Raw genomic sequence first — 115343 nt, 5'->3', positions numbered from 1 at the left:
CATTTTTCATTACAATAAAGGCTCCCAGTCCTTCCGGATGCGGGGCTGTGATGTGATAGGCGTCGGAAGACATACCGGCACCGATCATTTCGGCGTAAATATTGGCCCCGCGTGCTTTCGCATGTTCGAGTTCTTCCAAAATAAGCGCTGCGCCACCTTCTCCGAGCACAAAACCATCACGGTCCTTGTCATAAGGGCGCGAGGCAGTTTCAGGCGAATCGTTTCTTTCGGACAATGCCTTTAATGCATTGAAACCGCCTACACCGGCAATCGTAACTGCCGCTTCCGAACCGCCGGAGATACACACGTTCATCAAACCGAGTTTGATGTAGTTGAATGCATCGATCAATGCGTTGGTCGCCGAAGCACAGGCCGAAACGGTGATAAAATTGGGTCCCCGGAAACCGTACCGGATCGACAAAACACCGGAGGCGCTGTCGACGATCATTTTCGGGATAAAGAAAGGATTGAAGCGAGGTGTCCTGCCGTTCTCGGAGAAGTTCATCACTTCTTCCTCGAAAGTTTTGAGGCCACCGATACCGGAGCCCCAAATTACACCGGCTTTGTCGAGATCAAGCGTATCTGCGTCAAAGCCGGCGTCCTTCATCGCTTCATCAGCCGCGATGACGGCGTATTGTGTAAAGGGGTCCATTTTACGGGCTTCTTGCCTTGGGATGTAATTCGTAACGTCCAGGCCTTTCACTTCACACGCAAAACGGGTACGAAACTTTTCAGCATCGAACCGCGTGATGGGGGCTGCACCGCTTACGCCTGCAACCAGATTTGACCAAAAGGTAGGAACATCATTGCCAACGGGCGTCAACGCGCCCATTCCTGTAATTACAACTCGCTTAAAACTCATAAAATTGGGACAGAAATAGAAGATTGTACTGGTAAAAACCGGATTACTTCACGTTTTCTTCCAGATATGCAACAGCCTGACCAACTGTACCGATGTTCTCTGCCTGATCGTCAGGGATAGAAAGATTGAATTCTTTTTCGAATTCCATAATCAACTCAACGGTGTCTAGAGAGTCCGCTCCCAAGTCGTTCTGGAAGTTTGCTTCCGGTGTAACCTCCGACTCTTCTACGCCGAGTTTTTCGACGATAATTTGCTTAACTCTTTCTGCAATTGCTGACATTTTATAATCACTTTTTGGTTAAAATCGCCACAAAGAAAGATATTTCAGTTCACTTTTTCAAAAATTTTTTAAACAGGCCATATTATTGCACAATCCCTGTTTAAAATAAAAAAAAGCAGGAAATCAGCCAATTATAAGGCATCTGTTTCAAGAAATCGATTGATTGCAAACAGAACATTACGGATAGCCGTACATTCGCGAAACATTTATCAATATCTATACCAACACCAGTATGATCTCGATACCGAAGCTGAAAAACACTGATTCGACCTCCTTTTTCCTCATGGCCGGTCCCTGTGCGATCGAAGGACGGGATATGGCCCTGCGAATCGCCGAGCATATCGTGACGGTTACCGACCGCCTTCGCATTCCCTATATATTCAAAGGTTCTTATCGCAAAGCCAACCGCACCAAGATCGATTCGTTTACCGGGATTGGTGATGAAAAAGCGCTGAAAATCTTGCAAGAAGTAAGTCAGACTTTTGGCATTCCTACTGTAACCGATATACATGAATCACACGAAGCCGCATTTGCCGCTGAGTATGTCGATGTTCTGCAAATACCCGCATTCCTCTGCCGCCAGACAGAACTCCTCGCAGCCGCAGCGCGCACAGGTAAGGCTGTGAATGTGAAGAAAGGGCAATTCCTTTCGGGTGCTTCGATGAAATTTGCTGCCGAAAAAATCAATGAAGTAAATCCGGACGCCCAAGTGATCCTCACGGATCGAGGCAACAGTTTCGGCTATGGCGATCTGGTTGTAGATTACCGTAACCTGCCCGAAATGGCCGCATTCGGCGTACCCGTAGTGATGGACTGCACGCATTCATTGCAACAGCCCAACCAAACCTCCGGCGTAACCGGCGGCAAGCCCAAACTGATCGAAACGATAGCCAAGGCAGCCATTGCCGTGGGCGCCGATGGTCTTTTTATCGAGACCCATTTCAACCCCGCCGAAGCCAAATCCGACGGCGCTAACATGCTCCCGCTCGATCAGCTGGAAGGGTTATTGGAAAGACTCGTACGTGTGAGAGAAGCAATCTTATGATCCCAAAATTTACAAAGGCATATTTGATATGCCTTTTTCTTTGTCTGCAAATCCTTCCGCGGTCCGCATTTGCGCAGGAGGATTCTACCAAACTTTGGAAAGTGACAGCCGGGGACATTATTCCCCCTGTTTCCCTTGGACTCGCCGGCCTCATCGTGCAGGGCAAAATCAGTCGGAATTTGCAGGAGCATGTGGTTTCTAAATATCCCAATTATCATACGCACCTGGACGACTACCTACCGTATGCGCCGGGCGTGGTAAGCCTCGGGCTTGCATCGGCGGGCGTAAAAGGGAAACATAAGCTGGGCGATCAGGTAATCCTGGCTTTGCTGTCGAACATCATCGCGCAAGGCGTTACGCAAAGCCTGAAACGCATTGTGCGATACGAGCGGCCTAACGGGGAGGATAACCATTCATTTCCATCCGGACACGCCACGACCGCATTTACCAACGCCACGATTCTGCATGAGGAATACGGCCAACGAAGCGTATTATACAGCATAGGCGGCTACGGAACGGCCACGGCCGTAGGGACAATGCGGGTGCTCGGCAACCACCACTGGCTGGCGGACGTGCTCATGGGTGCGGGTATAGGCATAGGTGCAACGAAAGTCGTGTATATCAGCTACCCCTGGCTGCAACAGCAGGCGCGAAGAATAAAAGCCAGGCGGCACAGTGAAAAAAACTGAATGCTGCTGACATAGGGTTGTCATTCGAAGGTTTGAATTTTGTGGAAACATCTGTTAGCCATGCAAACTAAAACCATTCAACCTATCCACGTTTTGTATTTCGAAACGCGGACTTCGTTCCAGGAAATTTTTCAGTATGTACGTGTAGAAGCCCGGAAACTGTATCAGGATGCGGTTCGCAACGACCTCGAAATTACCGGCCCGGTTTACTGGGTTTACCAGGGTGCGGACGGACGCCCCGATACGGTTTTCACACTCACCATTGCATTACCTGTCACGCCACCTTCACACACTATTGATTCGCCTTACCAATTGAAGCAGCTCGAAGCATTCGAATGCATTACCGAGCAGCTTTACGGAAATTGGGATGGGCTGATTAATACTTACGGTTCGCTCTTCAGCGAGATCATGTCCCAAAAGCTGGTCATGTCGGGACAGAGCCGGGAGATTTATTTGAATATGGATTTTGAAAATCCGGACCGGAATATTACCGAAGTACAGATCGGTATTTTGAAATAAGCTATTTTAAAGGACAAGATCCTAAAAATCAACGCGATGTCATATTGCACTTACATCATCAACAACCCCTCGGAGCAGGCTGATTACCTGCTCCACAAACATTACCACGACAACCAGTACGGCTTCCCGATCGACGATGACGACGAGCTATTCGGGCGGCTTTTGCTGGAAATCAACCAGGCCGGGCTTAGCTGGACGCTAATGCTCCGGAAGCAGGACAGTTTCCGCGCGGCTTACGATAATTTTTCTATCGAAAAAGTGGCTGCTTACGATGAATCCGATCGTGAGCGGCTTCTCGCTGATCCGGGCATTGTCCGGAACCGGTTGAAAGTGAACGCGGCGATCGTGAATGCGCAGAAGATTCTTGAATTGAAAAAAGAATATGGGTCGTTCAAAAGCTGGATCGACGCACATCATCCTTTGACCAAAGAGCAGTGGGTCAAGCTGTTTAAGAAGACTTTTAAGTTTACCGGCGGTGAGATTGTGAACGAATTTTTAATGAGTACCGGGTATCTGCCCGGAGCGCATGACCCGGATTGCCCCATCTATCATACCATTACACCGACATCCCGCTAGTAGTTAATCTGGTCGGGAGATAGCATTTCAACCTGATCTTTGATCTATTCCCTCGAATGCTATTGAACATTTCCCTTTATATACGACACCAGTTCCCCCGGCTTGTCTGTCTGCAAACCCTGCACCCCTTTATGCAATGCCTCGCTCCACGAAGCCGGTCCTTCGGTAGGGCTTTGAACGTCGAGCCAGACCGATAGGCCAAGTTCATGCGCGGCTTTGAGCAGTTCAGGGTTGGTAATGTTATCGACAACCTGAATATGCATTTGACCCAGAAATGCAGCCAGCTGTTCTTTGTTTGTAACTTCTTTGGGAAGGCTGGTCATCAGCGGCATGTCGGGCGCTACTTCTTTCCACTTTTTGTATTGCTCCTCCTTATTTAAATAAACCACTACCTGATGCTCCATCCCAGTGGCTTTGATTTGCTTCCAGGTTTCGGATATGTCGGCGTCCTTGAAGTCGAGGTAAATGTTGATTTTGCCTTTGCAAAGCGCTAAAATTTCCTTGAACTCGGGAATGCGGTGCGTCTTTTTGTTGCGGTTGAAAACCTGTAATTCTTCCACTTCCTGCCAGGTCATATCTGCTACTTTCCCCGCTCCATTGGTAGTCCGGTCAACTTTTGCGTCGTGCAGGGCTATGAGGTGGCCGTCTTTGGTTGTTCTCAAATCTACTTCCACATAATCCGCACCACAGTCAATGGCTTCGCGTGTGGATGCCAGCGTATTCTCCGGCGCATTCACATGGTTGCCCCGGTGGGCGATCACGATGGTTTTGTGTTTGGAGTGCGGTAATGCAGGGCGTGCATGCTGTTGTGCGAATGCAGGTAAAACGGGTGCGGCGCAAGCCACCAGAAGGAAGATTTTTTGAACAAACAGTCTCATCGGGAATTTCAGGTTATCAGCGGGGTTACAGTTTTTTCCATCAATCGGGCCCATAGGCCGGATAAAAAAAGAGTCTATAAGCAGAAATATAATTCCAACTCACAGACTCATTTACTCTGAATTTTAAACTTTTATTGTATCTCGAAGCTCGACAAATTCACAAATTCCTGAACGCGCGCATTGATTTCCTCTTGTGAAAGGTTCACCAAACGCTCGGTACCGAATTTCTCCACGCAGAAAGATGCCATCGCCGAGCCGTAAATGATCGCACGCTTCATATTATCAAAAGAAATATCATCGGTAGCGGCAAGGTAACCGATAAGCCCGCCCGCAAATGTATCTCCTGCGCCGGTCGGGTCGAACACTTCTTCCAACGGCAATGCAGGTGCGAAGAATATACGGTCCTCCTGGAACAACAACGCGCCGTGCTCGCCTTTTTTGATGATCAGCGTTTTGGGGCCCATCGCCATAATCTTCTTCGCAGCTTTGCGTAAAGAGTATTCACCCGAAAGCTGGCGTGCTTCCTCATCATTAATAGTAAGCAAGTCAACCAGTTTCAAAACTGCTTTCAAGTCATCCAGAGCGATATTCATCCACAGGTTCATGGTATCGAGCATGATCAGCTTCGGGCGTTTCGCCAGACGCTCGATCACCAGTTTCTGAGTTGCCGGGACGGTGTTGCCCAGCATTAGGAACTCGGTACCCTGGTAGGAATCCGGAATGATCGGATCGAAATGCTCCATGACATTCAGCTCGGTGATCAGCGTGTCGCGGGTGTTCATATCCTCGTGGTACTTACCCGACCAGAAGAACGTCTTGCCATCCTGCACAATCTCCAAACCTTTGGTGTCCACGCCGTGATCTTCGAGCAGGTCTATCATTTCCTTTGGAAAATCACCTCCCACAACCGCGACGAGGTTATTCTGTTTGGTAAAGTAAGAGGCCGCTAGTGTGATGTAAGTGGCAGCACCGCCGATAATTTTGTCTGTTTTTCCAAACGGGGTTTCGAGCGCATCGAATGCAACAGATCCTACGGTAAGTAAGCTCATAAGTGATTACTGTATTGATTTTAAGTTAGTTTCAAACTGGATTTTAAATGCAAAAACGCTGCGAAGATAAACAAAACGGCCGAATAGCCTCTCCCCGCGAGCTCATTCTCGCTTAGACTACAAATCAATCTTGGGTTATTTGCTATTTTTGTCTGAATCAAAATAATACACCACTCTAATCACATACTATCATGGAAGCAATCTCAGAAGCAAGACGACACATTGACAATGCAAAGGATTTTCTCAGCAACAATGCAAGGAAGCAGGATGGACTTTATCAGGACCGGAAGTATGTCAAAATCGCGGGACACACAGCGTACACTGGAGTGTTGTTGGCATTGAACGAACTTTTAGGAGAGAAAAACAAAAAGACGCCAAAGAGTGTAGAATGGTATCAGCAAGAGCTAAGCCGAGTTGATAAAACACTTTTGTCAAACTTTACTGGGGCCTACGAAATCCTCCATATTGATATGGGTTATCAGGGAATCCGAAGCGCCGATACCGCATCATTAGGTCTGAAGAAAGCCGAAAAAATCATCGATTGGGTCGAAACGCGTCTCGAAAAGAAAAACTAGTAATCAAGAAAGTACAACATATAAATGACCGCACAAACTTTCCAACCACTTAAAATATTCAATACGCTTACCCGTAAAAAGGATGTATTTGTTCCCATTGCTCCCCCCTATGTAGGCATGTATGTGTGCGGGCCGACGGTCTATAACAATGTGCATTTGGGCAACATCCGGACTTTCCTGTCATTTGATATCCTGTTCCGTTACCTGACGCACATAGGATACAAAGTGCGTTACGTCCGCAACATTACCGACGTGGGTCACCTCGTGGGTGATGGCGACGCAGGCGAGGACAAGATCGGGAAAATGGCGAAGCTGCAAAAGCTCGAACCTATGGAGATCGTGCAGCGCTATACCAATGATTTTCATGATGTTACCGCGATATTCAACCTGCTTTCGCCTAGCATCGAGCCTACCGCCACCGGCCACTTGATCGAGCAGATCGAGGCGGTGCAGACGCTGATCGATAAGGGTGTGGCCTATGAATCCAATGGTTCGGTTTATTTCGATATTAATAAGTACCAGGCAGGCGGCAACGAATACGGCAAGCTTTCAGGACGCATTATCGAAGATTTGCTGAACGAGACCCGCGACCTCGACGGCCAGGCCGAAAAGCGTAACCCGCTGGATTTTGCGTTGTGGAAAAAGGCTAACCCGGAGCACATCATGCAATGGGAATCGCCCTGGGGCAAGGGCTTTCCCGGCTGGCATTTGGAATGTACCTGCATGAGTGCCAAATATTTAGGCAAGCAATTCGATATCCACGGTGGTGGCATGGACCTCAAATTCCCACACCACGAATGCGAGATCGCACAAGGTAAATCGCTGACCGGCGAAGAGCCTGTCCGGTATTGGATGCATACGAATATGCTGACCGTCAATGGCCAGAAAATGTCCAAGTCGCTAGGCAACTCGTTTCTTCCTGCAGAACTGTTTTCAGGAAAGCACGAATTGCTCGACCAGGCTTACAGCCCGATGACCGTGCGTTTCTTCATGCTCCAGAGCCAGTACCGCAGCACGCTTGACTTCTCGAACGATGCATTGAAAGCGGCGCAAAAGGGCTATAAAAAATTGGCCAACGGCCTTCGCATTGCCAAAATGCTCACCTACGCGCACGAGGACGCCGTGAGTGCCGACGAAGCAAAAAAGTCCGACATCGAAAAGTCGATTGAAGGCTTTTACAACGCTATGAATGACGACCTGAACACGGCCGTCGCATTTGCCAATCTTTTCAACATGCTGAAATACATCAACATGCTGAATACCGGCCAGTTGAAATCAGCTGCACTGGGCGAGGCGGTATTTACTTCGCTGAAAGAACAGTTCGTAGTATTCTTCGAGGACGTGCTCGGGTTGGTAGAGGAGCTCGCCGAAGGCCATGCAATACTGGACGGCATGCTGAAACTGTACCGGGAATTTAAACTCTCGCAGAACTACGAAAAAGTGGACGAAATCCGTTCTTACTTCAAAAATCAGGGGCTGGTGATCCGCGACACCAAGACAAGGATCGACTGGGCGTACGAGGAGTAGCTAAAAAAGGACGGCCGCTACTCGCATATTTTATTGGGGCACTGCTGATAGTTGGTGGTGGTACCTGTGTGGGTTCAGACAAAAAGGTTGTGTCAATTGCCAGGCCCTTTTTCCGAAGAAAGCGTTCCTTCTATGGGCGATGCAAAGTACGTCGTAGAGGTAAATACAGGTTTTACAAAACGTAACAATATCTTATCAGGAGATGTCATTTCTTTTCAATAAATTCATTAACAACAAGTTAGCTATCCTATTTGCAATCATCATTGGCATTTACGGATGTAAAAGCAACACGAGTTCCGAGCAAACCGCCGAACAGGCACCGCCTGCGCTCGTCAAAAGTGCGGATTTCAATGCCGACAGCGCTTACCAGTTTGTACAAAAGCAGGTCGATTTCGGCCCACGCGTGCCCAACACTGCCCAGCACAGGGCTTGTGGTGATTACCTTGTTGCCACTTTGAAAAAATATGGTTGGCAGGTCGTCGAGCAGCCATTTACCGCCACTACCTACGACGGTACCAAGCTGAATGCGCGGAACATTATCGGAAGCTTTAATCCCCAGGCAAGCAAGCGCATCCTACTGACGTCGCATTGGGATTCACGACCGTTTTCGGACCAGGATTCTTTGGTGAAAAACAAACCGGTACTAGCAGCCAACGACGGCGCCAGCGGCGTGGGCGTATTACTTGAAATCGCGCGGGTGCTTTCCAAAGAGGCTACCAAGCCGGATATAGGCGTCGATATCATCTTTTTCGACGCGGAAGACTGGGGTTCATCGGGCTCCGAAGATACCGGATTGGAATACAGCGGCTTCTGCCTCGGCTCGAAGCATTGGGCGGCCAACAAGCATAATCCTAATTACACTGCCTATTTCGGCGTCCTGCTCGACATGGTGGGCGCGAAAGGCGCTACTTTTTTCAAAGAGGGTTATTCCGTTCAATTGGCCAATGATACAGTAAGGCAGGTATGGGCGACCGCCAGTCGCCTCGGTTACAGCAACTATTTCATTGACGAAACCGGCGGTGCGATCACCGACGACCACGTGCCCGTCAACAAAGTAGCCCGCATTCCGATGATCGACATCATCCACACGCGCCAGAATAACATGAGCAAAACGTTCTTCGACCAATGGCATACCGCACACGATACGATGGAACACATCGATCCGAAGACATTGAAGGCAGTCGGCCAGACGCTCGTTCAGGTGCTGTACCAGGAAGCGAAAGATCAGCCGCTGTAATGATGGTCAGAAAAAGTCAGGTGTTGTCAAAACCACACCTGACAGCTACATCCGTTTGACGACAATCCAAATGTCGGCATTCCGCCCCTTATCGTCGCTGCAGGAAATCTTAACGCGCCCTAGCGGCGGACTCAGGAAGACGCTTTCCTGCGGCGGTGATTTTTGGTATAATTTATCATTGACATACCAATAAACTTCCTGCACATCATTGGCCGCCTGGCAGGCGAGCTGGATTTGCTGCGGCTCATCCTTGCGAATATAATATTCACTTCCGTCGTTCGGGCTGACGATCAGCGGCGCTCCTTCGTGGAAAACCCTTTCGCATTTCGGATTATGGGGCGGAATCTTTTGATAAGGCAATTTTTGCAATTCATAAAATGCGATCAGTTCCGGCGCGAGGTTAGGATAGGCCTTTTTTTCAAAGCCCTTTTCAGGAAGACAATAGGTGCAGTAGGACATTTTTCCCGCCACGTCCGTAAAAACCCAGCGCATATGCTGGCATTTCCGGTAAGCAGAAACGCCCACGATGTATTGATCAGGAACCTGGTGATCGCAGAAGTCCGACGGAATGTCGCCGCTCACGGGGCAAACATTGCGAAGCGAAATATTGGCCGGCGATTTGTACCAGCCTTTCGGCGAGTTGTAATCCAATGCATTGAAGATTGAAAACAGCAAAGGCGTGGCAGTATTGGCGCCGCTGAGCTCGGCGACCCCTTCTCCCGAAAAGTTTCCAACCCAAACCCCTACAGTGTACCGCCGGTTATACCCAATGCTCCACGCGTCTCTTTTTCCATATGATGTCCCGGTTTTCCAGGCAATGCGTGGTAAATGGTAGGTATTGTCAAAATTAGTAGGTAAATCAGGACGGGTGATCTGGGTCAGGATGCTGGTAGTGAGGAATGTAGCATCTTCCGACAGAACCGGGGTTCCTTTTTTATCCAAAACGTCCCCGTCGCTCAGTCGCAGGTTCCGCAATTTACCCTCATTGGCAAATGCCGCAAAAAGCCTCGTGAGTTCTTCCAAAGTCACCCCACAGCCGCCTAATATCATGGAAAGTCCCAAATCTTTGGCCTGCTTATCGACGGTTTTGAAACCTGCTTTCCGAAGTTTGGCGATCAATGCGGGCGTGCCGATGTCTTTCAAAACTTTCACGGCGGGTATGTTCAGCGAATTAGCCAAAGCAAATTCAGTAGTAACCGCCCCATTGAAATGCTTATCGAAGTTTTCAGGTTCATACCCATTGAAATTCCCCGGAACATCATTCAAGACCGACTTGGGCGTGATAATGCCTGCATCGAATGCCGTTGCATATAACAACGGTTTCAAGGTACTCCCGGGCGACCGCACGGCCCTCACGCCATCGACCTGACCACCATCGAACGGATTATTGAAGTCCGCCGAACCTACGTAGGCCTCCACTTCCATGGTTTCATTGTTCACGACCAGCACCGCCGCATTATGGATATTCATCAATTGCCGGCGGTTGATGTAGTTTCTCACCTGCTCTTCGATCTGGCTTTGCGCTTGCAGATTGAGGTTCGTTCGGATTACCGGTTCATCAGGAAATTGCTGTTTGAGACGGATAGAAAGGTGCGGGGCAAGGCGTGGGGTTTGGAGGCGACGAATATTCAAAGGCTCTTCCAATGCATCACGGATCACATTTTCGTCGAAAAGGCCGTCTTCCGCGAAACGTTTCAGCCAGGCATTCCGGGCTTCACGCAATGCGTCGTTGCGCGTACCCGGGCGCAGGCCCGACGGGCGGTTGGGCACAATCGTCAATGCGGTGATCTCGGCGAGGCTTAGCAGCTGCGGCGCTTTGCCGAAATAGAGCAGCGAGGCCGCTTTAATACCTTCTATATTGCCGCCATACGGTACGAGATTAATGTAAAATTGGAGGATCTCGTCTTTGGAATAATGCATTTCCAATTGAAATGCATGCCACATTTCCACCACCTTGTTGGCGTAAGTTCGGGCGCGCGGGTCCATCAGCCGTACCACTTGCATCGTAATGGTGGACGCGCCGGAAGTTCTTCTTCCCGAAAATGCATTTCTGACGGCCGCCCGAACGACTGCGAACGGGTTCACGCCGGGGTGGTAGTAAAAATACTGGTCTTCTTTATAAATGAGTGTTTTCCGAAGTAGTGGTGTGATCTCGTCCACATTCGAATAGAGCCGCCATTTATCCTCCCTACTCAAAAAAGCATGGACTACGCGGCCTTTCGGGTCGGTGATCTGCGTCGCATAACGAATATCGGGATTGAAGGGAAAGGCCAGGTCGAGCGCAAAAAATACGAGTATGAGGCAAATCAATGCCAATAACCCTTTTCTGACCTTGCTGTTTTTCATAGGAGGATGTTTGTAGCCCGATTAGGCTGCAATATAATACAGCCAACGCCGCCAGACGGTTTTACCGTGCTCCGTTCAATAAAATTGCCCGTGCATTTGTCCTGATCGGTTAATTTTCCCTATTTACTTGCTTTACTACAAATAAAATCAATCATAATACCATTATGTCCAAATACATTGCCGCCATTGACCAGGGTACTACCAGCACACGCTGCATACTTTTCAACCATCAGGGGTATATCGTTTCGGTAGGACAGAAAGAACACGAACAGATTTACCCACACCCGGGCTGGGTGGAGCATAACCCCACCGAAATCTGGAAAAATACCCTGGAAGTGATTGCCCTGGCGCGGATCAACATATCGGCACACACGCAGGATATCGCGGCGGTGGGCATTACCAACCAGCGCGAAACGACGGTCGTATGGAATAAGCGCACCGGGAAGCCTTATTATAATGCCTTGGTTTGGCAAGATACCCGGACCACCGACCTGGTAGCGAAATATGAAAAGGAAGGCGGCCTCAACCAGTTCCGCGACATTACCGGGCTACCCGTTTCTACTTATTTCAGTGGTTTAAAACTTAAATGGCTGCTGGAAAACGTAGAAGGTATTCGTGAAGACGCTGAAAAAGGCGAGGCAATTTTTGGGAACATGGACACATTCCTGATCTGGCACCTTACTGGCGGCACGCAGGGCGGCATTCACGTGACGGACGTTACCAATGCCAGCCGCACGCAGCTGATGAACTTGCGCACGCTGCAATGGGACCAATCGATGCTGGACGCTTACAATATCCCCGAAATCATGCTGCCTGCGATTAAAAGCAGCAGTGAAATTTACGGCTATGCCACCCATGAGGTGCTTCCCGGCGTACCCGTTGCCGGCGACCTGGGCGACCAGCATGCCGCGCTGGTAGGCCAAACCTGTTTCGAACCCGGAATGGCCAAGAATACCTATGGTACCGGCTGCTTCCTCGTCATGAACACGGGTACCGAGTTGAAAACTTCCGAAAACGGCCTGTTAACAACCATTTCCTACAAATTCGGCGACCAACCGGTGCAATATGCGCTGGAAGGCAGCGTGGCAGTTACTGGCGCACTCGTGCAATGGCTCCGCGATAACCTCGGACTGATCCAGAATAGCGGTGATATAGAACCGCTTGCCCAAACCGTCGAGGATAACGGCGGCGCCTATTTCGTACCTGCATTCTCGGGCCTGTACGCGCCTTACTGGCGCAACGACGCCCGCGGCGTGGTCGCAGGCCTTACGCGTTACGTGAACAAGGGGCATATTGCACGTGCGGTACTCGAAGCCACTGCTTACCAGACGGCTGATGTCGTAAAAGCCATGGAGCAGGATTCCGGTATCCAACTCGCCAGTCTGCGTGTCGATGGCGGCATGATCCACAACCAGTTGCTGATGCAGTTCCAATCCGACATTCTCAACACGCAGGTAGTTTCCCCGGCCGTGGCCGAAACGACTGCACTAGGCGCAGCGTACGCCGCCGGACTGGCCGTAGGCTACTGGAAAAGCACCGAAGATTTGAAGAAAAACTGGGCCATAGCCCACACCTGGAACCCCGATATGCCGGAAGAAAAGCGGAATGCTTATTACAAAGGCTGGAAAAAGGCGGTAACGAAGTCGTACGATTGGATTGATTGATATCATATGTGATCAGGTATTGTCAGGTGTAGTTATCATTGTCAGTTCTGATCAGGAGTTGTGGACGAAAATTCTCCTCTCTTGACTACTCTTTACCGCAAATGACTACACCTGACCACGCCTGACCTTTTTTATAATCTTTATAAACAAGCCCATTCCTTGTGCCATCAAGCGGTTCACCTTAACTTCGCGCTGCCAAATCAACCAGAGTAACCCATGCATACCCTCCATCTCAAAAAGCCCCTTGCTTTTTTTGATCTTGAGACAACAGGAGTAAATATTGTCCGCGACCGCATTGTAGAGATTTCCGTTGTTAAAGCATTGGTGAATGGCGAGACTGAGATCCGCACCCGCAGGATCAATCCTGAAATGCCTATTCCGCTGGAAAGCAGCCTCATACATGGCATTTACGACGAGGATATCAAGGACGCGCCGACCTTCAAAAGCGTTGCCAAAAACCTTTCTTCATTCCTCGATGGATGTGATCTGGCGGGTTTCAACAGCAACCGTTTCGATATTCCCATGCTCGTGGAAGAGTTCCTGCGTGTCGGGGTCGACTTCGATATTAAGAACCGGCGGATGGTGGATGTGCAGCGCATTTACCACATGATGGAGCCTCGCAACCTATCGGCGGCTTACAAATTTTATTGTGGTAAAACCCTCAATAACGCCCACAGCGCCGAGGCAGATACCATCGCGACATTCGAAGTTTTACAAGGACAAATCGAAAAGTATCAGGGTGTTATCATCACCGATTCGCATGGTAAGGAAACCGAGCCGGTCAAAAACGATGTGGCTGCGCTGCACGAACTTACCGCTTCCAGGATCGTCGACTTCGCCGGCAGGATGGTGTTCAACGACAAAGGCGAAGAAGTTTTCAACTTCGGCAAGCACAATGGCAAGCGGGTAATCGACATCCTGAAAAACGAACCGTCGTTTTTCGACTGGATGATGAAAGGCGAGTTCCCGCTCGACACCAAACGGAAATTGACGGAGATTAAATTAAGGGGATTAACCCAACGTTGACATAATCGCAGCTCAGGTTTGAGTAAGTAGTAATTATGTCTATTTTTGCCTGAAATCTATTTTTGACTATTTTAACCGGATATCCCATTAGGTAAACCTGCTATGATCCCAAACCCTACCATGCCAGAGGTTAACATACCAGCGGTTATTCAACATATCCCACTTCAAAGCTACCTGATTCTCGCTACCCTGTTATTTGTGATCGGTATCATCGGCGTACTTACGCGCAGGAACGCCATCATCATTTTTATGTCGATCGAATTGATGCTCAACGCCGCAAACCTGCTGCTGATCGCATTCTCTTCCTACCGGTCTGATCCTTCCGCTCAGGTTTTCGTGTTCTTCATTATGGCTGTCGCCGCCGCCGAAGTGGCCGTGGGGCTCGCCATTATCGTAATGATTTACCGCAACACCAGAAATACGGACATCGGGTTCCTCAACAAGCTGAAATGGTAATTATCGGCACATAACCGGTACACAATCAAGAGATTAAAGATTAAAAAATAGACATGTCTGCATCATTACTCATCCTGATTCCGCTGCTGCCGCTCGTCGGCTTTCTGATCAACGGAATAGGATTTCGCAATATTCCCAAAGGCGCAGTCGGTATTATCGGAACGCTGGCCGTTGTAGCCAGTTTCGTCTTGTCTGTCATGACGTTCAATGCATTCGTAGCGTCCGGCAGCCAGCCGTTTATCGTTCCGCTTTTTGACTGGATCACCGTCGGCGACCTCAACATCCCATTCTCATTCCAGATCGACCAGCTTTCGCTGCTCATGCTGATGATCATTACCGGCGTAGGCTCGCTGATCCACATTTATTCGATCGGCTACATGCACCACGATTCGGGTTTTGGTAAGTTTTTCGCTTACCTGAACCTGTTTTTGTTTTTCATGCTCCTGCTGGTGCTGGGTTCCAACTACGTGATCATGTTCATCGGCTGGGAAGGTGTAGGACTTTGCTCTTACCTGCTCATCGGTTTTTGGAATAAGAACACCAACTACAACAATGCGGCCCGCAAGGCTTTCATTATGAACCGCGTGGGTGACCTCGGCTTCCTGCTGGGTATCTTCACGATCATCGCCACATTCGGTTCGGTTGAGTATTCCGAGGTTTTCAGCAAAGCCGCAGCTGGTTTCCAGGTGGGCGATCCGGTGATGATTACCATTACGCTGTTCCTTTTTGTGGGAGCAATGGGAAAATCGGCGCAGATTCCCCTGTACACCTGGTTACCCGACGCGATGGCCGGTCCGACACCCGTGTCAGCCCTGATCCACGCCGCAACGATGGTTACTGCGGGCATTTACATGGTGATCCGCTCCAACGTGCTGTATTCACTGGCCCCTTCGACGCTCGAAATCGTCGGTATTATCGGTGGCGCTACCGCGTTGTTCGCCGCTTCGATCGGTCTTCTGCAAAACGATATCAAGAAAGTACTCGCCTACTCTACCGTGAGTCAGCTGGGTTATATGTTCATGGGTCTTGGCGCAATGGCTTATTCGGCCTCGATGTTCCACGTAATCACCCACGCATTCTTCAAAGCATTGCTCTTCCTCGGTGCAGGTAGCGTAATCCACGCCATGTCCGACGAGCAGGATATTCGCTCAATGGGTGGTTTGAGAAAGAAATTGCCTGTTACATTCCTTACCTTCCTGATCGCCACTATCGCGATTTCAGGTATCCCGCCGTTTGCAGGTTTCTTCTCCAAAGATGAAATCCTTGCACACGTTTTTGAGCATAACAAACTCCTGTGGGTAATCGGTGTGCTCGGTTCGGTAATGACCTCCTTCTATATGTTCCGCCTGTTGTTCCTGACATTCTTCGGGACCTTCCGCGGTACGCACGAGCAGGAGCATCATCTGCATGAATCGCCTGCTTCGATGACCGTGCCGCTGATCATCCTCGCCATACTTTCTGCTGTGGGCGGTTTCATCGGCGTTCCCGAAGCACTGCACGGTTCGCACCATCTGGCCGAGTTCATGAGCCCGCTTTATGACCTGGCAAAAACAGCCAATCCGGCGGCATTCGTGCATACTTCCCTTTCGCATTCGGAAGAATATATGCTGATGGCCATTTCAGTGGCAGCGGCACTGATCTCCGCGATTGCGGCTTATGTGATGTATGTGCAAAAAGGCGCGGTACCGGCTCCGGATTCGGAAGAGAAATCGGGCTTGCAGCGTGCGATTTATAACAAATACTATGTGGATGAACTCTACGATGCAGTGTTTGTACGGCCTATCAAAGTGCTTTCCAACTTCCTGTATGCCGGAATCGAATTCGCTATTGACCTGATTATCGACGCGTTTGTAAGGCTCGTGTCGCTGGGCGCCAAACTGTTGAGAAAAACACAAACCGGCTCCACCGGCGAATACGTTTTCGCGATGGTGATCGGCATTGTGGTCATATTATTCTGGAAGCTGTTACTCTGATCCGATCATCCATAAATCCGTTTCCTATTAGTTTCGGACCGTCGACTTGAAAATATGCTTACTCTTCTTTTAATACTTTTTCCGATAGCGGCAGGCGTTATCACCCTCCTGGCCGGCGAACGCATGGCTAAGCAGCTTGCGCTGGTAGGTGGCCTGGCTTCATTGGGCGTGGCTATTTTTACCTGGCTGCAATTCGACCCCGCCGCAGGTTCGCAATTCGGCTTCAAATACGCCTGGGTTGCTTCCGGTGGCATTTCTTTCGCTGCGGGCATCGACGGTATCAGCCTTTTGCTGGTTTTACTCACTACTTTTCTTACCCCGCTGATCATCCTTTCGGCATTTAAAAACGAGTACAAAAACCCGGCGGCATTCTATTCGCTGATCCTGTTTATGGAAGCGGCCCTGATCGGTGTTTTTACAGCTACCGACGCTTTCCTGTTCTACCTGTTCTTCGAAGCCGCATTGATCCCCGTTTACTTCCTTGCGGCGATCTGGGGCGGTGAGAACCGGATTAAGGTTACATTCAAGTTCTTCATTTACACCATTTTCGGAAGCTTGTTTATGTTCGTCGCACTGGTTTACCTTTACTACCAGACGCCGGGCACACATACTTCTGAAATAGCTGCATTTTACCAACTGCAACTCAGCTCCGCAGCACAAGGTTACGTGTTCTGGGCATTTTTCATCGCTTTTGCGATCAAAATGCCGCTTTTCCCGTTCCATACCTGGCAGCCGGATACCTACACCGAGTCGCCAACCGCAGCAACAATGCTTTTGTCGGGTATTATGCTGAAAATGGGGGTTTATGGTCTGATCCGCCTGCTGCTACCGATCGTGCCCCTGGGCATGGAGCAATGGGGCTTCCTGGCGATGATCCTTTCAGTGATCGGTATCATTTACGGTTCCATTATCGCAATCCAGCAAAGCGATATGAAAACGCTTATCGCCTATTCGTCTTTCGCACACGTAGGATTGATGGCAGCCGGTGTATTTTCTTCTTCGTTGAATGGCTTGCAGGGCGCATTGATCCAGATGCTCGCGCACGGTATCAACGTCATCGGGCTGTTTTTCATCGTCGACATTATTTATTCCAGAACTAAAACCCGCTACCTCGATCAGCTCGGAGGCATTACACAAAGCACACCGCATTTGAGCGTGTACTTTATGATATTGCTGCTCGGTAGCGTTGCATTGCCGCTTACCAACGGTTTTGTAGGGGAATTCCTGTTGCTTTCAAGTGTATTCCAATACAAAGGCTGGCTGGGCGCTGTGGCCGGTCTGACGATCATTCTCGGTTCGGTTTACATGCTCCGTCTTTTCCAGAAATCCATGTTCGGACCAAAATCGAAATGGGTGGAAGGCTTCCAGGACCTTACCGCCAGTGAACGCGCCGTTCTGCTGCCGCTGGTGATCATGGTATTCTGGATCGGTATTTACCCAAGCACATTCCTGAAAATAACAGAGCCCGCTGTAAACCAACTGTTGCAACTGGTCAATAACTAAGTTAAGAATATGTATCCCATTATATTGTTGTCGGTTTTTGGAGTGTTAACGCTTTTTCTGGGCTTTTCGAAATCCAAGAACATCCTCCTGCCATCTACCCTGCTTTTTCTTGCGCTCGCACTGGGAAGCAACTTCATCGATTGGGGAAAAGGGCCGTTCCTGTACTTCGACGACATGCTCCGGGTGGATAATCTGACGCTCGCGTTCAACGGCATCGTATTGCTTTCTGCTTTTATGATCGTCGCCATCTCCGGTGGTTTTCAGGATAATGCGGATTCCGAACCGGCCGAATATTATGGATTGATGCTTTTCTCACTCGTAGGGGCGATCATGATGATCGGCTTCGATCACCTGATCATGCTTTTTATTGGTGTCGAAATCCTTTCCGTGGCCATGTACGTGCTCACAGGAAGCAACAAACGTAACCTGCGTTCCAATGAAGCCGCATTGAAATACCTGCTCATGGGTGCATTTGCGACGGGTTTCATGCTATTCGGTATGACATTGCTTTACGGCGCAACAGGCTCGTTCAATCTGGTAGATATCCAGGGCTTCGCGTCGAATATGCCTGCGGCTTCCCAGTCCTACATCTTTTACGCAGGTTTGCTGCTGCTGCTGATCGGTATGCTTTTCAAAGTATCGGCCGCGCCGTTCCACTTCTGGACGCCAGATGTTTACGAAGGCGCACCTACCATTTTCACTACTTTCATGTCGACCGTCGTGAAAACCGCCGGATTCGCCGCATTGTTTCGCTTACTGAACCATACCTTTGCCATTTACGGCTTCTGGTGGATCGTCATTGCGGCGATAGCAGTACTTACCTTGCTCGTGGGTAACATCGGTGCCACCAGCCAAAACAGCTTTAAAAGAATGCTTGCCTACTCGGGTATCTCTCACGCCGGTTACCTGCTGATCGCGCTGACGGCCCTGAGCAAGCCTACTCAAAACGCCATTATATTTTACTCACTCGCCTACTCTTTATCAACTATCTCGGCATTTGGTGTGCTGATGCTCGTTTCCAAAGAAAAAAGCATCGAAGGACAGCCCAACGAGCGCTACGAAGCATTCAATGGCTTGGCCAAACAAAATCCTTTGCTGGCTTTCGTTCTGGCGGTATCAATGCTTTCACTCGCCGGAATCCCGCTGACTGCCGGGTTCTGGGGTAAGTTCTTCATCTTTACCAGCGCAGCAGAACGCGGTATTATCTGGATTACGGTGATCGCTGTTTTGATGTCGACAGTTGGTATTTACTACTATTTCCGGGTCATTATCTCTTCCTATTTCAAGGAAGGTGACACAGTAAGGATCCGGGTTGCGCCATTTTATCAGATCATTCTAGTACTCGCAACATTCCTGACTATTCTGTTCGGTCTTGCCCCCGGTATTTTCGAAAAGTTGATCTAAAAAGTTTGTAAATAATACCTTACAAAAAGAGCTGTACATTTTACGGCTCTTTTTTTGTTACCAAATTCCCGAACAAGCGTATCAAGGATATCAGTTATTCAAAAACGATATCCAGATGCAAACACCACGACACACTTATCCCCATTTCACATTCAGGCCGGAAGATCTCCTGGGACGCGAACCAATTATACTTGACCTGCAAAACAGCATTCAGGAAATCCACGGGCGGAATATCCTCATCACGGGCGCCGCGGGTACGATCGGCGGCGAGCTGGCCGCCCAGGTTTGCGCTTGCACCCCCGCGAGCATCGTATTAGTCGATCAGTCGGAAACGGCACTTTACGAGCTGGACCTTCAACTGAAACAGCAATTTCCGCAAACCGACATTTACAGCCACATCGGGAGCATTACCGACCCATTACGGATGGCGGATCTGTTTTCCCGGACAAATATTCACATTGTCTTCCATGCCGCAGCCTACAAGCATGTGCCATTCATGGAACGGCATCCCTACGAGGCGATCAAAACCAATATACTCGGCACCGAGATCCTCGCCGACCTGGCCGTATCCTACCGGGTCGGGAAGTTCATTTTTATTTCGACAGACAAGGCCATCAGGCCCGCCAGCGTAATGGGTGCCACAAAACGCTTCGCCGAGCTTTACCTGCAATACCTGAGCAGCGAATATCCCAGCCAAACCCGATTTATCATCACCCGGTTCGGTAACGTCCTGGGCTCGAACGGCTCGTTCCTGATCCGTTTTGCACGGCAGATCCGGGAAGGTGGGCCTGTTACGGTAACACATCCGAAAACCGAGCGGTATATGATGACGGCCAACGAAGCGTGCCAGCTCGTACTAGTAGCCGCTGCCGCAAGTGATGGCGGCGAGATTTTGTCATTCGATATGGGAAAACCGGTAAGGATAGTCGAGATCGCACGCAAAATGATCCGGCTTGCAGGTTTGGAGGCTGGAACAGCCATCCGGATCCAATTTACGGGCCTCAGGCCAGGCGAAAAATTAATCGAAGAACTCTATGGTGACGGTATGCAACCAACCTCCTCCGGGCTACTTAAATCTTGCCGTTTCCCTGCCTCGGCAGAGCAATGCATGCGCTATGCGATGTCCTCATTGCAGAAAGCGCTCGACTCCGGCGATTCCGGGCAAATGGTCGCCGTCCTGAAATCGTTGATCCCGGAATACATCAGTGCCAATTCGCCTTTCGAGAGGCTGGACGCTATGCGTACGGGCGGCCATTTTCTGTCTGAGCGCTGACAGGCGATGTCACTGGGTCGTCAGGAAGCTGTTCGTACGCATCCAATGCAGGCACCGGCCAAACCACTCGTCGAACGATGGAGTTTTGGGGTAGCCATGCTGGCCTTGGGAATAAATATGCATGTCGGCAGCGACGCCTTTTGCATTCAGTGCTTCATAAAAGCGAATACTGTTCGATACCGGCACAACTGTGTCGTCGCCTGCATGCGTGAGATAGGCAGGCGGCGTGGAGGTCGTCACCTGTGAATCGTTGGAGAAATACCTGACCCGTTCCGCGGAGGGTGAAGCACCGAGCAGGTTGGCCGACGAGCCTTTGTGCCCGATTTTGCCGTCAAAACTGATTACCGGGTACACAAGCACCATGAAATCGGGCCGAAGACTTGTTTTTTTAGGGTTATCGATAAATGTGCTGTCATAATGTGTACCCGCCGTAGACGCGAGGTGCCCACCCGCCGAAAAGCCCATGATGCCGATTTTGGCAGGATCAATTCGCCATTCCTTCGCCTTCTCGCGCACCGTTTTAATGGCTTGCTGCGCATCCTGCAATGGCCCCACCGCCTTATCTTGCATGACACGGTCATTAGGCAACCGGTATTTCAACACGAATGCTGCTATCCCGGCCTTGTTGAGCTCCTTCGCTACCCGGTAACCTTCACGATCTATGACCAGCACGCCGTAACCGCCGCCCGGACAAACGATCACAGCGGTACCATTTCCCGTGCCAGCTGGCGGAAGGAAAGCTGTCAATGTCGGCTTCGAAACATTCCGCACGACGTTATTCTCGTTTGTTTCCTGATTTTCCGCCTCTTTGGCATTGGGAACACGGCCCGGGTAAAGCGGCATCTCCGTTTGCGCGAGCAGCGGAGCCGACAACATCGGAACAAGGCAAATGGCAGCCAGCAGGCCGGATAGGTTAGTCATTTAATTTTTTTCTAATTCCTTTACAAACATTTTCTACCTAAATTTCGGTTACACTGAAAACGACCGGATCCGGTATGATTAATGGCCGGAAGAGCAGGTCCGATCAACGAAAGGCAGGCAAAAGGGGTAAGGCAGGATCCGGCAAAATATACCTGCCGTATGACAGCCCCCACCGTGGGTGAGCCATGTGAACAGAATTGCACCATTCTGTGTTATTCGACTAATTCTTTTAATATTAATATAATATTTACAAGAAATTAGAAACGCGTTTGTTACTTTGCCTCATTGAACAATCAAAAAAATAACTAGTTTTGTAGAGTAGCCCAATCATGCACTAGTTTCTTTGATAAGTTATAAATGGTCTTAAATCCACAAAAGAATGAAATATACAGTACGTGCAGAGGGCAGGTTTAAGTTTATCGACGAGGGAAAGGGCGAGACATTACTGCTTTTGCATGGCCTTTTCGGTGCATTAAGTAACTGGGACGGCATTATTGATCATTTTTCGAACCGTTACAGAGTTATCATTCCATTGCTTCCCATCTATGAGCTTCCCCCGCGGGAAGCCGGTCTGGAAGCATTGCTCGCCTTTCTTGAAGACTTTGTTTCGTTTAAAAACCTTACCAATGTTACGGCGATCGGCAATTCACTGGGCGGCCATATCGGTTTGCTTTACACGCTGAAAAACCAGGAGAACGTGCAGCGCCTCGTACTTACCGGCAGTTCTGGCCTGTTCGAAAACTCGATGGGCGGCTCATTCCCGAAACGCGGAAGTTACGATTATATCAAGGAGCGTGTGGCCTATACATTCTATGACCCGGAAGTGGCCACGAAAGAACTGATTGACGAGGTATTTGAAACCACTTCAAGCATTCCTAAATGCATGAGCATTGTAGGTATCGCGAAATCGGCTCAGCGGCATAACCTTGCAAAGGACTTGCACCAGATCACCGTTCCGACGCTACTCGTGTGGGGTCTTAACGACACCATCACACCGCCGCATGTCGGTTATGAGTTCAACCGTCTCATAGCTAACTCCGAATTGTACTTTATCGATAAGTGCTGCCACGCACCGATGATGGAGCACCCGCACGAGTTCAATGTGATCCTCGAAAGTTTCCTGGAAAAAGATGTCCCGGTTCCAACTGCCTAGAAACCCGGCAATCAGGGAAATTTCTTTTGTTACGATAGTTGATCTATATATTGTTTTTTTATAGCTTCGAAAAATGACGTTCTGACCCATGCTCGCAGCCAATCTGATAAATCCTATGATCCCCCTGCTGAAACCGACCGACTCGGTGGGCACGGCTTTGGATTGGATGGACGAGTTTGGTGTAAAACAACTGGTCGTCGCCGACTCGGGCGTCTACCAGGGGATCGTTTCGGAAGATATCCTTTTCGATATTACCGACATTTCCGAGCAGCTTTCCAAAGTAATCATCCAGCATAAGGACATTTTCGCGACCGAGGAACAGCATCCTTACGAGCTGCTCCGGCTCGTCAACCAGTTCGGGTTGTTGATTATCCCGGTGCTCCACGATGACCGGGCTTTTGCCGGGAGCATTCTGGTTACCGACCTGGTCGAGCATTTCGTCAACGAGCTGGGCGTGCAGGAAAAAGGCGCGGTTATTGTCCTTAAAATCGCGGAAAGAAGCTACTCGCTATCGGAAATCAGCCGTTTGATTGAGTCCAACGGTGTCAAGATCCTGAGCAGCTACTATTCGTCCGGAGAAGTTTATAACCCTACTAATGAGGCGCGGCTCACGCTTAAACTGAACCGGACGCACATAACCCCCATCATCGCGACGCTCGAACGCTTCGGGTACGAGATCGAAGAGGCACATGCCAACGACCCCATCGAAAGCCTCGACCAGGAGCGGCTCGATATGCTCTTGCGTTACCTGGCGACCTAGCGGTCGGCGCTCGGTACCCGGACGCCCGCATCCTCAAATGTGCTTGCGGCTTTTGAATCGGCACATTTGTCCTGTATCTTTCGGCTGAAACCACAAGTTTTATTTTTCCTTCATGAAAATCGCCATTCACGGACGCAACTTTAATGAGTCCGCAAGGCCGTTCATTGAAAATATGTTCGATGAACTGGTGCGCAGAAAAGTTGAAGTCCAGCTTTCAAAGTCTTTCAGGACATTTCTGGATCAGGCCGGCATTTCGCATTATTCCGAGCTGGTTTACGAAAAACCCGAAGAACTTTTCGACGCACGTCTGATCGTGAGTATGGGTGGCGACGGCACATTGCTGGAAACGATTTCGCACGTCGGCAGCCGGCAGACGCCGGCTATCGGTATCAATGTCGGCCGTTTAGGGTTCCTGGCCACCGTCTCCCCCGAACGCATCACCGACATGATCGCCGCGCTCGAAAACAGCCAGTTCCGCATTGATGAGCGCACGCTCGTGGAAGTGGAATCCAATGTCGATCTTTTCGACGGACTGAACTTCGGTTTGAATGATTTCACGATCACCAAAACCGATACTTCGTCGATGATTACGGTGCATACCTATTTGAATGACGAGTTTCTGAACTCCTACTGGGCCGACGGACTTATCGTATCGACGCCGACAGGCTCGACAGGCTATTCATTAAGCTGCGGGGGGCCTGTACTGGTGCCGCATTCGCAGAACTTTATCGTCACGCCGATCAGTCCGCATAACCTGAATGTTCGCCCGCTGGTAGTGGAAGATACGGCCGTGATCCGCCTCGAAGTGAAAAGCCGCAGCAGCAACTTCCTCGTCTCGCTCGACGCGCGTTCACGAATTGTCGACGAAAACACACAGCTTCTGGTGCGCAAAGCAGGCTTTATAGCCCGTCTTATCAAGATGAAAGATGACAGTTTTTTGAATACATTGAGAAGTAAACTATCGTGGGGGCTCGACATGCGAAACTAGGCCCCGAAATCCTCACTTCCGACACCGTATGCGCCTTACGTACCACACTTTCGACCTTCAACTCAAACATACCTTCACCATCGCGCACGACTCGCGCGATGTGCAGCAAACGCTGATCGTCCAGCTCAGCGACGGTCTGTATTCCGGCTTCGGCGAGGCAACTTCTAATCCGTATTACGGCATCACGATCGGAAATATGCTCGGGACGCTGGATATGGTCAGGGATATTGTTGAAAAGGGGAAATATGCCTCTGCGGAAGAACTCTGGACCATGGTACACCCGCTTCTCAGAGACAATTCTTTCGCGCAATGTGCTTTGGACGAGGCCGCACAGGATTATTTTGCCAAAAAGAAAGGCCAGAAACTGTACGAAAGCTGGGGATTGTCGCCCGAGCATATTCCTATGACTAACTTCACGATCGGGATCGATACGGTGGAGAAAATGGTGGCCAAAATGAAAGAACTTCCGTGGCCGATTTACAAGATCAAACTGGGCACCAACGAAGACCTTCGCATTGTACAGGAATTAAGGAAAAATACGGACGCACTTTTCCGCGTCGACGCCAATTGCGGCTGGACAGCCGATAAAACGATCGAGCTCGCCCCACAACTGGCTGCGCTGGGTGTGGAGTTCATTGAACAACCATTGCCCGCCGATGATATCGAAGGGATGAAAAAGGTATTTGCCGCCAGTACATTGCCTGTAATCGCCGATGAAAGCTGCATTATTGAAGAGGATGTCGATAAATGCCACGGCCTGTTTCATGGCATTAACGTGAAACTGACCAAATGCGGCGGACCTACCGCAGCTTTGCGCATGATCGCAACAGCGCGGTCTCTGGGCATGAAAACCATGGTGGGCTGCATGACGGAAACCAGCGTGGGGATATCCGCCATCGCGCATTTGCTTCCGCTACTGGATTATGTCGATATGGACGGTTCCTTGCTGATCCGCAACGACCCAGCCACCGGGGTTACTTTCGATTTTGGCAAAGTGATCTATGCCAAGGGGAACGGCACCGGCGCTGCATTGAAACCTGAAATCCAGTAATCACGGCCGTGAACGTCCATCACACCCGTAAGCTTCCCGGCAGGACCGTCGAGACTACCGACGGACGGAAATTTTTGTGGTTCAGCGGTACGGATTATCTCGGAATGGGACACAACGAAGACCTTCGTAACTATGTACATTCAGCTACGGAAACTTTCGGAAATCACTATGGGAGTTCAAGGAATAACAGTCTCCGGCTCGATATTTATGACGAATCGGAACGGCAACTGGCTGATTTTCTGCAATCCGACGCTGCGCTGATCGTCTCCTCCGGCATGTGGGCCGGGCAGTTGCTGATGAAGGAAATTGAAAATGTAGTTCAAAGCCATTCGAATCCCCACAATATCATCTTCCATTACGCTCCGGGCGTCCATCCGGCTTTGTGGGGCACCGCATTTCAGCGGACAGGTTTGGAATGGCAGGAATGGGCTATCCGAACCGTTCAAAAAATCAACGGGGCCTCACCCGGCACTGCGCATATCATTTGCTCCGATGCGGTAGGTTCGCCGATGGTGAAAGCATTCGATTTTACTATTTTCGACGCATTAGAGAAACCCGCCTGGCTGATCCTCGACGAGTCGCATTCACTTGGCGTGCTTGGCGTAAAAGGAAAAGGTATTTATTCCAATATTGGCAAAAAACTGCTGCCTCAAACTGTTTTTGTTTCTTCTCTTAACAAAGCGATGGGCATTCCTGCCGGAGCTATTTCAGGACCCAAAAGCGTTATTGAAAAGGTTCGGCAATCTCCCTGGTTCGCCGGCGCTTCCCCGCCTGCACCCGCATATGTTTATGCATTGAAGAGGCTTTTGGAAGAGGACAAATATGCCGCGGCACACGTGTTGCTGATGGAAAATATTCGCTATTTCAACCAAAGAATAGCGGGTAGCACGCTTTTCGAATCCGTTGCCGGTTACCCTGTGTTCTGTTCGACCAATGCGGCACTTTTTGACTATTTGCTCCGAAACGGTGTGATGGCTTCGTGTTTCCCCTACCCTTCTCCTGCCGACGCGCCGGTGACGCGCATTGCGGTGAGCAGCCTGCACCAAAAAGAAGACCTCGACCGGTTGGCCGAGGTCTGTAAGCAGTTTATAGCTTAATATCTTACCTAAATCAATCTTCGGTAGTTGTTCCGCCTAGTTTCGCAAGGCGTTTTTCTTCGCGCAATTTCTCACGCTCCACTTTCGCCGAAACCATAATACTGAGCTCATAAAGCATGAAAAGCGGAATCGCAACGAGTATCTGGCTGTAAATATCCGGCGATGGAGTGATTATCGCAGCCACGATCAGAATTACAATCATCGAATGCTTGCGGTATTCACGCATGAATGCCGGCGTGAGCACCCCGATTTTCGATAGCACAAATACAACGATCGGTAACTGGAACGCTACGCCGCAAGCCAACGTCAACGTCGCCACCAGCGATATGTATGAAGAAATACTAAACTCATTGATAATAGAAGGATCCAGCGTAAAGTTGGCCAGAAAGTTAATCGCGAGCGGCGTTACCACGAAATAACCGAAAAGTACCCCGGAAAAAAACAGGAATGTGACATAGAATACGGCTCCGCGTGCAGACCTTCTCTCAGAAGGTTTCAGCCCCGGCTTGATAAACCGCCAAACTTCCCAGAACGCATAGGGAAATGCAAAAACCAACCCGGCGATTACCGAGGAGGTCATACTCATCGTGAACTGGTCGCCCATTCCGATGGCCTGCAATTTGAAATTCAATGCCTTGATACACAAATCCTCATACCCAACAATAACCGAAAGCTTACAAAGCATTTTGTAAGTCCAGAAATCGGCTCGGGATGGAGCTATGATGACATAGTGATAGAGTTCTTTGATATAAACAAATGCAAGAATCGCAAATACGAGAATCGAAGCACCGGCGCGGATCACGTGCCATCTTAACTCTTCGAGATGCGAGAGGAACGACATCTCCTTGCCTTCACCTTCCTCTTCTTCGTTATCAAAATCCTGATCCAGGGACATACTTTAAATTATTACTAGAATTCAATCTACGTGGAAACTGAAAAACAGGATCACTCCCTGTTTACTAAAAGTTGAAATTACTTAAAAAACCCGTCGAAGTGATCCGACGGGTTTTTATTCATGCGCTCTGGATCAAATTAATCCATTACAAAAGGGTAATCGCTCTCGACGTACACATCGGTGTAGGCCTCTTTCGGATCCGGCCACTCCGATTCCTCGGCGAATTGCACGGATTCAGCAACGATTTCTTTTACTTTTTTATCGATATTTTCAAGATCCTCCTCGGTAGCAATTTTGTTTTCGAGGATCACCGCACGGATCTGTTCGATCGGGTCGCGGTGTTTGTATTCTTCTACCTCTTCTTTCGAACGGTATTTCTGAGGATCGGACATGGAGTGCCCGCGGTAACGGTAGGTACGGAATTCCAGGAAAGTAGGTCCTTCACCTTTACGGGCACGGTCCGCTGCACGTGAAACCGCTTCATGGATCGCCTCCACGCTCATACCGTCCACAGGTTCCGAAGGAATGTCGTAAGCCTCTCCGAGGGTGTAAAGCTCTGTAACGTTAGAAGAACGCGCCACGGAAGTACCCATCGCGTAACCATTGTTTTCAACAACGAAGATCACAGGGAGTTTCCAGCTCATCGCCATGTTCAGCGTTTCGTGGAACGAGCCCTGACGGATCGCACCGTCGCCGAAGTAGCAGATACACAGGTTATCGGTTTTGTTGTATTTCTCAGCGAATGCAAGGCCCGCACCGAGGGGAATCTGACCGCCCACGATACCATGACCTCCAACGAAACCAACTTCTTTATCAAAAATGTGCATGGAACCGCCCTTACCTTTGGTAGTACCGGTCTTCTTGCCGTAAAGCTCAGCCATGATCGCATTCGGACTGGTGCCCAATGCGAGGGGAATACCGTGGTCGCGATAAGCGGTGATGTACTTGTCACCCTTTTTCAGGGCACTCACCGCGCCGGAAGAACATGCTTCCTGACCGATGTACAGGTGACAAAAACCACGGATTTTCTGCTGACCGTACAACTGGCCCGATTTTTCTTCAAAACGGCGTTGTAAAAGCATATTCTCGAACCAGAACATGTATTGCTCCTTCGGATGCTGTAACTTTTTGGGGGCTGATGCTTTCTTTTTCTCAGTAACGGTGGCCATGTATTTGGTTCTCGTTTATAAAGACAGAACTTTGTCTTAAAGTTATGGTATGAACAGAGTCTGTTTTGCCGTACTCACGCAATGATGTGCGAAAATAAGCATAAACTAAATAACAAAGAAGTTCATGTGGCTAGAAAAGCTCCACCTTACATACTTTAAAAGCTATGAGGAGAAGGCCTTCACTTTTGGACAACATGTGAACTGTATCGTGGGCGAGAACGGCAGCGGCAAGACCAACCTGCTCGACGCAATCTATTTTCTGACCCTTACCAAAAGCGCATTTCACAATCAGGATGCGTTGGGCATCCGGCATATCAACGACTTCTTCCTGCTCGACGGCGTCTTCAATGAGCAGGGCAAACATATCCAGATCACATGCAGCCTGCAACGGGGCCAGCGAAAGGTTTTCATGGCCGATAAAAAGCATTATGAGCGCCTGAGCGACCATATCGGCCTGTTTCCTGTGGTATTAATAGCACCCGACGATACCGATCTCATCCGCGAAGGCAGTGAAGAACGCCGCCGGTTTTTCGACGGCGTGCTGGGCCAGGCAGTACCCGGTTACCTCAATGATTTTCTCCAATACAACAAAATACTCACGCAGCGCAACGGCCTGTTGAAGCTATTCGCCGAGCGGAATTACCTCGACGAAGACCTGCTCGAAACCTATAACGAGCCGCTGATTGTGCTCTCGCAACGCATTCACCGGCACCGCGTGACGTTCATGGAAAAATTCGTCCCGCTATTCTATAAATTCTATGAATTTCTCAGCAGCGGTCACGAAAAAGTGGATGTGATTTACGAAAGCGAAGTATCCAGCCCCGATTTCCCCGCCGAATTCCGCCGCAACCGCAGCCGAGATCTGCACGCGCAACGGACAGGTAAAGGCGTACATAAGGATGAATATGTATTCGAAATTGATGGGGTTACTTTAAAAAAATTCGGCTCCCAGGGTCAGCAAAAGTCCTTCCTGATTGCCCTGAAACTCGCGCAATTTGAGCTGTTAAAAGAAGAAAAAGGTAAAACACCCATCCTGCTCCTCGATGATATTTTCGACAAACTCGACGACCGCCGTATTCACAAGCTCATCGAGTTGATCGATACCGGCTTCCTGGCGCAAGTCTTCATTACTGATGCAAGGCCAGAGAGGTCGCAACGAATTTTAGAGCATGTAAAGGCTGATGTGCGTTTTTTTGAGATTGAGAAGGTGTTGAAGGCGGAGGGGTGATGCCTGCTGATTACAAGCTCGTGGACCGCGGTGATGTGATCGTGTCGTTTTCCAGCAAAAGGAAACTCTTCGAGAATTCTCAAACTGGCTTGTAACTTGGTCGTAAATTTTTCTGCACTCGCTTCACCCCAAGTATCGTAAAGATAACCTGCTATTTCAGAGAAGCTTTCCCTTGCGGGATCTGTCCATTCTACCTCGTAAGCCACGCCTTATTTCTTTAAAGACCTCTTCATTAGAGAAAAGAGGGCCCGTTTTGGCTTCGCGTAGAGATCGGTTGAGTTGTTCGGTTACTTCCGGAGAATTGGAATAGGCACTATTGTCATAGTCTTGCTGCTCTCTGAACACACGACAGCAAATCTTCCATACGGTCTGCATTGATCTCGTTTATCAGGCGGATTGCTTCGGTTTTCATTTCCTGGTCAGACATAGCGCGCATTGTTTTGATTCAACACTAATCAAATTTATCGAATTAAAACAACAAAAGCCAGGCCTGAACGACCTGGCTTTTCAAACGGTATGCATTAATACTCAACCGAATTACACATATTTCGGATCGAGCTCCTTGGCTTGGGCTACGAATTCCTTCACTTTTTGTTCGTCGTCCTTTTTGCAGATCAGCAGCACGCCGTCGAATTCGGCGACGATGAAGCCGTCGAGACCGTTGATGACCACCAGTTTGTCTTTCGGCGTTTTGATGATCGAGTTGGTGGTATTGTGCAGGATCAGATTGCCGTCCGCTACATTCAGGTTGGCATCCTTTTCCGATACTTCATACATCGATTTCCAGGTACCAAGATCCGACCAGCCGAAACTGGCTAGTACTACGTGCACATTCTCGGCTTTTTCCATAATACCATTGTCGATGGAAATACTGCCGCAATGCTGGTAAGCGCGCTGAACAAACGAATCCTCCGAATTGAGGTAGTAATGGTCGTTGCCGCCCTGGAAAATCTCCGCGATATCAGGCTGGAACCGGGTCAGCGCCTTTTTGAAGGCATTGATGTTCCAGACAAAAATTCCGGCATTCCAGACAAAATCACCACTGTCGAGGAACTGCAATGCAAGCTCCAAATGCGGCTTTTCGGTAAATGACTTTACTTTTTTGACCGTCAGCTTATCCGGAATATATTGGATATACCCATAACCGGTGTCGGGGCGGGTCGGCTGAATACCGAGCGTTATCAGGATATCCTCATTACGCGTAGCACCCAGTGCTACTTTGATTGTATCCTTGAAAACTTCCTCTTTGAGAATAATATGATCTGCCGGTGCCACTACGACATTCGCATTGGGGTTCCGGGCCGCGATTTTGTAGCATGCATAAGCAATGCAGGGGGCGGTATTCCGGCGGTGGGGTTCCAGCAGGATCTGATCGTCGGTCAGCTCGGGGATCTGCTGTTTGATAAGCTCCTTGTATTCCTGACTGGTTACAATATAAATATTTTCAATAGGGCACACGCCGTCAAATCTGTCGACAGTTTGTTGCAGCAGCGTCCTGCCTGTGCCGAGCACATCATGGAACTGCTTGGGGAAATCCGTCCGGCTAAACGGCCAAAAACGGGTTCCTACACCGCCTGCCATGATTATCACATAAGTATCCTGCATCTGTGGCTATGTTTGTTGTAACGCTAAATAATCCTTCAAAACTAATGATAATGCGTCAGTATGCTCAACCACGTCTCCGAAAAGTCGGGAAAATTAGTTCATGGCATTTAACGCAATCGTTCACCGATATTGTAAATTGGCTAATCATGATGGGGAGAAATCGACGGAATGCGTAACATGAATATTTTATAAATACCCAAAGAAAAAATTGGATATAATTAAAAAGAAATTGATTTCTTAGTAACTTGTTAAAGACATCAGCCCATTAAGAACCATGAACAAAACTTCTACTACCGTCAGGAATCTGCCGCTTTTGCTCCTCTCTTTGTTGTTTTGGCAACATTCTTTCGCGCAGATTAGTTTAACCGGCAAGGTTACAGAATCAGTCACACAGGAACCGCTGGCCGGCGTCAGCATTCGTATACAGGGCAAAGTTGCCGGTACGATCACCGATACAAAAGGTGGTTTTTCCCTGACCACAGCATCCAATCCCCCATTTTCGATCGTCGTCAGTTCGGTAGGCTTTCAAACTCAGGAAATTGCGGTTACAGCAAGTGTATCGAGCCTCGATATCAAGCTGGTGGAACAGCCCGTCCAGGGAAGGGAAATCGTGGTTTCTGCCTCTCGTGTAGAGGAAAGCGTGATGAAATCGCCGGTAGCGGTCGAAAAACTCGATATCCGTGGCATTCGCGACACGCCTTCCACAAACTTCTATGATGCGCTTTCGAATCTGAAAGGCATCGACATGACGACGCAGGGCGTTTTGTTCAAATCGGTGAATATGCGCGGCTTCGGCGCGACTGGGAACCCTCGTACCGTTCAGATGATCGATGGCATGGATAACCAGGCACCCGGGCTCAATTTCCCGCTCGACAATATTATCGGCATGTCCGAACTCGACGTCGAAAGCGTGGAGGTATTGCCCGGCGCAGCATCGGCATTGTACGGACCTAATGCCGTGAACGGGCTGATTTTGATGAACAGCAAGAGCCCGTTTCTTTACCAGGGCCTGAGCGCGAACCTGAAAGGCGGTATCATGCACGAAAAAAACCGTACGAAGGCAAATACGCCTTTTGCTGAGGGAACAATTCGCTATGCCAAGGCATTCAACAACAAATTCGCATTCAAGGTAAACCTGTCCTACATCCAGGCGAAAGACTGGGAAGCTACCAATTATACAAACCTCAACGTAGGCGGCAATGCGGACCCTAATCGGGGAAAAGGCACCGATCTGGATTACGATGGAACGAATGTGTATGGTGATGAAATCCAGACCAATATCAACGCGGTAGCCAAAGCACTTGCCGCGGCGGGTCAGATTCCCCAGCAGGCGGTAGGCCTGGTGCCCAACTCGTTTGTCAGCCGCACGGGTTTCCGCGAAAAGGACCTGGTGGACTACAACAGTAAAAGTTTCAAGGCAAATGCCGCATTGCATTACCGCCTGAACGAGAAGGTGGAAGCCATTGCCCAAGTGAACTACGGTTACGGAACAACGGTTTACACCGGAACCGGCCGCTATTCGCTCCGTGATTTCAACCTTACCCAGGCAAAACTCGAACTACGGGGTGATAATTTCACCGTCAGGGCCTATACTACCCAGGAACGTTCCGGGAAGTCGTACCTCTCCGGCCTTGCCGCGGTTTCTATGCTGAGTGAGATCAAACCGAACAATACATGGTTTGGGCAATATGTGGGTGCATTCGTGCAGGCACGGAATTCAGGTGCAGCAGAGGCAGATGCGCACGTGCTCGCGCGCCAGTTTGCCGACCAGGGTATGCCGCAGCCAGGCAGCGCTACATTCAACCAATTGCTGGATAAGTATCGCAATATGCCCATCGTGAACGGCGGGGGTGGCTTTGCCGACAAAACCAATATGTACCACGTTGAAGGATTTTATAATTTTAAAAACCAGATCCGCTTCCTCGAACTAATCGCAGGGGCCAATTACCGGCTCTACACCCTCCGCTCCGCCGGGACATTATTTGCTGATACCAAAGAAGGCCGCGACGGGACCATTCCCATCAATGAATGGGGCGCATTTGTTCAGGCTGGTAAAAACCTGCTATCCGACCATTTGAAACTGACGGGCTCGATACGATACGACAAAAATGAGAACTTCGACGGGCAATTTACACCAAGGGTGTCGGCGGTCACCACTTTCGGAGAGCATAATATTCGCCTCTCTTACCAGACCGGCTTCCGCATTCCAACCACCCAGAATCAGTACATCGACCTCAGAACGCCTTCGGGAACACTGGTAGGCGGCCTGCCCGAGTTTGATTCTCGGTACAATCTGTCAAATGGCATTCTCCGCCAGAACCTTTCAGAAGCAAATGTGGCGGCGGTTGTGAAAAACGACCCTTCGATAATCCAGAGCGCACAGCAATACGCAACAGTGGTAGTTACCCAACAGGCGACGACTGCTATTACGCAACAGGTAACCACAGCGGTAACTGCACAGGTAAACCAGGGTGTTGCGGCAGGAACTATTCCAAACGACCCGGCGGCGATCCAGGCAGCCATTACTGCGGGTGTGAACCAAACGCTCCCGGGCGTGCTGGCAGCTCAGCTTCCGGGTATTCTGGCGGCACAAGTACCGGGCCTCGTTCCCGACCTGGCGAAGGCTTACGCATTAGGTAAACTTCCCAAATACCAGCCAGTGAAACTGAAACCGGAGCGCATTGCTTCCTACGAGATCGGTTACAAGGGTATTATCGCCAAAAGACTATTTATCGACGCCTATTATTATATCAGTAAATACAAAAACCTGATTGGTGGGACGGTGATCGTCGTGCCTACTGCTGCGGCCGCGCCCGGCCTACCCATCGAATCGGGAATCGGGGTAGGGAGCTACCAGGGATTTGCGCGGACGGTGAATACAACGGAAACCATTACTACACGCGGTTTCGCGATCGGTCTGAACTATGCATTGCCGAAAGGCTTCAACGTGGGCGGGAACGTGGCAAACAACGAATTGAAAGACTTTACGCCATCGCCGGAAGTGCAATATTCGCAGTTCAATACGCCGAAATACCGGTATAATGTAAATTTTGGACGACGCATTACTAGCTCCAACACCTGGGGATTCAATGTAGTGTATCGTTATCAGCAGGCATTTTTGTGGGAATCCAGCTTTGTAGTGCCTACTACTACCGATGTGCCGGTATTCTCCAACACGCGCGTGCCGGCGATCAAGAATCTCGATGCGCAGATCAGCTGGAAAGTTCCGGCGATCAAATCGATCATTAAAGTGGGTGGTACCAACCTGTTCGGAAAGTCGTACTTCCAGTCGTACGCCAGCCCGAATGTGGGCAGCACGTACTATGTCTCCATTATGTTTGATGAATTGCTGAACTGAGTCGCGGCGACGCTACTTCTCACCATAGGCCAGGTCGCCGGCATCGCCGAGGCCTGGTACTATATAATATTGTTCGTTCAGCTTCTGATCCACGGCACCCAGCCAGAGGCGGCATTGCGGAATGCGGCTTTGCAGGTACTGCACCCCCTCAGGACTTGCTATAACCGATGCAATATGTGTCTGCGACGGGATACCGAACCGCAGCAATGCGTGGTAAACTTTTTCCATCGACCGGCCGGTTGCCAGCATCGGGTCGATCATCACGAGGATTTTACCCGTCAGATCGGGGCTCGTGATGTAATCCATTTCAACCGTAAACTCCTCCTCTGCATTGATGTGATGCCCGCGATAGGCTCCGATGAATGCATTGTCGGCATGATCGAAAATATTCAGAAAGCCCTGGTGAAACGGTAACCCGGCCCGCAGAATGGTAGCGAGCACGATCGGCTGCAACATCGACCGGCACGATGCCGTACCGAGCGGTGTTTCTACTTTCCCGGTTTTGAAAGTGAGCGTTTTGGACATTTCATAAGCCAGCAACTCGCCCATCCGCTCCATGTTCCGGCGAAACCGCATCCGGTCTTTCTGACAATTTACATCACGTAATTCGGCCAGGTAATGATCTGCTATGGAAGGTTTTTGGGAAAGTAAAAACATGGGAGCGACAGTTTTTTAGACTACTCCATGCAAGATAATACAAATTCATTGACGTAATTTGGAACACCATTTCTAAAAATTACGTGCAAGAGCTCATATTGCGATCGTAGTAGATTTTTGTTGCCTATGTATCAAGGAATTATCCGGCATTTTAAATTACTGTTTTTAACACTGGTATCCTCAGCATACGTACACGCGCAAAGTTCATTCATTCCGCTAAACGATGACTATTATCATCTCATCGATCGTCTGGAAATTAAAAGAGGCAAATTTTCCGAAGGTTTTCACTACAATGCCAAGCCGTTCGAACGGAAAGCGGTGGTGGCGCTCACCGATTCCATATTAAAAGAAGGCACCGTCGACCTTACCGACCGCGATTGGGAAACGATCGATTACATACGCGAAGACAGCTGGGAATGGACAAAGGGAATGATCTCCACCGATTCGGCCAAATACAACAAGCTGGCACGGCTTGGTTGGTTCAAATCACCTCCTCCGGGGCAGAAACGGAAGTTCTTCCACCACCCTGCCGATCTGTACAGCATTCACAACAAAGATTTCGACCTGCATTTCAATTTTACCACCACCAATTTTATTGGAAAAGACAACAGCTACGACACCACGGCGCACCAGACGCTTTGGTTCACAGGCCGCGGAGTGGAAATCAGGGGCATGATCAATGATAAGCTCGGATTTTACACATTTGTGTCTGATAACCAGGGCCGTTTTCCGCGCTATGTAAATGCATTTGCTCCTAAATACAGCTTCCCCGGCGAAGGCTTGGCCAAAGCAACCCGCAACCACGGCAACGACTTTCTTTCAGCGCGCGGCTACATTACTTTTCGCCCGCTGAAAGCCATTAATGTCAAGTTCGGGCACGATTACAATACATTTGGCAGCGGTTACCGCTCGCTGGTCCTTTCCGATAACAGTAGCCCATACCTGTTTTTACGCCTCGACACCCAGCTGGGACGGTTCCATTATACGAACCTCTGGACCAGCATGATAGACGGCGGAAAGGATGCTTTCTCGGAGTTTTTGAGGAAAAAGAAATTTGCCGCTATCCACCATTTGAGTGTCAACCTTACCGACAAAATCAATTTCGGCGTATTTGAAGCCGAAGTTTTCAACCGTGATTCCGTTGGCGGCGGGTACGACCTCAACTACCTGAACCCCATCATTTTCTATCGTTACGTAGAATCCTACATCGGCAGCCAGGACAATGCATTGCTGGGTTTTGATTTCCGCTGGCTCGTCGGCAAAACCGCTTCCATTTACAGCCAGTTTGTCCTGGACGAATTTCTAACCCGATTCCTTTTCAACGGCAGCGGGTCGTGGACCAACAAATACAGCTTCCAGCTCGGCGGCAAATATGTGGATGCATTTGGGATACCTAACCTTGATTTGCAGGCGGAATACAACGTCGTGCGCCCCTACACGTACTCGCACAAGGACGGCGGGCGCAATTACATGCATTACGGGCAGGCGCTCGCGCATCCGCTGGGAGCCAATTTCCGGGAATATTTAGGGATAATACGCTATAAAGTCACGCCGAGACTGTCTATTTACGGCACCGTCATGTCGGCCATGCAGGGTAAAGATCCGAGCACGGGGTCTTATAATTATGGTGGAGATATTTCGAAAAGCTACGAAACGCGGAATGATGGTCGTCCAGGAGATCTCGGTGATGTTAATCAGAAAATCGGACAGGGTATTAAAGCAACCACATTATTTACGGATTTACGACTGTCTTACTCTTTGGCCCACAACCTGTTCCTCGACGGCCGGTATCTTATGCGAAAGGTGAAGTCACAGGATGTGAATGTGGCTACCAACTCCAACGTTTTTTCGATTGCCATCCGCTACAATATGGCGTACCGGCAGCAAACCTACTGATTTAAATTTCAAACAAAATGGAAACTGATCCACACGAACTCCGGAATCTTCTCAGGCTCGCATTGCTGGAAGATATCGGTGACGGAGACCATTCATCCCTGGCCAGCGTTCCCGAAAATGCCACCAAGCGTGCAAAGCTGCTGGTGAAGCAGGATGGTGTTCTTGCTGGGGTGGAAGTGGCGCAGATCATCTTCGATGAGACCGCTAAATATTACAATTACCCCCTTCCGAAAATTAATGTGTTACTTTTTGACGGTTCCGTCGTATCAACAGGAGACATTGTTTTTACGGTAGAAGGAAACGCACGTCTGATCCTGAAAGCCGAGCGGTTGGTGCTCAACATTATGCAGCGCATGAGCGGTATAGCCACCTATGCACGGCAAATGTCGGATCTGATCAAGGATTTGCCCGTAAAATTGCTCGATACCCGGAAAACGACCCCGAATTTTAGGCTTTTTGAAAAGATGGCTGTGAAAATAGGAGGTGCGGTAAACCACCGGATGGGCCTTTACGACATGATTATGTTGAAGGACAACCACGTGGATTATGCTGGCGGTATCGAGGCGGCGATTACCGGCGCCCGGAAATACCTGAAAGAAACGGGCCGGAAGCTGAAAATCGAGATCGAAACGCGGAACCTTGCCGAGGTGGATGAGGTGCTTCGCGTGGGGCAGGTCGATATTATCATGCTGGATAATTTCAATCTCGACGATCTGCGTGAGGCTGTGAAGCGGATCGGCGGACGGTACGAGACGGAGGCATCCGGCAACATTACCGAAAAAACATTGCGCGCAGTGGCCGAAACCGGTGTGGATGGAATTTCCTCCGGCGCGCTCACGCACCAGGCGCGAAGTCTGGATTTAAGTCTGAAAGCCTTCTAACCTTTTCATTCATATCAAAAGCGTATGCTGAGATCGATGAAAACCACATACGCTTTTGATCTTCAAGGGTTTCCTTTTGGCTATTCCCTGTGCATAACCGCATTGCTTTCCATGGGCATGGCAATACTTGCGGCTGCCCAGGAGCCGCCCCGAAGCGAAATCGACATCAACCGCTTCATCGCAGAGCTCTTCCCGATCCCACCAGACGACAGCGAAGAACTTTACGAGACGCTTTTACAGCTCTATGCCAGTCCGCTCGACCTCAACGCTGTCAATCCCGACGATCTGGCGGCCCTCTTCATCTTAAGCGAGAAGCAGCTCCGTTCATTTTTCGAATACCGCGCAAAGGCCGGTGCATTATTGTCACTTTATGAACTGCAAGCCATTCCTGAGTTCGACATTTACACCATTCGCAGGTTACTGCCATTTGTAACAATCAGTGCCAAAGCGGTTTCCATTCACGATGCATTAAAAAATCCCGGTCAGCATTTCCTGATGTTCCGGTCGGGAAAACTGCTGGAACAGCAGAAGGGTTTTGCACCATTGGATTCGAACGCTAATTCCATTACCCGGTACCAGGGGCCACCCTTCAATGGCTACCTCCGCTACCGTAATGCCAGGAACGGTGCATATAGTTTTGGAATGACATTGGAAAAAGATTCCGGCGAAGAATTATGGCACTGGAATGCAGGACGACAGATTTTTGGGATTGATTATACTTCTTTTCATGTGCAGATCATCGACAGGGGAAGGCTTAAAAATTTGATTGTTGGAGATTTTCAATTGCAGGCCGGGCAGGGCATGGTTATGGGCGCCGGATTTTCGCTTGGCAAAGGTTCGGAAGTGATTCGATCTGTTTACCGCAGCACAACCGGTTTAAAACCTTACACATCCGCTACGGAAGCCAACTTCTTCCGTGGCATCGCAGCCAGTTGGAGCTTTGCCCGGCGTACCGACATCACCCTTTTATTTTCAAGAACAAAACGGGATGCGACGCAGGGCTCCGACAGCATTCGTTCCAGCATTACTACCTCGCTGCCCATTACCGGTTACCATCGCACACCTTCCGAAATTGAGAAACATAATGTCCTTCGGGAACAGAATATCGGCCTGCATTTAATACATAAACTGGCTGCACAAAAGGGTCAGTTCGGGATAACAATGCTTCATACCGGCTATGATTCATTTATCCGAAAGCGCGATCTGCCTTACAACCGGTATGAATTTTCAGGCAGACAAAACCTGATTGTAGGCCTGCATGGCGATTATCGCTGGCAGAATATCCATTTTTTCAGCGAAGCGGCCATTTCAGGAAGCGGTGGTACCGGCGCGATCGCCGGCCTCATTGCAAGCGCCGGCAGGAAGCTCGACTTTTCCGCCATGGCCCGGCATTATGCGCGCAACTTTCATACATTCTACGGCAATCCCATCAGCGAAGCCACCCGGCCCATCAATGAACGCGGCGCGTATGCAGGTATCCGCTGGTCACCTTCGCGGAAGTGGCAGTGGAGCGCCTATTTCGACTATTTCCGGTTTCCGTGGCTGAAATTTCAGGTCGATAAGCCCTCCCGCGGCTTTGACTACTTCGTGCATTTGCTATGGAAACCCTCAAAACGGCTAAATGCTTATTGGCTGTTTCATGAAAAACATAAGCAGATCAATGACCCGGCGGCAGAGGACAATGGTCCAGCGTTGATCCATTCTGTTAAACGAACTGCCGTATTCAACATCGACTATGAAATTCCGCTCAAATGCGCGTTCCGGACGCGGCTACAATATGGCGGGTTAAAAAACGCGCATTCAAAAGGTTCCAACGGCTTCACAATCGTCCAGGACGTGAGCTGGCACCTTTCTAAACTCGAAGTCAGCGCCCGGGCGGCATTTTTTAAAACCGACGATTATGATAGCCGGCAGTATGTGTACGAGAAAGATGTGCTGTATGCATTCTCGATACCGGCCTATTACAACACTGGCACCAGACATTTTCTCATGCTGCGTTATGCCGTGTCAAAACAGCTCAAAATATGGCTCCGGTGGTCGCAAACGCGGTATTCGGATATTGAAAAGATTAGTTCGGGACTCAATGAAATCGAAGGAAACAAACGCAGCGAGGCAAAGTTGCAGGTGATGTATCAGTTTTGAAAGCCTATTTTTGCACCGCGAAAGGAAATTCTTTTTGAGTAAATACCATTAATCAGTACAACATGCCCAACAACAAACTTGAAGCGTTAAAAAAATATTTCGGATACGACTCCTTTCGCCCGCAGCAATCCGAAATCATCGACACCATCATGGCCAACCGCGATTGTATGGTGCTCATGCCTACCGGCGGTGGTAAATCCGTCTGTTTTCAGATCCCTGCCGTGCTGCGCGACGGGCTCACGGTGGTAGTCTCGCCGCTGATCGCCCTGATGAAAGACCAGGTGGAAGCACTGCGCGGAAACGGTATTACGGCTGCCTTCCTCAACTCCACCATCTCGAGCACCGAACAGGACCAGATCATGTGGAAAATCAAGCTAGGTGAATTGAAACTGCTCTATATCGCGCCGGAAAGGCTTTTCGCAGGAAATACATTTGATTTGCTACGCGAATGGAATGTGCAGCTTTTCGCGATCGACGAATCGCACTGTATTTCCTCCTGGGGCCACGATTTCCGGCCGGAATACCGCCAGCTGAACCTGTTGAAACAACGCTTCCCCGACGTCCCGATCGTCGCGCTCACCGCAACGGCCGACCGCGTCACACGCCGGGATATATTGAAACAACTCAATATCGAGCACGCCGAAACCTTCATTTCCAGCTTCGACAGACCCAATCTGAGCCTGAATGTGCTGCCGGGAAGAAAGCGTATCGAGCAAATTCAACGCTTTATCCACAAACATGAAGGCCAGCCGGGGATTATTTACTGCCTCAGCCGCAAAGGCACCGAAACCGTGGCCGCCAGTTTGCAAAAGGCCGGGCTCCGGGTCGCATACTACCACGCGGGCATGACGGGCGACAAGCGCTCGCAGGTGCAGGAAAATTTCCTGCGGGATGATATTCAGGTAATTGTCGCGACCATTGCATTTGGAATGGGGATCGATAAATCCAATGTCCGCTGGGTGATCCATTATAACTTACCATCTAACGTCGAGAGTTTTTATCAGGAAATCGGCAGGGCGGGGCGCGATGGTGCCAATGCGGATACGGTGTTGTTTTATAGCTACCTTGACATTATCACGCGGCAGGACATGATCAACAATTCGGACCAGTCGGCGGAACAGAAGGAACTGTTGCACGCCAAACTGAACCGCATGAAACAATACGCGGAAGCCGATATTTGCCGTCGCCGCATTCTTTTGAATTATTTCAACGAGCCGGTCGACCACGACTGCGGCAACTGCGACGTGTGCCGCAACCCGCGCATCCGCTTCGATGCGACCATCATCGCGCAGAAAGCGTTATCGGGCATCGCCCGCACCGAGCAAAAAGTGGCGATGGGTATGCTTGTCGATATTTTACGCGGCAGCCGCAACCGGAATATCATTCAACATGGCTACGAACGGCTGCCCACATTTGGCGTGGGCCACGAGCTGCGCAGCGACGAATGGTCGGAATACCTGAGCCAGATGCTGAACTCCGGCGTAATGGACATCGCTTACGACGAGGCACATTCGTTCAAGCTGAATGCGGTAAGCTGGCAGGTGTTAAAGGGTGAAAAGCAGATCGAATTGGTGAAATTCATCCCGCTCAGCGAGCGCAAAGCAAAAGAAGAAGAGCTGGTCCCCAAGGAAAAACCGAAACAGGAGATCATCCGCGATGCACTTTTCGAACGCCTTCGCCAACTTCGCAAAAAATTGGCGGATACGCTGGGCGTGCCACCGTACGTCGTTTTCAGCGACGCTTCACTTTCGGAGATGGCCCAGAAAAAACCTATTTCCGAAGCTCAAATGAAAGCCGTCTCAGGCGTCGGGGCCGAAAAGTTTCGTCGTTACGGGGAGGCATTCATCAATGAAATCCTCGATTTCGCACGGGAAAACAATGCACCCGGCACACGCGTTATGAAGGGGATGACTTTCGTGGAAACCTACGATTTCTACAAGGAAGGCTATTCCGTGAAGGCGATTGCCGAGAAGCGGAATCTCAATCCGGTGACTATCATCTCGCATTTGGTAAAACTCAAAGAGGACGGCCACGGCATTGACTTGAAATCGCTCATCGAGCCCACGGCCTACAAAACCATCATCGACGCCGCAGAAGAAATCCAGGTCGGTAAAAATGATCCGCTGAAGCCCCTGTTCGAATTACTGAACGAACGGTTTGACTACGGGCAGATCCGGCTGGCGCTGGCGATTTGGGAAGGCGAGCGGCAAAACTAATTCCGCGTGCTTATATTTACTTTTTTAAATACTTAACCATCAATATGTCAAGACAAAATATACTCTCAGGCTCTCCGTGGGAAGACAAAATGGGCTATTGCCGGGCAGTTCGGATCGGGAATATCATTGAAGTTGCCGGAACGGTCGCCATTGTGGACGGGGAAAAAGTGAAGGCCGATGACGCCTATGCGCAAACGAATAATATCATCGAGCGCATTGAAAAGGTATTGCAGGATGCCGGTGCCAGCCTTGCCGACGTTGTTCGCACGCGGATTTTTACAACAGATATTTCCCTTTTTGAGGACATTGCGCGCGCACATGGTGCGTATTTTGGCGAAATTAAGCCCACCACAGGTATTTACGAGATTAGCAAACTGGTATCGGCCGACTACCTGGTTGAGATCGAATTTACAGCCATAGTCCAGTAATATATTGGAAAGTTTAAAAAAAGCCTGTTTCCTGAATGGAAACGGGTTTTTTTTGTGACCATTTTTAATTTCTTCCAACCTTTTGGCGCGAAATTTGCTCTCTGTGGAGGTGTTGTCTGATTTGGAACCCTAAACAATAGACATCTCTTGACATGAAAAATGGAATTACTCTTCTAGTTGCCTCAGTTTTACTGGTTCTGTGCGTAGTGCAAAAAGAAGCCCGGTATGGAACGGCCCAGTATAAAAGTGTAGAAAAAATGTACAATTATCCATCGCCGGATACGAAGATTGCGATTTCGGAATCGCGGTATGAGGGTGAATTGTTGAGCGATGTGCAGCGCTTTGAATTCGCTGATTCCTTGAAATCGGAACCGACAGCCCGGATTGCCAACCAAAGGTTATTGAATATTGCTGCGGGCAGCAAAATGCTCAATTACTGAACCCATATTTCGATTCAGTAATTGAGCTGATATTCGATTTTAGCTGAACAGCCCCATAATATCTTCCTGGCTCAGCTTCTTGATAAAGCCGGATTCCCCGCCGACCAAATCTTCTGCCAAATCCTGCTTGCGCTGCTGCAACAACAGAATCTTCTCTTCAATCGTATCCTTGCAGATCATTTTATAGGCAAACACCTTGCGCGTTTGTCCGATACGGTGCGTACGGTCGATCGCCTGGCGTTCCACGGCAGGGTTCCACCACGGATCGACGAGGTAAACGTAGTCCGCTTCGGTGAGGTTAAGCCCTACCCCGCCTGCTTTGAGGCTCATCAGGAACACGCGGCAAGTATCATCGCTTTGGAAACGGTTCACACGTCCTGCGCGATCGACAGTCTGGCCGTCGAGGTATTCGTAAGGGATATTCACCTTTTCCAAATGCTTGCGGATTAGATCCAACATTCCCAAAAACTGGCTGAATATCAATATCTTGTGGTTCGAAGCATTTTCCTCGATTTCCCGCGTAATTTCTTCCAGCTTCGCCGATTCGCTGCCAAAATCCTCATCACCCGACAGAATAGAAGGCGAGTCGCATATCTGGCGAAGTTTCAGCAATGCTTCGAGAATGAGGAAGCTGCTTTTGTTAAGCCCTTCGGTAGCCAGTTTCTCGGCAATCTCCTGGCGGTAGCGCTCGCGGAATGTGTCGTACACTTTCCGTTGCTTATTACCCATCTCGCAGAACAGGATCGTTTCGGTTTTGTCCGGTAAATCGGTCGCGACTTCTTCTTTCGTACGTTTGAGCATAAATGGATACACGAGCTTTCGCAACTCGGCCGCCTTTTCCTTGTCCTGGTATTTATCGATCGGCGTCGCATACTCCGTTCGGAAAAAGTCGGCATGGCCGAGCATTCCGGGGTTCAGGAATTCAAATTGCGAGTACAAATCAAATGTATTGTTCTCGACAGGCGTACCCGTCATGGTCAGGCGGTTGCGCGCACGCAGTAAGCGCGAAGCCTTGGAGGTAAGCGAATCAGGGTTTTTGATCGCCTGAGCTTCGTCGAGGATAATGTAGTTGAAGTCGAACTGCCTCAGTAGCTCGACATCGCTCCGCATGGTGCCGTAAGTCGTGAGGATAATGTCGTACTCGCGGAAAAAATCGATGTCTTTCCTTCTCGACATCCCGCGATGAACGTATAATTTAAGGTCCGGTGTAAATTTCGCCGCCTCTGCCTGCCAGTTGAAAATCAGGGTTGTGGGAACTACGACAAGGTTCGTATAGTTCGGTTCCAGGTTCTTCTGGTTTTGCAGGAATGTCAGCATTTGCAGGGTTTTACCTAAACCCATATCATCCGCCAGACATCCGCCCCATTGAAACTCGTCGAGGAAGTGAAGCCATTTGTAACCCTCTTCCTGATACTGCCGGAGCGTCGCCTGGATATTCTGCGGAAGTGGTACCGACGGGATTTGTTTAAAATTGAGCAGTTTTTGTTTCTTCTCCCAAAGTTCGCGGAACACGTCTTCGTTATCGATCTCCGAAACCAGCTCGTCGATCAGCGAGAAATGGATTTTGGATAAATGGAGCTGATCGTCGTTCACGCGGCCAAACTGCATCAACGGTTCGAGTTTCGCTATCCATTCATCGGGAAGCACACCCAGCGAACCGTCCTGCAACTGAATATAATTCTGCTTTTTGAGTAACGCCTTTTTCGCGTCAGCCAATGTCACTGTCTGGTCGCCGAAAGTGATCTCGATCCGCATATCGAACCAGTCGATACCCGACGACGTGTGCACTTTCACCGTCCCGCGGTTGGGGTTGAAGCGCATTTTTTTCAGATCTTTAAACCCAAAAATGTCGTAATGCTTCTTCTTGGCGGCATCCACAAAATTGAAAAGCCAGCCGTTTTTCATTACCTGCTCAAACGGCACGTAGAAAAACGGTTGCCCGGTTTGGTGTTCAAAACCGGGGTGCAATGCTTTTGCCCAATCCCACACCTCATTCTCCGCCTGAACGTCGCGTTCAAGCATGGTAATCTGGTTATTATCAAAACTGGTCCTCGTACGGCGCTGGTCGTGCAGCAGTTCGAGTTCTTCCCCCTTTCGTTGCTCGGTTGTGCCGTTTTCTTCCAGATACACATACGAAGGAACGATCAGTAAGTTTGCTTCGTCCTCTTTCAGGTAAAATTTCGGTTTTTGGAAAACCAGCGGGGATGTTTGTATCTGGTGCCTTGTCTGGAAAATTACATCGAATTTTTCTGACACCGGAATAATCCAGTCTCTCAGGAAATCGTCACCAAAATCCTTCTTAACCCTTATTTTAAATCCGTTCTGGCTCAGGTAAGCCACCATTTCGGCCTCGCTGATACCCGCCCAGCGGAATAATGTCTTCTCATTGTAAAGCCCCAGCCAGAAGCTGTCGAGCGACACCACTTTCTGCAATTCCAGCGGCGTGCCTGGCTTGATTTCTACGTAGGGATTGAGGGTAATGAACTCCTTGTCTTCTGTGAGCACAAAAAACAGTTTCACCGGCTCGCGGTGCAGTTCGAGCTGCGTTAGCTGGTGATTACTGGTCACATAATCGCCGTCGGCCAGGAATAGCCGGTCGCCATCGAGGTCATTGAAAACACGGGTAAGCTGTTTGCCGACGTAATTGCGGGCTTCGTAACGCTGATCGGCTTCCACATCGTCGAAATGCAGGTACGCGTTGTATGCCCAGCCTTGTTTACGAATGAATTTTTGAAGCCCCTCTTCCCAATGCTTCGCCATACGTACAAGTCGCGCGTCGGACTCTGTCAGAACGGGGATTTCATCTGCTGAATAATAGTGGCTCGACCCACCCGCTATATTGCGGATATTGGTAACCTTCTCGGATTTGGCACTGAATTTGACGGAAAAAACCCCGAAACCAATGTCCAGCAAATGGTTTTTTCCCTTCGGCCAAAACACAAAAATAGAAACCCGGTCCTCGTCGTCCTGCCCGTTTTCCGTCAAAGTCACGGCAAAAGACGACTCCTGTGCGGGCAATATGCGTTCGCGTAACGATTGCCAGTCCTGGTAGGCACCTACTTTCTGGATGGCCGGATCAAGCTTGGTCAAATGCAGCCCGCCGTCTTCGTCGAGCCGGAACTCGAATTTATCTTTGTATTGATCTTCAAGCGAATAGCCATATTCGGCCAGCAGATTGCTTTTTTCGACAGTGAGGTCGCGCATTACCTCGAATGCTTTCTCGCCCAGTTCTTCGCGGAGTTTGAGCAACGCGGCCAGCTTGTGCTCGCAGAGCGGCACCCAGAGTTTCTGGTTGCAGGTACAGGAAGTCTGAATCTGGCGGGTGCCTTTTACGCGCCGGAATGTGGTCATATACTCCTGATCCCTATCCGTCACCTGGCATTCCGCCTCGCCTTCCTTCGCCGATACGATCTCCACCGGGCCCACGTTCCCGCGGTTCTGCCAGGTTTCGTCGAGCACCATGCCGCGCAACTGCATTTCTCGGATTTCCTGCAATTCGATCGTCGTGTTGGCCATCTCATGCACAACCTGCTTGATCGTCGGCATTTTGTCGAGAATGTACAAAATACTGGCCACACGGTGTTTACACAGCCCGGCTTTATCCGGACAGGAACATTCGGTGGTTATTTGCGGTGTGAGAAAATCGCGGATGAAAATCTGATAGTACTGGATCGAATAGTCGCTTTTGACCTTGAACTCAGCATTACCGGGGCCATTATAATCGAGTTTGGAAACTTTTAAGCCGCCACTGCTATAAATGGAACGCCCTCTTGATAGTACATCCCGCTCCGCCCGTCTCAGCAAGAAGTTTGATAATTTCTCCTTCTTTTCGTTTTCCATTTACCCTGCTGCCTATTAAAAACGCAAAAGTACGGTATGTTTCTGTCTTATAGAAACGAACGGAGAAGTATTGACCCGAACTATGTAGTTTATGAGCGCACATAAGGCTGATCGATGACACCAATATGCCCCGAATGCAGCGCGTCATTGCAGAATGCAGCGATCTGCGGGCCTACATTGGGATATAAATGCCTTGAAGAAAGCGATGAAACCGGCAGCCACACGATTTCCAGTGCCGTAGTATGCGCCGGATCGAGCACCGGGGTGCCCTTTGTTATATTTGCATTAAATACCATGTGCAGCGTCTCTTTCCGCACTTCATGCCAGATCACTTCGCCGCAAGACACCATTTTCCCGACCTCAACTCCCACGCCCAGTTCCTCCATCAGCTCTCGCGCCAATGCGTCCGAAAGCGATTCGCCGGGGTCGGGATTACCTCCTGGCAATGCAAATACCTCCTTTTCGCCATAGCAATAGCGCAGCGTGAGGATCTTGTCGTTTTCGAGAATGATAGCGGATGGACGGACGTTCATAATTGTGTGCTTAAATCATGATGACTATTGCTCAATAAACAAACTTCCGGCCATAACTCTTACTCCCGCAGCACCATTTTTTCGATCAGGAGCATGAAAATGTGGATCACCTTGATATGAATTTCCTGAATGCGGTCGGCGTAACCGAAATGCGGCACGCGGATTTCAACGTCGGCCACGCCCGCGAGCTTGCCCCCGTCCTTTCCCGACATGATGACGATCTTCATGCCTTTTGCCCTGGCAGCTTCGGCAGCGCGAATGATATTTGCGGAGTTTCCGCTCGTGCTCAGCCCAAGAAGCACGTCGCCTGGCTGACCCAATGCTTCAATATATCTTGAAAACACATATTCGTACCCGAAATCGTTGCTGACGCAGCTCAGATGGCTCACGTCGGAGATCGCGATGGCAGGCAGTGCGCGGCGGTTATCGCGGTAGCGGCCGGTTAGTTCTTCCGCGAAATGCATCGCGTCGCAATGCGACCCGCCATTCCCACAGGAAAGGATTTTACCGTTGTGGATGATCGCCTCGGCCATCAGACCCGCTGCTTTTTCGATCTTTTCAATCTGTTCGGGATCGCTCAGGAAACTGTCCAGAACAGTTTGTGCTTCTTTAAGTTCCTGGCTAATAATGCTTTGATAATTCATGCTAATATCTGATTCTATTAAATCTTTTAAAGTCTGATGGCTTTGAGAACGTGTGTCTTCCGGCCCGGGCCCTTATGCCGCTCTACGATAAAGCCCCCTGCTCGTAGCGCCCTTTTAACGATTCCTTTCGAAGAATATGTTACTAATACGCCTCCCTGCGACGTTTGGGCCGCTATTTTGGCAAAAATTTCTTTCTCCCAAAGCTCGGGTTGGGCCCGCGGGTCGAAAGCGTCGTAGAAAATAACGTCAAAAAATCGCTCCGAGGTGAAGTCCTGCACGGTGGTTTGCTCCTTTTGGAGGCTAAAAAAAGGAGAAATGGCCGTTTCTGCGCCCCAAGGCGCGTGGTGCAGCTGCATAAAACCGGTGGCGCCGGAAGCTTCCTCGTAATTCAGTTGCGACGCTTCCAGCAACGACACAGGATAGGCCTCCACAGATGTGTAGAAAACCTGTTTTTGGAGGCTATCGGCCAGCTTCCAGGCGAGGAAGGCATTCAGCCCGGTACCGAAGCCCATTTCAAAAACGTAAACCGGTCCCGAAGCATTCTCCAGGACCGGCTTTAAACCGAGATTGATATATATGTGCTCCGATTCCATCAGGGCACCTTGCAATGAATGGTATTGCTGCTTGAACTGCGCACTGAACAACGAATGCGAGCCGTCTTCGGTAATGATGAAGCGATCCAAATGGCCGGGTTTTAGTTTGGCCAAAAGTACTAAATCATTCTGCGCAGTGTGACCTGGGTAAAGAAAATATCGCCTTTCCGTTTCACTAGCAGGTCCACATTTTTGCCATCGCCCCGCTGCAAAAGCTTGTATATTTCGCTCACATTGAGCTCCGAAGCGGAGTGATCATCGATAAACAGGAGCTGATCACCTTCCATCAACCCGGCGCGTGCGGCCGGAGAATCGGTTACGACGTGGTTGACGATGTAACTACGCAGGTCCCTTCCTTCCGCACGGATTTCCATCCCGCTCATATCATGCTCGAATTTCTCGCGCAGGCGACTTCTGATCGGTTTCAGCACCATATAGTGCTCGCCGTAGTTGAATGTCACTTTGAAACGGCGGAGCAGTTCGCAACCGATATTACCCTGCCGCTCGGCTCCGGCCCGGATTTTCGAACCGAATGCGATACTGTCGGGAAACGAGGCTACCACATTATTCAGCTCGAAACGGCCCAACCGCATTTTATCGACACGGCCCAGGTTGCCATTAATAACCCCGTTCAAACCCCGGCCCAACTGCGCGCGGATCACCTTTTCCGGTAAGCGGAAGGTTTCTTTGCGCGTATTGTTGAGAAGCAAGGCGTGGCCTGCACCGGTGTCGATCAGCACCCGGATCGGATGCTCGCGGCCATCGGCAAAAAGCGTCACCGCGTCGGTAAATGGCTTGGTATCCTCGATGATGAGCGGGTGTTTGTCGCCTTTGCTGGTTTTGTACTTGTACCTGTCCGGGCGCATCAGCAGTATTTCTTTTTTGGCAAAATCGATCGTTACGACGAAGTTGTTGAAGATTTCATACCCAAAAATCCCATGCACAGGCACGCCCACGTATTCAGAAAGCCGCAGGAAATCCTGTTCGAGGATCACGATATTCTGATGATTGGCTTTAAGCCTGCCCATCGAAAACTTATTATCGATCGCGACATGCGCCGAAATGGATGCCCCCTCGCCCGCACCTGTGAGGTTCACCTTGCGGGTCATACGCAGCTTGTCGGCTTTGAGGACGTTCGGATCGGTGATGATGATGGAGCTAACGCCGGTGTCGAGGATAAAACGCAGTGAATCATTGTCGTTGATCTTCGCGTAAAGCAATATAAGATTGGAATGCAGCTCGAACGGGATGCGTGCTGTTTTGTGGTTTTTGTCTAAAAAATAACCATACTTTTCCTCTGATACAGGGGGAACGTCGCTGGAATGGCCGAATGTTAGGGTGTGGGTAAAAAGTATGATCGCTGCTATGAACCACTTAGACGTTTTCATCGTGGCCTCCTTTCTTTAAGTACTATGTGTCAAATTCTGTCCGCAATATCATTTTAAACACTCTGATTATAAATGACTTAGTAAGTTGATTTATATCCTTCGGTGTACGTTAAGTGTCGAAATCAGTCCAATCGGTTAATTCAAGTAAAAATAGCTCAATTTGCATTAATAAAACACAAAAAAATCTCGATATGTGCAAACTTTTCGACATTTTTTTGATCACATATATATAATCACGTAAATGATGAAAATATGGTACTTTTGTTGCGTAAAATGACTTTTTCCATAATAAAAATTTTCTCATGCGAAAAAAAATTGTTGCCGGTAACTGGAAGATGAACAAGGTTCTGGATGAAGCGGTTGCGCTTACTTCGGAGCTCGTTAATATGGCCAAAGACGAGGTCCGGAATGACGCGAAAATCATCCTTTGCCCTCCTGCGATTTACCTTACTACGATTCAAAAATATATCGAGAACGAGCCCAACTTCGCGTTGGCCGCTCAAAACTGCTCCGACAAAGTTTCGGGAGCATTCACCGGTGAGATTTCCGCACAAATGCTGCAATCGATCGGTGTACAATATGTGCTGATCGGCCACAGCGAACGCCGCCAGTATTTCAATGAAACCAATGCACTGCTTGCAGAAAAAGTAAATACCGCATTGGCCAACGGCGTTTCTCCAATCTTCTGCTGCGGCGAGTCACTCGAACAGCGCCAGAATGACGATTATATCGGTTTTGTGAAAAACCAGCTGACCGAAAGCCTTTTCCACCTTTCGGAAGAACAATTGAAGTCGGTTGTGATCGCCTATGAGCCTATTTGGGCCATTGGAACGGGCCTTACCGCCTCGGCTGAGCAAGCGCAGGACATGCATGCGGCATTGCGCGCGCACATCGCGTCGAAATACGGTGCGGATGTAGCCGACGAAATTTCCATCCTCTACGGGGGAAGCGTTACAGCAGCCAGCGCTCCCGAACTGTTCGCAGCCCCGGATATCGACGGCGGCCTGGTAGGCGGTGCTTCGTTGAAATCACGGGAGTTTACCAATATTATCAAGGCGAGATAGTCGGATTGTCATCCTGAGTGTGACAATAGTGCTCGCTCAGGATGACATTTAGATCACATTTCCGTAATCACAAATTCCACCCGGCGGTTCTTTTTCCGCTCTTCTTCGGTTCCTTTGGTGATTGGCCTTGTGCCGCCGTAACCTTTCGCTTCGATACGGCTTCCATTAATGCCCTTTTCTACGAGATAGCTTTTTACAGCCTCCGCACGCTGACGGGAGAGTTCAAGGTTTTTGTCAAAGTCACCCACATTATCGGTATGGCCTTCGACCCGGATCTTGACTGTCGGACTGTCGCGCATGACATCTACCAGCCGGTTCAGCTCTTCAAAGGATTCGGGAAGCAACGTGTATTGGGAAGTTTCGAAATAAATATTAGGGAGCAAAATCGTTTCTCCGACGATGAGCGGCGTAAGATATACGTCCTGATCAAAAGACTTGCCCGAAGAGTCGCCCGGCGCGAGGCTGAACGACGACCCGTAGTAGCCGCGGGCCATTACACGGAATTTATATTGCTCACCCGCATCGACGCCCACCCGGTATTTTCCGGATGACGACCGGATTTGCAGCGTATCCCCGCTTTCGATGTAGGAAAGCTGGGCGGCGATCGGCTCCTTCGTTTTCGCATTGTAAACTGTACCTCTTAAAACAGCCGTTTCACTCTCTTTTTTCGGAGCGGGTACCGGAACCTTCTTTTGGGGTGCTTTTACGGCTGGTTTTTTCGCCGGCGGTGTCGTTGCTTTGGCTATCGGCTTCGATGATTTCTCAGGCTGTTTTTTCAACGGGTTTTTGACATGGATTCCGTAAAAATTCCACGACTGGTAACCGCCCGAACTTCTGCCTTCGTAAAAATCGAACTCCTCGATTCCCGGCGTAAGTCTTTCGAAATAGGCCACAAAATCCACCGTATCGCCATTTGCGACGCTTGTTTTAGTGGTGGTAGTGATATTTTCTGCCCTGATAAATTTGAATTTTTTATCGATTTCACCAGGCTTGTACAGCCTCGTTTCAGGATCGAGCCAGATCTGACTTTGGCCTTGCTGCTGCAATTTCGGAATGCGCGAGTCGGGAAATGGCGACGTCCGTGGTTGTGATCGCAATTGCGGCTGCTGGGCTTGCTTGTCGATGAATTGCAGATAGACAACCGTGTTGGCATCCGTCAGTTCTACCTTCTTGATTTTCACATAGGGAACCGACGACTCCTCTACCCTGGGATTCTCAGTAATTTGCCCGAAGCTGGTATGGATTGACAGTAAAATGGCTCCAAAACTGGCCGAAAGCAACTTGAAATTCATAGCGATATTGGGGTTTGAATTAAATATCAGCAAGAACGTCCGAAAATCGATGATAGTTTGTTAAAAATTGTTAAACGCAGAAAATCACTGGTTTACAGGAATAAACGGAATCCAGAAAGCCGGATCGTAGCGCTCCCAGGCGTGGCAGGCGAACGGCAACTGATGGTTTGTAAGCTCATAACTCGCGGCCGGGCTTTTCTCGAACGAGAAACGCAATGCCTCGCGCCATTCCGGTAATCTCATAAAGATTTTCATCGGTTTGAGTCGCGTCGCTTCTTGGCAGAAAAGCATGTCTTCATTGCCTTTCCAGGAGGGATAGAATAGGTTGTATATCTTTAAATAGCGTAAAAACGCAGCTATTTTTCGCAAGGATAGGCCTCCATTAAGCACTACACGATGGGACGACAACGCATCGGCAAAATCCTGCGCCGCCTCGGCAGAAATCGTATCGAACTCGGGCATGTGAAGTGACGGCGCGCCCACATAGTCATAGCCTTTGGCACACCATTCTTCGAGCTCGTCGCGGAAAACAAATGCATCAAGCTGGTAAATGAGGATGTATTGGTAAGCGTCGAAGGCCTTGTAAAAATCAATGGACACCATCAGCCGGTTATAGGCATCGACGCCCGCGAAGTAACTGTTAGCAAACGACTGGACCCTGAGCGCCGGGTATTGTTGCTGCAATGCGGAAAGGTCGAGGCCGGCAGGTTTCACGACGATCACCGGGTAGTTGCCCAGCACAGCCATACATTGCCGCAACGACATTTGCTCGGCATCCGTCATATTTGCCTGATACACAGGTATCACCACCGCCACCCGCGACTTTTTTTCAGCCATTTTAATGTTAATCCAGTTCCTATTCGAATAAATCCCCTACCGCCGGCAGCCACCAGTCTTTACTGCTAAACTTGTAATAACCGCGCAGCAATTGGCTCAGCACCGGTGTAAGTCGTTTGAAACGGCTTTCGGGCAGTCCCGCCCGGGTGTAAAAATGCTTTTGGGAAAGATACAATTTAAGCAGTTTCTCACGCGGGACGAACGGAAGCGCGCGAAGGAGCAGATAAAGCTCATGCAGCTTGTTGGCCTTTTCTTTCAACGGGACGAGCTTCAATTTCCGGTCGCGTTTGAAACGATGGGCGAGCTGCACTTTCTCGACCTTGTTGCCAAATCCCACCTGCTGGCTGGAATGGATGCGGTACGAAATAAGGGATTCGGGTATGAATTCTATCTTGTTTTCCAGGCTCAACACCATGGCTATCCAGGCATCATGGATCAAATCCTGCACGTGCGTAGGGAAAGGCATGAGCCGGGCGAGGCATGATTTGCGGATCGCGAGCGTGGCGCCTGTCACCACAAACCCGTTAAAAAGGATCTCATGAGGTTTGCCGCTTTCCCAGATCTGCTGCCGTGCTCTGTCAAACTCGATTTCTTCCCAAATAGTCCTGCCGGTTGGCTCCGAATCGTCATTGATCATTTCCGCATCGCTGAACACCGCGTCGAGGTCCGGGCGCGCATTCAGGAATGCAAGCTGCTTTTGCACCTTATCGTTTCGCCAGCGGTCGTCCTGGTCACACAGGAAAATCACGTCCCCTTCACATAGCGACAGGCACTTCTCGAAATTCCTGGTCGAACCGAGATTCTGCTCGTTCACATAAATGCGAACGGCGAACTTGCTGGTAGTAGCAAAAGATTTTATGATTTCAATCGTGTCGTCCTTAGATCTGTCGTCGCAAACAACCAATTCATCCACCGAAACCGTCTGATCAGCAATGCTCTTCAACTGTTCGGGCAAGTACTTTGCCCCGTTGTAAGTACACATAGCTACTGAAATCATAATGTGTATCTGTATTTTATATTTTTGTAAAAGCTTCCCGGCCTTTTTAATAGGCCATAAAGTTACGTGGTTGAGCCGGGAATTAAATCAAAAGTTATTAAAACCACTTGAATGGCATTACCAGAACAGCTTAAAAAGGCGATTATCCAGATGCCGGCGAAAGAAAAGGATAAATTGCTCCTGAGGCTGATCACCAAAGACAAGACCCTGAGCGACCGCCTGCATTTCGAACTGATCGAAGACAGTTCCACCATTCCCGAACGCCGCGAAGAGCTCATGGGGCGGATCGTGCGGACATCGAAGTTCAACCAGAATACACCGGGTTGGGTACTGACGGATATGCGCAGCCTCAGTGCGGATATTGCCTATCATGTGAAGGTTACGAAGGATAAGGTCGGGGGCATCGAGTTGAATATTTTTCTCTTGAATACATTCCTGGAAGGCTACTCCGACATTCTGAGAACCTACTCGTCCCGCGCCGATACCTGTGCATTGTACATTGCCAAAAAGGCCCAGGTGATCCTTAACGGCCTTAGTAAACTCGACGATGACTACCGGATCGACTATATCAAAGACACGAACCGGATGCTTCAACTCGTTTTCAGCCTCTGTTCCAAAATGTACGCCCGACAAATGGAACTGCCGCACGAACTGGAATTTTAACACACCATTGATCTATGAAAAAGACCGCATTGCTGATTATCGACGCCCAATACGATTTCTGTGATCCTAACGGGACATTATACGTTCCCGGGGCCGAGAAAGACGTCGAGCGCATTGCCAGCCTCATTGCTTTGGAAGGCGACAAAATCGATTCAATATTCCTGACGCTCGATACCCACAAGGTGCTGGACATTGCGCACCCGCTTTTCTGGGAAGATCGGAACGGCAATACGGTCGCACCGTTTACGCTGATTTCAACCCAATCGGTGGAAGCGGGCAAATGGGTCCCGCGCTACCATCGCGAATATGTTTTGAAATACCTACAAACCCTTGAAGAAGAAGGCGAATTCCAGCATTTTATATGGCCGGAGCATTGCCTTGTCTGCTCCAAAGGGGCGGCAATCGACGATACGCTCATGCGCGCCGTGCTCGCCTGGGCGCACCGCACCCGCCGCGACTACCGGACGGTTTCGAAAGGTATTAACCCGCTGACCGAGCATTTCGGGGTCTTCAAAGCCCAGGTACCGGTGGCTAATGCACCCGAAACAGAGCTGGATGAACGTTTTCTGGCTGAGCTAAGCGAATATGATCAGGTACTCGTGGCCGGCGAAGCACGTTCGCATTGTGTCGCGACGAGCATCCGGCAGATCGTCAAATATGCCCCTGCATTGGCTGCGAAAGTCGTTGCGCTCACCGACTGCATGTCCGACGTCCCCAACTTCGGTCACTTCGCCGATCCTATATTTGAAGAAGCCGCCAAAAGCGGCATGAAATTTATGAAAGCGGGCCAGGTTTTTAAAGAAAACTAAATGCCGCGCCTTTTGGTTATAATAGTATCACATCATCATTCAAACTAATATCATAATCCATCGATAACCCCGCTATGATGCAATTAGCAGTGCCCCGGATCGAGGCCGATCAGTTCGATGAACTGGATCCGAGACAATACATTCTGATCAAAGGTGCCCGTGTCAACAATCTGAAAAACATCGATGTGGCGATCCCGCGCAACAAGCTGGTCGTTATTACGGGTCTTTCCGGCTCAGGAAAATCGTCATTGGCCTTCGATACGCTGTTTGCGGAAGGCCAGCGCATGTACGTGGAAAGTCTTAGCAGCTACGCGCGGCAGTTTCTCGGACGGATGGAAAAGCCGGAAGTGGAATACATTAAAGGCATTTCGCCGGCTATTGCCATCGAGCAGAAGGTCAATACCCGTAATCCGCGATCTACGGTGGGTACTTCCACGGAGATTTACGATTATCTCAAACTGCTTTTCGCACGCATAGGACACACCTATTCGCCGGTTTCCGGGGGAATCGTGCGGAAAGACTCGGTGACCGACGTGGTGAACTACATGCTCGCGCACGACGAGGGCACACGTGTGATGATTCTCGCGCCGCTACTCATCCGCGACGGCCGCTCGCAAATTGAAGAACTCACGATCCTGCTTTCCAAAGGCTACAACCGTATTGTGCTGAACGAGGAAGTCGTTTCAATCGAAGATATTCTCGAGAAACCCGACCATTTTCCGCAGGCCGGCAACCAGGTTTTTATCCTCATCGACCGCGCCGCGATCAAACATAACGACGAAGACACACAGTACCGCCTTTCCGACTCCGTACAAACCGCCTTTTTTGAAGGAGAAGGGACCTGTACAGTGAATATTGTAGGAGGAGAAAAAAGGGTTTTCTCCGACAAGTTCGAACTCGACGGCATTACGTTCGAGGAACCGACAGTCAACCTTTTCAGCTTTAACAATCCTTTCGGTGCCTGCAAAAGGTGTGAAGGATTTGGAAAAATATTGGGAATAGACCCTGACCTGGTCATTCCAGACAAAAATCTCTCGGTGTACGACGGTGCCATAGCGCCCTGGCGTACCGAGAAAATGGGCGAATGGCTGGTTCCGCTCGTCCGCAACGGCGTGAAATTCGATTTCCCGATCCACAGGCCTTATAAAGACCTTACACCTGCGCAGAAAGAGCTGCTCTGGACCGGTAACCAATATTTCGACGGTATCAACGATTTCATCTCGGAACTCGAATCTCAAACACACAAAATCCAATACCGTGTAATGCTCTCGCGCTTCCGCGGCCGCACGACCTGCCCGGACTGCCGTGGCTCACGCTTGCGGAAGGACGCTTCCTATGTCAAAATAGGCGGCAAATCCATTACCGATTTGGTGTTAATGCCTATTCAGGATGTTTCAGGCTTTTTCAAAGAGCTCGGGCTCGGCGACCACGACCGGCAGATTGCACGTCGCGTCCTGACGGAAATCGAATCGCGCCTGGATTATATGAACCGCGTCGGACTTGGTTATCTAACTTTAAACCGGTTGACCAGCACATTATCCGGCGGTGAATTCCAGCGCATCAAGCTGGCAACTTCATTGGGAAGCGCATTGGTAGGCTCAATGTACATTCTCGACGAACCGAGTATCGGCTTACACCCGCGCGATACGCAAAGGCTGGTGGGCGTGCTCGAATCGCTTCGTGACCTGGGCAATACCGTAATTGTAGTCGAACACGAGGAAGAAGTAATGCACGCGGCGGATCAGATCATCGACATTGGCCCCGAAGCCGGAACTGGCGGCGGGCACCTGGTTTTCCAGGGAAACCAGCGCGATATCGAGGCGCTGAAAGTCGATGGTAGTCTGGGAGGTAAGAGCAGTCAAGAGGTTAACGCGCAGTCGCATACGTTGGATTTCTTGCTGGGGAATGATTCTATTACTGTTCCCACTGTCAGAAGGAAGTCTTTGCACTTCCTGGAAATTAAGGGTGCACGGGAGAATAATTTAAAGGAACTCGATGTAAAAATCCCTTTGAATAACCTAACCGTCGTCACCGGCGTGAGTGGTTCAGGAAAATCTACACTGATCCGGAAGATCCTGTACCCTGCATTAATGCGCCTTAAAGGCGAGTTTAGCGAAGATGTAGGACGTTTCGACGAGCTTACGGGCAGCGTAGATCGCATCGAGGCCGTTGAAATGATCGACCAAAACCCGATCGGGAAATCGTCGCGCTCGAACCCGGTTACTTATATTAAGGCTTATGATTATATCCGGCAGATGATGTCGGAACAGCCGCTTTCGAAAGCAAGAGGCTATAAACCCTCGCATTTCTCCTTCAACGTCGACGGTGGCCGTTGCGAAATATGCCAGGGCGAGGGCCAGGTGAAGATCGAAATGCAGTTTATGGCCGACATTTACCTGACTTGCGAGGGCTGTAACGGCAAGCGTTTCAAGCAGGAAATCCAGGAAGTAAAATATCAGGACAAAGATGTTGCCGAAATCCTCGACATGACCGTCGACGAGGCTATCGAATTTTTCAGGCAGGGCGAACCCAAGCTTGCCGATAAATTGCTTCCATTGCAAGAGGTAGGGCTTGGATATGTAGGGCTTGGGCAATCTTCAAACACATTGTCCGGCGGTGAGGCACAGCGTGTTAAACTCGCCTCATTCCTGGGGAAGGGCTCTTCCAATAAAGGCAAAACACTCTTCATTTTCGACGAACCGACCACCGGTTTGCATTTCCACGACATTAAAAAGCTCCTCAAAGCCATCAATGCACTGGTAGAGCAAGGCGACAGCGTGATCATCATCGAACACAATATGGAGGTCATCAAAAGCGCCGACTGGATCATCGACCTCGGCCCCGAAGGCGGCGAAAATGGCGGGCAGCTCACATTCACCGGTACTCCCGAGGAAATGGTAAAGCTCGAAGGAAACTACACGGCGGACTTTTTAAGGGAAAAGATTTGATATTGTGAGTATGTCCCTTAACCCAGTGACTATGGCGCAACGGGTACCTCCACATTCCCGCAAATCCAGTGGCCTGAAACACTTTCCTGTCCGTATTTAACAGTAAAGACGCCCCGCGGGGGACTTATTCAGGCAAAACCAAAATCTGCATTTCATGAAGTTATATAAGACCGAAAATGGCATTCTCCTTGAAAACGAGGACATTTTCTACCGCCTCCACGAAACGGACTGGGACGTTGTGGTCAACAGGAATAACCTGTACGAATGGTTGGAAGGACAGACGCAAAGCCTTATCGCCCTGACATTCAGCGACGATTTCCCAATGCCCGATGCACTGGCACCCATTGGCACCCAGGAAGTATGGGCTTCGGGTGTGACCTATTTCAAGAGCCGTACGGCACGAATGGAGGAATCCGAAAAAGCAGGCGGCGGCAGCTTCTACGACCGCGTATATGAAGCCGAACGTCCGGAACTATTCTTTAAATCGACAGCATGGCGTGTAATAGGCCACCACGGCACGGTACGCATCCGTAAAGATTCGACCTGGGACGTTCCCGAGCCGGAACTGACCCTATTTGCTACTTCCGAAGGCGCATTGGTAGGCTATACCATCGGTAACGACATGAGTTCCAGAAGTATAGAAGGTGAAAACCCCTTGTATTTGCCGCAGGCGAAATCCTACACCGGCAGCGCAGCGTTGGGGCCTTGTCTTTATGTATTTAAAGACCAGCTCGGTGTCGACACGGTGATCGACCTGTCCATCGTTCGCGGAGGTGAGGAAGTTTTCAATGGGCAGGTTACCCTGGCGCAAATGAAACGCAAACCAGAAGAGCTGCTGCACTTCCTTTACCGCGAAATGGCGTTCCCGCAAGGCGCTTATCTGATGACCGGGACGGGTATTGTACCCTCTTCCGATTTCACATTGAAATCCGGCGACGTAGTTCATATTACCATCGAGCCCATCGGAACTTTAACGAATACGGTGGGTTGATAAACAAAAGAGCTGCAAGGGTTGACCTTGCAGCTCTTTTCAGTAATGCTAATATTGTTTACGAATGCCCGAGCTTGGGAATGAAGGTGTAAATCACGCACCGAACTGCACTCACCAGCTTGGTCACCATCGATTCGCCTTCACTTTCTTCTGATTCGCTTTCAAAAAATGCCGCCGGACCTTCTTCCAGGATGCGGGCATTCAATGTCATAATTTCAGATGCCGGCATACCGGCGCTCGTGTTTTTGATCACACCTGCGTGCTTCACGTGCACAGGAGCTTTCGCTTTCAAAGCAGGCTTAATCTTTCTGGCAACCGTCCTTTCAGTTACACATTCCTTGCCTGACTGCAATTTTCTGTGTGCCACGAACATGTTGTGCACATAGCCCGTTGCACTGGCTTGCAGGCTGATGATGATGAGCAATATTAAGATTCTAAGTGTTTTCATGGCTGTATTCAATCGTTAAGAATCCCGGGCAGAACCGGATGGAATTATGTGTAACTAATTGACCTTACAAATATATATGTTTCATTAGGTATCTTGCAATACATAGTACCTTGTTTTTAACATTTTTTTTGAATTTTTTTTCAACCTTCTTCAAAGCACCGTGGCTGGCCGGATAACAGATGTAAAAGTAATACAAAAGGTTGCTCGAGATTTTCTAAAAAAGACGAACCGTCGAATTTTCCGGCTGAATAGTAGTTGGTTACGGATAAATTGCAAAGCGCCGACAGGGAACATCCCGCCGGCGCTTTTTTGCTGATAACATTTTTCTCCTATTTCTCGCGGAAGAATATCGTGATCGGTACACCCGAAAAATCGAAGTTTTCGCGCAAACGGTTTTCCAGGTAGCGTAAATACGGCTCCTTTACGTGCTTCGGGTGACTGCTGAAAAACACGAATGTCGGCGAAGGCGTCGGCAGCTGGATCATATATTTGATATTGATATACTTGCCGCGGTGTGCCGGTGGCGGGTATTTCTCGATCTCCGCCTGCATTACCTCGTTCAGTTTCGAAGTAGTAATCTTCTTCGTTTTGTTCTGATAAACTTCCATCGCTTTCTCCATTACCTGGTGAATGCGCTGTTTTTCAGCTACCGAGGCGAAAATGATTGGCATGTAGTTCATCGGCGCGAGCTTTTCCAGCAATGCTTTTTTGTATTGATCGGCCGTTTTAGAGTCTTTTTCGACCAGGTCCCATTTGTTGACCATGATCACAATGCCCTTTTTCGCCTTGTCGGCCTGGCCGATGATGTTCATATCCTGGCCTTCAAGTCCCAGCGTTGCATCCAGCAACACGATACAAACGTCGGACTCTTCCATTGCTTTAACCGAGCGAAGTGTCGAATAAAACTCAATATCTTCCTTCACACGCGACTTCCTGCGGATTCCCGCCGTATCGGTCAGGATGAAATTCATCCCGAATGCATTGTAATGCGTGTGAATCGCGTCGCGGGTGGTACCTGCTATGTCCGTAACGATGCTGCGATCGGTGCCGGTGAGTACGTTCAGGAACGATGATTTACCCACATTCGGGCGTCCCATGATCGCAATGCGGGGGATGCCTTCTTCGGGGTTTTCGATGCCTGCGGTTTCAAAATGCTGGATTACCTTATCCAGCAGCTCACCCGTACCGAAACCGGTTTGTGCAGAAATCGCGAAAATCTCATCACCCAAACCCAATTCATAAAATTCACCCGCCGACTGATAGCGTTCTGTTGTTTCGGCCTTATTTGCTACGAGGTAAACCGGCTTGTTGAAACGACGGAGCACATTTGCGAAATCTTTGTCGAGATCGGTGAGGCCGGTCATGGTGTCGACCATAAAAAGGACCACCGTGGATTCTTCGATCGCGAGTTCAACCTGGTCGCGGATAGCGCCTTCAAAAATATCTTCGGAGCCTACTACATAACCCCCTGTATCAATCACTGTGAAATATTGGTCGGTCCATTCGCCGTAACCGTAATGCCTGTCGCGGGTTACGCCGCTCTGGTTGTCCATAATCGCCTTCCGGCTTTCGGTGAGGCGGTTGAACAAAGTGGATTTGCCCACATTCGGACGACCAACAATCGAAATTATATTTGCCATTTTTCTTCTATTAATATGATCCGAGCAGGCCTGGTGCCTGCTCTTCATGCGTTTTACTTAAAAATTTATTCCTGATAACCGAGCTGGCGAAGCTTGTTTTCCTTGCTTCTCCAATCCGGCTCTACTTTCACGTGCTGTTCGAGAAATACTTTTTTGCCAAAGAAATCTTCAAGGTCCTGGCGGGCCTGCGTGCCGACTTTCTTCAACATTTCTCCCTTTTCACCAATAATGATCCCTTTCTGGCTTTTGCGTTCGACCAGAATTTCTGCGCGGATCACAATGATGTCGTCCTTATCCTTAAATTCAGTGATTACTACTTCGGAGCTGTATGGAATTTCCTGGCGGTAATTCAAGAAGATTTTTTCGCGGATGATTTCCGAAGCAAAGAAACGCTCCGGCTTGTCGGTTAGTTCATCTTCATCGAAATAGGGCGGGTGGAAGGGCAAACGTGTCACTACCGCATCAAACAAAGTACCGATGTTCGCTTTTTCCAATGCAGAAATCGGTATAATGGCTGCGGGATGGATCTCATCGTCCCACTCCTGCATTTTCTGCTTCACCTCTTCTTCATTCGAAAGGTCGATTTTATTCAAAACCAAAACGACCGGCGCTTCCGTCCGTTTCAGCAGCGGCAGCACCTCATGCTCGGCCGCTTTCTCCCCTATTTCTACGACAAAAAGCACCACATCGGCATCTTCCAACGAGCCTTTCACAAAGGTCATCATCGAGTCGTGCAGCTTGTACGAAGGCTTGATCACCCCCGGCGTATCGGAATATACCAGTTGGAACGGGATATCCTCGTGCTTTCCATTCAAAATCCCGATAATGCGGTGACGGGTCGTCTGCGCCTTCGAGGTGATGATCGACATTCTTTCCCCTACGAGCACATTCATGAGCGTGGATTTCCCGACATTGGGCTTCCCGACAATACTCACAAAACCAGCCCGGTGGTTACGTAACTCTGTATTGTTATTTTCGACTTTCTCTTCCATAAAAACTACTTCTTCACTTTTTTATGCTTCCCAAAAACATGGCACCTAAGGTGTTACCGTCAGCCGGTCGTCCAGCATTCTGTTCGAATATTGCTGGATAAATGCCTTAACCTGCAATTCCATAGGCCCTTGGACTTCCGGAATACTGCCTGCAAGGTTATTTTTCAAAAGCTTGTCTTCCTGATATTTATACAAACCTACGGTTTTCCGGCCATCAAATTGCAATACGTATGGCCCGTTGAACCATTGATAAGCCCCATCATAGTTGACAGCAAAGTTGATCGGCGGGTTCCCGAAGATGTTTTTTCCAAAACCGAAATAGGGTTTATCATAATGCAGATAACCCAGTACGGACGGCATAATGTCGATCTGCTGCACAATTCGCGTACTATCGGTACCCGTCATAATGTTGTCGCGCGGCGAACCGTCGCCCGGCGAATCGTCGCCCGGCGCGTAGAAAAGAATAGGGACTGAAAAATTCCCGACAGACGTCTGATATTGCGGATAATGCGCGAATGTGGCCGAGTGATCAGCAGTGATCACAAATAATGTGTTCTTGAACCAAGGTTTGTCCTTAACCGAATCGAAGAACCTGCGCAACGCATTGTCGGTATAACCCATTGTTTCGTAGATCGGCAGCGGACCTTTCGGGAATTTGCCTTTGTAGCGTGCCGGAATCTGGAACGGGTCGTGCGACGATACCGTAAATAATGTACTTAAAAATGGCTCCTGGAAAGAATTTAACTTTTTGGCCCAGAACTGCATGAATTCCTCATCCCAAATCCCCCAGATACCGTCATAATCCGCATCATTATTATATTCGGTTTTACCATAATAATCTTTGATGCCGATCAGATTGGTGAATGCCTTAAAACCCATTGAGCCATTTGGCGCACCGTGGAAAAACGAGGTGTGGTAACCCTTGGCTTGCAGCATTTCGGGCAGGCTCGGCAGTTTGTTGTCCGTGTAGCGCGTCAGGATGAACGGCTCCAAAATACCGGGGATGCTCGTCAGTACCGACGGTATGGCCTCGATCGATTTCGCTCCATTGGCGAACGAGTACCAATGCACCCTGCTATGCTGCATCAGCGAGTCGATGAAGGGCGTGTAACCTTTATAGGTACCGTTCTCCAGATCCCGATTGTAGGTTCCCACCATTTCCTTCCCAAAACTCTCCCAGATCAGGATCACAACGTTTTTGGGACGAAATGCCGGCGCATTTGGCTCAGGTGTGTGAATGGGTGAATAAACGGCATTCATCTCCTGCTCGGATTTGAAATACTCCGCACGCTGGTAGTCAGACCTCCTCAGTGTTTTGAAAATGCAGAAAGGTGTATTCAGCACGATGAACATTTCCTTGGGCCTTTCTACATATTCGCCCGCATTGCTCAGCGTGATAGGCCGGGTGCTGTGCCTGAAACCGCCTTTCACGCCGCCGATGAACAGAAATACCGCAACGGTCATCAATACACTGTGTACCAGGAATATCTGCCAGGCAGGCCGCAGCGGTTTGGGTTCGACACGCCAGCGGCGCGTGATGTACACGACCAGCGCCACCAACAACATCCACACCAGCGCCACGTACCAATAATGCACCAAAAAGCCGCCAAATAGCTTGTGCATATTGTTTTCATGCGAAAATTCCTGCAAAACCGACCAGGTACTTCTTTTGATCGTGAAGCGATAATAAATGAAGTCGGCACAGTTCGCCAGCAGCGCAATGCTGTTGGTAATGATGAAAAGATAGTCCAGAAATTTCTGCACTATCGGCCGATACTTGAATGTGACAGGGATGAGCGTTAGGAAAATGTAGAGGATATTGACATACAGCACCGCCACGAGGTCGAAACGCAAACCGCCGAGGAATAATCGCGGCGCCAGCGCCAGATTTACGCCCGGAAAAAATGACTGGTTAAACAAATAAAAGAGGACCCGGCAAATGCTGAACAAAATCATGATGCAGAGCAGCCTGATCAGCATTACCTGGTGAATGCGCCACCCGAAAGCGGAAGCGCCTGAATATGAACTCATAATTTTGATGTCAGAATGTTGGCAGCAAACTTTTTTGAAAAGTTTTCACAAAAATAGTTGTTTTCTGTAAAACAATTGTTGTATGTTTGCACTCCAATTCAACGACACCGCGGGATGGAGCAGTTGGTAGCTCGTTGGGCTCATAACCCAAAGGTCGCTGGTTCGAGTCCAGCTCCCGCTACACAGGCCAAAGCCACTTTCGAAAGAAGGTGGCTTTTTTGCATTTGTTCCCTTTTCGGCAAGAATGACAACTTTCTTGAAACAAAGTGCATAAGCGCGGATTATTTGGATTATTTTGCAGCTATCCCTGCACAATAATGAATTGATGAGCCGCATTTTCCGCCTGAAATCTCCCAACGGCGCCCTCGCTGCGCACGGGTTGTTGTGCCTTGTCCTTTTTGTAAGCTGGCTACTCCTCCCCGCAAAGGCACAGGAAATTAATTTTAAATCGGACAATTACTGGCTTACACATTATACCGCCGAATCCGGATTACCTCAGAATAGCATCAAATCCATTGCGCGCGACGAGGTGGGATTCTTCTGGTTCGCTACCGAAGACGGGCTGGTACGGTTTGATGGACGACATTTTCATACTTTTACTAATTCTAACTCGAAACTCGCCTCCAACCATCTCTTCCAAAGCTTTCGCGGGCCTAAGGATTTTAAACTCTACTTTCTTGACGATTCGAACACAGCGCACCGGATTGCGAATGGTGAAATAAACGAAACGGTCCCTTACCAAAAGAAATTCGGTGCTATGAACATGTTCAATGCCCCGGAGAAAGGGACGATCATGGCATTTGAACTATCCAACCGGCATATCTATAACGACCCCTGGAAGAATGCCCTTTTGACAGTGGCCGCAAACAGCTATTTCCGTTGCGATACGAGCGGGGTGGCTTACTTCGACCATGGAAAACAAGTATATCGTGTCCGAAACTCCGCTCAAAAGGTCGTCGATTATTTCACTGTGGGTCGGAAGTTGTATCTATTTAACCGGTTGCAGGGTAGCATTTCGCACATCGACCAGGCAGGCGCACACCCGGTTGCCATTACGGGAGATATCGCCGAAGACGGTGGTAGCACGATGCATTATCCAGGGATGGAGATCCTGTGGAACACCTTTGCCCAAACTCCCCTGATTGCCCTGGGAGGTAAAATCTACGATATCGCCCTATCCGGGAAGGCCCATTTCACCACCCGGTTGCTAATCGAGGGTTTTAACACCGGCGAACATAACATTATCAGTTCCTTTTACGACAGCAACACGGGATTACTGCTCCTGGGGAGCCATACCAAAGGGCTGTTCGTGTTTACGAGAAAGCAATTCGCTGCTTTCAAAGGCAGTGAGGGTTTTTCCATCCACGAACAGAGCCTTTACAAAAACCGTTACCTCTTTACTACTTTCGGCACGTACGACATATTCTCAAAAGCCGCAGTAACGCTTCCGTCTATTCAAAAATTGAACGGTTTAAGTCCGCTTCTGATGACAAACGACTACCTGTGGGTCAATGTCAATGGAATGCGCTACCTGTTTGATCAGGAAGGGACGAAGTTGGGGCAATGGTATCTCGGCAAAGAGGCCACTATTTCCTACGCCGACCTGGATGGAAACTTCTGGGCAGGTTTTCGCCGGGGAGTGCTACGGAAGTTCGATATCCACACGTTCAAATGGACGACTATCCGGATCGCCGGACTCACGTCCCCCATCTCCTTCATTTATCAGGAAAAAAGATCCGGTTCCCGCGAAAAGATCTTCTGGATCGGAGCAAACGACGGCTTGTTCCGACTAGCTGTTCCGGGCTACCGTGTCGAAAAAATAAAAAACTTTTCCGGCAGCCACATTCGCTCGATCATGGTAAGAAGGACAGGCGACGCGACGGAAATTTGGGGCACAATCTGGGACAAGGGCCTTTTTCTGATCAAAAACAATCGCATTACAATTTTTCCCCTTGACAGATACAAGCGCCTGGCCTCAGCCCACTGTATTACCGAAGATAAAGACGGCTTTTTCTGGGTCTCTACCAATAAGGGTTTATATCAAATCAGCAGCAGCGATCTGCGTGCGTATGCGGCACATTCGACAAAAAGCCTCTACTATCATTACTATGACTACAAAAACGGGTTTCTCACCAATGAATTCAATGGCGGATGCGCTCCTTGTTCACTGATCCTTCCCAACGAGCTTTTTTCGTTGCCGTCCATTAATGGACTGGTGTACTTTGCCCCTTCGGCCGTCCGGCCAGAGCTCCCCAACAAAACCCTGCTGATCGACAGAATAGAATATAACGGAAAACGGCTCGCTTATTCGGACACGCTGAGGCTCGACGAAAATTTTGAGTTTTTAAAACTTTCGGCATCAACCCCGTATTTTGGAAACACCGATAATGTCCAGATCGATTACCAGTTATCCAACAGCCAGCAAAAAGGCTCGTGGCTCCCTGTAAGCCAGGCGGGAGAGATTGTTTTCAATGGGCTCAGCACGGGCCAATATGTTCTTTCATTAAGGAAACTGAATGGCTTCGGGGCCAACAATTTCACCACAAAGCGCCTTATACTGATCATTGCCCCGAAGTGGTATGAGACGTGGTGGTTCAAAACATTGCTCCTGATCCTGCTGCTGCTGGGCACGAATGCTTTTTCCAAATGGCGCACCGATACGATTAAACGGCAAAACGAAGACCTCGAACGCGCAGTTAGCGAGCGCACCTCTGCGCTGAAAGAGTCCCAGAACGAGCTCAGCCGGCAACTCAACATCCAGGCGCACCTGATCGCGTCCATTACACATGATGTGCGTGCACCACTGAAATACGTTACCCAGGCATCCCGACAGATCCCCAAGCTCAACGAAATGCGCCAGCACAAGATGCTGAACGAGGTAAGCAATGCGCTGGAACAAAGTCTGGTTCAAATGACCAATTTCCTCGACAACCTGCTCAGTTATGTGCGGACGACGCTGTACCATAACAAAGTGGAAATGGCGCAGGTAGACCTTTCAGAACTGATCACCCAGAAATTGATATTGTTTGAAAAAGTATTTCAGCTCTACGGAAATGAGGTGCTGAATGAAGTGCCGGCAGACCTCACGATTCGCTCCAATCCGGAGTTACTGTCGGTCGTGGTGCATAATCTCATCGATAATGCCAGCAAATATGCCCGCAACGGCCAGATCCGCATTTTTTCGAATACAACGGATCTTTCGGTACACCTCATCATAGCCGATTCCGGCAAGGGGATCGATCCGGAAATCCGTGAATGGTTCAACAATCCGGCTGCCGCACATTCTGAATCGTATGGCAATGCATCGCCGAAAGGCTTTGGCCTCGTGATCGTCAAAGAGGTAGCCCGTCTTATAGGCCTCTCGGTTTACGTGGACAACCACAATGGCTGCGAATTTCACCTCGTGTTCGATACGCCGGAATCTGGTGGGGAGTAACACTTTTCGCACCTCGCCCAACGCGGTATTACTGTCAGTATCAATCTATTCACAAGAATTGATAAAAATTCGCACGAAACATATATTTGCTATCGGTGACATATTGTTTTACAGATTTTGGACTATATTTGAAAAAATTAAGAGTAAACATTAAATTTATTCTACAATTTTTTACAACAACACCTACAAATTTGTATCTTGCCGTAGATTTTATAATGATGCCATGCAAATATGATTATGACAAACCCTTATTTCTCCGGCTTCGAATATAGTGCAGCGCAAATCCGCCGTTTTCTGCAAACACATAAAACATTTACTCTTTTACTGTCGGGAGGACGCATCGTTCATCATGAGGCCGAAGACGCTATCCGTTTCAGGACGTGGCTCCTGACACACCAGATTGAGGACGTGCGCGAATCTTTTACCAAAAACTATTCCGCTTACAATCTGATGTCGGCCTAGGCTCCGGCAGTTCCTTACCGACTCCATCGTTTTTCCTAACCGCATCCTCACAGATGGGCATTTCTGGACGCCCGTTTAAAATAAATGTCTTATGTTTGGATACTTCTTTCACAAGGGTAACAACATATGACACATTACTTCTCCTGGCTTAAAAATCCCGACAACAAGTTAAAACTGCTCATACTGGCATTTTTTGTCATCCTGTTTCCATTTATAGCAGTCTCTTTTTTCGCATTCCCCACTACCGACGACTACTGCCACACGTTGGCCGTTAAAGAGCTGGGATACTGGGGCTACCAGGCACATTACTGGAAAACATGGTCGGGCAGGTACATCGGAACGCTCATTTCCGCCACGCAGCCACTCGCGTATGACTCCTACACCGGCTACAAGCTGGCGCCCATTGTGCTCATACTCTTATATGTACACGCATCCCTGAAATTTGCTGGCGCAATTACCGCCGGTAAACTACCCAAATGGCAGACCGTCCTGCTCGCATTCCTGCTGGTATTTGTACTCATTGCCGAGCTGCCCGTCGTTTCGGGCTATTTTTACTGGTACACCGGCTACTATTACACCGTCGCCGACATTGGTACGCTCTATTTGCTGGCCTATTTATTCAGAAACTATGCCAAGCTTTCCATACAGAACGTCGTTATGCTCGCCCTCGGCACTATTCTGCTGGTGGGCATGAACGAATACACGCTCGTATGGCTGGTGGTACTTTCGGGCGGGTGGTTCTTTTTCAGCAGTGTGATAGCCCGCAAATTGCAGATAAAATACATGCTCCTAAGCCTGATTGCCTTGTCGTTCGGCGTACTGTCGGTAACGGCTCCCGGCAATGGTGCACGGGCCGAGTCGGGGCTTTATCCGACGCCTCTGAAATACAATCTCTTATTTTCGATTAAAAACAGTCTTGTCTGGGAAATCCATAATTTCTCCAAAATGGCGCCAGCCCTGTGTGTACTGGCATTGGTACTGATCCCGATCGCCTGCCAGCTTTTCAAAAGCAAGGGCGAGGACGATTTCAAATTCTTCGGCGTACATCCGGCGCTTTCGATACTGATCTTCGTGGGCTGTATGTACCTCAGCTATTTTCCCTCATACTGGTCCATCGCCGAGCCGCCTAACCTGCGAGGACAATGCGTGATCACGTTCTGGACACTTATCGGCTGGACCTATAATGTGTTTGTGCTGACGTTCTGGGTGCTGAAAAAAGGCTACATGCAGCCGACAGCACAAGGCCCGGCCGTTGCCTGGGTGGCAGGCCTGTATTTCCTCTTCCTTTTCGCGGGCAATTTCAATTACCGATCGGCGTGGTCCGACTTGCTTACCGGCCGTGCAGCCCGGTTCAACCAGGAAATGCACGAACGTACGGCATTGGTACTGAACACGAAAGAACAACAGGTTTACGTTCCGAAGCTCAAAAACGTGCCCTACACCATCCTCATCGTAAACGACGAAACCGACCCGGCGTGGGCGTCTGTGGAGGTCAATAACGGCTGCGCGGAGTGGTTTTTCAAGAAGAAGTTTTTCTATAAATAGCCTGTTTTGCGGACTACTTCTGAAAAAAATACAGAAATTTTGACTTGATTAATTTTTTTATCTACCTTTGCAAGCCAAAATTACGGGTAGACAGAGATTTATATCGCAATAATTTGATACTGAGATGAAACGTACCTTTCAACCATCGAATCGCAAGAGGAGAAACAAGCACGGATTTCGTGAAAGAATGTCCACCGCAAACGGACGTAAAGTAGTAGCTGGCCGTCGGAAAAAAGGTCGCTGGAAATTGACTGTTTCTGACGAAAAACGTCACAAGCAATAAGCGACGCTTGAAGGTTTGAGTAGAGGACGCTAGTCGGAGACACAAAGTCTTTCATAGTCTGATAAGTTTGTGATTTACAAACTTATCAGACATTTTTTTCTACAAGAACTTGAAACAAACATTTGGTAAGAGCGAGCGGTTATGCAACCTTAACATTATAGGAAGGCTTTTCAAGAAGGGCAGTCCGGAGGTTCAAACGTTTTATCTTTACCCATTCAGGGTGCTTTACATCTACGCTCCCGAAGCCCCCCCTCTCCTTCCGCAAGTCCTTTTTTCTATTTCAAAAAGGAATTTCAAGAAAGCGGTCGACCGCAATCTGATCCGCCGACGCTGCCGTGAAACTTACCGGCTGCACAAATCCACGCTCGTTTCATTACCCGCCGAAACGCGTCCTTCCTACATTGCTTTTTTGTATCTTGCAAAAGAAATAACCTCATACGACGTTATTGAAACGGCCATGAAGCAGTCGCTCAAAAAGCTTGAAAGACTACCGCCTACCTTTCTCAAAGAACAATCCAATTCCTGAACATAGATGAAAAAGTATCTTCGTTCCATTTTGCTGGCCGCACCGGTTGTGGGTGGGCTTGCATTCGTATCATTCCGCCAGGACGACCGCCTCTTCGAAATCGCGCGGAATCTCGACATCTATGCGACGCTTTTCAAGGAATTGAACGCGTATTATGTGGATGAAATCAATCCCAACCAGCTGATCAAGACGAGTATCGACAATATGCTCCGCTCACTCGACCCGTACACGGTTTACTACGCCGAGGACGATATCGAGGATTATATGACGATGACCACCGGCAAATACAACGGGATAGGCGCGATGGTCAATTCCGCGGATGGCAAGCATACCGTCATGATGGTGTATGAAGACACTCCTGCACAAAAGGCAGGGCTGCAACTCGGCGACGAGATCACTAAAATCAACGGCATCGACCTTTCGACCCGTGAGGATTTCGACACCGGTAAATTGCTCAAAGGCCAGACCCAGACGAACGTCACCCTTACCGTGAAGCGCTATGGCATTACCAAACCACTGGAGATCAGCCTGAATCGTGATATTGTAAAAGTCACAAACGTGCCTTACTACGGCATGCTGAACGAAGAAGTCGGCTACATTGATCTCAAAGACTTCACCGCAACTGCCTCGAGGGAAGTGCGCAATGCATTTCAGGAACTGAAAGGCAAAGGCATGAAATCGGTTGTGCTCGATCTCCGGGATAACCCGGGCGGCTTACTGAATATGGCCATCGAAATTTCCAACATATTCATTCCCAAGGGAGAAGAAATTGTTTCGACCAAAGGAAAAGTGAGTGAATGGAACAAAACTTACACGGCCTACAATCCGGCGCTCGATACAGAAATACCGGTGGTGGTACTTACCAATAATCGTAGCGCATCCGCTGCCGAAATCGTTTCCGGCGTGATCCAGGATTACGACCGTGGCGTACTGATCGGTCAGAGAACTTACGGAAAGGGGTTGGTGCAAACCACACGTGACCTCTCATTTAATACCAAAATGAAAATCACCACCGCGAAATACTACATTCCAAGCGGGCGGTGTATCCAGGCGATTGATTACAGCCACCGCAATGACGACGGCAGCGTGGGCAAGATCCCTGATTCGCTCATGACCGAATTTAAGACCAAAAACGGCCGCGCAGTATTCGACGGCGGCGGTATCTTGCCCGACGTTATTACGGAAAAAGAAACTTTCTCGCCACTGGCTGTGTCCCTGGGCCGTAATCGGCTATTCTTCGACTACGCTGTGAAATACCATTTCGAACACCCGACGATCAAGCCTGCGAAGGAATTCCATCTATCGGATGCCGACTATGCTGCATTCACCAAATGGCTCGGCGATAAGGAATATGACTACACCACGCAGGTGGAGCGAGACCTGAATGACCTGGAAGCCTCAGCTAAAAAGGAAAAATCGCTGGAAGTAATCGAAGATCAACTCAAAGCATTGAAATCCAAGCTCTCACACAGCAAAGACAACGATTTGCAGATCTTAAAACCGGAGATCAGGAAGATCCTCGAAGAAGAAATCATCAAGCATTATTATCTGGAAAAAGGCATGCGGGAAGCTTCATTCAGCGAAGATCCCGAAGTAAAAGCCGCGCTGGCGCTCTTTAAAGAACCCGCCCGTTACGCACAGATCCTGAAAAAGAAATAGTACCAACCGGCCCGTCGCTCGCGGCGGGCTTTTTGTTTTATATGCTACTACTTAGTATCGATACCTCGATCCGCGGATGCTCAGTGGCCGTGCACAACGAGACAGGCTTACTGGCGGCTTACGATCTTTTTACCGACAAATCCTCGTCTGCCATGCTCACAACGCTCATGCGTGACAGCGTTGCACATGCGGGTTTCAAGCTTGCAGACGTCGACGCGATCGTCGTTGCCAAAGGTCCCGGCTCGTATACGGGCCTGCGCGTAGGTGTGTCGACCGCGAAAGGTTTGTGCTATGCATTGGACAAGCCACTGATCGCCATCAACACCTTGCAGGCAATGGCATTGCAGCTCGCGCCATTCTTTCCGGAACATTTGTTGTGCCCGATGATCGACGCGCGGAGAATGGAGGTTTATGCCGCGGTTCTCGACGATAACAATGCATTTGTCCAGGAAACGCAGGCGGTGATTATGAATGAAAATTCATTTGAAGACCTGCTGGCGGATCGTCAAGTTGTGTTCCTTGGCGACGGCGCCGCCAAATGCAGGCCTATTCTGGAAAAACATTCGAATGCCATTTTCCCCGCGATAGATATCAAACCGTCGGCCCGTACGATCGGCCAGCTGGGCACTATCGCATTTCAAAACGCTCAATTCGAGGATGTGGCGTCATTTGAACCCTATTATCTGAAAGACTTCATGTCGCCCGCACCACGAAAAGCCAGCACGCTGGTACAATAACCGGCGGATTTTACAGGGTTTGCCAAACAATCGCCGGCATTTTGTTGTTAGCCTTTTTGTAACAGGATTTTTAGAATGGAAACTGACGAAATTGTAAACCGGGTTGCTACCAGCGGCATCGTTTCACTGGATTTGGAAGAACTTTATCACCCGGGCGAACGCATCGTTTACGATATTAAGGATAACCTCTGGCAGGGAATGATCCTCCGCGAGAAGGACTTCCGCGACTTTCTCAAAAACCACGACTGGTCGCAATACCAGGGCAAGAATGTAGCCATTATCTGTTCAGAAGACGCCATTGTGCCAACCTGGGCATACATGCTCCTCGCAGTCCAGCTCGAACCTTACGCGAATGCCTTTGTATTTGGTGATTTGAATGCTTTGGAAGATAAACTCTTTGCCGACGCCATTGCGAAGCTGAATGCAGCTGAATTTGCAGGAAAACGCGTGGTAGTGAAAGGTTGCAGCAAGGTGAATGTGCCGGTTTCGGCTTATGTAGCCGTGAGCAAATTGCTCAAACCCGTGGTCCAAAGCCTGATGTTCGGCGAGCCTTGCAGCACAGTTCCCCTTTATAAAAAGCCTAAATCTTCGGTTTCCTCTACCGACTGATTCTCTTCTTCCGTTTTCAAGAGCTTGAATGTCATCCGGTGGTAGGAACAGGGCCCGTGTAAGCCTATGGCCTTCCGGTGATGGACCGTGGGGTAACCTACGTTCTGCTCCCAGCCATAATGCGGGAACTGCCGGGAAAGGTTGGTCATCAGCTCGTCCCGGTAATTTTTTGCTAAAACCGATGCGGCCGCTATGGAGAGATAATGGGCGTCGCCCTTGATAATGCACGTATGCGGGATCATCGGGTAAGGCGTGAAGCGGTTACCATCGACGAGCAAATGTTCCGGCCGGGTCCTCAGCTTGTCCACCGCCCGGTGCATGGCAAGAAAACTCGCTTTCAGGATATTGATTTTATCAATTTCAAAATTATCCACCTCCGCTACCGCCCAGCAAATCGATTCGCGGATGATCTCTTTTTCCAGTTCCAAACGCTGCGCTTTGGTGAGCTGCTTGGAATCATTGAGGAATGAATGCTTATAGTCACGCGGCAGGATCACCGCCGCGGCCACTACCGGCCCGGCCAGGCAGCCTCTCCCGACTTCGTCCAGCCCCGCCTCGACAGCATCGATATTATAATAAGCTTTCAGCATCAATCTTCCAGAATATTAGCCATAAATGTACTTTTCGTCCCGATCGCCGCAAGCAGCAATGCCACCGCCCAATAGAGGTAAACGCGGTAGTAATCTTTCACATCACGCGACAGTACATCGCGCGATTTCACTTTTTCGAGCTGGTCGATTTGTTTGAAAACCGTTTCCAGCGCCGTATTATCGGTAGCACGAAAATACTTCCCATTCCCGATTCCAGCAATATTTTGCAGCTCTCCTTCATCCATTAATGCGCCCGCGTTGGTCGTAGTGTCTGCTTTCGACATTTTTTTAGGCCTGCCAACTGAAATGGTATAAACCTTCACCCCAAACGCATTGGCGAGCTGTGCGGAGGTCGTCGGCCCCAGGTTACCGGAGGTGTTATCCCCGTCGCTGATCAGGATCGCGACCTTGCTTTCGCCGGGCGTGTCGCGCATTCTGTTCACAGCTACTGCCAGGGCGCTACCGATAGCCGTTCCGGGCGTGGGAATGAGGCTCGGATTTACCTCGTCGAGGAAACCGTATAATAACTCGTAATCGGTCGTAAGCGGGCAAAGAGACACTGCCTCGCCGGCAAAGACGATCAGCCCGATGCGGTCCTGCAACCTGCCTTTGATAAATTGCCGGGCCATTCGTTTCGCCGCTTCGAGGCGGTTGGGGCTCAGATCCTTCTCAATCATAGAATCGGAAATATCGAGCAAAAGCATAATATCGATCCCCTCCGAGTACTGGTCTTTCCGCTCGGAAACCACTTGCGGCCGCGCCAGTGCCACCAGAATGAGGGAAATCGCGAGCCCCACGCAAATAGGCTGCACAAATCGCAGCAATGTGAGCCAACTGCGCAAACCCGTTACCGAGGTGTAGGTGATCGTCAGCCGCTGCTTATGTTTGCGGTGCAATGCATTTCGAAGCCAGAAAAGAAAGGGTACTAACGGAAGCAAATAGAGGAAATACGGGTATACCCATTCGTACGACCGCAGCGTGCTGTAACCAAACCATTCCAGTGAAAACCAGTTTTCCATTTAATGATCGGGTTAAACGACGGGGCTGTCGAGTACAAACTTTCTTTTGGCCCTGTACAATCGCGTAGCACCGGTTTTGAGCACTTCCAGGTAGGTCTCCATATTCGCCGACCGGCCTTGCCCGTACACAATACTGTCCATGTTTTTCAATGCGTCGGCCAATGCGTCATCGGGCATATTGTCGATGATTTCACGTGTGGTGTAAGTAGCGAATGGCTTTTTCTCCAACCTTTCAAGGTAATTTTTCCAAATGATAATCGCCTTTTCGGCATCCTTGATGTTATTCTTCTCGCGCGCGCTGCGCATGAGCCGGTTGAACGACCGCACATATTCCAGGTGTCGACGCTGCAATTTGAGCAATTGCCATTGTTTATAAATATCACGACCAAAAACCCAATAAATGCTTCCCACTACGCCGATAATCAACGCGACGGAACCGATCAGCATGGAGAAGTTGAATTCACGGCTCAGTGCTACCAGCTGGGTTTCTTCCTTTAATATCGGTTTTTTGCGGAGGTCGATATTGTTGCTTTTGATGAGAAAAACCGAGTCGGGTGTCGTGAATACGGCTGTGCAATCTTTCTTTTGGAATACAAAAACAGGCAACCTGAGCTTTTGCACTTTGGATACGTCGAAAGAAATGAGGTGGTAAACAGCGCTGTCGAGCGTCCCGCGGCTGTCGGTGCTGGAAACGAAGGTTCTTTGGGATACCAGTTCAAAAGGCGAGAAGTCGAATGTGCTGTCTGGAAAGAAAATCTCGGAGTCGGCACTGTGGCGCAGGCTCAGGGAGAAGTAGACCGGCTTTCCGACTTCCACGCTATCATTCAGGAAAATGCCTTTGGGCTTCACACGCTCTTTGCGCGCATCCCTTGCAATGCCTGAAAAACAGGTCAAAAAACAGATGATTACCGAAAAGATTACCTGAAAAACCCTAGCCATTGGATGGTGCCGTACTTTTGGTATAACGCCTCACCTTAAACAAATGGATAAGCGCCGGCACATAATCCTCCTGGGTATTGATGGAAATATAGTCGGCGCGATTCTGGTGGCACAGCCGTTGGAGTTCGGCGCTTCGTTTGCCAAAGCGGTTAGCCATTTCCTTGCGGTACTGCTTTGACGACGTGTTGACCCACACGGTAGTCTTCTTCTCCGCGTCGTAAAGCGGGATAATGCCCAGCCCGGGCAGGTTTACCTCCCTCGAATCGTACAAATGGATCACGATCAGATCGTGCTTGCGGGCGAGCGCTTTGAGGTTATGCTGGTAGTTGTTGTCGATAAAATCGGAGATCAGGAATATCAGGCAACGGCGGCGCAGCACATTCAACGCGACCAGAATAGCCTCGGCAATATTGGTTTTGGTCGATTCCGGGACGAGCTTGTAAAGCTCCGAAATGAGCCCGTAACCGTGTTTCATGCCGTCGGACGGGCGGATGTAGCGCTCATTCCGGTCGGAGAAACAGAGCAAACCCACCCGGCTCGCCTCCTGGATCGCGGAAAGCGTCAGCACCCCGCATATTTCCTTCGCAATATCGATTTTGAGCTTTTTGATTTCCCCTACCTGCTGCGACGCGCTCACGTCGAGCATGAAGAACGCCGTCTGCTCCTTATCCTCTTTGAAAATCTTGACAAATGTACCGTGACCTTTCGCAGAAGTGTTCCAGTCGATGGCCCGCACGTCGTCGCCATACTGGTACAAGCGCAGGTCGTCGAATTCCAGGCCGGACCCTTTGAAGACCGAATGGAAATTGCCGTGACGCTCGCTGGTCACCGCTTTCCGCATCCGGATTTCATACTTCCTTAACTTTCCCAGAAACTGCTCGAACATAAGTTTTGCAAAAAAATTACCACCTTTGTCGTCTGGTGTACCTAAAACAAAGATAGGTATTTTGATAGTAAGCTACGCCCTGCGATGAAATTCACGACCGGTATAAGCCTTCTGGCGTTATTTATGCTGCTGTTTGCAGCCTGCTCGGAGGAAGAAAAACCACCCAAAGGAACATTATCCGAGGAAAAAATGGCCACAATCCTGACCGACATCCACCTGGCCGAATCACGTGTGAACCGCTTGCAGCTGAAATCGCTCGATTCGTCGCTCATGATTTTCAACCGTTTGAAAAGTGATATCTGGAAAAAACATCAGGTAGATACAACGGCATACCGGGAAAGCTACTCTTATTATATGAGCCATCCCGAGCGAATGACGACCATTTACGAAAAAGTGAACAAGAAAATTGAGGATCGGGAGAAAAGTAATAATATTAAGCTCTGATTTTTTTTGTATTGCGCTCTATACTACGCATTTAACTTCTAAACTGGACAATTTCTGTGAACGATTGCATTGTAGTTATCCCAACCTACAACGAACTTGAAAATGTTGAAGCCATCATCCGGAGGGTTTTTAGCCTGAACCATCCGTTTGATCTGTTGATCATAGACGACGGGTCGCCGGACGGCACCGCAGGGGTTGTCAAGGAGTTAATGAAGGAGTTTTCAAGCCTTTACCTGGTAGAAAGAAAGGGGAAACTGGGCCTGGGTACGGCTTACATCCACGGCTTCAAATGGGCGCTTGAAAAAGGATACAACTACATTTTTGAAATGGATGCCGACTTCTCGCATCCGCCCGAGGACCTGGTCCGCCTGTATAATGCGTGTGCGATTGAAGGGCACGACGTTGCGGTAGGTTCGCGGTATATTACGGGTGTAAACGTGGTCAACTGGCCTATTAACCGCGTGCTGATGTCCTATTTCGCAGGTTATTATGTAAGAACGATCACCGGGATGCCGATCATGGACCCTACGGCCGGCTTCATTTGCTACACTGCCAAAGTGCTGAATACGATCAATCTCGACAATATCCGTTTCATCGGCTACGCATTCCAGATCGAGATGAAATTCAATTCGTGGAAATACGGTTTCAGCATTACCGAGGTGCCCATCATCTTCACCGACCGCACCAAAGGCGCCTCAAAAATGTCAAAAGGCATTTTCAAGGAAGCCATCTTTGGTGTGATCACTTTGAAAATCAATAGTTATTTCAAAAGGTATATTCCTAAGCATTCAGCTCAGAAATTGCCAGCCAACTCATAAGGCCGGTCGAAATTTCGAGGGCGCTTTCGTCGATATCGAATGTAGGTGTGTGCACGCCGGAAATAATTCCGCGTGCCTCATTGCGCGTTCCGAGGCGGTAGAAGCACGAATCCACGACTTGTGAGTAGAATGCGAAATCTTCGCCGGCCATCCAAAGGTCGAGGTCGATCACGTTTTCGGCTCCCATATAGCCCACGGCGGCCGTTCTCGTGCGGCGCGTGAGTTCGGGGTGGTTTTTCAGGAACGGATACCCTTTCACGATCTCAAATTCACAGCTTCCGCCCATTGCTTCGGCGATGTTTTCGGCCATTTTCTTCATTCTCCGAAGGCCATCCTCACGCCATTCCTCATCCATGCAACGCCAGGTTCCCTGAATGGTCACTTCGTTTGGAATCACATTCGTAACACCATCCGCAATGAACCGGCCGAATGAGAGTACAGAAGGGTTCGCCGGGTTGCGGTTGCGGCTGATGATCTGCTGCAATGCCACGATAATGTGCGATGCCATCAACACAGGGTCAACCAGTTGGTGCGGTGCCGCCGCATGGCCGCCTTTGCCTTTTACCGTCAGATACAACTCATCGGTACTGGCCATATACATTCCTTCGCGGAAACCGATTTTACCTACCGGAATATTCGGTGCCACGTGCTGGCCTACCATGCTCGCAGGGCGCGGGTTTTCCAGAACGCCTTCCTTGATCATCAATGAAGCTCCGCCCGGCGCTTTTTCCTCGGCAGGCTGGAATACCAGCTTGATGGTCCCTTCAAACTCCTCGCGCAATGCGTGCAGGATACGCGCCGTGCCCAGGAGCGACGACGTGTGCACATCATGCCCGCATGCGTGCATCACGCCCGGAACAATCGATTTATAAGGAACATCGTTCGCTTCGAGGATCGGTAATGCGTCCATATCGGCACGCAGGCCTACGATTTTCTTGCCTGGGTTACGCCCTTCGATGATCGCCACGACGCCGGTTCCAGCAATGCCTTCTTCCGGTTGCAGGCCAATCGCTGTAAGTTCGGATGCAACGTATTTAGCCGTTTTGAACTCTTCGAATGATAACTCGGGGTTACTATGCAGATGATGGCGATGGGCAATAATGTCTTCCGACTGATCTTTGGCAAGCGCTTTGATTTTTTCCTGAAGCTGGGACATGATATTGAAGTACTACGGGTTGTCTTTACAAAACATTCAAAGGTAACAATAAAAAAATGGCGTTAGAACGTTGCCTTGCAAAGAGAAACACATTGCCCATTTGCTAAGAAGCCGCCGCGCATTGGCTGGTGTTCCAAAGAAAAAAGGTAATTTTGACCAGATATGAATCAATCAGACACGCAAAAATGAATCAACAGGAGTTTTTAGAATCATTGGTTTGTCCACGCACAGGAACCCCTTTAACAATAGCCGAAGACGGCAAATCACTCAAGAGCGAAGACGGTACTGTCTATGAAGTGGGTGACACCGGTATTGTTAACATGCTATATCCCAAAGAATTGCTGCCCGAAGATGCCCGCGAACAATACTTGTACGACCAGGCTTTCCTTCGCTATGACAAAGGCGTTTCCTGGGTTTTTGAAACCCTGAACCATTCCGACGAAGCTGCTACCCGCCGCTTTTTTATTGATCTGATGGAGCTGAAACCCGGAATGAAAGCCCTTGAAGTAGGTGCCGGAACCGGTAAGGACTCTGCATTGATTCTCGATAAAGTAAGACCCGGTGGAACGGCCGTATTGTCGGACCTTTCGCCTAACATGCTGAAACTTGCGCAGGAGAAACTCGTTACCGACGATCTGAACGTGCATTACTTCCTCGGCAACGGCTCTTACCTGCCTTTCCCGGACGATACTTTCGACGCCGTGTTCCATTTCGGCGGCATTAATACCTTCTCGGAGCGCAAGCGCGCATTCGACGAGCTGACCCGGGTGGTGAAACCGGGTGGAAAAGTGGTGGTAGGTGATGAAAGCGTGGCCCCATGGCTGCGGAACACCCCTACTTACGCTACTTTGCTGAAAGCGAACCCGCTGTTCCGTGCCGAGGTGCCATTGGAAGATGTTCCGGCCAATATCGAGAACTTCAAGCTGCATTATGTGTTCGGAAATGCATTTTATGTAATGGAATACCGCGTAACGGCGAAGGCTCCGAAAGTGGATATCGATCTGCCGATCCCGGGCAAAGATTTCGTTGATAACTGGCGCCTGCGTGCTGAAAAAGCAGTCGACTAAGCATTACGCCATTTTCAATACCAAAATTCAACGTTCCAATGTGGGTTAAAAAAGGAGTTATTTACAAACCTGACGGCAGTCTGGCGCACAGTCAGAGTCATGCGCAGGTGCCATTTGCCTATAAACACAAGGACTTTCTGAGGATCTATTTCTCGACGAGAGATAACAGCACGCAATCGCGGCCTACATTTATCGATGTAGATTACGACGATCCCCAAAAGATCCTTTACATACACGACAAGCCCGTGCTCGAACTGGGCGGCCCGGGTGAATACGACGAAACCGGTGCTATGCCAGCCTGGTTTGTGAACCGTCCCAACGGCGACATCTGGCTCTATTACACCGGCTGGAACCGCACCTGGAACTCCTACCGGCTTTCCATGGGCCTTTCAGTGAGCCACGACGGCGGTTTGACGTTCAAAAAGATGTTCCGCGGCCCCATTATGGACCGCAGCATCGAAAACCCGCTCTGGGCCGCGCAGCCTTCGGTATTGATCGACGATGACGGTACCTGGCGCATGTGGTACATTTCGGGCCACAAATGCGAGATGATCCACGATTACCCCGAGCCGTATTACCGTGCGCAATCGGCGACTTCGAAAGACGGTATCCGATGGGAAATCAGCGACATTCCGACATTGGATTTCGACGATTTCCTGCACGCAGTAGGCCGCCCGAGCGTTTTTAAGGAAGATGGTATTTACAAAATGTATTATTCCTACCGCCACTCCCGCGACTACCGCACCGACCGCAACCAGAGCTACCGCCTGGGCTACGCAGAATCGGCCGACGGTACGAACTGGGAGCGCAAAGACCATTTGGTAGGCATCGCGAAGTCCGACAATCCGGAAGATTTCGACTACGAAATGATCGATTATGCCAATTTCTACCAGCACAATGGAAAGCGTTACCTGCTTTATAATGGTAACGGATTCGGTGCGGCGGGTTTTGGTTATGCAGTTTGGGAAGATTAATATTCTGAATTAAACTGAGACGGGTCATAGTCTCAGCAACAATGGCGAGATAATTTTGAAGAAATCACCATTAAATGTCACAAACGTGATCGCACAATGAGTACACTTCAGGAGCAGTTCAACCGCGATGGTTATGTCCTTTTGAGAAACCAGCTCGACAAGGACATCATTAATGCTATATATACCGACGCCCGCAAGATTTTTGCGACGCAGATCAAGCGCGTAACGGGCAAAACCGTCGATATCGACGACCGCGATACCTTCGAAAATGCGATGTTCGAGTTCTTCGAAAAAGATTTCGACGGATTTGTAAGCACCGGGAAAACCGTTCAGCATTCATTCCCGCTTCACCGCCTCGGTGTGGACCCGGTGATCGAAAACCTTTTAAAAGAAGTAGGCCTTTCGGCCCCGATCATCGGCGCACGTGCTGCTATGCAGTTCAACAGCCGCTTTTTGTCGAAAGGCGGCAGCAAGCACTGGAAACTCGACGCGCACCAGGACTGGCGCACGGGCCAGGGCTCGCTCGACAGCGCGGTAATCTGGTTCCCGATGGTCGATGCGGGAGCGGATATCGGCGCATTGCAGGTAATCCCGGGCAGTCACAAGATCGGCTTGCAGGCTTCGACTACTTCGGGCTATCAGGGAGGCATTACTGTTGAATTAAAGGATGAAGATTTTGTTCAGACGGAATTCAAAGTCGGTGACATCCTCATCTTCTCGGCGTTTCTGATCCACCAGTCGGGCAACAACATTACGAACAACATCCGCTGGTCGGTGCAGCTGCGTTACAACAACCTCGACGAACCGACATTCATCGAGCGCGGCTACCCGATGGCATACATTTACAAACCCGAAACAGAGCTCGTCACACCGAATTTCCCAACGGTAGAGCAGCTGAAAGAGGTTTTTAGCTGAAATTCCGAATGAAACTTTCCGTTTGCGTCCCGACGTACAACCACGAGCAATACATCGGTCAGATGCTGGATGGCGCGTTAATGCAGCAGACCAGCTTCGACTTTGAAATAGTAATCGGGGATGATGCGTCAACGGATGCGACGCCGGATATTATTCGTGAATATTCCGCAAAGAAGCCTGGCGTATCCACGCGGGGAACGATCCGGGCTTTTTTGCATTCTGAAAACCAGGGCCCGAAAGAGCCGCGCGAATTCGCCGGGAGAAACAATGTGCTGCAACTCCTGAAAGCCTGCAAGGGCGAGTATGTAGCCATGTGCGAAGGCGACGACTACTGGACCGATCCGTTCAAACTGCAAAAACAGGTCGATTTTCTGGACCACAACCCCGATTTCGCAGTTTGCCATCACAATATGGAAGTCATTTACGAAGATGGGTCTCCCTCCCATTTCTTCAATGCACCCGATCAGAAAGCGGTTTCCACGATAGAAGATTTGCTCGAAGACAAATGGTTTATGGCCACCGCAAGTTGGGTTTACCGTAACCATTTCCTTACCGAAGATTTCGCCGAATGGCACGCCAAAGCGGCTGCGGGCGACTGGGCGATCATGTTCCAGCTGGCCGCCAAAGGCAAAATCGGTTACCTCAGCGATGTGATGGGTGTTTACCGCAAGCATAGCGCGGGGCTGAGCAATGTACACGCTCACACGAATTTCAGATTTTTACAAAACAGAAAGGAGATGTTCCGTAATGTGGGCAAATGGCTCGATGGACGTTATGATGCGACCGTTACCAGGACCGTACATCGCTACGACGAGCTCCTTGCCGGCCTTGAAAAAATTGGCAGTTCGAATTAATAATCTTTAATTTGTACTGTTTAACACCTATCACATTTATGAAGCTAAGCGTCGTAATACCAGCATATAACGAAGAAGAATCGATCACACACACGCTCGTATCTTTACACAATACATTAAATAAGTACAATATCCCCCACGAAATCTGCGTCACCAACGACAATTCGAAGGACGGGACATTGCGCGTGCTGGACGAACTTTCGCTTCAAATCCCTACGCTGGTTTATTACACCAATCCTGGGCCGAACGGCTTTGGTTATGCCGTACGTTATGGTTTGGAGCGCTTCAAGGGGGATTGCGTGGCCGTTTTCATGGCCGATATGTCTGATGATCCCGAAGACCTCGTGAAGTTTTATTACAAAATGCTGGAAGGCGACTACGACTGCGTTTTCGGCTCGCGCTGGGAAAAAGGCGGGAAGGTGATCGATTACCCTGCATTGAAAAAGGTCATCAACCGCGTGGCGAACGCCATCGTACGCATGGTTATGGGCATTAAATACAACGATACCACCAATGCATTCAAGCTCTACAAGCGTGAAACGATCGAAGGTATCAAGCCATTTCTCGCACCTCACTTCAATCTAACTATTGAACTTCCATTAAAAGCCATGGTACGCGGCTACAACTACGCCGTGGTGCCCAATAGCTGGACCAACCGGAAATACGGCGAATCGAAGTTGAAAATCAAGGAAATGGGAAGTCGGTACTTCTTTATATTGATGTACTGCCTCATCGAAAAGTACTTCTCACAAGGCGACTTCATGAAGAAAACCGTCGCGCCGAAGAAGGAAGTCAGCAGGTAATGCACCTGGCCGGTCGCACCTGGCCGGTCGCACCTAGCCGGCGGCCTACTTGATCCATTCCTGGATAAACGTCATTTTGTGGGCAATGTAGGAGATCGCGAGCCCCCACACGAGCGCACTCGCGGACATCCACATAAATATCGAAGCCTTCGGCACGCGGAAGGCGACTGCCAGAATAGGCCCGAACAGCGGCGTGAACAATGGCGGCGTAAGAAATGCAATGCCTACGATCCCGAATTTACGCCAGATGTTGACGGCGATGCGGTTGGTTTTCGTGAATTTTTTGGGTGGAGACTTCCGGTATTTCTGAATCAGGTTTCGGATTGCCCCGCCCACGTATGTGAGCACGAACACCGAGAACATCATCCCTACCGCCGAGCAAAGCGCGGTTTCTATCCAGGTAAGTTTAAGCACAACCCCCGCAATCGGCCCTCCGAAGAATTTCAATGTACTGGCAAGCGCAACGGACAAGTATTTTAGAAAGGTGGTTTTCATTTACACTTTTACCTGTATCATTTCAGAAGCAAAACGCCTTGTCGCCTCGTTCGTCTGAACGTAATCCTCGATGGAAGGATTCCCGATGAACGCGGTTTTGGCAAGGCTTTCGACAATAACGTCCGAAATATCCAGAAAACCAATCTTATCGTGCAGGAATGCGTCAACGGCAATTTCATTGGCTGCATTGACGATACAAGCCGCATTTCCGCCCTTTTCCAGCGCTTCATAGGCGATGGCCAGATTACGGAAAGTTTCCAGGTCGGGCTTTTCGAAAGTAAGTGACGGGTAATCCATGAAATTGAAACGCGGAAAGTCCGATTTCAAACGCTGCGGGTAATACAACGCATACTGAATGGGCAATTTCATGTCCGGCAGACCCATTTGCGCTTTGATACTCCCGTCTTCGAACTGCACCAGCGAATGCACGATGCTCTGCGGATGAACGATCACATCTATTTGTGAAGCATTCAAATCAAATAGCCATTTGGCTTCGATCACTTCGAGGCCTTTGTTCATCAACGTCGCGGAGTCGATCGTGATCTTCGCCCCCATGCTCCAATTCGGGTGTTTGAGCGCCTGTGCTTTCGTTACATGCGCAAGAAATTCCCGGTCTTTGCCACGAAACGGGCCGCCTGATGCGGTTAGTATGATTTTCTCGATCGCATTCTCCGCTTCTCCCGCAAGGCATTGGAAAATTGCCGAATGCTCCGAATCGACGGGGTATATGCTGACATTATGCCGTTTTGCCAAAGCCGTGATCAGCTCCCCGGCCACTACGAGCGTTTCCTTGTTAGCTAATGCGATGTCTTTCCCGGCTTTGATCGCATGAATGGTCGGCAGAAGGCCTGCATACCCGACCATCGCGGTAAGCACCACATCCACATGATCCGATTCGACTACCGAAACCAATGCGGATGCGCTTCTGTAAACTTTGATACTGAATGGATAAAGGGCGGCTTTTACCCTTTCATAATGCTGTTCGTTGCAAATGACGACCTCTTCCGGCTTGAATTTTACGGCTTGCTCGATGAGCAGGTCCGCATTGTTTCCGGCTGTAAGAACTGAAACCGAGAATATTTCCGGGTTGGCCGCGATCACTTCGAGGGCCTGAGTGCCGATAGAGCCGGTCGAACCTAAAATAGCTACTCTTTTTTTCATTGCTTGCTCGCGGTTTAGGTTCGGGTCAATTATGGTTCAGCCGCGTCAGTTCGTCGGCGATTTTGCGGTCGTTGGAAAGGCGCGGAACCTTGTTCTGGCCACCGAGCTTGCCATTGGCCCTCATGTAATCGATGAAGGAGTTCTTACGCAATGGTACAAGTTCCAGTCGGCGGAGGATACTGCCGGCAATCAGGTCCTTATAGTAAATGTTGAGTTCTATCAACCGGCGGTCGAGGTCGTTCGCAAATTGTTCCATATCGTGCGGTCGGGTGGCAAATTCCACCAGCCATTCGTGATAAGGAAGGCCACCATCCTCGGAATTTACCATCGGCGCGACAGTTAGTTCCACTACTTCGGTTTCAGGATGCCTTTCCAATGCGTATTTCAAGGCCTTCTCAATTTCTTCACCAATTACGTGCTCACCGAATGCCGAGATAAAATGTTTGATTCGCCCGGTTACCAATACTTTATAAGGATCAGTCGAGACAAACTTGACGGTATCGCCGAGTGAATAGCCCCACAACCCCGCATTATTATTAACAATCACTGCATAATTCTTGCCAACTTCCACCTCACCGATCGATAACCGGCGCGGGTTTTCATCAAAGTAGTTTTCAACCGGAATGAATTCGAAGAAAATACCGGTATCGAGCAAAAGAAGCAATCCCTCTTCATTTTGCTTATCCTGGTAGGCCAGAAACCCTTCCGAAGCAGGATAGAGTTCAATTGAGTCGATGCGTTTACCAATGGATTCGAACAATTTGGCACGGTAAGGCTCGAAATTTACACCACCATATATAAAAAGGGAGAAATCGGGAAAAACGTCCTTGATCTTCTTACCGGTGCGCTCGATAATGCGGTCGAAATACATTTGCACCCAAGGCGGAATACCTGAAATGAGCGACATCCGCTGGCCGAGCGTTTCGTCGATAATCTTGTCAAGCTTGGTTTCCCAATCCTCAATGCAGTTGGTTTCGTAGCTCGGAAGCTGGTTCGAGCGCAGGTACGACGGTACATGGTGGTTGGAAATCCCTGACAGGCGGCCTGTCAGTACCCCGCCGGTGTCTGTCAGTATCGGGCTGCCTGATAAGAAAATCAGTTTATTGTCCAGAAAATCAGCCTTTTGCGTCTCATTAACATACGTCAAAATGGCATTACGCGCCGAATCGATGTGGTTGGAGATCGAGTCTTTCGAAATCGGGATGTATTTAGTGCCCGAGGTCGTTCCGGAAGTCTTTGCAAAATACAGCGGCTTACCCGGCCATAAAATATCACTTTCCCCTGATTTTATTTTCTCGACATAAGGTTTCAGGTCTTCATAATCGTTCACCGGAACGGCCTGCTTGAAGTCGGCGTAGCTATGAATGTCTTTGAAGAAATGGTCTTTGCCAAACTGCGTTCCGACCGCTTTCTTTACGAGTTCCGCTCTCCACTTTTCCTGAACCTCAACACTTCGCGCGATCCATTCCTGTTGCTGCCTGATAATGTAACGGGCCAGTGGCCTGCTCAAAATTGATCTGATTCCCATAGTGAAAACAAATGTACGCAGGATTTACAAATTCCATGATTTAGCGCTTCCCGGAAAGCCGTTGGGGAGCCATTAGAACCCCCCGGGGAGGCCGTTTGGGAATGCCTTGGCAACTAGTTTTACACCCTTCGGATACCGCATACCGAAATTTTTTAAATGCCTTTGTTTGTGGTTAATAATCTGTAATTTTGCCATCCTGAAATCAAAGTGGGCAAAAGTTTTTAAAAATATATATGGGATTGTTTGATTTTTTGACGAGCGATATAGCGATCGATTTGGGTACTGCAAATACTTTGATCATCCATAAAGATACAGTTGTTGTTGATGAGCCGTCGATCATTGCCATGGATAAAACCACGGGCAAAGTGCTGGCGATCGGGCACACAGCAATGCAAATGCATGAAAAAACCAACGAGAATATAAAAACCATCCGTCCCTTGAAAGACGGGGTGATTGCCGACTTTACGGCAGCTGAAATGATGATACGGGGGATGATCAAAATGATCGACACCGGTAGCCGTTTCTTCACTCCTTCCCACCGCATGGTAGTTTGTATTCCTTCGGGAATCACCGAGGTTGAAAAACGTGCAGTAAAAGATTCCTGCGAGCATGCAGGCGCGAAGGAAGTATATATGGTGCACGAACCCATTGCTGCTGCAATCGGTATCGGTATCGATATTACACAGCCCAACGGGGTGATGATCGTCGATATCGGCGGCGGTACTACCGAAATCGCGGTAATCGCATTGTCGGGTATCGTGTGCGAGCAGTCGGTACGCATTGCGGGCGACGTTTTCACGCGTGATATCGTCGATTACATGCGCCGTGAACATAACCTGCTGATCGGTGAGCGTTCTGCGGAACTGATCAAAATGGCGATCGGTTCGGCATCGCCGGAACTCGAAGTACCATTGGACGATTACCAGATCCGCGGCCGTGACCTTATGACAGGTATTCCAAAGGAAATCCGTGTCACTTACAGCGAAATCGCGTATTCTCTCGATAAATCGATCTCCAAAATTGAAGAGGGTGTGATGAAAGCCCTCGAAATCTCTCCTCCCGAGCTTTCTGCGGATATTTTCAAAAACGGTATTTACCTCACAGGCGGCGGGGCGTTGATCCACGGCCTCGACAGACGTATCGCCCAGAAAACCAAGCTGCCCGTTCACATCGCCGACGATCCGTTGAAGGCCGTTGTAAAAGGCACCGGGGAAGTCCTCAAAAACCTCGAACTATACAAGCCTGTACTGATTTCGTAGGATCGGAGCGCTCACAGTTCGTCAACCCGCGCAGCGCGCGACGCTCAGCGTCCGAAAAAATTTCTATTTTTGCGCATTGTGCGCCGGCCGATGAACTGCGCGTGAACATTTTAACCCATGCTCCAACTCGTTGATTTCGTTGTCCGGAATCGTTTCTTTTTGGTTTTTGTGTTGCTGGAAGTGCTCAGTGTATGGCTGATCGTGCGCAACAACACCTACTGGGGAGCTACCTATTTCAATACGTCGAATTACTACGTGGCCAAAACGCTCGCGTTTTCGAACTCGGTACGCGATTATACCAAGCTCGACGAGATTAATGCCGACCTCGCGAGCGAGAATGCGCATTTGCACGCGCTGGTAGCAAAGCTGAGCCAAACGAATTCAGGTCAGTTGCCCGCAGGCTACGTGCCCGATTCGGCATTCGCGGCAAGGTTTACCTACACTGTTGCCAAGGTCGTAGACAATGAAACCAACAAGGCGAACAATGTCATCACGATCGACAAGGGTACCGCACATGGTATCAAGCCGGGTATGGGCGTCATTTCGGCGACGGGTGTGGTCGGTAAGGTGCGGTTCTGTTCGGAGCATTATTCAGTAATCACGTCGATCCTGCATTCGAACTTCATGGTATCGTCCAAACTCGTGCGCAGCAAGGAAATCGGGTATGCCAAATGGGACGGGAAAGATCCTAACCTGATCGATATGATCGACGTGTCGAAATATACGAAAGTCTATAAGGGCGATTCGGCGGTTACCTCCGACCAGAACTCGGTCTTCCCGCCCAACATCATGGTCGGAAAAGTGGAACACGTAGCGGTAAACCCCAACCAGACTTTTTATAATATTACCCTGCGGCTCGCAACCGACTTCCGGAACCTGTCATACGTGTATGTGGTACAAAATCACCAACTTGTAGAACAGGAAAACCTTAAATCAAGAACAATAGAACTGAAAAAATGAGCTTACGCGAGGCGATACAATATTCCCTGATGATCCTGCTTTACCTGTTTTTGCAGATCTTCTTTATGCGGAATATCGTGCTGTTCAACTACGCGTTCTGCTTCATTTACATTGCGGCCATTCTACTGCTGCCCGCAGACATGGACCGGATGTATACGTTGCTGGTAGCCTTCGCAATAGGCTTTGTGGTGGATGTTTTCTCGAATACATTCGGCATGCATGCGGCTGCCACGGTGCTGATCGCCTACCTCAGGCCTTTCCTGATCCATTACCAGATGAAGTCGCGCGGGGCCGAGCGCGCGGAGGTGGGCATACGTGCGCAGGGGCTCGGGGCATTTGTCTCGTACATTTTCCCGCTGATTTTAATCCACCATTCGATGCTGTTCCTGATGGAGATGAACAACTTTGGAATGATCCTTTACACGCTGATCCGCATCGGTGCCAGCACATTATTTACGACTATTCTCATCATCTTGCTGGAACTCTTCTCCAAACGCTAGCATGACATTTTGGCGGAGCCGCCTTTTTGGCTCGGAATTTGATGTATTGACATTGAATTAACGGTAGGAGGCGACACCGCTGGGGAAACAGGTTAAACCCATCTCTTTTTAATTTTATCGTGAAATTAGGGCAGTTAAGGGGCTCCAATCAGCCATTTATCAAATTTTAATTTGTACGAATTGGAGCTGTTATTAATCTTTGTAAATTCAGCATTCCTATGTTAGTTGCCATGTCAGAAACGCTCACGACTAATGAATACACGGATGATCTTCGTTATGAAGTATTTAACCGCGAGTTCATGCCACACATTGACTCCATGTACAACTTCGCCTTCCGCCTCACTATGGACGAAGACGATGCAAACGACCTGGTTCAAGACACATATCTGAAGGCGTTCCGTTTTATATCTTCTTTCGAGCAGGGTACCAACGCAAAAGCCTGGCTTTTCAGGATCCTCAAAAACAGCTTCATCAACGACTACCGTAAAAAAAGTAAAGAACCTTCCAAAGTTGATTATCAGGAAGTTGAAACGACCTATAATTCCGAGGAAGCATCCGATACCACTTATACCGTAGATCTCCGTGCTGACGCTGTACAGGAACTGATCGGCGATGAAGTTGCAAACGCACTCAACGCCCTGCCTGTCGACTTCAGAACGGTCATCATTCTCTGCGATATCGAAGGTTTCACCTACGAGGAGATGGCCAAAATCCTGGACATTCCCATCGGAACGGTGAGGTCCAGATTGCACCGCGCGCGGAACCTCCTGAAAGAAAAACTCAGAAGCTACGCGAGCTCAATGGGATATGATTCATAGGTTGTGAAACTTTTTTTGCAACCTCTTCGGTTATAGGGTACAACTGTACATATATTCCATTATTCTTTTTTCATTTTAACTAATGAATGCATCTTCCACGACGCCTTCTGTAACAGAAGTTGCGCAAAAACAAATGAAGCATACCTGCGAGCATCATGCTGAGTGTATGAAAATCATTCAGGCGATCCTGGATGACGAGGCGAGCGAAGCAGAGAAGGACCACTTCCGCGAAAACATGGACAAATGCATCCCTTGTATCGAATCATACCGACTGGAAAAGTGCATCAAGGATTCCCTCAACAACAAGATTGTCAAGAAGCCTTGCCCGGAGAGCATTCTCAATACGATTATTTCAAAAATTAACAGTTAATCTGTTCGAGTGAAAGGTAAGCTTATCATATTTTCTGCCCCTTCCGGATCCGGAAAGACCACCATTGTAAGGCATCTTTTAAATAAATACACACAGCAACTGGCATTTTCAGTCTCGGCCTGCACGCGCACACGTCGCGAGCACGAGGTGGACGGCAAAGATTACTACTTCCTCACCTTACAGGATTTTCGTCAGAAAATCGCGGATCAGCAGTTTGCGGAATGGGAGGAAGTTTACGCCGGTAATTACTACGGCACGCTCAAAGCTGAAATACAACGCCTTTGGGATGAAGGCAAACATGTCCTCTTCGATGTGGACGTGAAAGGAGGTTTGAAACTGAAAGAAGCATATGGCGACGCTGCACTCGCTGTATTCGTAAAGGTTACCTCCGACGAAGAAATCAAACGCCGCCTGTCGCGCCGCGGTACCGAAACGCCCGAAACGCTTGCCACCCGCCTGGCAAAAGTGCGTTACGAACAGAGTTTCGAGCACGAGTTCGACGTGGTACTTGTCAACGACGAACTGGACGAAGCGCTTGCCAAAGCGGAAGAACTCGTTCAGGCATTCGTTCAATCCTAAAACTTATTGCCCATGAAGATCGGCCTGTTTTTCGGATCGTTCAATCCTATTCACGTCGGTCATCTGATCATTGCCAACACCATGGCCACCACCACCGACCTCGAACAGGTCTGGTTTATCGTGAGCCCGCAAAATCCATTCAAGAAAAACAACAGCCTCCTGCACGAATTCGACCGTTTCGACCTCGTGCAGCGTGCGATTTCGGATAATACGTCGCTCAGGGCCAACGACATCGAGTTCCACATGCCCAAGCCGAGCTACACGATCGATACGCTCGTGCGCTTGCAGGAGAAATTTCCGCAGCATCAGTTCAAGCTGATCATGGGAGAAGATAACCTGGCGCAATTCCCGAACTGGAAGAACTACGAGAAGATTCTTGAATATACAGGGCTATACGTTTACCCACGGCCCAACTCCAAAGCACACGTATTCGGTAACCATCCGAATGTAAAATTCGTGGAGGCCCCACTGTTGGATATTTCCGCCACATTCCTGCGCGCGTGCATTAAAAAGGGGCAATCGATCCGGTATATGGTGCCGGAGCCGGTGGAGCAACTTATTAAAATCAAGAAGTTTTATTTGTGATAACCAACTCGGCTCTGATCAAAGCGGCCTGTCCTGGTAAGTAATCTCCGAGAGCAAGCCCACTGCATTGAATTTCAGGAGCACCTTCCGCGCATTCGACTTGGCTTGCATGTTCTCGCATTGCGGGCCTTTTTCGAGGTAATAGACGTAGAACTTGGTATTACGCTCGCCGAGCTGATGGATATCCGGCCTGCCCAATAGCTCCCCGATCGTGTCGGCAAACTTCCCTTTCAATTCTTTTTCGGCGCTCTTAAAATCGCCTTCCAGGCCTTTACGGACATCGTTGCAGCCTCCACGGTCGCCACGCCACTTTTTAAGGTCTAGATTGCCCAATTTATCGGGAGCGCTCGAACAGGCAGCAATAATGCCGATCAGCGCGGTAAGAAGGATTTTTATAGATACTTTCATTGTACTCATTCGTTCATTCAAAAACAGAGGCGAATCTAGCCACACAACACGAGAATATGAAACAACTCCTGACCATACTCCTGGTGCTCGCCGTCCTGCCTGCCGTTGCTCAGGACAATACGCCCCTGCCCACCGACGGCACAGATTGCTCCAATTTGTTTTTCAAGGCGTTGCTCGACGAAGACGCGACGACCGTAGGCAACCTCATTTCAAATGATTTTACAGTCACCAGTTTCAATGGCCAAAATATTGACGGACGCGCGTTGCAGCAGGCAGTCGGGCAAGGTTACATTGTTATCGACTCCGGCATGCTCACAGGCACGCGCACGCGTACCTACGGGGACGTGGCGGTTGTGCAGGGATTCTGGAATGTAAGCGCAAGGATTCAGAACAATGGCTTCAATGGCAACGTTGCGTATACAACTATATGCGTGCGCTCGGGTGGCAAATGGAAGGTTACGACGGCCCAACTCACACCCGCGCAGTAACATCGGCGCATAAAAAAAGAGAACCGGAACCAGTTCTCTTTTTCAATTATAGTCTAACATTACATTCTAAACATTCATCAGCGATTCGCGACGGCGCATTTTTCCGGCCGGGATACCGAACATCATCTTGAAGCGGCGGCAGAAATAAGCGGTGTCTTTGTAACCCACATCGGAACCGATCGCGCGGATGCTTTTCTTCGACGTGCGGAGCAGATCCACAGCCTTTTCCATGCGCTGGTATTCGATATAGTCTTGCGGGTTAATACCGGTCAGCATTTTGAAATATTGACCTACATAATCCTCTGAAACGTTCGCTACGTTCGCCAGCACCTTGTTCGACAAGTCGCCGCCCAAGTTGTCTTTAATGTAAGCGAAAATGTCGATCAGACGAGGATCTTTGAAATAAGTACTGTTGGTAACCAGCTGCTCGACGAACAATTTGTTTTTCAGGATGTAGCGGATGATCTCGATCACCACCTCTTCGGTTTTGATCTTGATGATACGGCCTTTTCCTGGTGTATCGAGCATATCTTCCGTCAGAATCTGGTTGATCGTCGCCGCAATCTGATCGTCGCGTTTGATCAGGAACGGAGGCACGTCCAGAGATGTGAAGAAGTTCACGGTATCAAACACTTTCGCTTCGAAAGATATCAGACCGAACGAGTTGGGCAACTTTCCGATCAACGCCGGATCATGGCCTGCTTCGATATAATTGTCGCGGTTGGTCATGAACTCCTCGTTCGACACGGTCTTGGCTGAGGCACCGTTTCCGTAAGTTACGGTAGCGTGCTTGCCTCCCGGAATAAAGAGCATATCCCCTTCCTCAACCCTCTGCGACTCTTCTGAACCGAAAGAAACTTCACCATCGTACAGAATGGTCAGGGAGTTCTGTACGTCATAGAAGTTTTTAATTGTGATGGGCTGTAAAATCCTGATATGACGGGCCTTCACAAATTTCACTCCCAACGACTCAATAATCTTATTATAGTCTTCCATACTTGATATATTTAAGGGCCGTTTTGACCGATTATTCAAATTTTGTACAAATCTAATAAATTGTACAAAACTAATACAAGTATAGTTTCACAAAAATTTGAAAAAAAGTGATATTTTGATATTATTTTAATCCAAGATTCAGAATAAAATCGACTTTTGGGGGAATTACTAATTATTTAAGAAGCTCCCGGGCGATCACCAATTTTTGGATTTCGGAGGTACCTTCATAAATCTGTGTGATTTTGGCATCCCGCATGTGGCGTTCGACGTGGTATTCTTTCACATAACCGTAGCCCCCGTGCACCTGGACCGCTTCTGTTGTCACCCACATTGCAACTTCGGATGCATACAATTTTGCCATAGCCGCGGCCTGGATATAGTCCTTTCCCTCATCTTTCATTCGGGCTGCCTTATAAACAAGTAACCGAGCGGCCTCGATTTTCACCGCCATTTCCGACAATTTGAACTGGATCGCCTGATGCTCCGCAATGGGTTTGCCGAACGTCTTCCGCTCCTTGGAATATTTCAAGGAAAGTTCAAATGCACCGGCGGCTATTCCCAATGCCTGCGCCGCAATGCCAATGCGACCTCCATTAAGCACGTTCATCGCAAACCTGAAACCGAAGCCATCCGCCCCGATCCGGTTCTCCGTAGGCACCTTCACATCCGAAAACATCAAAGTGTGTGTATCAGAGGCCCTTATACCCATTTTATCCTCCTTTTTCCCAACTGAAAAGCCGGTCCAGCCTTTCTCGACAATGAATGCATTAATACCCTTGTGTCTCAGTTCGGGGTGTGTCTGAGCGATTACGATGCATACCGACGAGGTATTGCCGTTGGTGATCCAGTTTTTCGTACCGTTCAATAAATAATGGTCGCCGTTCGATATTGCGGTCGTATGCTGGGAAGTGGCGTCGGAACCTGCTTCCGGCTCCGACAGGCAGAATGCGCCGATCACCTCGCCCGATGCCAGGGGCGTCAGGTATTGCTGCTTTTGCTTGTCTGTACCATACTCTTCCAGCCCCCAGCATACCAGCGAATTGTTCACCGACACGATAACGCCTGCCGATGCATCTACCTTCGATATTTCCTCCACGGCTATCGCATACGCAAGCGTGTCCATACCCCCACCGCCGTACTCGGGCGCCACCATGATGCCCAAAAGGCCCAATTCGCTCATTTTGCGAAGCAATGCAGGGTCGAAATGTTGAGCATTATCGCGTTCTATTACGCCCGGAAGCAGCTCAGTTTGTGCAAAATCACGCACGGCCGCCTGCACGGCCAGGTGCTCTTCGCTAAGATTGAAATCCATTCCGGCAAGTGGTTGGGAAGCTGACATAGCAGACATTGGTTTTTGAGGATGAAGATTTTCAAAAATAGGATTTACTAAAAAAGTATGCAAGCATACAATCTCCTAACCGATTAAAACTTTGGGTTTTGCTGGTCGTTTTGAAGAAAACTTGTCTTAAGTTTGCGGCCGGATCACGACAGATTACACATGCCCGTTCTTACCGTTTTTTACATTAAGCTGCTCATCAACCTTGCATTGACTATCGGAATTATCTGGACCATCAGCCGTTCGGATCTCTTCTCAAAATGGCAGCAGGAAAACGATAAACTGATTTTTACATTAGGCTTTGTGCTCTTCCGGCTCATTCCCTGGATCGGCATATTCCTCATTATCAACGAAGAGCCCCGGGGTGATATTCCTTTCTTTTTTTACAAAGCCGAAGGGGCGAAGGCCGGCGGTTTCGTGTACCGCGATTTCTGGTCGTACCACGCGCCGCTTTACGCCTACATTATCAGCATCCCGGTGTGGATCTGGCACAATGCACGCGCGATCGTCCTGTTTATGGTGCTGATGGAAGCCGCTATTCTCTGGCTCACTTACGATACTTACAAAAGCAAAAGCCCGAAAGCGCTTCAATTGGCGACAATTTACTATATGCTTCCCGCCGCATTCATGTACATACTCGTGGATGGGCAGGAAGAAGTCTGGTTTTGGGGTGCGGCGCTGCTCATCTGGCGGTATACCATTAAAAACCGGAGCAACTACGAGGTGGGCATTGGCGTGTTGTATGCAATGACCTTGCTCACGATCAAGGTAACCTTCATCTTTTTGCTGCCTGCGTTGCTGGTAATGGTCAAAAAGCCTGTCAAAATGCTGCTGGTTATGGCGGCGATCGGCTTACCTGCCGTGGGTTTCCTCTACTGGCAAATCGGCGACCTGTTCCTGATGCCGATCCGGCATACCGAGCAGCTGATGACGCCGAACCTATTCTCGGTTCTGCGGCCGTTTGTGGAGCTGGTTTTCCATGTAGATGAAAAGAAATCGACGCTGATCAACTGGTTCGGGTTGCTGTTTACCGTTTTCATTCCTGTTTACATGGCATTCAAAGCAAGGCACCGGCATATCAGCGAGGTACTACCGGGCATTTTTATCGCCTGCTTCGTGTGCATGATGCTCTTCCAGGCCAGTGCCATGGGTGCATACGTGATCGCCTACCTGATGGCCGTTTTGTTCGAAATCATTGATATCCGTAAGACCGCTCACGTGGTAGTACTGCTCGCATTGAACTGGCTCACGGTGGTGCAGCCGTTTGTGTGGGTGTATATCAAACAACCCGCGTACACATCATTGGGCATGTTTGCCAATGCTTCCTACCTTTTCGAGTACGTGCTGCAAATCTTGAATGTGCTCTGTTTCCTGTGGGTTCTTCGTGAAACATACCGTAAGGTTGTTCCCGCTCAAAACCTGGCAACGGCATGAATATAGTCCTTGCCAAAACCATCATCAGCATTGCCGCATTGTTGGTTACCGCCGCATTGCTCTTCAAAAGAGAATCATTAACCGACTGGCTCGAAAAGAAATCCGCGAATGCGGTGCTGGCCGTCGCCTGGGTAATCTTGCGGTTAGTACCATTTATTGCTGTGTATCTGGTCGCCAATATGGAGCCGACCTCGGACGTGAACGGCTTCTGGGACGAGGGCAGCAAAGCGTCGCTGGGGCAAGTCGTGTACCGCGATTTCTGGTCGCCCTACTCGCCGCTTTACGCCTACTTCCTCGGCATTTGGCTAAAACTCTGGTACAGCCCGAAAATGATCGTGCTTACAATGGCTGCCATGGACGGCATTGCATTGCTCGCTTCCTATCACTTTTTCAGGCCATTCCAAACACGGGGTACATTCCTCTTCCGGGCGCTCATTTACCTGCTATTGCCCGGCTCGCTCGTGCTATGCATCATAGGCGCGCAGGAGGATGTTTGGATGTGGTTGTTCGTGATCCTCGCATATCTGTTGCGTGAGCGCACATTGCGCGTGGAGTGGTACGCGATTGTTCTCGCCATCGGTTTGTTGATGACGAAAGCCATTTTCCTGCTGATCATGGTGCCATTGTTTTTATTGGAAAAACAGAAAATCCGCTTTGTCATCCCTATTGCGATTATCGGCGTCGTATCGCTGGGCATATTGTACCCGCTCGTCGGACTGGAATTCATGCAGCCCTTGGATGAGGCCAAAACATTGCGCGCTCCGAATCTCCAGTCGGTACTGAATCCATGGTTTTACAACTCGATCGGTGTCGGGGAAAAGTTCTGGAACTGGATAGGCCTCGTGGCGTCGGTAGGTCTGTCGTGCCTGGCTGCCTGGCGCCTCCGAAATGCCGATTTCCGGGTAATGCTCTCGAAAGTCTGGATCGTACTTTACGCTACGATGATGATCGTACAACAGAGCGCTTACAGCAACTATATCTTCCTTTTCCTGCTCCCGCTGGTATTCTATGTGATTGACTGGAAGAACAAAACACAGGTTACGATACTTTTCGTATTCAATCTGCTTTGCGTCGTGCATCCGTCGTACTGGTGGCGGCTCGGGATGCCTTGCTACATGACGCCTTCGGACACCGCCGCGTCGACCGACCTGCTGATCGACTACTCGATGCAGACGGCCATTGTGCTGCTAACCGGCTATTTCATCTGGCTGGCATTTCCCAAAAAGGACGAAGTTTAACTTTATTTAACGGACCGCTACCGGCATCGGTATTTACATTTGGGCATACTCAAAACAGCCCGAATGCTGCCCGTCGACCGGCATACCCTACACGAACTACAACTCCTGCCGGAAAACAGCCGGACAGCCAGCATTTTCGCATTCTACAACCATACCGAAACACTGGGCGGTGCCGATTACCTCAAACACATCATTACCAGGCCCAAGGGGACGCTTGCCGGGATTATTGGCTTCCAGAAATTACTAAAAGCCATTTCGGCCCGGCCAACTGCATGGCAGGTCAATATCGCAAAAGCCTACGCGGCGGCGGCGGAGAGCTACTATGCATTAAGTGTGGCGCATTCGATGTCACAAGACGTTGTCAAGCATTGGTTTGATACCTGGTGGTATTCGAGACGCAACAAAGCTGAATATTATCGCGTGCAAAGTGGCGTTCTGGCAACGCTGCGGCTGGCCCGGGCGGTTCAATCGACATTAAACAACCTGTCAAATACCGCTGTTCCAGAAGAATTGGCGGCAGAGTTCACTGAGCTCAGGAAGTTTATCTTCTCCTCTGTGTTGTCCGTATTTTTGGAAAAGAGCGAGGGCGAATTATCAAACAGCTCGATATTCTACCTCGATTACCATTTTCGTATCAGCGGCAGGGACAAATTCCGGCAAATGCTGGATACACTTTACAAGCTCGATGCCTGCCTGGCGATCGTCAAAACAGCCAGACGCTATCAATTGTCATTTCCGGATTTTACTACACAATCCCAAAACTTCCGCATCGAAGGCGCCTGGCATCCGCTCATCACAAACCCGGTCGCGAACGATCTCGCATTGGCTGGCAATCGTCCGGTTTGCATTCTCACCGGCGCCAATACGAGCGGTAAGACGACGTTTCTCAAAACCTGCGGTATCTTGGTATACCTTGCGCATTTGGGCTGGCCAGTGCCCGCAAAATCACTCCATTTGCCATTTATCCACCGGCTCTTCACCTCCATTCACCTGTCAGACGATCTCGACCAGGGGTTCAGCCATTTTTACAATGAAATGATGCGTATCAAACAAATTTCAGAGGCATTGAGCAACGGAGAAAATTGCTTTGTGATCGTGGATGAATTATTTCGCGGTACCAATCAGGAGGACGCTTTGCATTGTTCCAAAACCGTGCTCGATGGTTTTGCCAATTTCGACGGCTCGTATTACCTCGTTTCCACCCACCTCCACGAGCTGATCACGCATTACACCGGCCGGCCGAGCCTCAGCTTCCACTGTTTCCGTACCCACATTACCGACAATCAATTCCAGAACACATTTAAAATAGAAGCAGGCGCTGCATTCGAAAAAGTAGGAAGGCTTATTATGGACCAAACCGGTGTGACGGCGTTGCTTCAAAACGCAGAAAGGCCCTCATCGTAATGAGAGCCTTTCGCTAATGAATATTCAAATGCATTATTCGATCACGTCGAAACCGCAGTATGGCACCAATACGGCCGGTACTTTCACGGTTCCGTCAGGTTGTTGGTTGTTTTCCAGCAATGCAGCTACGATACGCGGTAATGCCAATGCAGAGCCATTCAGCGTGTGGAGCAGCTGTGTTTTCTTGTCCGCGTTTTTGTAGCGTAGTTTCAAACGGTTGGCCTGATAAGTCTCAAAGTTTGAAACAGAACTGCATTCCAGCCAGCGCTGCTGCCCGGCCGACCATACTTCGAAATCGTAAGTCAATGCGGATGTGAAACCCATATCACCGCCACACAGGCGCAGAATCCGGTAAGGCAATTCCAGTTTTTCCAAAAGGCTTTTTACATGCGCTACCATTTCATCGAGCGCCTTGTAGGAATCCTCCGGCTTGTTGATCTGCACGATTTCAACTTTGTCGAACTGGTGTAAACGGTTCAGCCCGCGTACGTGCGCACCCCAGCTGCCCGCCTCCCTGCGGAAGCACGGCGTGAATGCGGCATTCTTCACCGGCAACTCACTTTCGGCAACGATTACGTCGCGGTAGAGGTTGGTAACAGGCACTTCGGCGGTCGGAATGAGGTAAAGATCATCCTGCGCGTCGTGGTACATCTGGCCTTCCTTATCGGGCAATTGTCCTGTCGCAAAACCTGAATCCGCATTCACTACAATCGGAGGCTGCACTTCCGTATACCCTGCATTGCCTGCCTCGTTGAGGAAAAATGCGATCATAGCGCGCTGCAAACGGGCTGCTTTGCCTTTGTAGACCGGGAAGCCCGCGCCGGTGATCTTGTTACCGAGTTCAAAATCGATGATCGGGGCCTGGCTACCACCCAGCTTTTTAATCAGGTCCCAATGCGGCAACGCGCCTTCGTGCAATTGGGGTTTGGTGCCGGCTTCGAGGACGGTCACATTGTCGTCGGCGGTTCGGCCTTCGGGAACGCTCTCGTGCGGGAGATTTGGCAACTTCACCAGCTCTTGCAGCAACGTCTCTTCGAATGCCTTATGCTCTTCTTCCAATGCTTTGGAACGCTCTTTCAATGCAGCAGTATCGGCCTTGGCAGCTTCCGCCTCGGCTTTCTGGCCCGCCTTCATCAATGCGCCGATTTCCTTGGCTTTGTTATTGGACGCGGCCAGCACATCGTCCAGATCCTGCTGGATCTGCCGACGTTTCCCATCCAGCTCGATAATTCGGTCTACCGCTTGCTCCGCATCTTTGAAATGCTTTTTGGTCAATCCCGCGATAGTCAGTTCGCGGTTTTCGCGGATAAAATTCGTTTGTAACATAATGCTTTGTTATCAGGGAGCAGTGAAAATGTCTTTCATCGCATCCTCATAAAAGAAAAGACGCTCGTTGAGTACGTTCAATGCCTCCGATTTATATTTTGAATGGATCAGCAACGAAAGGTTGTGCTCGGAAGCACCGTACGAAATCATTCGTATCGGAATGTTTTTCATCGCATCCAGTACTTTCAAGGCGATCCCTTCTTTGTCGGCGCTGAAATTACCAACGATACAGATAATGTTCTGATCGCGGTCATGCTCCTCCAAATCAGCGAATTCACGCAATTCTGCGCTGATCTGTTCCAGGTTTTCGGAGTTATCGATCGTTACCGACACCGATACTTCGGACGTCGTGATCATGTCCACGGGCGTTTTATATTTCTCGAAAATCTCAAACACCCTGCGAAGGAAGCCGTAAGCATTCAGCATACGGGTCGAGTGAATGTAGATCGCCGTGATATTGTCTTTCGCGGCAATGGCCTTGATGTCGCGGTCGGAACTCTGGGTCGCGATGAGCGTTCCGGGAGCTTCCGGTTGCATGGTGTTTTTCAAACGAACCGGTACACCGCGCAATTTGGCCGGGGTGATGGTGCTGGGGTGCAAAATTTTCGCCCCGAAATATGCCAATTCAGCCGCCTCTTCGAACGTCAGCTCGCGGATCGGGAAGGTACGCTTCACAATGCGCGGGTCGTTGTTATGCATTCCGTCGATATCGGTCCAGATCTGGATTTCATCCGCACGAATGGCGCCACCGATCAATGACGCCGTATAATCGGAGCCACCTCTTTTCAGGTTATCCACTTCCTCGCGCGGGTTGCGGCAAATGAAGCCCTGGGTTACGATCGTCTGCTTGTCGGTATACTGGTTCAGAATGGTTACCAGCTTTTCCTCGATAGCAGCCAGTTCCGGCTCGCCATCGGCATCGATGCGCATGAAATCCAATGCGGGCAGCAATACCGAGCTCTCGCCTTTTTCTTCCAAATACGCCTGGAACATTTTGGTACTTAATATTTCACCTTCCGCAACGAGCTCTTTCTCCTGCTTAATGGTGAATGGCTTCACGCTTACCACGGATTTGATAAACCCAAATTCCGAATCTACGATCTGCTGACCAGCCGCAAGCCCCTCGGGTGTTGAGTACAATTCCTTGATAAACAGATCATAATGGTTTTTCAACTCTTCAATCAGGGCCGCAGCCTTGGCATCGTCATACGATTTGGCTGCTTCTCCGATAGCGATCAGCGCATTGGTAGAACCCGACAAAGCCGACAATACCACAATTTTACGATTAGGATCATTGTTGAGGAGTTCGCGGATTGAGTGCATACGCTCAGGCTTCCCTACCGAAGTACCGCCAAATTTCCAGACTTGCATAGTTAATTATGAATGATTGAATGATTGAATGACCGAATGGTTTAGTGTGTGAATGAGTGAATGAGTGAATATAACTGATAATGAAAATCAAACTGCGACTTTCGCTGCCGAACGGGAGCCCGCCCTATTCACTCATTCAGTCATTCAAATTATTTCTTTGAGCCCGATCATCTTGATCGCCGTCATCGCGGCTTCGTCGCCTTTGTTGCCGTGTACGCCACCTGATCGTTCCAGTGCCTGTTCCATGTTGTTGGGAGTGAGTACGCCGAAAATTACCGGTTTGTCGTATTTCAGGCTAACACTCGTGATGCCTTGTGCTACTGCGTGGTTGATGTAATCGTTATGCTTGGTTTCGCCCTGGATTACCACGCCCAATGCGATTACCGCGTCAATATCGGCGCGCTGGGCGAACCATTGCGAGCCCACGGTCAGCTCGAAGCTTCCCGGTACATTACCTCTGACGATATTCGCCGGAAGCGCCCCGTAGGTAATGAGCGTTTGATAAGCTCCTTCGAAGAGCTTTTCGGTCACTTCGCTGTTCCATTCGGCTACGACGATCGCGAATTTTTTACTGCTGATATCCGGAAGTCCTTCCGTTGTGAATACGCTTAGGTTTTTATCGGCGCTTGACATTGATTTTCAATCGGTTTATTTAAAAACAGGTATTATTTAAATTCCGGATTAAATGAATAAAAAAAGGATAAAACCGTCGTCGGCTTTATCCTTTTTCAGAAACAGAATGGTTAACCATTATTTGCCGACCTGTCCCTCTAATAATCCCATATATTTCTTGGCATTCACCACTTCCGAGGAAAGTGGGAATTCGTCAACAACACGTTTATACGTAGCTACCGCGTCAGCAGGCTGGTTAGCCTTCTCCTGCGCGAGCGCCAATTTCATCAGATAAACGGGTGTAAAATATTCGTTTTTCTCATAATCGGCAGCTTTCTGATAATATGAGATGGCTTCGGCAGCCTGATTTTTTTCCAAATAAGCGTCACCGATCAATGACTGGGCACGTGCGTGGATCAACAGATCGGAAGAGCTGAATGATTGCAGACGGCTAATCGCTTCATCGTATTTGCCTTGTTTCAGCAAAGCAACACCTGCGTAGAAGCTCGCGAGGTTGCTTGCATCGGTTCCTTTGTAATTGTCGGCGATAGACAAAAGGCCTTCGTTACCACCGGCACCATTCAATGCTTTTTGCAATGAATCGGCTTCAAAATCGTAAACGACACTGGCAAGTGCATTCTGGGCAGTACCTTCCTGACCATCTATATAAAAACGGTAACCCGCGAAACCAGCAATAGCAACCACAACCGCCACACCGATTCCAAGAACAACCTTACGGTTTTTAAGAAAAAAAACCTCAGCTTTATTGATCTGACCCGCTAATGCCTCCGGAGATTCGATGATTTCAATCCCGGGTTCGCCCGGATTTTTCTTGCTCATATCAATTAATTCGATTTTGGAGTGCAAAGTTATGAAAAACTTATTAAGTCAAAACAAGTTAGGTCACAATTCTTTGTGTTATATATTTCCCGCCAACCATTAGTTAACGAAAGGCTTACGGTGACAAATGCATTTCAAACTGTTTGATTTGTGCGTCAGTGCATTAACGAAATCCCCGCAAACAAAAACTGCGCGGCAACCAGAGTCACCGCGCAGCATTATGCATTACTATAATATATTAGTACAATGGATATTGTGCCATCCATTCGTTTACTTCTGTTTTCACAGCTGCGATTTTCGCGTCGTTGTCGTTGTTGATCAGAACGGTATCCACCAGGTCAACGATACGCTCCATATCAGCCTCTACCAATCCACGGGTTGTCATCGCGGCAGTACCTACACGCATACCCGAGGTTACCATCGGCGATTTGTCATCGAAAGGCACCATGTTTTTGTTGATGGTAATGTCGGCTTTGATCAATGTATTCTCAGCCAGTTTACCCGTCAGACCCGATTCCACACCATTTTTGGTGCGCAGGTCGATCAGCATCAGGTGGTTGTCGGTACCGCCCGAGATAATGCGGTAACCTTTGTCCACGAATGCCTTAGCCATTGCCTGGGCATTTTTCGCAACCTGGGTAGCGTAGTTGTAATATCCTTCGCTCAATGCTTCACCGAATGCAACGGCTTTGGCTGCGATAATGTGCTCCAAAGGTCCGCCTTGTGTACCCGGGAATACGCCTGAGTCGAGCAATGAAGACATGGTACGCAGCTGCCCTTTCGGAGTTTTAATACCGTACGGGTTTTCGAAATCGTTGCGCATCATGATCACACCGCCGCGTGGGCCGCGAAGTGTTTTGTGCGTTGTAGTAGTAACAATGTGGCAGTGATCGAACGGATCTTTCAGAAGACCTTTTGCGATCAGACCGGCGGGGTGGGAAATATCCGCCATCAGCAATGCACCGATTTTGTCGGCCACTGCGCGCAGGCGTTCGTAATCCCAGTCACGGCTATATGCGGATGCGCCGCAGATCAAAAGCTTCGGACGCTCTTTCAATGCAGTTTCCTCAACTTTATCCCAGTCGATCAGACCAGTTTCTGCCTCAACACCATAAAATACAGGTTGGAAATATTTACCCGAAATGTTCACGGGCGAACCGTGTGTAAGGTGGCCGCCATGTGCGAGGTTGAAACCCATGATCTTGTCGCCGGGGTTCAAACAAGCAAGGAAAACTGCTGTATTGGCTTGTGCTCCCGAATGTGGCTGTACGTTAGCCCAGGTAGCACCGAAAAGTTCTTTCAAACGGTCGATCGCGATCTGCTCAATTTCGTCAACGACCTCGCAGCCGCCGTAGTAACGCTTGCCTGGCAGACCTTCTGCGTATTTGTTGGTCAACACACTGCCTGACGCCTCCATCACCTGGCGTGACGTGAAGTTTTCAGATGCGATCAGTTCGATACCAGACTCCTGGCGATGTTTTTCTCTGTTGATCAGATCAAAAATGGCGGTGTCGCGTTCAACGCTGGTGAGTGTAGACATGGGATTTGTCAGAAAAAATGGTGTGATACTCTTGGAATAAGCCGCAAAAATACAAGCAATTATTTTGGAATAAAATACTAACACTTACTTTATATTTAAAGTGCGAACCGGCCGATAAGCTGATTCCGGTGAAATAGTCCGCAGTACGGCGACAGGCGTAATTTTAAGTGTAACTTATTTCTTAAATTATTTTAAGAATATTTGTTTTCCGTTGTACTTTTGTGGTCAAATCGTTCGTGCGTGATCGAACACATGAGTAACTTGCAGTATATATTCCAGTCTATTCACGAAACTCTTACATAATTTAACATTTAGTTATGAGCCAACAAACGGTAAGTCCACAAACAATCCTGATGCAAGCTTCCAACAATGGAAAAGGCACTTCCGGCACCATAGGGCAACCCATTACCTATGAAAAAATCCCGACGCAGATTTTTGCCGATTCCAAAGAGGCGTCCTATGCGGTTGCGAAAGAGATTTCGGACCTGATCCGTCAGAAACAAAAGGAAGGAAAGCCTTGCGTTCTGGGACTTGCTACCGGTTCTTCGCCAAAGACGGTTTACGCGATCCTCGTGCGTATGCACCGTGAAGAAGGTTTGAGCTTCAAGAATGTGATTTCTTTTAACCTGGACGAGTACTATCAGATGGAACCGGATTCCATTTACAGCTACCACCGGTTCATGAAGGAACAGCTATTCAATCACGTCGACATTCCGAAAGAAAACTATTTCCTTCCGGATGGAACAGTACCAGCTGCCATGCTGCGTGATTACTGCACATCTTATGAGAATAAAATCAATGCGGTAGGCGGACTGGATTTCCAGTTGCTCGGTATCGGGGGGAATGGACACATCGGTTTCAACGAACCGGGTTCATTGATCAACTCGCATACACGCCTCATCACGCTCGACCACTCAACGCGCGCCGCAGCAAGCATGGAATTCGGTGGCTTGCATAATGTACCCCGCAAAGCGATCACGCTCGGTGTTGCGCCAATTTTGAATGCACGCCGCGTCGTTCTGCTGGCCTGGGGTGAAAGAAAAGCTTCGGTGATCAAAAGTGCCGTGGAAGGCCCTGTGACCGAGCTTAACCCTGCTTCTTACCTGCAAGCGCACGCCGACGTTTCTTTTGTGGTGGACGAAAGCGCGGCTTCCGAGCTGACCCGCATCAAAACGCCCTGGGCTGTTGATTCGGTGATCTGGGACAATAAAATGATCAAGAAAGCGGTGACCCATTTGTCGCAAACCTTGAAAAAACCGATCCTGAAACTGACCGACAAGGATTACAACGACAATGGTATGAGCGATTTGCTGGCGCAATATGGTGCTGGTTATGAAATCAATATCAATGTATTCAACCAATTGCAACATACCATTACCGGATGGCCGGGCGGCAAACCCAATGCAGACGATACGCACCGTCCGGAGCGCGCTCAGCCTGCTAAAAAACGCGTACTGATTTTCAGCCCGCACCCGGATGACGACATTATCTCGATGGGCGGCACGTTCCAGCGCCTCGTCGACCAGGGACACGAAGTACACGTTGCTTACCAGACTTCCGGCAACATCGCCGTAGCCGATGACGAAGCGTTGCGCTTCATCGATTTTGTAGTGGATTTCAACAACGGCTTCGGAATCGACAGCCCGAATGCGAGCAAATTGTTCCAGGACGCCAAAGACTTTTTGAGACATACCAAAAATAGCGAGATCGATACGCCCGAGGTTCGTAAAGTGAAAGGTCTGGTTCGTCGTGGTGAGGCAAAGGCAACCTGCCGTTTTGTAGGTATCCCAACCAGCCAGGCGCATTTCCTCGATATGCCTTTTTACGAAACCGGTACTGTTCAGAAAAAGCCGATCGGTGAAGAGGATATCAAAATCATCGAAAACCTGATAGAGGAAGTTAAGCCACACCAGATCTACGCAGCCGGCGACTTCGCCGATCCGCACGGAACGCACAAAGTGTGCTGGGACGCTATCGAAGCCGCATTGCAGCGTTCGAAACATAAGAATTTTATGAAAGACTGCTGGGTGTGGCTCTACCGCGGCGCATGGGCTGAATGGGATATTTATGAAATTGAAATGGCCGTTCCGATGAGCCCTGACCAGGTGCTGAAAAAACGCCAGGGAATATTCAAGCACCAGTCGCAGAAAGACGGTGTGGTATTCCAGGGAGAAGATTCACGCGAGTTCTGGCAACGTGCCGAAGAGCGCAACCGCGGAACCGCGCAATTGTACGATTCACTCGGCCTCGCCGAATACGAAGCAATGGAAGCTTTCGTACGCTGGAAGTTCTAAGTAATAACCATAAATAAAAAGAGCCCGGAAAAATCCGGGCTCTTTTTATTTATATCTACCTGATATGCTGATTAAATGCGCGGTTCTGGTGTTACAATTCCATGTCAACCCACATCCTGTGTGCCATTTTTTCAACCATATTCATTACGCCTTGTATGGCGCCAAAAATGATACAAAGAGGCAGAATGACCGGTAAAAAGATAAGCCATTGCAATGCCATGGTAAAGTTAAATCTCTTGATAATTGGCGTTTTCATAACAGGATCAGGTGCTTAAACAACATAGGTTAGTATCCCAAGTTATACAATTAATTAATAGTCAACAACTTTTTACAGCACTAACGCTCACGCTTTCTGTAAAATTTGAATTATTAATGTAATTATTTCAATTGGGATTCTTGAAAAAGCAATTACATCCGATTTGTTACCCACCGATATTCGCCGGGCAGTAAAAAAAATTTTTGTTTATTTGTTATAGTAAAGTTAACTGCCACTTCCGACATGCCTTCATCCGACATCATTCAACTATTACCCGATTCCATAGCCAACCAGATCGCCGCGGGAGAGGTCGTTCAGCGACCCGCTTCGGTGGTAAAGGAGCTGATGGAAAATGCGATTGATGCGAAGGCAACCCAGGTGCAGGTGATACTCCGAGAGGCCGGACGGACGCTGATCCAGGTGATCGACAATGGCACCGGAATGTCGGAAACCGATGCGCGCATGAGTTTCGAAAGGCATGCTACTTCGAAGATCAGGCAGTCGGAGGATTTATTCAGGATCAGGACAATGGGCTTTCGCGGCGAGGCGCTGGCATCGATCGCAGCGGTAGCGCAGGTGGAAATGCGTACGCGGCAGGAGTCCGACGAACTGGGCACACTGATCCGCATCGACGGCTCGGAAATCAAAGCGCAGGAGGCAATAGCTTGTCCGAAAGGCACCAACTTTTCGATACGGAACCTGTTTTTCAACGTACCTGCCCGCCGGAATTTTCTAAAATCCAATTCGGTTGAAATGCGTCACGTACTCGACGAATTTCAGCGCGTAGCATTAGCCAACCCGGAGGTTGCATTCACGCTTCATCATAACGATACGGAGGTTTTCAACCTTCAATCGGTAAAGCTGGTAAAAAGGATTATCGATATTTACGGCAAAAGCTACCGCGAGCAGCTCGCCTATTGCCAGGAAGACACTTCCTATATCAACGTCCGCGGGTACATTGGCAAGCCCGAATTTGCCCGTAAAACGCGCGGTGAGCAATTCTTTTTCGTGAACGACCGCTTCATCAAGCATAATTACATGCACCATGCGGTGATCAGCGCTTTCGACGGCACCATACCCGAAGGTAGTCACCCGTTTTATGTTTTGTTTATTGACATCGACCCCTCACATATCGATATCAATATTCACCCCACTAAAACGGAGATCAAATTCGACGATGAGCGGTCGGTGTATGCGATCATCATGGCAGCGGTGAAAAAGGCAGTAGGTGTTTATAATCTCTCGCAATCCATCGATTTTGAGGAAAATATTAATTTCCTCAATCCCTCACCTTCAGAACCTAATAACAATCTCATACCGCGTACGGTTATGCCCGATTGGGCCGCACAGCCGCGCAAGAGCGAGAGCAGTGCATCCAAATCCAACCTGACCAATTGGAGCAAGCTGTTCGAAGGACTGCAAAATACCGATGACCGGCACAGGGAGTTGGCTGCATTCGAGATGGGTACAACTGCCGCTTCACGACCCGTATACCAGGAGCAGGCTAAGACTGTGGCCAGCAAGGTAAACCGGATGGCGTCGGAGGTAATTGCCGCGCCGGAGGCGGATGCGTTGCTATTCCAGCTCCATAACCGCTACATATTGTCGCAGGTGAAAGACGGGATTATGCTCATCGACCAGAAATCGGCCTACGAACGCATTCTCTACGAACGGTATCGTAAAATGCTTATCAACCGAAATGGCGCATGCCAGCAGCTGCTTTTTCCGAAAACTATCCGACTGACACACTCGGATATGCAGCTTGTGCATGAAACAAAAAAGGAAATCCGCAGCCTGGGCTTTGAGTTCGATGAATTTGGGGCAAATGAGCTGATCATCCGCGGCATTCCGGCCGACTTACCGGAAGAAAGTGAGCAGGATTTGTTCGAAGAGCTGATCGAGCAACTTAAACAGAGTTATTCCGACCTTAAACTGAATAAGCCGGAGAGTCTGTCGAGATCGCTGGCAAAACGATTTTCGGTACGTTATGCGGTCAAGCTTTCGTACGTTGAAATACACACATTGCTCAACCAGCTGTTCTCGTCGTCCGACCCTAACCGGACGCCCGGCGGTGAACCGATTATCGTTCTGCTGACGATGGATAAGCTGGCCAACATATTCCGGGGTTGAGAAACAAAAACCGGATTTGTGAAGTTTATTGAAGATAAATCTTTGAATTTGAATTAAATATGTTAGCCATAACCCCTACGGTAAGGAATTTATTAATTCTGAATATCCTATTCTACTTTATAGATTCTTCTGTTTTTAGCCTGAAAGGCGAGTTTGCACTCATGCCGGTAATGTCGCCGGAGTTCCACATTTTCCAGTTTGTCACCTACATGTTTCTGCATGGCGGCATTGGCCACCTGTTCAGCAACATGTTCGGTTTGATCATGTTCGGGCCGTTACTGGAAAGGATCTGGGGGCCGAAGCGGTTTCTGATCTTTTATTTTGTAACCGGTATAGGTGCAGGGCTATTGTTTTCAGGCATAGGCCTTTACGAGAACTGGCAAGTCGCTAATGCCGTTGAGTTATTTACGCAAAGCCCAACGCCCGATGGCCTCGCCGACTTCCTGAGCAAGCACGCCGAACCCCTCTATGAACCGAACCTCGACTTTTTGAATTCTTTCGAAGGAAATCCAACCAATTCCGTGTATATTCAACAGAGTATTAAGCTGGTACAAGGTTTTTATGCCTGGTCGATCAGCATACCGATGGTTGGGGCCTCGGGAGCAATTTTCGGGATCCTGATGGCGTTTGGTCTATTGTTTCCAAATACGGAGCTTTTTCTCCTGTTTGTACCATTCCCTATAAAAGCAAAGTATTTCGTTGCTTTTTATGGGCTTTTTGAATTGTATTCAGGAATACAAAATGCTCAATCTGATAATGTTGCCCACTTCGCGCACATTGGAGGAATGCTATTTGCATATATATTGTTGCGCTACTGGGGTACGCAAAAATCAAATTTCTATTGAAGATGAGCAATATTGTTGACGACGTTAAACGGGAATTCGCGAAATCCGAGAATGCACTGGTAAAGATTATCCTGGTAAATACAGCAGTTTTCCTGATCCTGCTGCTCATGAAGATTGTGCTTACCCTCTCTCAGTCTTCGAACGTATACGCATTGGTGATCAATATGTTACAGCTTCCGGCCGCTACGGGAGAATTCATCTACAAGCCCTGGACGCTCATCACGTACTTCTTCACACACGACGATATCTTTCACATTCTCTTCAATATGCTCTTTCTCTATTGGTTTGGGAAGCTGGTGGATGAGTATCTTGGTGCCAAAAGGGTTATAGCGCTATATATGCTTGGCGGAATCGCCGGTGGCCTGATTTACATCGTTTTATATAATCTGCTCCCTTATTTTCAGGCGCATATCGAAGGTTCCAGGATGCTTGGCGCATCGGCCGCGGCATTTGCAGTGGCAGTAGGAGCTTCCACATTGCTGCCCAACTATACTTTCAACCTGATTTTTTTGGGTCCTGTACGTATCAAATTCATCGCGTTGTTCTACATCATTCTGTCGCTCGCACAGACTGTGGGACCTAATGCCGGGGGAAACCTGGCACATTTAGGCGGTGCTTTCACAGGTTATATATTCATCAAACTGCTGCAAAACGGGACAGATCTGGGTAAACCGATCTACGGACTGCTGGCTGTATGGTCGCGCATTTTCCGGAAACGGCCATCGATGCAGGTAACTTACCGGGAACGGCAGGTATACCGCAGCACCAGTGTATATTCGTCATCATCATCCGGCACCATCGAAATGCCGGATCAAATGGAAATCGATTCGATCCTGGATAAGATCTCGAAATCGGGCTATGAAAGCCTGACGAGGGAAGAAAAGCAAAAGTTGTTCAAGGCGAGCCAGCAAAAATAATAGTCAGACTTAATGCGTATTTGCTTAATTTTGTGACTATTTAATAAAGCGGACAGCTAGTAAATTTGTTTCAATAGCCCTACGGTATGCTTATAACGCCAGGAAAATTATTAGCAACAATTAATTCTCCCGAAGATCTCCGAAAACTGGACAGTTCTCAGCTTCCGCAGGTTTGCAACGAGTTAAGGCAATTTATCATCGATAACGTGTCGGTTTACGGCGGACACTTCGGCGCTAGCCTTGGTGTGGTCGAATTAAGCGTAGCACTGCACTACGTGTTCAATACGCCCGACGACCAGCTCGTATGGGATGTGGGGCACCAGGCTTACGGCCATAAGATACTTACTGGTCGGCGCGATGAATTTCATTCCAACCGCGTTTACGGCGGGCTTTCCGGTTTTCCAAAAAGAAAAGAAAGCATTTACGATGCATTTGGCGTAGGACACTCGTCTACATCCATTTCGTCGGCACTAGGTATGGCGGTAGCATCTGCATTGGAAAAAAACTTCGAACGCCAGCATATCGCTATCATTGGCGACGGGGCTATGACAGCCGGACTAGCCTTCGAAGGCATGAACCACGCGGGCGCTACGGATTCCAATTTGCTGATTATCCTCAATGACAACTGCATGGCCATCGACCCGAACGTCGGTGCGCTGAAAGAATATCTGACCGACATTACCACTTCGCAGACTTACAACAAGTTTAAAGACGAAGTCTGGAATCTGCTCGGTAAAATGAGCAACTTCGGCAAGAGTGCACAGGAAATTGTTTCCAAAGTCGAAACGGCGATGAAAACTGCAATCCTTCGTCAGAGCAACCTGTTCGAATCGCTTGGATTACGCTACTTCGGTCCTATTGATGGAAACGATATCAGCCATCTGACAGAAGTACTGAAAGATCTCAAAAACATTCCTGGCCCCAAGTTGCTTCATTGCCTCACCGTGAAAGGAAAAGGTTACGGACCGGCTGAAAAGGACCAGACGAAATGGCACGCTCCCGGTGTTTTCGACAAGATCACGGGGGAGATCAAGAAAAAAGTCTACAACACGCCTCAGGCGCCAAAATATCAGGATGTATTCGGTCATACCATAGTGGAACTGGCCAAAGAAAACCCAAAAATAGTCGGTATCACACCTGCGATGCCATCCGGCTCCTCTTTGAACATCATGATGGAGACTATTCCTGAAAGGGCATTTGACGTCGGCATTGCCGAGCAGCATGCCGTTACCTTTTCGGCGGGAATGGCAACGCGTGGCGATATCGTCTTCTGTAATATCTATTCCACATTCATGCAGCGCGCCTATGATCAGGTTGTGCATGACGTATGTATCCAGGAATTACCGGTTATTTTCTGTCTCGACAGGGCAGGGTTGGTGGGAGCCGATGGGCCGACGCACCATGGCGTATATGACATCGCCTTCATGCGTTGTATTCCAAATATGGTTGTCGCATCGCCTATGAACGAGCAGGAACTCCGAAATATGATGTTCACCGCGCAGCTGGAATCTTTTCAGTCAGGCAAAAATGCATTCACGATCCGTTATCCGAGGGGTAATGGCGTCATGCCGGATTGGAAGACACCTTTTGAAGAAATTCAGATTGGTAAGGGAAGGAAAATTAAAGACGGTACCGGTCTTGCAATCCTGTCTTTTGGCCCGCTGGGTAATTTCGCCTTGCAGGCTTGTGAAGAGCTGGAAAAACATGGTATTGATGCCGGCCTTTTCGATATGCGCTTTGCAAAGCCTTTGGATGAGGCCATGCTGCACGAAATCTTCTTGTCCTATGAGAGAGTCATGACATTGGAAGATGGCTGCTTACAAGGCGGATTTGGGAGTGCTGTGTTGGAATTTATGATCGACAACGGATATACCAATCAGGTTAAACGCCTCGGAATTCCGGATTCGATCGTTGAACACGGCGAACCTTCTGAGCTTTACAAGGAATGCGGGATCGATACTGCAGGTATTGTTTCTGCTTCCCTTGAATTCGTCACGCGACAGTCTAAAACAGTCTTAGCAATCCATTAAAAAGATAAGTCTCCAATTCAAGCCGGTCATTAGATCGGCTTTTTTATGCATGGATTGAACCGCCATTTCTTTCGTTTAGGTACTTCTTTTACTTTTTGACGACCTTTATCCTTCGGAATCTCGTAGAAAGTCGCTCTGAAGTAAAAATAAGCTGCGGGATAGTGCAGGTCCGCTTCTCTGAAGAATATTGAGAGTCTTGGTAGGATCTGTAAGCCGCGAAATACCCTTACGCATCTTACTAACTTGGTAATGAAAGTTTATATAGCTATACACGCAAAAAGCCACCCATTACTGAGTGGCTTTTGTGTGTATTAATAATTGTGGCGGCTACCTACTTTACCAGGTTTGATCCAAGTATCATCGGCGGTTCGGGGCTTAACTTCTCTGTTCGGGATGGGAAGAGGTGAACACCCGGCCAATAGCC

At 49.3% G+C, this 115343-nt stretch carries 101 protein-coding genes, 1 tRNA gene, 1 rRNA gene and 1 pseudogene (1 of these 104 running past the window's edge); 64 read left to right on the top strand and 40 right to left on the bottom strand.

Features of this window, described 5'->3' with window-relative positions; genetic code table 11:
- Nucleotides 1–862, bottom strand: the 5' portion of a protein-coding gene (fabF, locus tag ACTJJJ_RS30385; protein WP_426292485.1) for a beta-ketoacyl-ACP synthase II. It extends 392 nt beyond the left edge of the window; only the first 862 of its 1254 coding nucleotides appear in the window; its start codon is at nucleotides 860–862; its stop codon lies beyond the left edge, outside the window.
- A gap of 43 nt (nucleotides 863–905) precedes the next feature.
- Nucleotides 906–1142: an acyl carrier protein gene (locus ACTJJJ_RS30380; RefSeq protein ID WP_015813362.1), complete on the bottom strand. Its 237-nt coding sequence runs from the start codon at nucleotides 1140–1142 to the stop codon at nucleotides 906–908.
- Nucleotides 1143–1374: 232 nt separating this feature from the next.
- Between ACTJJJ_RS30380 and kdsA the strand changes: the two genes are divergently transcribed.
- Genes kdsA through ACTJJJ_RS30360 form a run of 4 tightly spaced genes read left to right on the top strand, consistent with a single transcriptional unit; the run spans nucleotide 1375 to nucleotide 3971 of the window.
- The gene (gene kdsA, locus ACTJJJ_RS30375) at nucleotides 1375–2187 is read left to right on the top strand and encodes a 3-deoxy-8-phosphooctulonate synthase (protein ID WP_440703780.1); all 813 of its coding nucleotides are present in this window, start codon (nucleotides 1375–1377) and stop codon (nucleotides 2185–2187) included.
- On the top strand, nucleotides 2184–2876 hold the full coding sequence (locus tag ACTJJJ_RS30370; RefSeq protein ID WP_188939139.1) for a phosphatase PAP2 family protein: 693 nt from the start codon (nucleotides 2184–2186) through the stop codon (nucleotides 2874–2876). Before kdsA ends, ACTJJJ_RS30370 begins: the two co-directional genes overlap by 4 nt.
- Nucleotides 2877–2936: 60 nt before the next feature.
- Nucleotides 2937–3395 carry a GyrI-like domain-containing protein gene (locus tag ACTJJJ_RS30365; RefSeq protein ID WP_188939140.1) on the top strand — a complete coding sequence of 153 codons (459 nt, stop codon included), beginning with the start codon at nucleotides 2937–2939 and terminating at the stop codon, nucleotides 3393–3395.
- Nucleotides 3396–3431: 36 nt separating this feature from the next.
- Complete coding sequence (locus tag ACTJJJ_RS30360) at nucleotides 3432–3971, top strand: DNA-3-methyladenine glycosylase I (protein ID WP_426292482.1); 540 nt, start codon at nucleotides 3432–3434, stop codon at nucleotides 3969–3971.
- A 59-nt stretch (nucleotides 3972–4030) separates the two neighbouring features.
- Here ACTJJJ_RS30360 and ACTJJJ_RS30355 read toward each other — a convergent pair whose 3' ends face one another.
- Both ACTJJJ_RS30355 and ACTJJJ_RS30350 read right to left on the bottom strand, forming a co-directional pair.
- A complete protein-coding gene (locus ACTJJJ_RS30355; RefSeq protein ID WP_426292481.1) occupies nucleotides 4031–4849 on the bottom strand; it encodes a glycerophosphodiester phosphodiesterase family protein in 819 nt (272 codons plus the stop codon).
- A gap of 131 nt (nucleotides 4850–4980) precedes the next feature.
- The gene (locus ACTJJJ_RS30350) at nucleotides 4981–5898 is read right to left on the bottom strand and encodes a PfkB family carbohydrate kinase (RefSeq protein WP_440703779.1); all 918 of its coding nucleotides are present in this window, start codon (nucleotides 5896–5898) and stop codon (nucleotides 4981–4983) included.
- A gap of 191 nt (nucleotides 5899–6089) precedes the next feature.
- Here ACTJJJ_RS30350 and ACTJJJ_RS30345 point away from each other — a divergent pair, with 191 nt between their 5' ends.
- The 3 genes from ACTJJJ_RS30345 (at nucleotide 6090) to ACTJJJ_RS30335 (ending at nucleotide 9237) form a co-directional block, all read left to right on the top strand.
- A complete protein-coding gene (locus ACTJJJ_RS30345; protein ID WP_426292480.1) occupies nucleotides 6090–6473 on the top strand; it encodes a DUF5618 family protein in 384 nt (127 codons plus the stop codon).
- 24 nt (nucleotides 6474–6497) lie between these two features.
- Nucleotides 6498–8000, top strand: coding sequence for a cysteine--tRNA ligase (cysS, locus tag ACTJJJ_RS30340; RefSeq protein ID WP_440703778.1), 1503 nt, complete (start codon nucleotides 6498–6500; stop codon nucleotides 7998–8000).
- Nucleotides 8001–8202: 202 nt separating this feature from the next.
- Complete coding sequence (locus ACTJJJ_RS30335; protein WP_440703777.1) at nucleotides 8203–9237, top strand: M28 family peptidase; 1035 nt, start codon at nucleotides 8203–8205, stop codon at nucleotides 9235–9237.
- Nucleotides 9238–9282: 45 nt separating this feature from the next.
- Here ACTJJJ_RS30335 and pbpC read toward each other — a convergent pair whose 3' ends face one another.
- Nucleotides 9283–11583 (bottom strand): penicillin-binding protein 1C, encoded by a 2301-nt coding sequence (gene pbpC, locus ACTJJJ_RS30330; RefSeq protein WP_440703776.1) that lies wholly within the window; start codon nucleotides 11581–11583, stop codon nucleotides 9283–9285.
- Nucleotides 11584–11747: 164 nt separating this feature from the next.
- Here pbpC and glpK point away from each other — a divergent pair, with 164 nt between their 5' ends.
- From glpK to ACTJJJ_RS30295, 7 genes are all read left to right on the top strand, one after another.
- Nucleotides 11748–13247 (top strand): glycerol kinase GlpK, encoded by a 1500-nt coding sequence (glpK, locus tag ACTJJJ_RS30325; protein ID WP_440703775.1) that lies wholly within the window; start codon nucleotides 11748–11750, stop codon nucleotides 13245–13247.
- Between the two features lie 216 nt (nucleotides 13248–13463).
- Nucleotides 13464–14273, top strand: a complete 810-nt coding sequence (locus tag ACTJJJ_RS30320; protein WP_440703774.1) for an exonuclease domain-containing protein — start codon at nucleotides 13464–13466, stop codon at nucleotides 14271–14273.
- A 120-nt stretch (nucleotides 14274–14393) separates the two neighbouring features.
- Nucleotides 14394–14729, top strand: coding sequence for an NADH-quinone oxidoreductase subunit NuoK (gene nuoK, locus ACTJJJ_RS30315; protein WP_176885077.1), 336 nt, complete (start codon nucleotides 14394–14396; stop codon nucleotides 14727–14729).
- Nucleotides 14730–14782: 53 nt separating this feature from the next.
- Nucleotides 14783–16702, top strand: coding sequence for an NADH-quinone oxidoreductase subunit L (gene nuoL, locus ACTJJJ_RS30310; protein WP_440703773.1), 1920 nt, complete (start codon nucleotides 14783–14785; stop codon nucleotides 16700–16702).
- 54 nt (nucleotides 16703–16756) lie between these two features.
- Nucleotides 16757–18205, top strand: a complete 1449-nt coding sequence (locus ACTJJJ_RS30305) for a complex I subunit 4 family protein (RefSeq protein WP_440703772.1) — start codon at nucleotides 16757–16759, stop codon at nucleotides 18203–18205.
- A gap of 9 nt (nucleotides 18206–18214) precedes the next feature.
- Nucleotides 18215–19609, top strand: a complete 1395-nt coding sequence (locus ACTJJJ_RS30300) for an NADH-quinone oxidoreductase subunit N (RefSeq protein ID WP_426292473.1) — start codon at nucleotides 18215–18217, stop codon at nucleotides 19607–19609.
- Nucleotides 19610–19724: 115 nt separating this feature from the next.
- Complete coding sequence (locus ACTJJJ_RS30295) at nucleotides 19725–20882, top strand: polysaccharide biosynthesis protein (protein ID WP_440703771.1); 1158 nt, start codon at nucleotides 19725–19727, stop codon at nucleotides 20880–20882.
- A gap of 9 nt (nucleotides 20883–20891) precedes the next feature.
- Here the strand turns inward: ACTJJJ_RS30295 and ACTJJJ_RS30290 are convergent, their stop codons facing one another.
- Nucleotides 20892–21803, bottom strand: a complete 912-nt coding sequence (locus tag ACTJJJ_RS30290) for an alpha/beta hydrolase (protein WP_440703770.1) — start codon at nucleotides 21801–21803, stop codon at nucleotides 20892–20894.
- A 379-nt stretch (nucleotides 21804–22182) separates the two neighbouring features.
- On the opposite strand from ACTJJJ_RS30290, the gene ACTJJJ_RS30285 reads away from it, so the two are divergent.
- The 5 genes from ACTJJJ_RS30285 (at nucleotide 22183) to ACTJJJ_RS30265 (ending at nucleotide 26852) form a co-directional block, all read left to right on the top strand.
- Entirely contained in the window at nucleotides 22183–22956 is a 774-nt protein-coding gene (locus ACTJJJ_RS30285; RefSeq protein ID WP_188939155.1) for an alpha/beta fold hydrolase, read from the top strand.
- A gap of 88 nt (nucleotides 22957–23044) precedes the next feature.
- The gene (locus ACTJJJ_RS30280) at nucleotides 23045–23716 is read left to right on the top strand and encodes a CBS domain-containing protein (protein WP_188939156.1); all 672 of its coding nucleotides are present in this window, start codon (nucleotides 23045–23047) and stop codon (nucleotides 23714–23716) included.
- 112 nt (nucleotides 23717–23828) lie between these two features.
- Entirely contained in the window at nucleotides 23829–24704 is an 876-nt protein-coding gene (locus ACTJJJ_RS30275) for an NAD kinase (protein ID WP_440703769.1), read from the top strand.
- A 28-nt stretch (nucleotides 24705–24732) separates the two neighbouring features.
- A complete protein-coding gene (locus ACTJJJ_RS30270; protein ID WP_440703768.1) occupies nucleotides 24733–25755 on the top strand; it encodes a dipeptide epimerase in 1023 nt (340 codons plus the stop codon).
- An 8-nt stretch (nucleotides 25756–25763) separates the two neighbouring features.
- On the top strand, nucleotides 25764–26852 hold the full coding sequence (locus ACTJJJ_RS30265; protein WP_440703767.1) for an aminotransferase class I/II-fold pyridoxal phosphate-dependent enzyme: 1089 nt from the start codon (nucleotides 25764–25766) through the stop codon (nucleotides 26850–26852).
- Between the two features lie 13 nt (nucleotides 26853–26865).
- On the opposite strand, the gene tatC is transcribed toward ACTJJJ_RS30265, so the two are convergent.
- Nucleotides 26866–27747 (bottom strand): twin-arginine translocase subunit TatC, encoded by an 882-nt coding sequence (gene tatC / locus ACTJJJ_RS30260; RefSeq protein ID WP_188939160.1) that lies wholly within the window; start codon nucleotides 27745–27747, stop codon nucleotides 26866–26868.
- A 137-nt stretch (nucleotides 27748–27884) separates the two neighbouring features.
- Nucleotides 27885–28916 carry a pyruvate dehydrogenase (acetyl-transferring) E1 component subunit alpha gene (pdhA, locus tag ACTJJJ_RS30255; RefSeq protein WP_188939161.1) on the bottom strand — a complete coding sequence of 344 codons (1032 nt, stop codon included), beginning with the start codon at nucleotides 28914–28916 and terminating at the stop codon, nucleotides 27885–27887.
- A gap of 124 nt (nucleotides 28917–29040) precedes the next feature.
- Between pdhA and recF the strand changes: the two genes are divergently transcribed.
- Nucleotides 29041–30144, top strand: coding sequence for a DNA replication/repair protein RecF (recF, locus tag ACTJJJ_RS30250; RefSeq protein WP_188939162.1), 1104 nt, complete (start codon nucleotides 29041–29043; stop codon nucleotides 30142–30144).
- 44 nt (nucleotides 30145–30188) lie between these two features.
- Here the strand turns inward: recF and ACTJJJ_RS30245 are convergent.
- Both ACTJJJ_RS30245 and ACTJJJ_RS30240 read right to left on the bottom strand, forming a co-directional pair.
- Nucleotides 30189–30350: pseudogene (locus tag ACTJJJ_RS30245) on the bottom strand (type II toxin-antitoxin system RelE/ParE family toxin); the annotation flags it as partial.
- Nucleotides 30351–30681: 331 nt separating this feature from the next.
- Nucleotides 30682–31749 (bottom strand): mannose-1-phosphate guanylyltransferase, encoded by a 1068-nt coding sequence (locus ACTJJJ_RS30240; protein WP_188939163.1) that lies wholly within the window; start codon nucleotides 31747–31749, stop codon nucleotides 30682–30684.
- Nucleotides 31750–32023: 274 nt separating this feature from the next.
- Here ACTJJJ_RS30240 and ACTJJJ_RS30235 point away from each other — a divergent pair, with 274 nt between their 5' ends.
- Nucleotides 32024–35107 (top strand): carboxypeptidase-like regulatory domain-containing protein, encoded by a 3084-nt coding sequence (locus tag ACTJJJ_RS30235; protein WP_440703766.1) that lies wholly within the window; start codon nucleotides 32024–32026, stop codon nucleotides 35105–35107.
- Nucleotides 35108–35119: 12 nt separating this feature from the next.
- Here the strand turns inward: ACTJJJ_RS30235 and upp are convergent, their stop codons facing one another.
- Nucleotides 35120–35764: a uracil phosphoribosyltransferase gene (gene upp / locus ACTJJJ_RS30230; RefSeq protein ID WP_188939165.1), complete on the bottom strand. Its 645-nt coding sequence runs from the start codon at nucleotides 35762–35764 to the stop codon at nucleotides 35120–35122.
- Nucleotides 35765–35890: 126 nt separating this feature from the next.
- Here upp and ACTJJJ_RS30225 point away from each other — a divergent pair, with 126 nt between their 5' ends.
- The 6 genes from ACTJJJ_RS30225 to ACTJJJ_RS30200 all read left to right on the top strand — a co-directional run bounded on the left by ACTJJJ_RS30225 (nucleotide 35891) and on the right by ACTJJJ_RS30200 (nucleotide 43767).
- Nucleotides 35891–37660 (top strand): capsule assembly Wzi family protein, encoded by a 1770-nt coding sequence (locus tag ACTJJJ_RS30225; RefSeq protein ID WP_188939166.1) that lies wholly within the window; start codon nucleotides 35891–35893, stop codon nucleotides 37658–37660.
- Between the two features lie 17 nt (nucleotides 37661–37677).
- A complete protein-coding gene (gene nadC / locus ACTJJJ_RS30220; RefSeq protein ID WP_188939167.1) occupies nucleotides 37678–38541 on the top strand; it encodes a carboxylating nicotinate-nucleotide diphosphorylase in 864 nt (287 codons plus the stop codon).
- A 36-nt stretch (nucleotides 38542–38577) separates the two neighbouring features.
- A complete protein-coding gene (locus tag ACTJJJ_RS30215) occupies nucleotides 38578–40683 on the top strand; it encodes a ComEA family DNA-binding protein (protein WP_440703765.1) in 2106 nt (701 codons plus the stop codon).
- 62 nt (nucleotides 40684–40745) lie between these two features.
- Nucleotides 40746–42899: a DNA helicase RecQ gene (recQ, locus tag ACTJJJ_RS30210; protein WP_440703764.1), complete on the top strand. Its 2154-nt coding sequence runs from the start codon at nucleotides 40746–40748 to the stop codon at nucleotides 42897–42899.
- A gap of 44 nt (nucleotides 42900–42943) precedes the next feature.
- Nucleotides 42944–43327, top strand: coding sequence for a RidA family protein (locus ACTJJJ_RS30205; RefSeq protein ID WP_188939170.1), 384 nt, complete (start codon nucleotides 42944–42946; stop codon nucleotides 43325–43327).
- Between the two features lie 257 nt (nucleotides 43328–43584).
- Nucleotides 43585–43767 carry a hypothetical protein gene (locus ACTJJJ_RS30200; protein WP_229223370.1) on the top strand — a complete coding sequence of 61 codons (183 nt, stop codon included), beginning with the start codon at nucleotides 43585–43587 and terminating at the stop codon, nucleotides 43765–43767.
- A gap of 39 nt (nucleotides 43768–43806) precedes the next feature.
- Here ACTJJJ_RS30200 and ACTJJJ_RS30195 read toward each other — a convergent pair whose 3' ends face one another.
- The 5 genes from ACTJJJ_RS30195 to ACTJJJ_RS30175 all read right to left on the bottom strand — a co-directional run bounded on the left by ACTJJJ_RS30195 (nucleotide 43807) and on the right by ACTJJJ_RS30175 (nucleotide 50765).
- Nucleotides 43807–47607, bottom strand: a complete 3801-nt coding sequence (locus ACTJJJ_RS30195) for a DEAD/DEAH box helicase (RefSeq protein ID WP_440703763.1) — start codon at nucleotides 47605–47607, stop codon at nucleotides 43807–43809.
- An 89-nt stretch (nucleotides 47608–47696) separates the two neighbouring features.
- Nucleotides 47697–48140, bottom strand: a complete 444-nt coding sequence (locus ACTJJJ_RS30190; protein WP_440703762.1) for an NUDIX domain-containing protein — start codon at nucleotides 48138–48140, stop codon at nucleotides 47697–47699.
- A gap of 59 nt (nucleotides 48141–48199) precedes the next feature.
- Nucleotides 48200–48784, bottom strand: a complete 585-nt coding sequence (gene lpcA, locus ACTJJJ_RS30185) for a D-sedoheptulose 7-phosphate isomerase (protein ID WP_188939174.1) — start codon at nucleotides 48782–48784, stop codon at nucleotides 48200–48202.
- Nucleotides 48785–48810: 26 nt separating this feature from the next.
- Nucleotides 48811–49467: a tRNA (5-methylaminomethyl-2-thiouridine)(34)-methyltransferase MnmD gene (gene mnmD, locus ACTJJJ_RS30180; RefSeq protein ID WP_426292462.1), complete on the bottom strand. Its 657-nt coding sequence runs from the start codon at nucleotides 49465–49467 to the stop codon at nucleotides 48811–48813.
- A 29-nt stretch (nucleotides 49468–49496) separates the two neighbouring features.
- Complete coding sequence (locus tag ACTJJJ_RS30175; RefSeq protein ID WP_440703761.1) at nucleotides 49497–50765, bottom strand: aspartyl protease family protein; 1269 nt, start codon at nucleotides 50763–50765, stop codon at nucleotides 49497–49499.
- Between the two features lie 302 nt (nucleotides 50766–51067).
- Between ACTJJJ_RS30175 and tpiA the strand changes: the two genes are divergently transcribed.
- On the top strand, nucleotides 51068–51829 hold the full coding sequence (gene tpiA, locus ACTJJJ_RS30170; protein ID WP_188939177.1) for a triose-phosphate isomerase: 762 nt from the start codon (nucleotides 51068–51070) through the stop codon (nucleotides 51827–51829).
- A 53-nt stretch (nucleotides 51830–51882) separates the two neighbouring features.
- Here tpiA and ACTJJJ_RS30165 read toward each other — a convergent pair whose 3' ends face one another.
- The 3 genes from ACTJJJ_RS30165 to ACTJJJ_RS30155 all read right to left on the bottom strand — a co-directional run bounded on the left by ACTJJJ_RS30165 (nucleotide 51883) and on the right by ACTJJJ_RS30155 (nucleotide 54955).
- Nucleotides 51883–53121 carry an OmpA family protein gene (locus ACTJJJ_RS30165; RefSeq protein WP_440703760.1) on the bottom strand — a complete coding sequence of 413 codons (1239 nt, stop codon included), beginning with the start codon at nucleotides 53119–53121 and terminating at the stop codon, nucleotides 51883–51885.
- Between the two features lie 84 nt (nucleotides 53122–53205).
- Entirely contained in the window at nucleotides 53206–53958 is a 753-nt protein-coding gene (locus tag ACTJJJ_RS30160; protein ID WP_188939179.1) for a DUF5672 family protein, read from the bottom strand.
- A 19-nt stretch (nucleotides 53959–53977) separates the two neighbouring features.
- Nucleotides 53978–54955: a glycosyltransferase family 2 protein gene (locus ACTJJJ_RS30155; protein WP_188939180.1), complete on the bottom strand. Its 978-nt coding sequence runs from the start codon at nucleotides 54953–54955 to the stop codon at nucleotides 53978–53980.
- Nucleotides 54956–55066: 111 nt separating this feature from the next.
- Here ACTJJJ_RS30155 and ACTJJJ_RS30150 point away from each other — a divergent pair, with 111 nt between their 5' ends.
- The 4 genes from ACTJJJ_RS30150 (at nucleotide 55067) to ACTJJJ_RS30135 (ending at nucleotide 60366) form a co-directional block, all read left to right on the top strand.
- Nucleotides 55067–55618, top strand: coding sequence for a hypothetical protein (locus tag ACTJJJ_RS30150; RefSeq protein WP_426292460.1), 552 nt, complete (start codon nucleotides 55067–55069; stop codon nucleotides 55616–55618).
- A gap of 14 nt (nucleotides 55619–55632) precedes the next feature.
- Nucleotides 55633–56427 carry a cysteine hydrolase family protein gene (locus ACTJJJ_RS30145; protein ID WP_440703759.1) on the top strand — a complete coding sequence of 265 codons (795 nt, stop codon included), beginning with the start codon at nucleotides 55633–55635 and terminating at the stop codon, nucleotides 56425–56427.
- A 74-nt stretch (nucleotides 56428–56501) separates the two neighbouring features.
- Nucleotides 56502–59375 carry an excinuclease ABC subunit UvrA gene (gene uvrA, locus ACTJJJ_RS30140; protein WP_426292458.1) on the top strand — a complete coding sequence of 958 codons (2874 nt, stop codon included), beginning with the start codon at nucleotides 56502–56504 and terminating at the stop codon, nucleotides 59373–59375.
- Nucleotides 59376–59529: 154 nt separating this feature from the next.
- Nucleotides 59530–60366 carry a fumarylacetoacetate hydrolase family protein gene (locus tag ACTJJJ_RS30135; RefSeq protein WP_188939184.1) on the top strand — a complete coding sequence of 279 codons (837 nt, stop codon included), beginning with the start codon at nucleotides 59530–59532 and terminating at the stop codon, nucleotides 60364–60366.
- 58 nt (nucleotides 60367–60424) lie between these two features.
- Here ACTJJJ_RS30135 and ACTJJJ_RS30130 read toward each other — a convergent pair whose 3' ends face one another.
- The 4 genes from ACTJJJ_RS30130 to ACTJJJ_RS30115 form a co-directional block, all read right to left on the bottom strand.
- Nucleotides 60425–60814 (bottom strand): hypothetical protein, encoded by a 390-nt coding sequence (locus ACTJJJ_RS30130; RefSeq protein WP_440703758.1) that lies wholly within the window; start codon nucleotides 60812–60814, stop codon nucleotides 60425–60427.
- 329 nt (nucleotides 60815–61143) lie between these two features.
- Nucleotides 61144–62454: a ribosome biogenesis GTPase Der gene (gene der, locus ACTJJJ_RS30125; RefSeq protein ID WP_440703757.1), complete on the bottom strand. Its 1311-nt coding sequence runs from the start codon at nucleotides 62452–62454 to the stop codon at nucleotides 61144–61146.
- A 65-nt stretch (nucleotides 62455–62519) separates the two neighbouring features.
- Nucleotides 62520–63446 carry a GTPase Era gene (gene era / locus ACTJJJ_RS30120; RefSeq protein WP_188939187.1) on the bottom strand — a complete coding sequence of 309 codons (927 nt, stop codon included), beginning with the start codon at nucleotides 63444–63446 and terminating at the stop codon, nucleotides 62520–62522.
- 45 nt (nucleotides 63447–63491) lie between these two features.
- Complete coding sequence (locus ACTJJJ_RS30115; protein WP_440703756.1) at nucleotides 63492–65477, bottom strand: LTA synthase family protein; 1986 nt, start codon at nucleotides 65475–65477, stop codon at nucleotides 63492–63494.
- A gap of 108 nt (nucleotides 65478–65585) precedes the next feature.
- On the opposite strand from ACTJJJ_RS30115, the gene ACTJJJ_RS30110 reads away from it, so the two are divergent.
- The 9 genes from ACTJJJ_RS30110 (at nucleotide 65586) to ACTJJJ_RS30070 (ending at nucleotide 74734) form a co-directional block, all read left to right on the top strand.
- Nucleotides 65586–65658: transfer RNA gene (locus ACTJJJ_RS30110), tRNA-Met, on the top strand.
- 144 nt (nucleotides 65659–65802) lie between these two features.
- A complete protein-coding gene (locus tag ACTJJJ_RS30105) occupies nucleotides 65803–68913 on the top strand; it encodes a sensor histidine kinase (protein ID WP_440703755.1) in 3111 nt (1036 codons plus the stop codon).
- A gap of 237 nt (nucleotides 68914–69150) precedes the next feature.
- Entirely contained in the window at nucleotides 69151–69375 is a 225-nt protein-coding gene (locus ACTJJJ_RS30100; RefSeq protein ID WP_229223371.1) for a hypothetical protein, read from the top strand.
- A gap of 126 nt (nucleotides 69376–69501) precedes the next feature.
- Nucleotides 69502–70920 (top strand): hypothetical protein, encoded by a 1419-nt coding sequence (locus tag ACTJJJ_RS30095; RefSeq protein WP_440703754.1) that lies wholly within the window; start codon nucleotides 69502–69504, stop codon nucleotides 70918–70920.
- Between the two features lie 124 nt (nucleotides 70921–71044).
- Entirely contained in the window at nucleotides 71045–71203 is a 159-nt protein-coding gene (gene rpmH, locus ACTJJJ_RS30090; protein WP_015813300.1) for a 50S ribosomal protein L34, read from the top strand.
- 109 nt (nucleotides 71204–71312) lie between these two features.
- Nucleotides 71313–71729 carry a ribonuclease P protein component gene (locus ACTJJJ_RS30085; RefSeq protein ID WP_440703753.1) on the top strand — a complete coding sequence of 139 codons (417 nt, stop codon included), beginning with the start codon at nucleotides 71313–71315 and terminating at the stop codon, nucleotides 71727–71729.
- A gap of 6 nt (nucleotides 71730–71735) precedes the next feature.
- On the top strand, nucleotides 71736–73388 hold the full coding sequence (locus ACTJJJ_RS30080; protein WP_426292452.1) for a S41 family peptidase: 1653 nt from the start codon (nucleotides 71736–71738) through the stop codon (nucleotides 73386–73388).
- Nucleotides 73389–73429: 41 nt separating this feature from the next.
- Entirely contained in the window at nucleotides 73430–74125 is a 696-nt protein-coding gene (gene tsaB, locus ACTJJJ_RS30075; RefSeq protein ID WP_440703752.1) for a tRNA (adenosine(37)-N6)-threonylcarbamoyltransferase complex dimerization subunit type 1 TsaB, read from the top strand.
- 75 nt (nucleotides 74126–74200) lie between these two features.
- A complete protein-coding gene (locus ACTJJJ_RS30070) occupies nucleotides 74201–74734 on the top strand; it encodes a DUF2480 family protein (protein WP_440703751.1) in 534 nt (177 codons plus the stop codon).
- On the opposite strand, the gene ACTJJJ_RS30065 is transcribed toward ACTJJJ_RS30070, so the two are convergent.
- The 4 genes from ACTJJJ_RS30065 to ACTJJJ_RS30050 are packed head-to-tail and all read right to left on the bottom strand — an operon-like array spanning nucleotide 74695 to nucleotide 78168.
- The gene (locus tag ACTJJJ_RS30065) at nucleotides 74695–75324 is read right to left on the bottom strand and encodes a ribonuclease HII (protein WP_188939196.1); all 630 of its coding nucleotides are present in this window, start codon (nucleotides 75322–75324) and stop codon (nucleotides 74695–74697) included. The genes ACTJJJ_RS30070 and ACTJJJ_RS30065 overlap by 40 nt on opposite strands.
- Nucleotides 75324–76343 carry a vWA domain-containing protein gene (locus ACTJJJ_RS30060; protein WP_188939197.1) on the bottom strand — a complete coding sequence of 340 codons (1020 nt, stop codon included), beginning with the start codon at nucleotides 76341–76343 and terminating at the stop codon, nucleotides 75324–75326. The genes ACTJJJ_RS30065 and ACTJJJ_RS30060 overlap by 1 nt, the downstream gene beginning before the upstream one ends.
- 12 nt (nucleotides 76344–76355) lie before the next feature.
- Entirely contained in the window at nucleotides 76356–77282 is a 927-nt protein-coding gene (locus ACTJJJ_RS30055) for a hypothetical protein (RefSeq protein ID WP_440703750.1), read from the bottom strand.
- Nucleotides 77275–78168 carry a DUF58 domain-containing protein gene (locus tag ACTJJJ_RS30050; RefSeq protein WP_188939199.1) on the bottom strand — a complete coding sequence of 298 codons (894 nt, stop codon included), beginning with the start codon at nucleotides 78166–78168 and terminating at the stop codon, nucleotides 77275–77277. The genes ACTJJJ_RS30055 and ACTJJJ_RS30050 overlap by 8 nt, the downstream gene beginning before the upstream one ends.
- A gap of 84 nt (nucleotides 78169–78252) precedes the next feature.
- Here ACTJJJ_RS30050 and ACTJJJ_RS30045 point away from each other — a divergent pair, with 84 nt between their 5' ends.
- Both ACTJJJ_RS30045 and ACTJJJ_RS30040 read left to right on the top strand, forming a co-directional pair.
- Entirely contained in the window at nucleotides 78253–78612 is a 360-nt protein-coding gene (locus tag ACTJJJ_RS30045) for a DUF4296 domain-containing protein (protein WP_188939200.1), read from the top strand.
- 56 nt (nucleotides 78613–78668) lie between these two features.
- A complete protein-coding gene (locus tag ACTJJJ_RS30040) occupies nucleotides 78669–79430 on the top strand; it encodes a polyprenol monophosphomannose synthase (RefSeq protein WP_440703749.1) in 762 nt (253 codons plus the stop codon).
- Here ACTJJJ_RS30040 and ACTJJJ_RS30035 read toward each other — a convergent pair.
- Entirely contained in the window at nucleotides 79393–80586 is a 1194-nt protein-coding gene (locus ACTJJJ_RS30035) for a M20 metallopeptidase family protein (protein ID WP_440703748.1), read from the bottom strand. The genes ACTJJJ_RS30040 and ACTJJJ_RS30035 overlap by 38 nt on opposite strands.
- A gap of 185 nt (nucleotides 80587–80771) precedes the next feature.
- On the opposite strand from ACTJJJ_RS30035, the gene ACTJJJ_RS30030 reads away from it, so the two are divergent.
- The 5 genes from ACTJJJ_RS30030 to ACTJJJ_RS30010 all read left to right on the top strand — a co-directional run bounded on the left by ACTJJJ_RS30030 (nucleotide 80772) and on the right by ACTJJJ_RS30010 (nucleotide 85199).
- A complete protein-coding gene (locus tag ACTJJJ_RS30030) occupies nucleotides 80772–81653 on the top strand; it encodes a class I SAM-dependent methyltransferase (RefSeq protein WP_440703747.1) in 882 nt (293 codons plus the stop codon).
- Between the two features lie 38 nt (nucleotides 81654–81691).
- Nucleotides 81692–82627, top strand: a complete 936-nt coding sequence (locus ACTJJJ_RS30025) for a hypothetical protein (protein WP_188939204.1) — start codon at nucleotides 81692–81694, stop codon at nucleotides 82625–82627.
- Between the two features lie 96 nt (nucleotides 82628–82723).
- Entirely contained in the window at nucleotides 82724–83542 is an 819-nt protein-coding gene (locus tag ACTJJJ_RS30020; RefSeq protein WP_188939205.1) for a phytanoyl-CoA dioxygenase family protein, read from the top strand.
- Nucleotides 83543–83550: 8 nt separating this feature from the next.
- Nucleotides 83551–84396, top strand: a complete 846-nt coding sequence (locus tag ACTJJJ_RS30015; RefSeq protein ID WP_440703746.1) for a glycosyltransferase family 2 protein — start codon at nucleotides 83551–83553, stop codon at nucleotides 84394–84396.
- A gap of 38 nt (nucleotides 84397–84434) precedes the next feature.
- A complete protein-coding gene (locus tag ACTJJJ_RS30010; RefSeq protein WP_188939207.1) occupies nucleotides 84435–85199 on the top strand; it encodes a glycosyltransferase family 2 protein in 765 nt (254 codons plus the stop codon).
- A gap of 45 nt (nucleotides 85200–85244) precedes the next feature.
- Here ACTJJJ_RS30010 and ACTJJJ_RS30005 read toward each other — a convergent pair whose 3' ends face one another.
- From ACTJJJ_RS30005 to ACTJJJ_RS29995, 3 genes are read right to left on the bottom strand one after another with little or no spacing between them, the layout of a single operon-like run.
- Entirely contained in the window at nucleotides 85245–85694 is a 450-nt protein-coding gene (locus ACTJJJ_RS30005; protein WP_188939208.1) for a hypothetical protein, read from the bottom strand.
- On the bottom strand, nucleotides 85695–86855 hold the full coding sequence (locus ACTJJJ_RS30000; protein ID WP_440703745.1) for a 1-deoxy-D-xylulose-5-phosphate reductoisomerase: 1161 nt from the start codon (nucleotides 86853–86855) through the stop codon (nucleotides 85695–85697).
- A gap of 25 nt (nucleotides 86856–86880) precedes the next feature.
- Entirely contained in the window at nucleotides 86881–88383 is a 1503-nt protein-coding gene (locus ACTJJJ_RS29995) for a GH3 auxin-responsive promoter family protein (RefSeq protein ID WP_440703744.1), read from the bottom strand.
- A gap of 233 nt (nucleotides 88384–88616) precedes the next feature.
- Here ACTJJJ_RS29995 and ACTJJJ_RS29990 point away from each other — a divergent pair, with 233 nt between their 5' ends.
- The 7 genes from ACTJJJ_RS29990 (at nucleotide 88617) to nadD (ending at nucleotide 93454) form a co-directional block, all read left to right on the top strand.
- Nucleotides 88617–89642, top strand: a complete 1026-nt coding sequence (locus ACTJJJ_RS29990) for a rod shape-determining protein (protein WP_015813280.1) — start codon at nucleotides 88617–88619, stop codon at nucleotides 89640–89642.
- 117 nt (nucleotides 89643–89759) lie between these two features.
- Nucleotides 89760–90602, top strand: a complete 843-nt coding sequence (mreC, locus tag ACTJJJ_RS29985; RefSeq protein ID WP_188939211.1) for a rod shape-determining protein MreC — start codon at nucleotides 89760–89762, stop codon at nucleotides 90600–90602.
- Nucleotides 90599–91102 (top strand): hypothetical protein, encoded by a 504-nt coding sequence (locus ACTJJJ_RS29980; RefSeq protein WP_188939212.1) that lies wholly within the window; start codon nucleotides 90599–90601, stop codon nucleotides 91100–91102. Before mreC ends, ACTJJJ_RS29980 begins: the two co-directional genes overlap by 4 nt.
- Nucleotides 91103–91320: 218 nt before the next feature.
- Nucleotides 91321–91920, top strand: a complete 600-nt coding sequence (locus tag ACTJJJ_RS29975) for a sigma-70 family RNA polymerase sigma factor (RefSeq protein ID WP_015813277.1) — start codon at nucleotides 91321–91323, stop codon at nucleotides 91918–91920.
- Nucleotides 91921–92002: 82 nt separating this feature from the next.
- Nucleotides 92003–92290 (top strand): phosphohydrolase, encoded by a 288-nt coding sequence (locus ACTJJJ_RS29970; protein ID WP_229223373.1) that lies wholly within the window; start codon nucleotides 92003–92005, stop codon nucleotides 92288–92290.
- 9 nt (nucleotides 92291–92299) lie between these two features.
- Entirely contained in the window at nucleotides 92300–92869 is a 570-nt protein-coding gene (gmk, locus tag ACTJJJ_RS29965; protein WP_426292440.1) for a guanylate kinase, read from the top strand.
- Nucleotides 92870–92881: 12 nt separating this feature from the next.
- Complete coding sequence (gene nadD / locus ACTJJJ_RS29960; RefSeq protein ID WP_188939214.1) at nucleotides 92882–93454, top strand: nicotinate (nicotinamide) nucleotide adenylyltransferase; 573 nt, start codon at nucleotides 92882–92884, stop codon at nucleotides 93452–93454.
- A gap of 18 nt (nucleotides 93455–93472) precedes the next feature.
- Here the strand turns inward: nadD and ACTJJJ_RS29955 are convergent, their stop codons facing one another.
- Nucleotides 93473–93862, bottom strand: coding sequence for a hypothetical protein (locus ACTJJJ_RS29955; protein WP_440703743.1), 390 nt, complete (start codon nucleotides 93860–93862; stop codon nucleotides 93473–93475).
- Nucleotides 93863–93918: 56 nt separating this feature from the next.
- Between ACTJJJ_RS29955 and ACTJJJ_RS29950 the strand changes: the two genes are divergently transcribed.
- The gene (locus ACTJJJ_RS29950) at nucleotides 93919–94350 is read left to right on the top strand and encodes a nuclear transport factor 2 family protein (RefSeq protein ID WP_440703742.1); all 432 of its coding nucleotides are present in this window, start codon (nucleotides 93919–93921) and stop codon (nucleotides 94348–94350) included.
- 66 nt (nucleotides 94351–94416) lie between these two features.
- On the opposite strand, the gene ACTJJJ_RS29945 is transcribed toward ACTJJJ_RS29950, so the two are convergent.
- Both ACTJJJ_RS29945 and ACTJJJ_RS29940 read right to left on the bottom strand, forming a co-directional pair.
- A complete protein-coding gene (locus ACTJJJ_RS29945; protein ID WP_188939217.1) occupies nucleotides 94417–95346 on the bottom strand; it encodes a helix-turn-helix domain-containing protein in 930 nt (309 codons plus the stop codon).
- A 172-nt stretch (nucleotides 95347–95518) separates the two neighbouring features.
- Entirely contained in the window at nucleotides 95519–96658 is a 1140-nt protein-coding gene (locus tag ACTJJJ_RS29940) for an acyl-CoA dehydrogenase (RefSeq protein ID WP_440703842.1), read from the bottom strand.
- Between the two features lie 186 nt (nucleotides 96659–96844).
- On the opposite strand from ACTJJJ_RS29940, the gene ACTJJJ_RS29935 reads away from it, so the two are divergent.
- The 3 genes from ACTJJJ_RS29935 (at nucleotide 96845) to ACTJJJ_RS29925 (ending at nucleotide 100758) form a co-directional block, all read left to right on the top strand.
- Nucleotides 96845–98116: a hypothetical protein gene (locus ACTJJJ_RS29935; RefSeq protein ID WP_188939218.1), complete on the top strand. Its 1272-nt coding sequence runs from the start codon at nucleotides 96845–96847 to the stop codon at nucleotides 98114–98116.
- Complete coding sequence (locus ACTJJJ_RS29930) at nucleotides 98113–99354, top strand: hypothetical protein (RefSeq protein WP_440703741.1); 1242 nt, start codon at nucleotides 98113–98115, stop codon at nucleotides 99352–99354. The genes ACTJJJ_RS29935 and ACTJJJ_RS29930 overlap by 4 nt, the downstream gene beginning before the upstream one ends.
- A 63-nt stretch (nucleotides 99355–99417) precedes the next feature.
- A complete protein-coding gene (locus ACTJJJ_RS29925; RefSeq protein ID WP_440703740.1) occupies nucleotides 99418–100758 on the top strand; it encodes a MutS-related protein in 1341 nt (446 codons plus the stop codon).
- 33 nt (nucleotides 100759–100791) lie between these two features.
- Here the strand turns inward: ACTJJJ_RS29925 and serS are convergent, their stop codons facing one another.
- From serS to glyA, 5 genes are all read right to left on the bottom strand, one after another.
- Nucleotides 100792–102084, bottom strand: a complete 1293-nt coding sequence (gene serS, locus ACTJJJ_RS29920; protein ID WP_188939221.1) for a serine--tRNA ligase — start codon at nucleotides 102082–102084, stop codon at nucleotides 100792–100794.
- Between the two features lie 12 nt (nucleotides 102085–102096).
- Nucleotides 102097–103455, bottom strand: a complete 1359-nt coding sequence (locus ACTJJJ_RS29915; protein ID WP_188939222.1) for an aspartate kinase — start codon at nucleotides 103453–103455, stop codon at nucleotides 102097–102099.
- 144 nt (nucleotides 103456–103599) lie between these two features.
- Nucleotides 103600–104088: a 6,7-dimethyl-8-ribityllumazine synthase gene (gene ribH / locus ACTJJJ_RS29910; RefSeq protein ID WP_440703739.1), complete on the bottom strand. Its 489-nt coding sequence runs from the start codon at nucleotides 104086–104088 to the stop codon at nucleotides 103600–103602.
- 117 nt (nucleotides 104089–104205) lie between these two features.
- Nucleotides 104206–104907, bottom strand: a complete 702-nt coding sequence (locus ACTJJJ_RS29905; protein WP_188939224.1) for a tetratricopeptide repeat protein — start codon at nucleotides 104905–104907, stop codon at nucleotides 104206–104208.
- A 238-nt stretch (nucleotides 104908–105145) separates the two neighbouring features.
- Nucleotides 105146–106447 (bottom strand): serine hydroxymethyltransferase, encoded by a 1302-nt coding sequence (gene glyA, locus ACTJJJ_RS29900; RefSeq protein ID WP_188939225.1) that lies wholly within the window; start codon nucleotides 106445–106447, stop codon nucleotides 105146–105148.
- 353 nt (nucleotides 106448–106800) lie between these two features.
- Between glyA and nagB the strand changes: the two genes are divergently transcribed.
- From nagB to dxs, 5 genes are all read left to right on the top strand, one after another.
- On the top strand, nucleotides 106801–108741 hold the full coding sequence (gene nagB, locus ACTJJJ_RS29895; RefSeq protein WP_188939235.1) for a glucosamine-6-phosphate deaminase: 1941 nt from the start codon (nucleotides 106801–106803) through the stop codon (nucleotides 108739–108741).
- Nucleotides 108742–109240: 499 nt separating this feature from the next.
- On the top strand, nucleotides 109241–111127 hold the full coding sequence (mutL, locus tag ACTJJJ_RS29890; protein WP_188939226.1) for a DNA mismatch repair endonuclease MutL: 1887 nt from the start codon (nucleotides 109241–109243) through the stop codon (nucleotides 111125–111127).
- Nucleotides 111128–111186: 59 nt separating this feature from the next.
- On the top strand, nucleotides 111187–111972 hold the full coding sequence (locus ACTJJJ_RS29885; protein ID WP_440703738.1) for a rhomboid family intramembrane serine protease: 786 nt from the start codon (nucleotides 111187–111189) through the stop codon (nucleotides 111970–111972).
- A 2-nt stretch (nucleotides 111973–111974) separates the two neighbouring features.
- A complete protein-coding gene (locus ACTJJJ_RS29880) occupies nucleotides 111975–112889 on the top strand; it encodes a rhomboid family intramembrane serine protease (RefSeq protein ID WP_188939228.1) in 915 nt (304 codons plus the stop codon).
- A gap of 86 nt (nucleotides 112890–112975) precedes the next feature.
- Entirely contained in the window at nucleotides 112976–114919 is a 1944-nt protein-coding gene (gene dxs, locus ACTJJJ_RS29875; protein ID WP_426292432.1) for a 1-deoxy-D-xylulose-5-phosphate synthase, read from the top strand.
- A gap of 318 nt (nucleotides 114920–115237) precedes the next feature.
- Here the strand turns inward: dxs and rrf are convergent.
- Nucleotides 115238–115343 (bottom strand): 5S ribosomal RNA (gene rrf / locus ACTJJJ_RS29870); the annotation flags it as partial.

Source organism: Dyadobacter sp. 22481 (assembly GCF_052044875.1).
In the GTDB taxonomy this organism is placed as follows: domain Bacteria; phylum Bacteroidota; class Bacteroidia; order Cytophagales; family Spirosomataceae; genus Dyadobacter; species Dyadobacter endophyticus.
Note: the sequence above shows the minus strand (reverse complement) of the source record. Positions and strands in the feature narration are given on the sequence as shown.

Bases quoted from the DNA above. Each gene is read 5' to 3' on its own strand.
- tpiA (WP_188939177.1), top strand. From the start codon at position 51,068: ATGCGAAAAAAAATTGTTGCCGGTAACTGGAAGATGAACAAGGTTCTG.
- rpmH (WP_015813300.1), top strand. From the start codon at position 71,045: ATGAAACGTACCTTTCAACCATCGAATCGCAAGAGGAGAAACAAGCAC.
- dxs (WP_426292432.1), top strand. From the start codon at position 112,976: ATGCTTATAACGCCAGGAAAATTATTAGCAACAATTAATTCTCCCGAA.
- ACTJJJ_RS30010 (WP_188939207.1), top strand. From the start codon at position 84,435: ATGAAGCTAAGCGTCGTAATACCAGCATATAACGAAGAAGAATCGATC.
- ACTJJJ_RS30150 (WP_426292460.1), top strand. From the start codon at position 55,067: ATGGCATTACCAGAACAGCTTAAAAAGGCGATTATCCAGATGCCGGCG.
- ACTJJJ_RS29990 (WP_015813280.1), top strand. From the start codon at position 88,617: ATGGGATTGTTTGATTTTTTGACGAGCGATATAGCGATCGATTTGGGT.
- ACTJJJ_RS30165 (WP_440703760.1), bottom strand. From the start codon at position 53,121: ATGAATTTCAAGTTGCTTTCGGCCAGTTTTGGAGCCATTTTACTGTCA.
- ACTJJJ_RS30135 (WP_188939184.1), top strand. From the start codon at position 59,530: ATGAAGTTATATAAGACCGAAAATGGCATTCTCCTTGAAAACGAGGAC.
- ACTJJJ_RS30065 (WP_188939196.1), bottom strand. From the start codon at position 75,324: ATGCTGAAAGCTTATTATAATATCGATGCTGTCGAGGCGGGGCTGGAC.
- ACTJJJ_RS30380 (WP_015813362.1), bottom strand. From the start codon at position 1,142: ATGTCAGCAATTGCAGAAAGAGTTAAGCAAATTATCGTCGAAAAACTC.
- ACTJJJ_RS30060 (WP_188939197.1), bottom strand. From the start codon at position 76,343: ATGGAAAACTGGTTTTCACTGGAATGGTTTGGTTACAGCACGCTGCGG.
- ACTJJJ_RS30350 (WP_440703779.1), bottom strand. From the start codon at position 5,898: ATGAGCTTACTTACCGTAGGATCTGTTGCATTCGATGCGCTCGAAACC.
- ACTJJJ_RS30200 (WP_229223370.1), top strand. From the start codon at position 43,585: ATGTACAATTATCCATCGCCGGATACGAAGATTGCGATTTCGGAATCG.
- ACTJJJ_RS30070 (WP_440703751.1), top strand. From the start codon at position 74,201: ATGGAAACTGACGAAATTGTAAACCGGGTTGCTACCAGCGGCATCGTT.
- recF (WP_188939162.1), top strand. From the start codon at position 29,041: ATGTGGCTAGAAAAGCTCCACCTTACATACTTTAAAAGCTATGAGGAG.
- ACTJJJ_RS30195 (WP_440703763.1), bottom strand. From the start codon at position 47,607: ATGGAAAACGAAAAGAAGGAGAAATTATCAAACTTCTTGCTGAGACGG.
- ACTJJJ_RS30145 (WP_440703759.1), top strand. From the start codon at position 55,633: ATGAAAAAGACCGCATTGCTGATTATCGACGCCCAATACGATTTCTGT.
- pbpC (WP_440703776.1), bottom strand. From the start codon at position 11,583: ATGAAAAACAGCAAGGTCAGAAAAGGGTTATTGGCATTGATTTGCCTC.
- ACTJJJ_RS30020 (WP_188939205.1), top strand. From the start codon at position 82,724: ATGAGTACACTTCAGGAGCAGTTCAACCGCGATGGTTATGTCCTTTTG.
- nuoK (WP_176885077.1), top strand. From the start codon at position 14,394: ATGCCAGAGGTTAACATACCAGCGGTTATTCAACATATCCCACTTCAA.
- ACTJJJ_RS29915 (WP_188939222.1), bottom strand. From the start codon at position 103,455: ATGCAAGTCTGGAAATTTGGCGGTACTTCGGTAGGGAAGCCTGAGCGT.
- ACTJJJ_RS30155 (WP_188939180.1), bottom strand. From the start codon at position 54,955: ATGATTTCAGTAGCTATGTGTACTTACAACGGGGCAAAGTACTTGCCC.
- ACTJJJ_RS30240 (WP_188939163.1), bottom strand. From the start codon at position 31,749: ATGCAGGATACTTATGTGATAATCATGGCAGGCGGTGTAGGAACCCGT.
- ACTJJJ_RS30300 (WP_426292473.1), top strand. From the start codon at position 18,215: ATGTATCCCATTATATTGTTGTCGGTTTTTGGAGTGTTAACGCTTTTT.
- serS (WP_188939221.1), bottom strand. From the start codon at position 102,084: ATGTTACAAACGAATTTTATCCGCGAAAACCGCGAACTGACTATCGCG.
- ACTJJJ_RS30355 (WP_426292481.1), bottom strand. From the start codon at position 4,849: ATGAGACTGTTTGTTCAAAAAATCTTCCTTCTGGTGGCTTGCGCCGCA.
- glpK (WP_440703775.1), top strand. From the start codon at position 11,748: ATGTCCAAATACATTGCCGCCATTGACCAGGGTACTACCAGCACACGC.
- ACTJJJ_RS30035 (WP_440703748.1), bottom strand. From the start codon at position 80,586: ATGTCCCAGCTTCAGGAAAAAATCAAAGCGCTTGCCAAAGATCAGTCG.
- ACTJJJ_RS30160 (WP_188939179.1), bottom strand. From the start codon at position 53,958: ATGGCTGAAAAAAAGTCGCGGGTGGCGGTGGTGATACCTGTGTATCAG.
- uvrA (WP_426292458.1), top strand. From the start codon at position 56,502: ATGATGCAATTAGCAGTGCCCCGGATCGAGGCCGATCAGTTCGATGAA.
- ACTJJJ_RS29940 (WP_440703842.1), bottom strand. From the start codon at position 96,658: ATGGATTTCAATCTTAGCGAAGAGCACCTGGCCGTGCAGGCGGCCGTG.
- ACTJJJ_RS29955 (WP_440703743.1), bottom strand. From the start codon at position 93,862: ATGAAAGTATCTATAAAAATCCTTCTTACCGCGCTGATCGGCATTATT.
- ACTJJJ_RS29935 (WP_188939218.1), top strand. From the start codon at position 96,845: ATGCCCGTTCTTACCGTTTTTTACATTAAGCTGCTCATCAACCTTGCA.
- ACTJJJ_RS29980 (WP_188939212.1), top strand. From the start codon at position 90,599: ATGAGCTTACGCGAGGCGATACAATATTCCCTGATGATCCTGCTTTAC.
- ACTJJJ_RS30130 (WP_440703758.1), bottom strand. From the start codon at position 60,814: ATGAAAACACTTAGAATCTTAATATTGCTCATCATCATCAGCCTGCAA.
- ACTJJJ_RS30005 (WP_188939208.1), bottom strand. From the start codon at position 85,694: ATGAAAACCACCTTTCTAAAATACTTGTCCGTTGCGCTTGCCAGTACA.
- ribH (WP_440703739.1), bottom strand. From the start codon at position 104,088: ATGTCAAGCGCCGATAAAAACCTAAGCGTATTCACAACGGAAGGACTT.
- lpcA (WP_188939174.1), bottom strand. From the start codon at position 48,784: ATGAATTATCAAAGCATTATTAGCCAGGAACTTAAAGAAGCACAAACT.
- ACTJJJ_RS30190 (WP_440703762.1), bottom strand. From the start codon at position 48,140: ATGAACGTCCGTCCATCCGCTATCATTCTCGAAAACGACAAGATCCTC.
- ACTJJJ_RS30030 (WP_440703747.1), top strand. From the start codon at position 80,772: ATGAATCAACAGGAGTTTTTAGAATCATTGGTTTGTCCACGCACAGGA.
- tatC (WP_188939160.1), bottom strand. From the start codon at position 27,747: ATGTCCCTGGATCAGGATTTTGATAACGAAGAAGAGGAAGGTGAAGGC.
- ACTJJJ_RS29995 (WP_440703744.1), bottom strand. From the start codon at position 88,383: ATGGGAATCAGATCAATTTTGAGCAGGCCACTGGCCCGTTACATTATC.
- ACTJJJ_RS30235 (WP_440703766.1), top strand. From the start codon at position 32,024: ATGAACAAAACTTCTACTACCGTCAGGAATCTGCCGCTTTTGCTCCTC.
- nuoL (WP_440703773.1), top strand. From the start codon at position 14,783: ATGTCTGCATCATTACTCATCCTGATTCCGCTGCTGCCGCTCGTCGGC.
- ACTJJJ_RS30015 (WP_440703746.1), top strand. From the start codon at position 83,551: ATGAAACTTTCCGTTTGCGTCCCGACGTACAACCACGAGCAATACATC.
- ACTJJJ_RS29950 (WP_440703742.1), top strand. From the start codon at position 93,919: ATGAAACAACTCCTGACCATACTCCTGGTGCTCGCCGTCCTGCCTGCC.
- ACTJJJ_RS30370 (WP_188939139.1), top strand. From the start codon at position 2,184: ATGATCCCAAAATTTACAAAGGCATATTTGATATGCCTTTTTCTTTGT.
- mutL (WP_188939226.1), top strand. From the start codon at position 109,241: ATGCCTTCATCCGACATCATTCAACTATTACCCGATTCCATAGCCAAC.
- ACTJJJ_RS30320 (WP_440703774.1), top strand. From the start codon at position 13,464: ATGCATACCCTCCATCTCAAAAAGCCCCTTGCTTTTTTTGATCTTGAG.
- ACTJJJ_RS30080 (WP_426292452.1), top strand. From the start codon at position 71,736: ATGAAAAAGTATCTTCGTTCCATTTTGCTGGCCGCACCGGTTGTGGGT.
- ACTJJJ_RS30025 (WP_188939204.1), top strand. From the start codon at position 81,692: ATGTGGGTTAAAAAAGGAGTTATTTACAAACCTGACGGCAGTCTGGCG.
- glyA (WP_188939225.1), bottom strand. From the start codon at position 106,447: ATGTCTACACTCACCAGCGTTGAACGCGACACCGCCATTTTTGATCTG.
- ACTJJJ_RS30335 (WP_440703777.1), top strand. From the start codon at position 8,203: ATGTCATTTCTTTTCAATAAATTCATTAACAACAAGTTAGCTATCCTA.
- cysS (WP_440703778.1), top strand. From the start codon at position 6,498: ATGACCGCACAAACTTTCCAACCACTTAAAATATTCAATACGCTTACC.
- ACTJJJ_RS30100 (WP_229223371.1), top strand. From the start codon at position 69,151: ATGACAAACCCTTATTTCTCCGGCTTCGAATATAGTGCAGCGCAAATC.
- kdsA (WP_440703780.1), top strand. From the start codon at position 1,375: ATGATCTCGATACCGAAGCTGAAAAACACTGATTCGACCTCCTTTTTC.
- ACTJJJ_RS29925 (WP_440703740.1), top strand. From the start codon at position 99,418: ATGCTGCCCGTCGACCGGCATACCCTACACGAACTACAACTCCTGCCG.
- ACTJJJ_RS29970 (WP_229223373.1), top strand. From the start codon at position 92,003: ATGAATGCATCTTCCACGACGCCTTCTGTAACAGAAGTTGCGCAAAAA.
- nadD (WP_188939214.1), top strand. From the start codon at position 92,882: ATGAAGATCGGCCTGTTTTTCGGATCGTTCAATCCTATTCACGTCGGT.
- ACTJJJ_RS30175 (WP_440703761.1), bottom strand. From the start codon at position 50,765: ATGAAAACGTCTAAGTGGTTCATAGCAGCGATCATACTTTTTACCCAC.
- ACTJJJ_RS30345 (WP_426292480.1), top strand. From the start codon at position 6,090: ATGGAAGCAATCTCAGAAGCAAGACGACACATTGACAATGCAAAGGAT.
- ACTJJJ_RS29975 (WP_015813277.1), top strand. From the start codon at position 91,321: ATGTTAGTTGCCATGTCAGAAACGCTCACGACTAATGAATACACGGAT.
- ACTJJJ_RS29905 (WP_188939224.1), bottom strand. From the start codon at position 104,907: ATGAGCAAGAAAAATCCGGGCGAACCCGGGATTGAAATCATCGAATCT.
- ACTJJJ_RS30295 (WP_440703771.1), top strand. From the start codon at position 19,725: ATGCAAACACCACGACACACTTATCCCCATTTCACATTCAGGCCGGAA.
- ACTJJJ_RS30280 (WP_188939156.1), top strand. From the start codon at position 23,045: ATGCTCGCAGCCAATCTGATAAATCCTATGATCCCCCTGCTGAAACCG.
- ACTJJJ_RS29930 (WP_440703741.1), top strand. From the start codon at position 98,113: ATGAATATAGTCCTTGCCAAAACCATCATCAGCATTGCCGCATTGTTG.
- der (WP_440703757.1), bottom strand. From the start codon at position 62,454: ATGGCAAATATAATTTCGATTGTTGGTCGTCCGAATGTGGGCAAATCC.
- era (WP_188939187.1), bottom strand. From the start codon at position 63,446: ATGGAAGAGAAAGTCGAAAATAACAATACAGAGTTACGTAACCACCGG.
- ACTJJJ_RS30290 (WP_440703770.1), bottom strand. From the start codon at position 21,803: ATGACTAACCTATCCGGCCTGCTGGCTGCCATTTGCCTTGTTCCGATG.
- ACTJJJ_RS30215 (WP_440703765.1), top strand. From the start codon at position 38,578: ATGAAAACCACATACGCTTTTGATCTTCAAGGGTTTCCTTTTGGCTAT.
- nadC (WP_188939167.1), top strand. From the start codon at position 37,678: ATGGAAACTGATCCACACGAACTCCGGAATCTTCTCAGGCTCGCATTG.
- ACTJJJ_RS29880 (WP_188939228.1), top strand. From the start codon at position 111,975: ATGAGCAATATTGTTGACGACGTTAAACGGGAATTCGCGAAATCCGAG.
- ACTJJJ_RS30045 (WP_188939200.1), top strand. From the start codon at position 78,253: ATGAAATTCACGACCGGTATAAGCCTTCTGGCGTTATTTATGCTGCTG.
- ACTJJJ_RS30000 (WP_440703745.1), bottom strand. From the start codon at position 86,855: ATGAAAAAAAGAGTAGCTATTTTAGGTTCGACCGGCTCTATCGGCACT.
- ACTJJJ_RS30285 (WP_188939155.1), top strand. From the start codon at position 22,183: ATGAAATATACAGTACGTGCAGAGGGCAGGTTTAAGTTTATCGACGAG.
- ACTJJJ_RS29885 (WP_440703738.1), top strand. From the start codon at position 111,187: ATGTTAGCCATAACCCCTACGGTAAGGAATTTATTAATTCTGAATATC.
- ACTJJJ_RS30115 (WP_440703756.1), bottom strand. From the start codon at position 65,477: ATGAGTTCATATTCAGGCGCTTCCGCTTTCGGGTGGCGCATTCACCAG.
- ACTJJJ_RS29945 (WP_188939217.1), bottom strand. From the start codon at position 95,346: ATGGAAGACTATAATAAGATTATTGAGTCGTTGGGAGTGAAATTTGTG.
- ACTJJJ_RS30305 (WP_440703772.1), top strand. From the start codon at position 16,757: ATGCTTACTCTTCTTTTAATACTTTTTCCGATAGCGGCAGGCGTTATC.
- upp (WP_188939165.1), bottom strand. From the start codon at position 35,764: ATGTTTTTACTTTCCCAAAAACCTTCCATAGCAGATCATTACCTGGCC.
- ACTJJJ_RS30205 (WP_188939170.1), top strand. From the start codon at position 42,944: ATGTCAAGACAAAATATACTCTCAGGCTCTCCGTGGGAAGACAAAATG.
- ACTJJJ_RS30270 (WP_440703768.1), top strand. From the start codon at position 24,733: ATGCGCCTTACGTACCACACTTTCGACCTTCAACTCAAACATACCTTC.
- ACTJJJ_RS30095 (WP_440703754.1), top strand. From the start codon at position 69,502: ATGACACATTACTTCTCCTGGCTTAAAAATCCCGACAACAAGTTAAAA.
- mreC (WP_188939211.1), top strand. From the start codon at position 89,760: ATGCTCCAACTCGTTGATTTCGTTGTCCGGAATCGTTTCTTTTTGGTT.
- recQ (WP_440703764.1), top strand. From the start codon at position 40,746: ATGCCCAACAACAAACTTGAAGCGTTAAAAAAATATTTCGGATACGAC.
- ACTJJJ_RS30360 (WP_426292482.1), top strand. From the start codon at position 3,432: ATGTCATATTGCACTTACATCATCAACAACCCCTCGGAGCAGGCTGAT.
- ACTJJJ_RS30105 (WP_440703755.1), top strand. From the start codon at position 65,803: ATGAGCCGCATTTTCCGCCTGAAATCTCCCAACGGCGCCCTCGCTGCG.
- ACTJJJ_RS30055 (WP_440703750.1), bottom strand. From the start codon at position 77,282: ATGGCTAGGGTTTTTCAGGTAATCTTTTCGGTAATCATCTGTTTTTTG.
- pdhA (WP_188939161.1), bottom strand. From the start codon at position 28,916: ATGGCCACCGTTACTGAGAAAAAGAAAGCATCAGCCCCCAAAAAGTTA.
- nagB (WP_188939235.1), top strand. From the start codon at position 106,801: ATGCAAGCTTCCAACAATGGAAAAGGCACTTCCGGCACCATAGGGCAA.
- ACTJJJ_RS30225 (WP_188939166.1), top strand. From the start codon at position 35,891: ATGTATCAAGGAATTATCCGGCATTTTAAATTACTGTTTTTAACACTG.
- tsaB (WP_440703752.1), top strand. From the start codon at position 73,430: ATGCTACTACTTAGTATCGATACCTCGATCCGCGGATGCTCAGTGGCC.
- ACTJJJ_RS30365 (WP_188939140.1), top strand. From the start codon at position 2,937: ATGCAAACTAAAACCATTCAACCTATCCACGTTTTGTATTTCGAAACG.
- ACTJJJ_RS30050 (WP_188939199.1), bottom strand. From the start codon at position 78,168: ATGTTCGAGCAGTTTCTGGGAAAGTTAAGGAAGTATGAAATCCGGATG.
- ACTJJJ_RS30275 (WP_440703769.1), top strand. From the start codon at position 23,829: ATGAAAATCGCCATTCACGGACGCAACTTTAATGAGTCCGCAAGGCCG.